Genomic DNA, 85,561 nt, shown 5'->3' with positions numbered 1-85,561 from the left:
GGTTTTTATTCATCGGCTCGCAGATTCGCTAGACGCTTCCTCCCCACACTCGGTCGCCCTCATGCAGTTGCGCTTCACTTCACTTGCAGTGATCAACTTGTGGTGGGACTTGCACCCACTAGAGTAGGCCCATGCTGGGCACACCTCGCAGCGGCGGACCAGTGGTCCGCCAAGCTCGCTGCTCAAACATGCGCGGGCTTGCATCCCCAAAAACAAGCCGCCGCTCAGCTTGCTCAACGGCGTCCAAAATACGGCCCCGCATCACGCCTCACGGTGTCTAGAGTTGATGCGCTTCAGAGCTTCTTGGATTGAAGGGTTGGATTTCTTCTAATGCGGCTCTTCGGATGGTTTGGGGCGTTTCGATCATCAGCCCATCTGAAAAAGATGGCCAACATTCAAACACGCCTCGCAAGCCGGCCGTGTCTCATGCCCCAATGCAGTTCCTGTGATGTGGGGTGTGGCTGGGCCGGGCGTTGGCGGTCGAGCCAGGCGCCGCAGAACGGAGGGCGAAGGCCCGGAGGATGCGGACAGGCGGGCCCGAAGGGCCGACTGCCTCCGTCCGGCACAGACATACCCCGCAGCGCAGGAACGGGTTTAAAACCAGCATCCTCACTGCCAAGCACAGCCAAGCACAGCCACGACTCAAGAACCAGCATCCTTGCAGCAAAGCGTGGGAACGGAACAAAAACCAACGACCTTGCAGTCAAGCGCAGGGGCGAGTTTTCAGCCCGCTTCCTCGCCCCGCAGATAAGCCTGTGCCCGCTGCGCCATCAAGGCCTCGCGTCGGATGAAGTCGGTCACGAAAGAGCTGGCCGGCGCATGATGCAAACCGTAGGGCGTGTCCCATTGCGCGATCACCCCCTTCTGCATCACACCGATGCGATCGGCAATCGCAAAAGCCTCCGCCTGATTGTGTGTCACCAGCAGCGCCGTGTGATTCGTCGCCTTGAGAATGTCGCGAACCTCGAATGCCAGACGCTCGCGCGTGTCGATGTCCAGGTTCGAGAACGGCTCGTCCAGCAATAGCAGGTCGGGCTCTGGCGCCAGTGCGCGCGCAAGCGCCACACGCTGCTGTTGTCCGCCCGACAGCTCGTGCGGATAGCGCCGGCCGGAGCCTTCGAGCCCCACCAGATGAAGCAGGTCGTTGACCCGTTTCGCGCGTTCCGCCCTGTCGAGCCGCCGCAGGCCGAAGCCGATGTTCTTTTCGACCGTAAGATGGGGAAACAGCGCATAGTCCTGGAACATCATGCCTACCCTCCGATGTTCCGGCTCGAGCTGAAAGCCTGCGGAAGACAGCAACGTACCGTCCAGCATGATGCGCCCTGCGCGCACGGGCTCGAAGCCGGCGATGGCCCGCAGCACCGTCGTCTTGCCGCAGCCCGACGCGCCCAGCAGGCAGCCGATGTGTCCATGCTCCAGGACGAGCGAAAAATCGTCGACCACCGGCTGGCGGCCTTGGGGAGTGTCGTAAGCCAGCGAAATGGCTTCCAGTTGCAGTAGTTCAGCCATGAAGCGGCGGCCTGTGGTGGATGTGCGTGTACATGGAATGGAGCGAGCCGGGCATGGGTGTCGTAAGGGCGGGGCTTCAGTGGCCCGATTTTAGCTGGTGGCGGGCCAGCAGCATTACAGGCAGCAGGCCGGCCACCACGATGGCCAGCGCCGCAACGGCGCCTTCTTCGTAGGTGCCCCGGGCGGCCTCGGCATAGAGCCAGGTGGCCAGGGTTTCAAAATTGACCGGACGCAGCAGCAGGGTGGCAGGCAGTTCTTTCATGGCGTCGACGAATATGAGCAGGGCGGCGGCGCCGATGGCCGGACGCAGCAAGGGCAGATGCACCCGCCGCAGCGTGCCCGAGGGGCTTTCGCCCAGCAGCCGCGAAGCCTGCTCGAGCGACGGCGGGATGCGGGCCAGGCCCGACTCCAGGCTGCCCACCGAAATGGCCAGGAAGCGGATGACGTAGGCGCACACCAATGCCGCGGTCGAACCCATCAGGAGCAGGCCCGGTGAAGCATCGGTAAAGGGCCGCGCCAGCCAGGCGATCAGGTCGTCGATGGCGATAAGGGGCAGCAGCAGGCCGATGGCCAGCACGGTGCCGGGCAGGGCATAGCCCACCGTGGAAACCCGCGAGCACAGTTTCATGAAGCGGGACCTGGCCGTATGGGCGCTGCGCGCGGCCCAGGTGATGATCAGGGCGCCCGCCACGGTGACGAAGGTGGCGGCGAGCGCGATACTGACGGTGTTGTAGCCGCTTTGCAGCAACTGCGCCGATACGCCGCCGGCAGCGTCGAAGTGCTTGATGGTTTCGTTGAGCAGATACAGGGCCGGGGCGACAAAGCCCACGAGTACGGGCAGCCAGCCCAGGGCCATGGCAAGGAGGGCGCGCGCGCCGTGCAGCTTCTCGGGCTGTATGGGCCGCATGCGCTGCGTGTTGGCATAGCGCTGGTGCCGGCGGCCATGGCGCTCGAGCAGGATGAGCAGCACCACGATGGCCAGCATGGAAAGCGCTATCTGCGCCGCGCCGGCAAGGTCGGACCGCGTGATCCAGGTGGTATAGACGGACACGGTCAGGGTCTGCACGCCGAGGAATTCCGAGGCGCCGATGTCGTTCAGGGTTTCGAGCAGGGCCAGGCTGACGCCCACCGCGATGGCCGGCCGGGCCAGGGGCAGGGCGACGCGGAAGAACACTCCCCGGCGCGACTGGCCCAGTATGCGGCCGGCCTCGAGAAGGCTGGCCGCCTGGGTAGAGAACATGACCCGCGTACTTAGATAGACATAGGGATACAGCACGAAGCCCAGCAGGAAGATGGCGCCGGGCAGGGCGCGCAAATCGGGCAGCCGGAACTGCCTGGGGCTGTCGTAGCCCAGCAGCTCGCGCACCAGGCCTTGCACGGGCCCCAGGGGGTGCAGGATATCGAGATAGGCAAAGGCGACGATGTAGGTGGGCACGGCCAGCGGCAGCAGCAGGGCCCACAGCAAGACGCGGCGAGTGGGAAAGTCGTAGGCCGTGACCAGCCAGGCGCTGCCCGTGCCCAGGCAGGCGACCAGTACACCCACGCCCAGCAGCAGCAAGGCCGTGTTGCGCAGCGCCGTGGGCAGCACATGGCGCGCCAGATGCTGCCAGTGGTCAAGCGACCCGTCCAGCGACATCCATACCAGGGCAATGACCGGAGCCGCCACGCACAGCGCGATAATCGCCGCGCCCAGCCGCCAGGGCCAGCCGGCCGCGGGGCGCAGCAGGCCCGAGCGGCGTTGGCGCATTCCTGCCGTTCCGTGGGGGGATGCCTCGGCGGCCAATGCCTTACTGGTCGAAGCCAACTTTATCCACCAGCTCGCTGGCCTGCTTGCGATGCTTGGCGATCTCGGCCAGCGGCAGGGGGTCGACCACCAGGGTGCCGAAGCTGGCTACGACCGGATCAAGGGCGACGCCCGCGCGCACCGGGTATTCGTAGTTGGCGTTGGCATAAAGATGCTGCGCCTGTTCCGACACCAGGTATTCGAGCAGCTTGATGGCGTCGTCGCGGTTGGGCGCGTGGCGGGCCACCGCGGCACCCGAAATATTGACGTGGGTGCCCTGGCTGCTGTCCTTGGCAAAAGTGGGACGCACGACATGGATGGCGTCACCCCATTTGCGCGCGTCGGTGCCCGGCTCGGAGTTTTTCATGCGGCCGACGTAATAGGCATTGGCGATGCCCACGTCGCAGATGCCGCCCAGGATGTCGCGCGCTACGTCGCGGTCGCCGCCGGTAGGCTTGCGGCCCAGATTGGCCTTGAGCCCGCGCAGCCATTCCTCGGCGGCTTCGATGCCGTTATGGGCGATGAAAGCGGCGATAAGGCCGGTGTTGTAGGGGTGCTGCCCCGAGCGGGTGCAGAACTTGCCTTTCCATTTGGGGTCGGCCAGTGATTCGTAGGTCAGTTCCTTTACGTCGACCTCGTTCGAGACATAGGCCACGCGGTCGCGCATGGAAAGGGTATACCAGTGGCCTTCGCTGCCGCGCAGATTGGCGGGTATGGTTTCGTTCAGCACCTTGGATTCGACGGGCTGTGTGACGCCGCCCTGAACCAGATCGATCAGGTTGCCGATGTCGACCGTCATCAGCACGTCGGCGGGCGATTTGTCGCCTTCGGCCTTCACGCGCTCGAGAAGGCCGTCTTTGACGAATACCGTATTGGCCTTGATGCCCGTGTCTTTTGTAAACTGTTCGAGTATGGGCTGGATCAGGCCCGGTTCGCGAGTGGTATACAGCGTGACATCCGCAAACGCGTTGCCCGCGCAGGCCGCCAGGCCTGCAAAAACAAGGGAACGAGCGAGCGGCAGGATGGTGGGGCGTGTCGTTCGCATGGCAAAAGCTCCTGTTAATGCAAATGATTATCAGCTACATGTAAAATGAGCAAAAGATAACAGTTTAAAGGAAAGGCTTCAACCTCGCCCTGGCAGGGTCTGGTTTGACTGAATATACGTGTATACACTCTTTATATGTAGTGGCCGGCTTTTACGCCAAGAAAGCCGCCGGCTTCCGAACTTTTCATTAAAACGCGGTAAATACAACATTTAAAAAGAAATTTAACTGAGTGAACACTAAATAGTGTAGAATCAAGACACAGTAGTTCACGTCGATAACCACGCCATGGGTTCATGAAGCAAGCGCATGCGCTCCTTCTTGCCCGCCGGCATTTTTTACGAACAAGACTATGGCAGCTTTCAATTCCGAGCAGGTTCTCAGCGTACGTCACTGGAACGACACCCTTTTTTCCTTTACCACCACGCGCGATTCGGCGCTGCGGTTTCATAACGGCCACTTCGTCATGCTCGGCCTCGAGGTCGAAGGCAAGCCCCTCATGCGCGCCTACAGCATTGCCAGCGCCAACTACGAAGAAAACCTCGAATTTCTCAGCATCAAGGTGCCCAACGGTCCGCTCACCTCGCGCCTGCAGCACCTGCAGGTCGGCGATTCGGTGCTCATCAGCAAAAAGCCGGTAGGTACCCTGGTGGTCGACGACCTCAAGCCCGGCAAAAACCTGTATCTGTTCGGCACCGGCACCGGCCTGGCCCCGTTCATGAGCATCATCAAAGATCCCGAAGTCTACGAGCGCTTCGAGAAAGTGGTGCTTCTGCATGGCGTGCGCTTCGTCAGCGAACTGGCCTATGCCGACTACATCCAGAACGAACTGCCCGACAACGAGTATTTCGGCGACATCGTGCGCGAGAAGCTCATTTACTACCCCACCGTCACGCGTGAACCCTTCCGCAACAGCGGCCGGCTTACCTCCGTGATCGAAAGCGGCAAGCTGTCCGAAGACATCGGGCTGCCTCCGCTCAACCCTGAAACCGATCGCGTCATGATGTGCGGCAGCCCGGCCATGCTGTCCGACCTGTGCCAAATACTCGATAACCGCGGCTTCGTCGTTTCGGCGGGCGTGGGCGAACCCGGCGATTACGTCATCGAGCGCGCTTTCGTCGAAAAATAAGGCTGCAAGGCAGCGGCGGCGGGGGTGTTAATTTTTGCTATAGCTGTTTAAACTCTGATAGTGGTTTTATTTTTACTAACAGAGATACCAAATGGCCAAGAAAATCATCCATACCGACGCCGCGCCCGCCGCGGTGGGGCCTTATTCGCAAGCCGTGGCCGCGCCCGCGGGCACAACCGTCTATCTTTCAGGCCAGATCGGGCTCGAACCCGGCACGGGCGAGCTCGTATCTGAAAACTTCGAAGGCCAAGTGCGCCAGTCTTTCGCCAATATGCAGGTGGTCATCGAGGCGGCGGGCGGTTCGCTGAACAGCATCGTCAAGCTCACCCTGTATCTGACCGACCTCAGCAAGTTTGCCAGCGCCAACGCCATCATGGCAGACATCATTCCCCAGCCTTTTCCCGCTCGCTCTACCATCGGTGTGGCCAGCCTGCCCAAAGGCGCCCAGTTCGAGGTCGAGGCGATCATCGTCGTCTAGGGCCTTGCCATCGGGCCTTACGGCCTGTTGAAAGACCTTGTCGGCCAAGACCGCACGAACCCCATAGCGAGTCCTTCCGTGTCCAGCACGCAGACCCGGCGCAAAATATCGAAACGCGCCCCGGCAGAAGCCAAGGAAGACGCCCAAAGCGCCGTCCAGCGGCGCTTCTTGCGCTTGGGCCTTGAGCGGCAGCAAGATTTCGTCGTTCACCTGCCCCTGCGCTACGAGGACGAAACCCGCATTCAGCCCATCGCTTCGTTGCGCCCCGGCCAAACGGGACAGGTCGAGGGCGAGATCTTGCACAGCGAAGTGCAGTTCCGGCCCCGGCGCCAGCTTGTGGCCGTACTGGAAGACGGCTCGGGCCGCCTTGCGCTGCGTTGGCTCAATTTCTATCCCAGCCAACAGCGGCAGGTCGAGCGGGGCAAGCGGGTGCGTGTGCGGGGCGAACTGCGCGGCGGGTTCTCGGGCGTCGAAATGGTGCATCCACGCGTCACCGTGGCCGGAGGCGAGCTTCCCGATTCGCTTACCCCGGTGTATCCCACCACCGACGGCCTTGCCCAGCCCACCTTGCGGCGCGCCATCGACCAGGCGCTGCGCGAGGCCGATCTAAGCGACACGCTAAGCGAAGACATCCGCCGGCGCTACCGCCTGATGCCTTTTGACGAGGCCATCCGCAGCCTGCATCATCCGCCGCCCAGCGTCTCGTACCAAGACCTGGTCGAGCGCGAGCATCCGGCTTGGCGGCGCGTCAAGTTCGACGAGCTGCTGGCCCAGCAATTGTCGCTGGCCATGGCGCGGGCGGCGCGGCTGGCCCAGCGCAGCCGGGCATACGGCGGGGCGGGGCAAGGCCTGGTGCAGCGGCTGCAAAAGGGCCTGCCCTTTGCGCTCACGGCCGCGCAGCAAAGAGTGGTTGCCGAGATCTCGGCCGACCTGGCCCGGGCCTATCCCATGCACCGCCTGCTGCAGGGCGACGTGGGCAGCGGCAAGACGGTGGTGGCGGCCCTGGCGGCCGCGCAGGTCATCGCCAATGGCGGCCAGGTGGCCATGATGGCGCCCACCGAAATATTGGCCGAGCAGCATCATGGCAAGCTGGCGGGCTGGCTCGAGCCGCTGGGCGTGCGCATCGCCTGGCTTACGGGCAGCCTGGGGGTGAAGGCGCGGCGTGAAGCCATCGAAGCCATCGAGTCGGGGCAGGCGCAACTGGTGGTGGGTACCCAGGCGCTTATCCAGGACAAGGTCGTCTTTGCCAATCTTGGGCTGGTCATACTGGACGAACAGCACCGCTTTGGCGTAGGCCAGCGCCTGGAGCTCAGCCGCAAGGGCGAAGAGGCGGGCGGGGCGCTGATCCCGCATCAGCTCAACATGAGCGCCACCCCCATTCCGCGCACGCTGGCCATGACCTTTTTCGCCGACCTCGACGTATCCGTCATCGACCAACTGCCTCCCGGCCGCACGCCCGTCGTCACCAAGCTGGTGTCCGACGGCCGGCGCGACGAGGTACTGGCCCTGGTGGCGCAAGAGGTCCGCTCCGGCAGGCAGGCATACTGGGTGTGCCCGCTGGTCGAGGAAAGCGAGGCGCTGCAGCTGCAGACCGCGGTCGAGACTCACGAACGCCTTTGCCAGGCGCTGCCCGACCTGCGCGTCAGCCTCATACACGGCAAGCTCAAGGCGGCCGAGAAAGCCAGGGTAATGGACGCCTTCCAGGCCGGCGAAGTCGATCTGCTGGTGGCCACCACTGTCATCGAAGTCGGCGTCGACGTGCCCAAGGCCTCGCTGATGATCATCGAGCACGCCGAACGCTTCGGACTGGCCCAGTTGCACCAGTTGCGCGGGCGGGTGGGGCGGGGGGCCGTGCAGTCCGTATGCCTGTTGCTGTACCAGGCGCCGCTTTCCCAGGTGGCGCGCCAACGCCTGCGCGCCATGTACGAAACCGGCGACGGGTTCGAGATTGCGCGGCGCGATCTCGAGCAGCGGGGGCCGGGCGAGTTTCTGGGCCTGCGCCAGTCGGGGGCCGCGCTGTTGCGCTTTGCCAGCCTGGAAACCGACGAAGAACTGGCCGCCCAGGCCCAGGAGCTTGCGCGGCATTGGCTCGAACACGAGCCCGGCAGGGCGCAAGTCCACATGCATCGCTGGATGCGCGGCCGGCAGGATTACCTGCGCAGCTGAGCCCGCCGGCACACCATTCAGCCATCCAAAAGAGAGTAGCCATGACATTGACGGAACTTAAGTACATCGTAGCGGTAGCCCGGGAAAGGCACTTCGGACGGGCCGCCGACGCCTGCTTTGTCAGCCAGCCCACCTTGTCGGTCGCCATCCGCAAACTCGAGGACGAACTGGGCGTCGTGCTGTTCGAGCGCGGCGGCACCGAGGTGGGCGTTACTCCCATAGGCCTGCGCGTGGTGGCCCAGGCACAGCGCGTGCTGGAAGAAGCGACCAATCTCAAGGAAATCGCGCGCCAGGGCCACGACCCGCTGGAAGGGCCGCTGAGGGTGGGGGTGATCTACACCATCGGGCCCTATCTGCTGCCCAAGCTGGTGCCGGCCCAGATCGAGGTAACGCCGCAGATGCCGCTGGTATTGCAAGAGAACTACACCACACGCCTGCTCGAACTGCTTCGCCAGGGCGAGATCGACTGCGCCATCGTGGCCCTGCCCATACCGGATGCGGGCTTGATGGTGCAGCCGCTTTACGACGAACCCTTCCTGGTGGCGGTGCCCAAGGGCCATCCCTGGGCGCAGCTCGAGCAGATCAGTTCCAGCGCCCTGAAGGAAGAAACCATGCTGCTGCTGGGCGCGGGCCATTGCTTTCGCGACCAGGTGCTGGAAGTCTGCCCCGAGCTTTCACGCTTTTCGGCATCGAGCGAGGGCATACAGCGCACCTTCGAGGGCTCGTCGCTTGAAACCATACGGCACATGGTGGCGGCCGGCGTGGGAATTACCGTGCTGCCGGCCAGCGCCATCGGCACACGCGACCCCAAGAGCGACCTGCTGGCCTACATCCCTTTCAAGAAGCCGGTGCCCGACCGCAGGGTGGTGCTGGCATGGCGCAAGAGCTTCCCTCGGCCCACCGCCATACAGGCCCTGGTCAGGGCGGTTCATCACACCGAACTGGGCGGTGTCCGCTATCTTGAAGAGCCGAGCAGCGTGGTATTCTAAAGTTTGTTGTTCAACATGTACGTTCGGAGATCTGAAATGGCAAAAGCATTGAACAAATCCATCAAAACCGAGAAAGGCATCGTGATCGACATCGGCATTACCGCCAAAGATCGGGAGGCCGTTGCGCACGAGCTTTCCAAGATGCTCGCCGACTCGTATACCCTGTACCTCACCACGCACAATTTCCACTGGAACGTCACGGGTCCGCTGTTCAACACATTGCACCAGATGTTCATGACCCAATACACCGAAGAGTGGCAGGCGCTCGATGAAATCGCCGAACGCATACGCGCCCTGGGGCACTACGCGCCGGGCACCTATGCACAGTACGGCAGCCTGGCCACCATCAAGGCGCCCGACGACGTGCCCGAGGCATCCGAAATGGTGCATTTCCTGGTCAAGGGCAACGAAGCCGTGGCCAAAACCGCCCGCGCAGCGCTCAAGCGCGCCGAAGCGGCCAACGACGCGCCCACGGTCGACCTGCTCACCCGCCGGCTCGACATCCACGAAAAGAACGCCTGGATGCTGCGCAGCATTCTGGCATAGCGCCGGGCTTTTCCCGCCGACGCACCAGCCGGCTTGAGGCCCACGCCTTGCGCAAGAATCGCCGCAAGGCCGTGCGACAGAAGTCCGCGCTTGTGGCGCGGGGCCTTATTCCAGACCCGGGCCTGCCTTGGCGGCAGGCCCGGGTTTTTTCGTACAATAGCGGGCTATGAATCAAGAACTTTCCCTTTCCTTCATCGGTGGCGGCAATATGGCCTCTGCCCTGGCTTCGGGCCTCATCGGCAAGCGCTGCGGCGCTTCCGACGTGCATGTCATCGACGTCAACGAGACCGCGCTTGCGCGCTGGCGCGAACAGGGCGTGGGTACCGCCGCGGCGCCCGACGAGCAGCTTTCCTCGCGGCGCGTGTGGATTTTCGCCGTCAAGCCGCAGGTCATGAAAGAAACCGTGGCCCAGTGCAAGCCTTTCCTGCGCCCCGACACGCTGGTCATCAGCATCGCGGCCGGCATTGAAAGCGGCACGCTGGCCGGCTGGCTGGGCGGCGACAAGCCCTGGACACGGCTGGTGCGCTGCATGCCCAACACTCCGGCCCTTATCGGCGCGGGCATTTCCGGCTTGCTGGCGCTCGACGGCGTCTCCGAAGACGACCGCGCGGTGGCCCAGCTTCTGCTCAAGGCGGTGGGCGAAATCGTGTGGGTCGACAACGACGACCAGCTCGACGCCGTAACGGCCTTGTCGGGCAGCGGCCCGGCCTATGTGTTCCTATTTCTCGAGGCGCTGATCCAGGGCGGCATCGACCTGGGTCTCGACGCCCAGCAGTCGCGCAAGCTGGCGTTGGCCACCTTGCACGGGGCCACCCAGTTGGCAGCGCTCTCGCCCGAAACGCCCGCCACCTTGCGTGAACGGGTTACTTCCAAGGGAGGCACCACCGCCGCCGCCCTATCCGTGTTTGAACAACAGGGCTTTTCGGCCCTGGTGCAGCAAGCCATGCGCTCGGCCTACCAGCGCGCGGGCCAGCTGGCCACCGAGTTTGCAAAATGACTTCGACGAATCAATCCGCTTTCCTTCCCATGACCCTGCGCCAGATGGCGATCGCCGTGCTGGTCATGTGCGCCATCGTGGTGGGCTCCAACATTCTGGTGCAGTATCCCATCAACCGCTGGCTCACCTGGGGTGCCATTACCTACCCCATTGCCTTTCTGGTGGCCGACGTTCTGAATCGGCGTTTCGGCCCGGGCGCGGCGCGCCGGGTCGCGGTGTTCGGCTTCGTGGCCGCCATCGTGGTGTCGTTCTGGGTGGCAACGCCGCGCATCGCCGTGGCCTCGGGCCTGGCCTTTTTGTGCGCCCAGCTTCTCGACATCCATGTATTCGACCGCCTGCGCGAACAGCGCTGGTGGCGGGCGCCGCTGATCGCCGGCGTGGCCGGCGCCACGCTCGACACCTTCATCTTCTTCAGCGTCGCCTTTGCCGGCACGCAGGTGCCCTGGGTTACGCTGCTGTTCGGCGACCTGGCCATCAAGCTGTTCATCAACGCCACCATGCTGGCCCCGTTCCGGGCCTTCATGTGGAACCTGGCCCGGCCGGCGCTGGCGCAAGACGGCGCGCAGCCTGCCATCGTGCGGCCGGGCGGCCGCGGCGCCTGATTCCCTGGCAATATAAAAAAGCCCCCACGCCACGCAGGCTAGTACCTGCTCGCTGCCCCCCGAGGGGGCTGTTTTTGCCGGGGGCGCCGATCCTTGGGGCGGCCCGGCGGCAACAAAACGGCTCGTAATGAGCCGTTTTGTTTAGCCTGGCAAGAGAGGTGCCCCTCGACGGGAAACGCCGCGGGCACCGTATCTGGCCGATCAGGCCAGACCTTGCTTCTGCAGGGCCGTTTGCACGCCGGCATCGGCGTCCATGCGATCAAGGAAGCGCTTGAGGTTGTTCATGCCCGACAGGTCAATTTCTTTGGCGCGCGCCCAGCGGCCCACGACGTACAGGTAAGGGTCGGCGATGGAGCGCTTGCCGGTAAGCCAGTCTTTGCCTTCCAGCTGCTTGTCGGCGATGCCGAACAGGAAGCGCACGCGTTCGGTGGTCTTGTCTAGCAAAAGCTTCTGTATCTGCGGGTCTGAGCTATAGCCTTGCACGCCGAAGATCATGGCGAAGGTGCGATGGACGTCGGCATTGACGAAACTGAGCCAGCGGCGGACTTCGGCCCGTTCGACCGTGTCGGCGCCATGCAGGCCCGCCTCGGGATGCAGCTCATTCAGGTACTCGAGTATAGCCACGCTTTGCGTCAGCACCAGGTCTCCGTCCACCAGCACGGGCACCGAGCCGACGGGATTGAGCTTGAGGAACTCGGGCTGCTTCAGGGCGTCGCGCTCGACTGACTCGAGCTCATAGGAAAGCCCCATCCATTCCATCACGATCTGCGACACCAGGGGGCATGCGCCCGTCAAATAATAAAGCTTCAATTTTCTCTCCTTGGAGTGGGTAATGCGCGCCTGCATGCCTTACTTGAGGTGGGCATCCAGGAAACGCGCCATGCGGTGATAGAACTCGAATTTGTTTTCGTCGTTGTGAAAGCCGTGGCCCTCGTTGTCTTTGACAATGTATTCCACATCGATGCCGCGCGCCTTCAGGGCGGCCACCATCTGGTCGCTTTCGTCTTTGTTCACCCGTGGGTCGTGCGCGCCCTGGGCAATGAGCAGCGGGGTCTGGATGCGGTCGGCGTTCAGGGCCGGCGAGGTGGCCTCGAGGCGCTCTCGGTCGGCCACCGGGTCGCCCACCATGCTGTACATTTTTTCGAGCATGGGCTTCCAGTAGGGCGGAATGGTGTTCAGGAAGGTAAGCAGGTTGGAAACACCCACGTAGTCGATGGCCGCGGCATAGAGCTGGGGTGTGTAGGTGATGCCGGCCAGGGTGGCATAGCCCCCGTAGCTGCCGCCATAGATGGCAATGCGGGCGGGGTCGGCAATGCCCTGGTCGATGGCCCATTGCACGCCGTCGGTGATGTCGTCCTGCATGGCCAGCCCCCATTGGCCGAAGCTGCTTTCCCAGAACTGGCGTCCGTAGCCGGTGGAGCCGCGAAAATTCATTTGCAGCACGGCGTAGCCGCGGTTGGCCAGGAACTGGGCTTCGGGGTTGAACCCCCAGCCATCGCGGGCCCAGGGACCGCCGTGCGGATTGACGACGCAGGGCAGGGCTCGCGGCTGGCGCCCCAGTGGCAGCGTGAGGTAGCCATGAATGGTGAGGCCGTCGCGGCTTTGGTACTGGATGGGCCGCACCACGGCCATGTGTTCTTCGGGCAGCTCGGGGTTGATCTCGGCGAGCTTGTCCAGGGTGTCGAGCCGGGCATCGTAGATGTGGCGGCTGCCCGGCGTGCGGTCGTTGTAGGCCGCCACGATGAACTTGTTCTCGTCGCGCGTGCTGCTTTGGTAGGCGATCTCGTAGCCGGGCAGATGACGCTGCAGGCGCTCGTGGCGTTCGCGGCTGAGATTGTCGAAGAAATGATAAGCGGGCTTGTCGGTCTGGTAGGCCGCGACGGTAAGCACCTTGCGCAGCTTCGAGTAGCCGGCGCCGTCCAGGTCGACCCCGGGCGCTTCGAAGACAAGCTCCTCGTCGTCGGGATTGGCCGGGTCGATGCGCACCAGTGCCAGCTTGTCGCGCCCGCGGTTGCTGAGGGCATAAAGGCGAACGTCGTCGAAATCAAAGAACTGCGGCCCCACCGAAGTGCGGAAGTCGGTCTGGATGAGCGGGCGGAAGCCTTGTCGCTCATCGTCGCGGTACAGCAGCACCGAGTTCAGGCCGTCGCTGGCGATGCCGGCCCGCACGCGCCCCGCGTGATCGGTTTGCCAGCCGATCACATTGCCGGGGTTCTCGGCCACCAGCGCGAGCTCACCGTTGCGGATGTCGACCCGGTATACATCGAAAACCTCGGGGTTGCGGCCATTGTGGCTGATGAGAAGGTGGTCGGGGTCGTCTTCGAGATCGTCTTCGATGCTGGCCCGCACCCCCGGAAAAGGGGTAAGGTCGGTAACCGTTCCAGTGCGGATGTCTACGGCCAGCACATGGAAGTTCTCGTCGCCATTGAAGTCTTTTTCGTAGATGACGGTGTGCTCGCCTTTCCAGAAATAGCCGCTGATGTCGCGTTCGGTTTCAGAGGTGATGCGTTGCGCCGTGCCGGTGGGGCGGCTGCCCTCGAGGGCCTGGACAAAGATGTTCATGCGCGCCGGCTGGCCGTCTATGCTGACGGGCTCCATGAAGCCGAGCATCGAGCCTTCGTCCGAGAGACGGAAGAAACCTCGGGCGGGATTGCGAAAGAAGGTCTCGATGGGATAAACGGGCGGCACGGGGCTGGCGGCCGCGTCTTCGGGAACAAGGCCGCGACGCAGCAGGCTGGCTGGAAAGGGAAGAAGCATGAGAGAACCCTGAAAGTACACAAGCATTACTATATCGGCTTGCCAACGCGCTGCATACTGCGGGCGCGAGTCGCACAACCCTTTCTGTATGCCCATGCAAGCACCTGATTTTTCTCTTTCCGGAAAAACGGCTCTTATCACCGGCTCGACCCAGGGCCTGGGATTCGAAATCGCCAGGGCCTATGCGGCCAGCGGCGCCTGCGTCATTATCAACGGCCGCTCGCAAGACCGTGTAATGCAGGCGGTGCGGCGCATCGAAGAAGAAGGCGGCCGCGCCGAGCCGCTGGTGCACGACGTGGGCAATCTGGCCGAACAAGAACGCATTTTCGGGCAGTTGTGCAGCCGGGCGGGCGCACCCGACATTCTCGTCAACAACGTGGGCATCCGCCTGCGCAAGAGCCTGGCCGACTCCACCCTGCAAGAGATGCAGGACCTCATCCACGTCGACCTGCTCGCGGCCATGCATCTGTCCCGATTGGCAGCGCAGCGCATGGCGCGGCAGGGCCTGGCGGGGCGCATCGTTACGCTTACATCGATCGCCGACCGCGTGGCAAGGCCCGGCGATGCCATCTATGCCGTGGCCAAGCACGGCCTGGCGGGCCTGGTAAAGGCGCTGGCTGTGGAGTACGGGCCGCGGGGCATTACCAGCAATGGCATTGCGCCGGGTACTTTCGCCACCGAAAGCAATGTGCAGCTGGCCGGCGACCCGGTGCAAGGGCCCCGAGTGCTGGGCCGCAATCCGCTCGAACGCTGGGCCCAGCCGCACGAGATCACGGGTGCCGCCGTTTTCCTGGCTTCGCCGGCGGCCTCGTATGTGAACGGCCACATCCTGGTGGTGGACGGCGGGTTTTCGATCGCATTCTGATTTTGGGCCCGGAACGCTCCGCAGGCTGACGGTGAGCGCGATTCCGGGACAACGGGCGCCAGGGTATACACTGACATCTCATCCGCTTACCGGCTTCGCCGCTCATCACTGACCACCGACTCTGCTTCATCGACATGAACACACCGTTACGCCTGGCCATCAACGGATATGGCCGCATCGGGCGCTGCTTCCTGCGCGCCCTGCATGAATCCCCCCTGAAAAACCGCTTTCGCATCGTAGCCATCAATGAGCCCGCCGATCTGGACACCATGGCTTATCTCACGCGCTTCGATTCGACGCACGGCGTGTTTCACGGCAAGGTGGAGCAGGGCGAAGACAGCCTCGTCATCGATGGGCAGGCCATTGCCGTGACGCATGCCTCTACGCCTGAAGAAGTGCCCTGGCAGGCGCTGGGCGTGGATCTTCTGGTGGAGTGCTCGGGCCGTTACGGCACGCGTGACCAGCTGCAGCGCTTTCTTGATGCGGGCGTGCCGCGCCTGCTGCTGTCGCATCCGGGCGCCAGCGCGGCCGATGTGGATGCCACGGTGGTGTACGGCATCAATCACGAAAGCCTTGCGGGCACCGAGCGCCTGGTCTCCAATGCTTCGTGCACCACCAATGCCATCGTGCCGGTGCTTGATCTGCTGCATCGCTCTTTCGGCGTGGAGCAGGCTTTTCTTACAACGCTGCATTCGGTGATGAACGACCAGCCTCTGATCGACGGCTATCACAACAGCGATCTGCGGCGCACGCGTTCGGCGATGCAATCGTTCGTGCCCGTGTCGACGGGCTTGGCCAAGGGGGTGGAGCGGCTGCTGCCCGAGTTGTCGGGCAGGGTGCAGGCCAAGGCCATTCGCGTGCCCACGCTAAATGTCTCGGCGATCGACCTGATGTTCCAGGCGGGCAGCGACCTGTCGGCGGAAGACATCAACGCATTGATGCAGGCCGCAGCGCAGCGGGCGCCCGATTTCATCGCCTATTCCGACCAGCCCCATGCGTCGGTGGATTTCAACCACGACCCGCATTCGGTCATTATTGACGGCGGCCAGACCCGGCTTTGCGGGCCGCGCATGGCGAATGTCATGGTGTGGTTCGACAATGAGTGGGGGTTCGCGAACCGGCTGCTCGACGTGGCGGATTATTGGGCGGGGCTGGTTCGTTAGTACCGCTAGTTCCATTAGTACCGCTAGTTCCATCGGTAGCGCTTGAAATTTGAGTCTTTAAGCGCCGCCGGAGGCGGGCAGTCTTCAGGCGGGCGGTCGGGCGGTCCGGCTTCGCCGGACTTCCCGCGTCTGCCTCGTACGCGTGGGCGGCGGGGAAAGCCCCCACGATTCCTTCGTCAGCACGCGGCGCCCTCCGACGCCCGCCTGAAGACTGCCCGCCTCCGGCGGCTTGCATAGTGGCATATTGTTGCCGCCGATGTGAAGACTCACCGCAACAGCGCTTAAGAACCCAAACCAAAGCGACCCAGACCCAAATGAGAAGCAATGGCGTATAGTTAAGAGCGATGGCAGTCGCCCGCACCGCCGCCGATTGCCGGTTCCCCACATACTCTCAAGCCAGGAGCCCACACATGAGCAGCACACGCGTCGAAACGGATTCCATGGGAGCCATCGAGGTTCCCTCAGATCGATACTGGGGTGCGCAAACCCAGCGGTCCATACAGAATTTTCCCATCGGCGTCGCGCGGTTCAAATGGCAGGCGCCGGTCATTCGCGCGCTGGGCATACTCAAGCGCGCCGCGGCCGAGGCCAATGCCGAGCTGGGCGAACTGCCGCAAGACCTGGCCGACCTGATCGTGAAGGCGGCCGACGAAGTCATCTCGGGCAAGCTCGATCAGGAATTCCCCCTGGTGGTCTTCCAGACCGGCTCCGGCACGCAATCGAACATGAACGCGAACGAGGTCATCTCCAATCGCGCCATCGAGCTGGCCGGCGGCGAGATGGGCAGCAAGAAGCCGGTGCACCCCAACGACCACGTCAATCGCGGCCAGTCGTCCAACGACACCTTTCCCACCGCCATGCACATCGCCGTGGCGCAAGAGCTCGAGCGCGACTTCTTTCCGGCGGTGCGGCAACTGCAATCCACGCTGGCCGACAAGGCAAGCCAGTACGCCCAGGTGGTCAAGACCGGCCGCACCCACCTGCAAGACGCCACGCCCATTACCCTGGGCCAGGAAATCGGCGGCTGGGTGGCGCAAATCGCTTTCGGCCTGAAGGCGGTCGAGGCCGCCTTGCCGGGCATCTACGACCTGGCCATAGGCGGCACCGCGGTGGGCACAGGCCTGAACGCCCACCCGCGCTTCGGCGAGACGGCGGCCGCGCGCATCGCGCAGATCACCAGCCTGCCGTTCAAGTCGGCCGACAACAAATTCTTCGCCTTGTCCGCGCACGACGCGCTGGCCAATATGTCTTCCGCGCTGCGCCTGCTTGCCGGGGCGCTGTTCAAGATGGCCAACGACGTGCGCTGGCTGGCAAGCGGGCCCCGCTGCGGCATCGGCGAACTCATCATTCCCGACAACGAGCCGGGCTCCTCCATCATGCCGGGCAAGGTCAACCCCACCCAATGCGAAGCCATGACCATGGTGTGCGCCCAGGTCTACGGCAACGACGCAGCGGTGGCCTTTGCCGCCAGCCAGGGCAATTTCCAGCTCAATGTGTACAAGCCGGTCATGGTGCACAACGTGCTTGAAAGCATCGCCTTGCTGGCCGATGCAAGCCGCGCCTTCAACGACCATTGCGCCGTGGGCATCGAGCCCAACACCGAGATCATCGAACGCAATTTGCAGAAGAACCTCATGCTGGTTACCGCGCTCAATCGCCACATCGGCTACGACAAGGCGGCCGCCATTGCCAAGAAAGCGCAAAAAGAGGGCACCACCTTGCGCGAAGCGGCGCTGGCGCTGGGCCACGTCACGGCACAGCAGTATGACGAGTGGATCGTACCCCTGGACATGACACACAACGATTAAGGCGCGCACCCGCCGCAGGTCCGAGGCCTTCAGACAAGGCCCCGGTGCGCATGGCCACGCTGGCATGCGTACCTTGCCTTCAGGCGGGTCGGGCGGCACCGGAGAACGTCAATGAAGATACAGGTCGACATCAAGCGTGCCTACGACAAGGCCCAACAGGGCGACGGCTACCGGGTTCTGGTTGATCGCCTGTGGCCACGCGGCGTTTCCAAGGAAGAGCTGCATTACGACGCCTGGTGCAAAGACCTTGCGCCCAGCCCGGCGCTGCGCAAATGGTTCGGCCACAAAGTAGAGCATTGGGACCAGTTCCGCGACGAATACGAAACCGAGTTGCGCAGCAAAGAACAAGAGCAGCGCATGCGCCAGCTGGTGCAGGATGCGGGCGCTTCGCACATCACCCTCGTGTATGGCGCCCGCGACACCGAACACAACCACGCCATTATTCTTGCCGCCGAAATCGAGCGTGTCGCGCGCCATATGGGTAAAACTCCTCGTAAACAAGGTTGAACCCGTCATCTTCCACGCCCGGGCCGATTAAGCCTCGCGTAAGGCTATACTGGCCATGAAGGCGTTCTCGGGGCGCCGTACACCGGAAGGCCCGCAATGATCCGTTCCGTACAAGCCCAATCTTCGCTGCTGCGCCGGCTCGCTTCTTTCCGCCGGACGGCCTTCTCAAGACAAGCAAGGTCTGCCTGGGAAGAAGGCCTCGGCGCGCAGGCGGGGGCTGTTGCAATAGGCAGGCATCGGCTTCCTGGCCGGGGCCGCATTCTGTTTTTCTGCTTGGCCATGGCCGCTGCGCTGCTTTGCGCCGCCTTGCCCATTCTTGCGCAAAGCAATGCGAAAGTCGTCGAGCTGCAGCTCGACGGCGTCATCAGCCCGGCATCTTCCGACTTCATCGTGCGCGGCATCGACAGCGCGGCATCGCAGCAGGCCCAGTTGGTCGTCATCACCCTGGACACGCCAGGCGGGCTCGACGCCTCGATGCGCAGCATCGTCAAGGCCATACTGGCCTCGCCCGTGCCCGTGCCCGTGGCCACCTTCGTGGCGCCCGCGGGTGCGCGGGCGGCCAGCGCGGGAACCTTCATACTGTATGCCAGCCATATCGCCGCCATGGCGCCCGCCAGCAATATCGGCGCCGCCACGCCCGTGCAGATAGGCGGCACGTCGCCGCCGAAGGCCGGGTCCAAGGACGACGCCAAGGATGGCGACCCCGCGGATGCGTCCGGGCGCAAGGCGCGCAACGATGCGGCGGCCTATATACGCAGCCTCGCCCAGCTGCGCGGCCGCGATAAGCAGTTCGCCGAACAGGCCGTGCTCGATGCCGCCAGCATGTCGGCCCAAGAGGCGCTGGAAGGCGGGGTCATCGACCTTGTCGCCGCCGATCTTCCCGACCTGCTTCAGAAGCTGGACGGCCGGCAGGTCAAGCTCGAGAACGGCCGCTCGGTCAGCCTGGCCACGGCCAGCGCAACGGCCGAGCAGATACAGCCCGACTGGCGCACCAGGCTGCTGCTTCTTATCGCCAACCCGCAGGTGGCGGTCATCTTGATGATGATCGGGGTCTATGGGCTGTTCTACGAGGTCACCAGCCCGGGGCTTGCGGGGCCCGGCATCGCCGGCCTCATCAGCCTGATGCTGGCGTTCTATGCCTTCCAGCTGCTGCCGGTGAACTGGGCCGGAGTCGGCCTGATCTTCCTGGGCCTGAGCCTGATGGTGGCCGAGGTGTTCCTGCCCAGTTTCGGCATAGCCGGCGCGGGCGGGGTCGTGGCCTTCGTGCTGGGCGGCATCTTTCTTACCGATGGCGAAGTGCCCGGCTTTGAGCTCGGCCTGCCTTTCCTCATCGGCTCGGCACTGTTCAGCGTGGCCGTGCTGCTGGTCATCGGCCGGCTTGCCCTGCGCTCTTATCGCAGCCGCGTCGTCAGCGGCGCCGAATACATGATAGGGCAGCCGGGGATCGTCACCCACGTCGAAGACGGTATGGCATATGCTGACGTGCTGGGCGAGCGCTGGAAGGTGTGCAGCAGCCAGCCGCTGCGGCCGGGGCAGCATGTGCGCGTCAGGTCGATGGAAGGCCTGACCCTGGGGGTAGACCCGGCGGGCCCCGAGCCCGCCAACCCCGCTTCAAACAATTCCTAACCGCTCATCAAGGAAGGCACTCATGTACTTCATCGATTTTGACCTCAACTTCGGCCTGCTGATCCTGCTGGTCGTCATCGTGGTGATCCTGGTCAATACCCTGAAGATCCTGCGCGAATACCAGCGCGGCGTCATCTTCACATTGGGTCGCTTCACCGCCGTCAAGGGCCCGGGCCTGGTCATCGTCATACCTGGCCTGCAGCAGATGGTGCGCGTCGACCTGCGGGTGGTCACCATGGACGTCCCAAGCCAGGACGTCATCTCGCGCGACAACGTGTCCGTCAGCGTGAATGCGGTGATCTATTTCCGCGTGGTGGCGCCCGACAAGGCCATCATCCAGGTCGAGCGCTATCTCGACGCCACCAGCCAGCTGGCGCAGACCACCTTGCGGGCCGTGTTGGGCAAGCACGACCTCGACGACATGCTGTCCGAGCGCGAGAAGCTCAATCAGGACATCCAGGCCATACTCGACCAGCAGACCGATGGCTGGGGCATCAAGGTTACCAACGTAGAGATCAAGCACATCGACCTGAACGAAAGCATGGTGCGCGCCATTGCCCGCCAGGCCGAGGCCGAGCGCGAGCGGCGCGCCAAGGTCATCCACGCCGAAGGCGAGAAGCAGGCGGCCCAGGCGCTGATGGAAGCGGCGCGAACCCTGGCCGAGCAGCCTTCGGCGATGCAGCTGCGCTATCTCCAGACACTTACCCAGGTGGCGGGCGACAAAACCTCCACCCTCGTCTTCCCGGTGCCGGTGGACATGCTGGCAGGCTTCTTCGAAAAGTCGGGCAAGGGCTTCGCGCCCGTTGTTCCGTCCGCGCCGCCCGCCGCGCCACCGGCGGACCCCGACCTTCCGCGCCGCATCGATCCGGTGGCTTGAGCCACGTCTTGACCAAGGGGCATGCATGATATTGGGCCACAAAGCACGAGCCGCGCTGATCGGCGCACTGCTGGCCGCCGGGCTGCTGGCGGCCGCGGCGCAGGAACCCGCCCAGGCGCAAGCCGCCACCTATGCCAGCGAAGAAGGCACGCTTGAAGTCGCCACGCTATACCAGGGCCTTGAAAACCCCTGGGCATTGGCCTTTCTTCCCGAAGGCCAGGGCATGCTCATTACCGAAAGGCCGGGGCGCTTGCGCCTGTGGACGCAAGAAAACGGCCTGTCGCCCGCCATCGAGGGCGTGCCGCGGGTCTTTGCACAAGGGCAGGGCGGTTTGCTCGATGTTGCGCTGCCGCCTGACTTCGCCCGCTCGCGGCGCGTCTACCTGTCGTACGCCGAGGGTTCGCCGCGTAATCCCGGCGAAGGCCCGGCCGGCACGGCGGTGGGCTACGGCACGCTTTCCAAAGACATGCGCCGCCTCGAAGACTTCAAGGTGATTTTCAGGCAAGAGCCCAAATTGTCCAGCGGCGTGCACTTCGGTTCAAGGCTGGTGTTCGACGGCGGGGGGCATTTGTTCGTCGCCCTGGGCGAGAACAACCAAAGGCCCACCGCCCAAGATCTAAGCAAATTGCAGGGCAAGATCGTGCGCCTGCTGCCCGATGGCGGCGTGCCGAAAGACAACCCCTTCGTGGACCGCGAGGGCGCTGTACCCGCCATCTGGTCATACGGCCATCGCAACCAGCAAGGCGCCGCCCTGAACCCCTGGAGCGGCAAGCTGTGGACACACGAGCACGGGCCTCGCGGCGGCGACGAAATCAATATTCCCCAGGCCGGCAAGAACTACGGCTGGCCGCTGGCCACCCATGGCATCAATTACTCGGGCCTGCCCATACCCGAGGCCAAGGGCGAAGCGGTGGAAGGCACAGAGCCGCCGCACTATGTATGGGAAAAGTCGCCCGGCGTCAGCGGCATGGCCTTCTATGACGCCCAGCGCTTCGCGCCGTGGCGGCATTCGCTTTTCATAGGTTCTCTGGTCGATCGCAACCTGATACGGCTGGAACTCGACGGCGATCGCGTTACGCACGAAGAGCGCATGCTGAAGGAAATAGGCGCGCGCATACGCGATGTCAGGGTAGGGCCCGACGGCTACGTGTATGTGCTTACCGACGAACGTGACGGCCGCCTGTTGAAGGTGGGATTGCAGCCCTGAGGAGTGGGCTGCGTGCCGACGCCTACTTGACCAGCGTAACCGGCACTTCGGTAAGGCTGAGCACCTTGGTGGCCACCGAGCCGAGCAACAGGCCCGAGATGCGCCCCAGGCCGCGGGTGCCCATGACGATGTGGCCGCAATCGTGCTGCCTGGCGTAGTCGACGATGGTTTCGGCCACGGGCCCCACCAGCACTTCGAAGCTGGCTTCGGCGGGCGAGCCGTCCAGCAGTTCGCGAGCGCCGGCCAGCGCCTTGTTGCCTTCGTCCTGATAGTACTCGTCGAGGATCTCGGCCGAAATGAAGCGCTTGACGTTGCCCGAGGCGATGGGCGCCTGAATGGTGACGACCCGCAGCCCGATATCGCTGCGCTCGCCCGCCATGGAAAGGGCGGCCTTGAGGGCGTTCAGCGAGGTTTCCGAGCCGTCTATGGGAACCAGAATGTTCATGCGTGAGCCTATTGGAATGATTGAATCCGCGCCCCGCGACAGGGACGGTGACCGATCTGCCTATCTTAAACCAATCGGGTCAGGCCACGCCGTCTTGCGCCGCGTAAAGTTTGCGCAGCAGATGCAAAAGCGTCTTGCGCTCGTCGCCGGAAAGCGCGCCGGCGGCTTCGCCTTCGATGCGCAGCGCCGTCTCTTCGGCGCGTGCGCAGAGCTGCTGGCCTTCGGCGGTGAGCGAAAACGACTGTATGCGTCCGTCGCTCTGACTGCGCTGGCGGGCAAGCAGCTTGCGCGCCTCGAGCCGTTCAAGCACGGGCGCCAGGTTGGGCGGCGCCACGCCTATGCCCTGCGCCACCTGTTTCTGGCTGATGCCCGGGTTGGCGCTTAGCAGGCTCAATACGGCAAAGTCGGCCGGCCGCAAGGCAAAGGACGCCATGCGGGGATCGGAAAAAGGCTCCACCTGCAGGAATGCCCGCCGGCAATGGTAGCCGATGAGTTGATGCATGAGGGGCGGCTGCAGCGCTGTGTCCCGCGAGCGACCGCGGCCGGGCTTTGCCTTGCTGGGGGCTGGGGATGCGGCTGGGGAAGCCATCTCAGGACTCTGCCGGCGCCGTATTCAGACGCCGGGCGAAGTCGACGAACCAGGCCATGCTTTGCGGATTGGCCATGGCGTCGGGGCTGGCCACTTTGTCGACGCTTGCGCCCAGCAGCAATTTGCGCACGGGCAACTCCATTTTCTTTCCGCTAAGGGTGCGCGGAATCTGTGGCGCCGCCAGCACCTCGTTGGGCACGTGGCGCGCCGAGGCCTTGGTCCGGATCTGTTCTTTGATGCGGGCGATCAGCGTTTCGTCCAATTCGACGCCCTGAGCCAGCACGACGAACAAAGGCATGTAAGAAGGGCGGCCCAAATATTCCAGATCGACTACCATGCTGTCGCGTATTTCGGGCAGTTCCTCGACCACGCGATATATCTCGGCGGTGCCCATGCGTATGCCGTAGCGGTTGATGGTGGTGTCGGAGCGGCCGTAGATCACCGCCGTGCCCGCGGGGCTGAAACGTATCCAGTCGCCATGGCGCCAGCACCCGGAGAAGGTCTCGAAATAGCTTTCGATATAGCGCTTGTCGCCCGGGTCGTTCCAGAAATACAGCGGCATCGAGGGCATGGGCTTGGTAATGACCAGTTCGCCCACTTCATCGACGACGGGCCGGCCATCGTCGTTGAAGGCATACGCGGCCACGCCCAGCTCGCGGCACTGGATCTCGCCGGCCGTGACGGGCAGCGTGGGTGCGCAGGCAACGAAGCCCGAGGCGATGTCGGTGCCGCCGCTGATGGAAGCCAGCCACAGGTCGCGCTTGACCTCGTCGTAGACCCATTCATAGGCGTCCAGGGGCAAGGGAGAGCCGGTAGAGTTGATGGCCCGCAAGGCCTTGAAGCTCGCCTGCCGGCCCGGCTGCAGGCCGTCTTTCTTGCACTGCACCAGGAATGCGGCGCCGCAGCCGAAATGCGTGACGGCATGCTCATCGATGAAGCGCCACAGCGATTGCGTGTCGGGATAAGAGGGGTTGCCATCGTAGAGCACCACCGTGGCGCCCGACAGCAGGCCGCCCACCATCAGGTTCCATACTATCCAGCCGGTGCTTCCCAAAAACATGAAGCGGTCGCCGGCGCGGACGTCGTGCTGCAGTTGCATGGTCTTGAGATGAGTCAGCACGATGCCGCCGTGGCCATGCACCATGGCCTTTGGGATACCCGTGGTGCCTGAAGAATAGACGATCCAGAGCGGATGATCGAAGGGCAGGCGGGCATAGGCCAGGGGCGCATCGTACGCGATGGCCTGCTGCCACGACACGCAGCTGGGCCAGTTCGGCAGGCTGGCGGCCGCGGGCCCGGCCACATGGACCACCCGCTCGATGGAGGGAAGCTTTTCAAGCAGCTCGGATACGATGCCGCCGCGTTCGTGCACCTTGCCATTGTAGCGGTAGCTGTCGACCGCAAACATGATCTTGGGTTCGATCTGCTGGAAGCGGTCGACCACCACCGACACGCCCATCTCGGGCGAGCAACTGGACCAGATTGCACCCAAGCTGGCGCAGGCCAGGAAGGCGATGACTGTCTCGGGCCGGTTGGGCATGTAGGAAACCACGCGGTCGCCCGGACCCACGCCCGCTTCGCGCAACCAGTGAGCCAATGCGCCGGTGGCTTCGTGCAGTTCGCGCCACGATACGAGGCGGGGTTCGCTGTCTTCGCTGCGCGCTATCAGGGCCGGCCGCGAAGGATCGGCGTTGCGGAACACATGTTCGGCGTAATTGAGCCGCAGGCCCGGAAACCATTTTGCGCCGGGCATGCGCGAGTCGGCCAGTACTATGGCTGGATCGCCGTCGGCCTCGACCTGGAAAAACTGCAGGACCGTGCCCCAGAAGGTCTCGAGTTCGTCGACCGACCATTGCCACAGCGACTCATAGTCTTCGAAGCGCTTGCCGTGGCGTTGCGCCACGTGTTCCATGAATTGCGCCAGCCGCGTTTCCTCGACTTGCCCAGCCGTGGGGCTCCATAATGTTTCGCCTTGTTCGATGGCCATGGCCTGTACTTTTCCTCTATTTTGCCAACTCATTATGATACATAAGCAATTGTCAAAATAGCAGTGCAAGGGGCTAGGGTTAACCAGAGCCGGCAGCGGAATTCTTTATAACCCGGTGGGGGGGAGTCGGGCGGCGCGTTACAAACTGCGCTTGTTTTGTCCATTGAACCTCAAAGCGCCTCTTTTATTGCAGTTCGGTGTCTGGTCCGTGACTTATTCGCAAGGTTATGCACAGACTTTGTGGATAAAACAGGCGTGCAAGAAATTCCCTTGAACCATCAAGCGGAAGGCGGACATGCTGCCCCTGGCCGACCAGGCGTGCCGCTTGCTGGAACATGTTTTTCATCCGCACGAGGAAAGGCATGAACCCATACCGCATCGCCGTCATGGTCGGCAGTTTGCGCAAAGCATCCTGGAACAAAAAGCTCGCCGACGTCATTGTCTCCATGGCGCCTGCTCAGTTGGACTTTCGCTTTGTGCGCATCGACGATCTGCCGCTTTACAACCAGGATGAAGATGAGAACCAGCGCGAACCGGTGCGCCGCATGAAGCAGGAAGTACGTTCGGCCGACGGTGTTCTGTTTGTCACGCCCGAATACAACCGTTCGATTCCGGGAGTGCTGAAGAACGCCATCGATCACGGCTCCAGGCCGTTCGGCGACAGCGCATGGGAAGGGAAGCCCGCGGGCATTGTGGGCGCCAGCCCCGGCGCCATGGGTTCTGCGTTGTCGCAGCAGCATTTGCGCAATGTGCTGGCTTCACTGGACATGCCCACTCTGGCCCAGCCCGAGGCCTTTGTGCAGGTTCATGATGGGGTGTTTGATAGCAAGGGCGGCGTCAGCGACGAGCCCTTGCGTATGTTCCTGCAAGGGTGGCTCGATCGCTACGCCGCCTGGGTGGCGAAATTCGCCTGAGGCAGAAAGCCCCGCTGCTTAGCCGGCCAGCTTGAGCGTGCCCTTCATGATGGCCCAGTGGCCGGGGAAGGAGCAGAAGTAGGCGTATTCTTCGCCGGCGCTGAGCTTGCTGACGTCGAAGGTGACCGAGGATTCTTCACCGCCGCCGACAAGGTCGGTGTGGGCGATGACACGCTCGTCGTTGGGCCTGATGTAGTCGTGATCGGCGCCGGCGGCCATGCCGTCGGTGGCGGTGGCCTGCATGTCGGCCTGTTTGGTCAGCACCCAGTTGTGGCCCATGGCGGCCACGGGCAGCTTGCCCACGTGCTTGAGGTGCACCGTGTATTTTTCGCAGGACTTGTCGACCGTGATTTCTTTCACGTTGAACTGCATTGCGTCGTTGCCTTCGATGGTGGTTTCGCAGTCGGCGGCCATGGCGGGCAGCGCGGCGGCGGAAAGCAGGGCGGCAAGGGCAAGTTTGGCAAACATATCAGGCTCCGTTGAACAGTAAGAAACTGGCTGGCGCATGCGCTGCGCATTGCTGGCCGCGCCATCGACAGACCCATTCTACTCTCAGGCGCGCGGCGTCTTATTGACCCTGATCAAACAGAATGTAAAAAGCCCGCCTCGAAGAGGCGGGCCCAGGCAAGGACCCGTTGGAAAAGCCCTTGGAAGCGCGCCGTCCCGACGCGCTGTTGCCGTTGATGGCGGCTTATTGCTTTTTATTCTTGAGGGCGTCCATGTCGATGAGCGCCCAGTCTCCGTCCTTGACGGTGATGAGCACGCGGGCGCGCTCGTCCATGCCGAAGTGGTCGGTGGGGGTCATGTTGTACACGCCATGGGTGGCGACGACCTCTTTGGAGTTCTCGATGGCGTCGCGCAGGGCGGCGCGGAACTCGGGCGTACCGGGCTTGCCGGCCTTGAGTGCCTCGGGCACGGCGTTCTGGAACAGCAGGAAGGCATCATAGAACTGGGCGCCGAATGCGGACAACGAGCCTTCGCCGTACTTGGCTTCGTAGCGTTCGGTGTAGTCGAGGCCCAGCTTCTTGGACGGGTTGCTGTCGGGCAGTTGCTGGGCCACCACCACCGGACCCACGGGCAGGATGGTGCCTTCAACCGCCTTGCCACCCACGCGCATGAACTCTTTGGTGGCCGTGCCGTGGGTTTGATAGATCTGGCCCTTGAAGCCGCGGTCTTGCAAGGTAACCTGCGGCAGCACCGATGGGGTACCCGAGGCGACCACCAGCACGGCGTCGGGCTTGGCGGCCACGATCTTGACGGCCTGGCCGGTGACGCTGGTGTCGGTGCGGTTGAAGCGCTCGACGGCCGTAAGCTTGATGCCGGCGGCTTCGGTGGCTTTCTTCATGGCGGTAAGCCAGCTTTCGCCATAGGCGTCGGTGTAGCCGATGAAGCCCAGGGTCTTGACGCCGGTGGCCTTCATGTGCGAGATCAGGCCGTCGGCCATCACGTCGTAATGCTGGGGCGCGCGGAACACCCATTTGTTCTTGTCTTCGGGCAGTTCGACCGGCGCGACGGTGATCTGCGGTGTTTGCGATTCGTTGGCGATCTCGGCCATGGCGGCGCTGGGTGGCGTGGAGGAAGAGCCCAGCAAGATGTCCACCTTGTCTTCGGCCACCAGCTTGCGCGCATTGCGGCCAGCCTGGGTGGCGTCGGTCGCGTCGTCGAGAACGATGTAGTTGACTTTTTCACCGGCAATGGTGTCGGGCAGCAGGGGCACCGTGTTCTTTTCAGGGATGCCGAGTGCGGCGGCCGGGCCCGTGGTGGACAGGGAAATGCCCACGTTGATGTCGGCTTGCGCGGGGACGGCGAACATCGCCATCGAACCGGCGGCAATGGCCGCTGCGAGCGTCAACTTTTTATTCATGCTTCCTCCTGGATTGCAACTTGTGGCCCTTGGGCCCTGGTGATGGTGCTCGTCCGTATTCAAATCCGGACGCCAGCAGCGACTCTACGCCGTTAAAAATAGGCGGTCAAGAATTTTGGTTACAACTTCGGGTTAACCATCCCATACGCGATTGCGGCGGAGCTCACGCCTGACAGACGGGGAAGGCCAGAAGGGGCAGACCGGTGACCAGCACGGCAAGCAGGGCGAGCGCATCGGTCAGGAAGGTGGCGCGCCACATGAAGCGCGCCTGCACGGTACCGTTGCCTTCGCGCCGCATGCCGCAGCTACGCCGGCCGCTGCGCTGGGTCAGCACGGCACATGCCGCCAAGTGCAGGGCCCACAACGCCGTCAGGAGCATTGTGAGACTGGCGGGCGTCAATGTCGACGGCACGTACAGGCAGCCTAGCGCATGGCCCACGTACAGCACCACGAAGGCGAGCGCCCAGACGATGAAGCCCGCCATGACGCGCCAGACGCCGGGTGTACGCGGCATGCCCGATTTCCAGCCGTGCATCTGCGGGCTCCTCATGGCGACCCCGGCAAGAAAAGCATCAGGCCCAGCAGGGCCAGGCCGCTCAGGCCTGTATAGCCGGACCACAGCGCCTGGACCCGCAGCTCCTCGTCGCATATCGCAGCCGGGTGCACGGCACGGCGGCACAAGGCATACAGGCACATGAGCAGCGCAACGCCCAGATGAATGGCCATATAGACCAGAACCACCAGCATCAGCGCCAGATAGGCGTGCTGGCCGGGCGAGCCCAGCTGGCGGACCAGCAAAACAATAATGCCCAGCGCCGTCGCGGCGCATGCGGCAGCCGCCGTCTGCAAGGCCGCCGCCCGGTTGCGCGCGGGCCCGGCCAGCGCGGCGGCAACGAGCCCGGCCAGGGCGATGCCCAGCGTTGCCACCGCCCAGGGCGCGGGCTCGAGCCATTTCGGCGGCGGCCAGTTGGGCGCGTACAGGCTCAGGAACAGGCTGCCGAAGACCAGCGAGGCCAGCAAGGTCGCATTGGCCGCCAGCGTACAGGCCATGCCCCACCATCCGGGCGAACCGCCGGCGGCCCAGTGGCCCGGCAAGTCGACGCCGGGGCTGGCGTCCACGCGCGGCGGCCGGCCTTTCGGGGCCAGTTGCCACACCCAGCAGGCAAAGAGCAGCACGGCGATGGCTGCGGCCGCCAGCGCCGCCGCGTAGGCCTTGAGCAGCACGGCCAGAAAGAAGGCGCCGGTCGCAATGCCGGCGTACAAGGGCATCCAGGTGGGGCCGGGCAGGTGGATCACGCTGCGCGGCTCGCCGGTGACCACGTCCACACTCAGGGTCTGCCGGGTGGGCGGCGGACAGGCCGCCAGCCACAGGCGGCCTTCTTCGATCTTATCGCCCAACGCCGGATCTTCCCAAAGGGGGTAGCGGCTGCCGACGTCCGGAATGCTTGCGAAGTTGTACGAGGGCGGCGGCATGGGCATGGCCCACTCCAGCGTGCCCGCCTGCCAGGGGTTGCGCCGCGCCCCGCCGCCCTTGCGCGCATGCAGGACGATGTCGATGAGGAAGAGACCGAAACCGATGGCCTGGATGAAGCCGCCCAGGCTGCTGAGCAGGTTCAGGGTGTCCCAGCCCGTATCGGCCGCATAGGTGAAGATGCGTCGCGGCATGCCCAGCAGGCCGGTCAGGTGCATGGGCAGGAACGTAAGGTTGAATCCAATGAAGACGAACCAGAACGCGGCCGACCCCAGGCGGGCCGAAGGCATGCGTCCCGACAGGTGCGGCATCCAGTAGTAGGCGGCCGCCATCAGCGGGAACACCGCGCCGCCTATCAGCACGTAGTGCATGTGGGCGACGACGAAGTGGGTGTCATGCACCTGCACATTGAAGGGAACGAGCGCCACCATCACGCCGGTCAGGCCGCCCAGCACGAAGATCACCAGAAAGCCCCCCAGGTACAGCATGGGCAGGCGCAGGCGCACGCGGCCCGACCACAGCGTGGCTATCCACGCGAAGAACTGGATGGCCGTGGGCAGGGCCACCAGCATGCTGGCCGCCGAGAACAGCGCCAGGCTCAGCTGCGGGATGCCCACGGTGAACATATGGTGCACCCATAGGCCGAAACTGAGGAAACCCATGGCCACCACCGCGTTCACCACCCAGGCATGACCCACCAGGGGATGCCGTGCAAAGGTGGGTACGAGCGTGGACACCATGCCGGCGGCGGGCAGGAAGATGATGTAGACCTCGGGGTGGCCGAACATCCAGAACAGGTGCTGCCAAAGCAGATTGTCTCCGCCCAGCTCCACCGTGAAGAAGGGCAGGCCGAAGGCCCGCTCGAGCTCGAGCAATATGCTGCCCAGAATAAGGGGCGGGAACCCGACCAGTATCATGCCCGCGGTCACCAGCATGTACCAGGCAAACACCGGCATGCGCGCCAGGCTCATGCCGGGTGCCCGCATCTTGAGTATGGTGGCGATCAGTTCGACCGCTCCGCACAGCGCCGAGATTTCGGCAAAGGTAACCCCTATCAGCCATATGTCGCTGTTGATGCCGGGCGTGTACCGGCTGCCGGCCAGCGGCGTGTACATGAACCATCCGCTCGAGGGCGCCAGGCCCAGCGCCATGCCGGCCATCAGTATCAGGCCGCCGAACAGGTAGCACCACCAGGCGTAGGCGCCCAGCCGTGGAAACGCCAGGTCGCGCGCCCCGAGCATCTTGGGCAGCAGGTAGAAGGCGAATCCCTCCAGCATGGGAATGGCGAACAGAAACATCATCACCGTGCCGTGCATGGTGAATATCTGGCTGTACAGTTCGCTGTCCAGATAGCCGCTGTGCGAAGTGGCCAGCTGTGCGCGTATCAGCATGGCCAGCACTCCGCCCACCAGGAAGAAGCACAGGGCCGCCGCCATGAAGCGCCGCCCCATGGCGGTGTGGTTGACCGCCGACATGCCGCGCCATCCCGATGGCGAGCGCCAGTGCGCGTCCAGGGCTTCGTGCAGGGTTCGGGTATCGGGCGCTTCCGTCATGGAGACACCGGGCGTCGGGTGGGCAGCGAGGCAAGCACGCCGGAAAGATCGTCCTTGTCGTGCACCACCACCTGAAACGGCATGGCGGCATGGCCGGTGCCGCAGTACTCGGCGCATTGGCCCCGGAAGACGCCCGCTTCGCCGGGGGTGTAGACCAGCGTGTTGATCCGGCCCGGGATCGCGTCCATCTTGCCACCCAGCCGGGGCACCCAGAAGCTGTGTATCACGTCCGAGGCGGTAAGCTCGATCGACACCGGGACGCCTAGCGGCACGTGCAGCACATTGATCGAATAGCGCGCCGCGCCCGAAGCCTGGGGATAGCGTACTTCCCACCACCATCTGTGGCCCGTCACCTGTACGCGATAGGCCGGCGCGCCCTGCGCCGGTGCAGCCAGGTAGGCATAGGCGAGCAGCGCGGCCATCACGCTAAGGGGAAACAGAATCCCTCCGCCCAGCAGCAGCCACAGCGGGCGGCGTCCCGGCCGGCCGCTCGAGCGCGCGCGTATCGCCAGGAACACCAGGGCCAGCATCATCAGCAGGACGGAAAGGCTTCCCCAGGCCATGGCCTGCCACACGTCGGCGATATGGTCTGCCTGCTCGCTGGCGGGATTCAATGCCGAGAGGGGAGTGCGGTCGCATCCGGCCAGCATGGCGGCCGTCGCTGCAAGCCAGCAACGGCGCAGCGTTGAATGCCCGCGGGCAAGGCATGCCATTTGCTGGCGCGTCTTCCTGAAGCGCGAAAGGACGAAAACGATGAAGGCATTCTGGCGGCGCAAACCCAAGCAGACGCACACGGCCGTGGCCCTGGGCAGCCATCCCATGCATCCCATGGTCGTGCCTTTTCCCATTGCCTTCCTCATTACCGCACTGGCCACCGACCTGGCCTTTCTGTTCACGGCCGACGATTTCTGGGCCCGCCTATCGCTGTGGCTATTGGGCGCCGGCACCTTCATGGGGGTGGTCGCGGGCCTGATCGGCGCGGCCGAGCTGCTCATCATCCGTTCAATCCGCCGCCGCGCGGCCGCCTGGAGCCACTTCGTGGTGGCGGTGATGCTGCTCTCGGTCGCTTTCCTGAACTGGTTCATGCGACTGTCCGATCCGGTCGCCGCGCTGTACCCATTGGGCATGGCCCTGTCTTTTCTGGGCTTGCTGCTGGTGTCGGCGGCGGGTTGGCTGGGCGGCAAGCTGGTGTTTGAAGAACGGGTCGGTGTGAAAGAAGCCTGAGCGCGGGCGGTTCAGACAAGGGCGCCAGGCGCGGCTTGGCCAGCACCAGCCACAGCACGCAAGGAAACAGCACGATGGGCAGGACGATGCGCATTACGCGCACCAAGGCGTTGGCGCGTTCGGCCCGGTGGCTCTGTTTGGCCAGGATGATGCCGCAACGGGCATGGATGATGGCAAGCGCCGCCACGAAAAGCAGCTTCAGGGCGAACCAGGGGGCCGTCACTTCACGCAGGGGTATCAGGGCCGTTCCGCTGGCGATGGCCAGAAGGGCGAAGGGCGAGGCGATCCATATATACAGATTGCGCACCATGCCGTGCAAGCGCAAATACCTGGGGTCGGACAGGCGGGGGCTGTGGCCGGCCATCAGAATGGGCAGGTAGATCAACGAAGCGCTCCAGAACACAATCGCCACGATGTGCAAAGCCTTTATCCAGGCCATCCCGCCTCCATTCTTCGCGCCGGGCCGCCTGCCGTCCCGCAACTTACTGCTTCGGGGCGGCGCCGGCATTTCTTGTCAATGGGCTTGACGCCAGCAATCGGTGTTCCTGTCCCTACCAAGCTGTCTCCACCGAGTCGCCCGGGGCGCGGCAGGTGTTCATTTACGCTTGCGGATGCCCGACAAATTTGCTGCTGCGCAGCATCCGTGTCGCCGAAAATTAACTTTCGCCCTATGAACGATATCTGTTACCCTTCTTAGCAATTTGAGCGGCTGGTCGACAGCTGTATCGCCTTCCTACCGGAGACAAAATTGAAAAGAACAAAACCAGCCTTGGTTGCGGCGGGATTAGCCGCGCTTGCTCTTGCGGGTTGTGGCAGCGGAGGAGGGTCGAGCAACGACACGGCGGCGGGGCCCAATATTCTGTTCGTCATCATGGACGACGTCGGCATCGACCAGATGAAGGTCTTCGGCTATGGCGGAAAGATGTTCCCCATATTGCCCAACATCAACGCCGTGGCCCATGCCGGCGTGCGCTTTCGCAATACCTGGTCCATGCCCGAGTGCTCTCCAGGCCGCGCGGCCATGTTCGTGGGCCGGTATCCGCTGCGCACCGGCATCAACCAGGCTATAGGCCCCAACGACCTGGCAACTTCTCATTTGTCGCCGTACGACGTCACCGCACCCAAGCTGCTCAAGAAGGCGGGCTACGAAAGCGGCATGTTCGGTAAGTTCCACCTGGGCGGCCCCGAGAACAACCAGGCTGAAAACTCCACGCCCAGCGTGCTGGGGTGGGACTATTTCTACGGCTGGATAGGCGGGCTGCCCGGGTCCAATGACAGCACCGCCGGCGGCTATGCCAAAGAAGGCACGTATATGTGCGGTTTCGTTCCCGGCGATCACCAACCCCTCGGCGCCAATACCGGCGCCTGCTATCAGCCCGACGGAAGCTGCAAGGTCATCACCAGCAATCCGCTTCTTGAAGACGCGGCGGGCCTGCAGTGCATCGCGTCGGGCGGGGTCTTCGACCCCGACACCACCTGCGGCACGCCGACCTTCACGCCCAATTTCAATCGCGAGAACGCCTATTACGTGTCGCCCCTGGTCATCATCGAGAACGGCGAGACTGAAAAGGTCGAACTCGATGACCCGCGCGCCCGCGGCTATCGCACCACCATCGAGACCAACGCCGCCATCGAGTGGATCAATGCCCGTCCGTCCGACAAGCCCTGGATGGCCACCGTAAGCTACAGCGCCGCGCACACGCCTTGGCAGCAACCGCCCAAAGACCTGGTGCCGTTGCTTCCAAGCGGCGCCAGCCCGCTTGACGCGCTTAGCTGCACCAACGGCGACGAAGACAGCGCGCTGGGCGTGCGCGTTATCCAGGACCGCATGATCGAAGCCATGGACACCGAGTTCGGCCGCCTGCTGGTCGAAACCGGCATCGCCAAGTACAACGAAGACGGCAGCCTGAACTACGACCCCAAGGCCTCGAACACCGTCATTGTCATTGTGGGCGACAACGGCTCGCTGGCCACCGCCGTGAAGCTGCCTTTCGACCCCAGCCGTGCCAAGGGCACCGCCTACCAGACCGGCGTATGGGACCCTCTCATCATCGCCGGGCCGCAAGTGGCACAGCCCGACCGCGAGGTCGATCATATGGTCAACATGGTCGACCTGTTCCAGTTCTTCGGCGAACTGGCCGGCCTTGATGCCCACGAAGAAGTGCCGCACACCATCGATTCGGTCGGCATCCTGCCTTATCTTACCGACCCCGGGCAGGGCAGCCTGCGCACTATCAACTTCACCATGGGCGGCTTGAACGAGCAGGCCAACGGCGGCCGCAACGGTCCTTGCGTGATGACGACGGCCTGCACCGTCATTCCCACGTCCAAGAGCGTGTGCGAAGACAACCTGGGTATTTACTGGGGTAAGGGCTACGACGACGCTTCGGTCCTGCCTGCCTTCCCGTCCGAAGAAGGCTACCCGACGTGCGCCGACGTCAACGAGGCGCTGTACAAAGACGGCCAGTCCACGCTGACACTGGTGCCCGAGTCCACCGTGGCCATCCGCAACGAGCGCTACAAGCTGGTGGTCAACACCAGCGTCGACTACGATCCGGCCTCCGGCGAGCACAAACCGGTTATCACCGAAGAGCTGTTCGAGGTGAACCAGGCCGCACCGGTGCCGCTGCTCGACACCGCAGACCGCGACCTGCTGCCCACGTCCGACCCCGAACTCGAGGCCATTCGCAAAGACCTGCGCGCCAAGCTTGACGACATGCTGGCATCGAACCCGCCTTGCCCGGGCGACGGCAATATAGACGGCGTCGTCAATGCGCAAGACCTTGCCAACTGGGGCAAGATCGCGCTCAGCTGGGGCAAGTCCAGCGTGTACGACTTCCCGACCCCGGAATATCGCGACGGGCTTACCGACAACAAAGACGAGCAGGTCATACAAAGCAATCTGAACAAGACCTGCGACCGCACGTACAGCATCTATTGATGCTGCACCCCCTAGGCCCGCCCGCCCCGGCGGGCCTTCCTCGCGGCCTGCCGAGGTTTTTGCGGGGCCCATGCTGTGGCTTTGCCGACCGTGCCGGGGCATTCATCAGGAGGATGATGCAGTGACCAAGACCGCGTTCACCTTGCTTGCGACCAGCCTTTGCACCTTGGCCCTTACCGCCTGCGGCAGCAGCGGTGGCTCTGACGATACCGCCAAGGCGCCCAACATTCTGTTCGTCATCATGGACGACGTCGGCATCGACCAGATGAAGTCCTTCGGCTATGGCGGCGACCTGCCGCCCCACATGCCCAACATCGATGCCGTGGCCGAGGCCGGCATACGCTTTCGCAACACCTGGTCCATGCCCGAGTGCTCTCCGGGGCGCGCAGCCATGTTCGTGGGCCGCTATCCGTTTCGAACGCACATCTACCAGGCGATCGGGCCCAACGACTTGGCCAACGCCCAGCTTTCGCCGTACGAAACCGCCATACCCCAGGTGCTCAAGAAGGCGGGCTATGAAAACGGCCTGTTCGGCAAGTTCCACCTGGCCGGCCCCGACAACGTCGAGCAAGAGAACTCCATGCCGGCGGTTCTGGGCTGGGACTACTTCTATGGCTGGATCGCCGGTCTGCCCGAATCCATCGACACCACGGCAGGCGGGGTCGCCCCGGAAAAAACCTATATGTGCGGCTTTGTACCGGGCAAGAACGTAAAGGGTGGGGCCGACACGGGCGCCTGCTACCAGCCCGATGAAAGTTGTACCGTCATCACGCAAAGCTCGGCCAAGGAAGATGCCCCCGGCCTGCAGTGCGTGGATTCGGGCGGCATCTTCGTACCCAACGCCAGCTGCGGCACGCCGTCCGTGCCGCTTAAGTTCAACCTGGCCAACGCGCACTATGTCTCGCCGCTTACCGTTATTGAAAACGGCGATGTGGAAGTGGTGCCGCTTTCCGACCCGCGGTCGCGCGGCTATCGCGCGCGCATCGAGGCCGACTCGGCCATTGAATGGATCAATTCGCGTTCGTCGGGCAAGCCCTGGATGGCCACGCTCAGCTTCAGTTCCGCCCACACGCCCTGGCAGCAGCCGCCCAGGCAAATGCTGGCCAACCAGCTGCCTGCTTCCGACGCGCTGGATTGCAGCAACACGGCCGAGGGCCGCCTTATACAGAACCGCATGACCGAAGCGCTGGACAGCGAGTTTGGCCGGGTGTTGGTTGAAACCGGCATCGCCACGCGCAACGAAGACGGCAGCCTGAACTACGACCCCAAGGCCTCGAACACCGTCATCGTCATTGTGGGCGACAACGGGACGCTGGCCGTCGCCGTGAAACAGCCCTTCATCCCCAACCAGGCCAAGGGCACGGCCTACCAGACCGGCGTATGGGACCCGCTCATCATCGCCGGGCCGCAGGTAGAGCAGGCCGGCCGCGAGGTGGATCACATGGTCAACGTCGTCGATCTGTTCCAGTTCTTCGGCGAACTGGCTGGTATCGACGTGCACAAAGAAGTGCCCCGCACCCTCGATTCGGTGGGCATCCTGCCTTACCTGACCGACCCGGGGCAGGCCAGCCTGCGCAGCATCAACTTCGCCATGGCGGGCCTGAACGAGCAGGCCAATGGCGTCAAGAACAGCCCCTGCGTCGTCAGCAGCACCTGCACCCAGATCCCCATGAGCAAGGATATCTGCGAAGACACGCAAGGCGTGTGGTGGGGGCCAGGCTACGAGCCCGATTCGGGCGTCATCGACAACGGGGGCAAGGGCTACGCAAGCTGCGCCGAGGTGAACCAGGCGCTGTTCAAGCACAACAAGCCCGTGATCGACATCCTGGCCGAAACATCTGTGGCGATACGCAACGATGACTACAAGCTGGTGCGCAGCAGCCGCCAGGTATACCTGTCCGACACTGACGACTTCAAGCAAGAGCAGTTTGAAGAACTGTTCCAGGTCAACCAGGCAGCGCCCGTGCCGCTGCTCGATACGCCCGATCGCAATCTGCTTCCGCCCAAGAACGCGGGCACGCTGGCGGTTTATGACGAACTTGCGGCAAAACTCGACGAAATCATGGCTTCCGAGCCGCATTGCCCCGGCGACGGCAACATCGACGGCGTGGTCGATGGCGAAGATCTCAAGAACTGGGCTCGCATTGCACAGCAGTGGGGGCTCTCCAGCGTCTACGATGCCATTGTGGGCGGCACGCGAGACGGCTTTACCAATTCTATTGACGGCGACGTCATTCAAAACAACCTGGGCAAGACCTGCGAACGTACTTATGCAATCTACTAAAGCATCACGCCGGAAGTGGCTGTTGGCGGGTGGCGCCGCCTTGATTGTGGTTGCGGCCGGCGCCGCGGCGGCACTGGCCTGGCACAAGTCTTCGCCGCCTGTGCCGGCCGAACCCGTCGTCGTATTGGGCGATGGCGTCACCACACCCGGCGGCATGGCCTGGATACCCCCCGGCTCCTTCCAGATGGGCAGCGACAGCAAGCTGGCCCAGGCCAACGAAAAGCCCGCTCATGCGGTAAGCGTGAAAGGATTCTGGATGGACGTAACCCACGTCACCAACGACGAATTCGCCGAGTTCGTGCGCCAGACAGGCTATGTCACCACCGCCGAGCAAAAGCCCGACTGGGAGACCATACGCGTGCAGTTGCCGCCCGGCATTCCCAAGCCGCCCGACGATGTACTGGTGCCGGGCGCCATGGTGTTCGTGGGCACCAGCGGCCCCGTCGACCTGCGCGATTATTCGCAATGGTGGCGCTACGTTCCGGGCGCCGACTGGCGCCACCCGCAGGGGCCGGGCAGCACCATCGAGGGCAAGGGCGACCATCCCGTGGTGCAGGTCAGCTATGAAGACGTGCAGGCCTACGCAAAATGGGCAGGCAAGCGCCTGCCCACCGAGGCCGAATGGGAATACGCGGCGCGCGGCGGGCTGGAACAGGCCACCTATGTCTGGGGCGACGAGCTTTCGCCGGACGGCAAGCCCATGGCCAACTATTGGGACAGCAAGCAGCAGGGCACCTTTCCCGTGGTCAGCCCCAAGGCCGGCGGAGCCGAAGGCACGGTGCCGGCAAAAACCTTTCCGCCCAACGGCTATGGTCTGTATGACATGACAGGCAACGCCTGGCAATGGGTGGCCGACTGGTACGGCGCCGATTACTTCAGCAAGCAGGCCAAGGCCACGACGCCCATCGTCGATCCGCAAGGGCCGGCGCAAGCGTTCGACCCCTCCGACCCCGGCGTTCCACTGGATGCGCCCAAGCGGGTCATACGGGGCGGCTCCTTCCTGTGCAACGAAAGCTATTGCCTTTCATACCGGCCCAGCGCGCGGCGCGGCTCCGACCCCTACAGCCCCATGTCGCACGTGGGCTTCCGCCTGGTCAAGGACGCAGCGGCGCCCACGGCACAGGTGGCGGCGCACACCGCCAAGTAGGCCAGCCGCCAGGCTGGACAATGTTGCTGCGATCAGGGCCGAAGTGCGTGCATACACGGTATGCTGCCGTTTCCGACCGGGCTGCGACCTTCTTGCTGCCGCGGGTCCCGGCGGGCCAAGTGGCGTCGGCGGCGGTTTCAGTTGCGGCGCTCGCCCACAACAAGCATGGGGCATACCGCCCTCAGCCATGAAAAACTTCGAATCAGTTCGGGAAAGCCGCCCATCATGTGGACGCCGTTGAATCTTGAGCCCTGGGCCGCACTGCTGGCCGGGGCGGCCTTTGCCTTGGCACTTTGCCTGCCGTTGGGCCGCCTGGCCTACAGCCTGCCCCGCAGCCTCGACCCGCAGTTGCCTGCCCAGGCATCGCTTTCCCATCGTTTCTACCGCGTGCTGTTCTGGACGGCGGGGCCGTTGCTGGGCCTGCTGTGCGCCTGGCGCTTCGGCGCCACGCCGGCCGCCGTAGCCGCCATCGTGTATGCCGTAGGGTTGCTGGCGCTGGCATGGATAGACGCTGAAACCGGCTTCCTGCCCGACCTGCTGACCTTGCCGCTGTTGTGGCTCGGCCTGCTTGTAAACCTGGGCGGCACGTTTTCGCCCCTGGCCGACTCGGTGCTGGGCGCAGCCGGGGGCTATATGGCGCTATGGCTCCTCTGCGGCGCCTTTCTGTTGCTGACGGGGCGGCAGGGCATGGGCAACGGCGACTTCAAGCTGCTGGCGGCCCTGGGCGCCTGGCTGGGCTGGGCGTCGCTGCCGTGGGTCGTGCTGATCGCCTCGCTGATGGCGTTGGCTGTGGCCCTGCTGCGCCGCCTGGCGGGGCGCATGCAGGCCGGCGAAGCATTCAGCTTCGGCCCCTACCTGGCCTTGGTCGGCATTGTGGCGCTGCTGCGCTTATAGGCCGGGTACGTCTGCAGACGCGTAGGGCTGCATCAGACGATTTGCGGGCAATTCTGGACGGCAGGCCTGGCAGGCCGGTGCCCGCAGCCGCGCGGGGCCGCCCCGGACGCTAAGACCACAGATGCGCAAACTGCGTTGCCACCGCATCTTCGTAGGCAATAGGCATGGCCACCAGGCCCATTGCGGTCTGGAAGTCATTCAAGCTCTGAATGGTCTGGCGCGAGATATCGGGCGAGTAGAAGGGCAGGTCTCGCACGATCAATGCTTGTATCAGCGCCGTTTGCTCATCGGGGAAAATGCCCTGGGTGGCCTTGGGCGCCAGGCCGGGGTCGGCCTTCAGCCTTTGCTGAGTTTTTACCAGGGCGCGCACTGCGGCCGCTGCCGCTTCGGGCTGCGCCTGGATAAAAGCGTCTGAAGCCACCAGGGCCGCAAAGGTATAGCCTTTGGCCTGGGGCGGGCCGTCGCCGCGCCGAGCATCGATCACCACGTCGCCCGCGCCGCTGCGCACCGCCACTTCGGCCCCCATGCCGTTGGCCCAGAAACCGTCGATCAGGCCCGCCTCAAGTGCCTTGGCGGCGGCCACGCCGAAATTCATGTTGTCGCCCAGAAAAGCGCCGGGAACGGGGCCTATCTTCACCCCGTCGCGCTCTTCGTCGATGCCGGCATCGGCCAACAGCTTCTTCAGGCCCGCGTCGACCCAGGGCGCGGCGCCGATGTGCAGGCCCTTTACCGCCGAGATGTCGCCTTTCTTTGCCTGCAGGTTCTTGCGCAGCACCAGGAACCAATACATGTTCTGCGACAGCGCCGCCAGCAGCCGCGCGCCTTTCCACTCGGGAAACGCCGCCGGCAGGGCGTGGGCCGACGCCGCGGCGAACTGGATGCTGCCGTCGCGCAAAGCCTCCATGCAGCGGTCCACCGGCGAGATGCGCTCGAGCCTTACATCCAGGCCTTCTTCCTGGAAGACGCCCAGCTGCACCGCCGCGACGGTTGGAAAGTACGAGGTGGAAATCAGGTCTGGAACGGCAAGGACCATGCTTGCCTGGGGTGTGCTCATGTCGTTTCTCGCTTAGTGTTGACCGGGTCCTAGTCTTGCACAGGGGCGCCGGCGTCGATCTCGCGCCAGATGCGGTCGACGTAGTCGATATAGGCCGGTTCTTTGCGTAGAAGCCTGGGATCGCGGGGCCGCGGCAGGTCTATGGAAAGGTCCAGCCTTATGGTGCCGGGGCGGGGCGAAAGCACGATCACCCGGTCGGACAGCGTGACGGCCTCTTCGATGTCGTGGGTGACGAACAGCACGGTGCGCTGGTGCCTTTCCCAGATGCGCAGCAGTTCGCGTCCCATCACCGCCTTGGTCTGGCTGTCGAGCGCCCCGAAAGGCTCGTCCATCAGGAAGATGTCGGGGTCGTAAGCCAGCAGGCGGCCCAGCGAAACCCGCTGGCGCATGCCGCCCGAAAGCTGATGCGGCATGTTGCGCTCGAAGCCCGTCAGTTTCAGGAAGTCGATCAACTCGCGGATGCGCTCTTTGGCCGTGGCGGCCGGCGCATGCGCCAGCTCCAGGCCGATGGCGATGTTGTCCTGCACCGAGGCCCAGGGCAGCAGGGTGTCGCGCTGAAACATGAAGCCGATGCGCTCGGCGGTTTCTTCGGCGGTCAGGCCGTCTATCAGCGCAGTGCCCGCGTCGGCGTCCACCAGGCCCGACAGCACGCGCAGCAGCGTGGATTTGCCGCAGCCGCTGGGGCCCACGATGGCCACGAACTGGCCGGCCGGAATCTCGAGGTTGAAGTCGTCCATCACCAGCACGTCGTGGCCGGCCGAGGACGGAAAGCGCACCCGTATGCCCTTGAAGGCGATGTGGCCCGACGTGGGTGCCGTGGCTGCCGCGGTCATGCGTTCCTCCATCCGAGCCTGCGCCGCTCGAGCCAGCCCACGCCCGCGTTGGCCAGCGCCGCGATGGCGACCAGCACGACCAGGCCGGCGAACACGCCGATGGTGTCGAGGCGGCCGGCGCTGTTTTCAATGTACCAGCCCAGGCCACGGCTGGAGCCGATCAATTCGCCCACGATGGCGCCGATGAGGGCCGAGCCGATGGCCAGCCGCATCGAGGCGATGATCCAGGGTTCTATCCAGGGAACCAGCACCTTGCGTATCAGGTAGGGCGTGGGCGCGCGCATGGTGCGGAACAGGTCGACAATGTCTTTGTCCACTGTCTTCAGGCCTTCGTGGATGTTCAGGATGAAGATGAACACCACGATGGAAAACGCCATCATCACCTTGGAGAAAAGGTCGATGCCGAACCAGATGATGAACAGGGGCGCCAGGGCCACGCGCGGCATGCTGTACAGCGCCATCACGTAGGGCTCGGCCACTGCCGCGCCATACTTTGAGCGCGCCATGAGTATGCCTATGGGCACCCCCACGGCAAAGGCCAGCAGCAGGCCCAGGCCCGCCTCGAGCAGAGTCGTCCAGGCATGGCGCCACATTTCGCCGGAAATCGCCAACTGCCACAGGCGGGCCGCCACCAGGCTGGGCTGGCCTATCCACAGCGGGTCGATCAGCCACACCGCTGCGGCTTCCCATACGGCAAGCACCACGGCCAGCAGAACCAGCCTGTCAATGGCCAAGCGGACTGCGGTTTTAGTGGTGCCCGGGAAGGCGGGCCTGGCCGCCTTCCTGCGTGCGCCGCCCGTCATTTACCGAGAAAGTCCGGATTGAAGGCGTCGTAGGAAATGGGCTTGAGGTCGGGCTCGAGCGCCAGTGTGTCGGACTGCAGCGTGTCGAACTCTTCTTCGGTAAAGCGCGCGCGGGTCAGCACCGAGGCCACCAGCCTGTCGGAATTGCCGCGGATGAGTTCGGCGTCGATGTTGGGATAGAACTCGAGCAGGGCGTTGTCGCGCTTGGTCTTGTCGTTCGCGGCGATTTCAGCGGCCTTCAGCGTGGTTTGAATGAACTTGCGCACCAGCTCGGGGTTGGCGCTGGACCAGTTGTCCAGGCCGATAAGGGCCAGGCTGGCGGTCTTGGACGTGCGCCAGTCGTGCACGGTGGTGAACTGCTGTTCCGCCAGCAGAACTTCCAGGCCCGAGACCATGCCGGCGTCGACATGTCCGGCCTTGATGGCGGCCAGGTTGTTGGCCGAGCCGCCTATGCCCACGATGCTGGCGTCCTTGTCCGGATCGAGCCCGGCACGCTGCAAAGCCAGCCGAACCAGGCCGTCGGTCTTGCTGCCGGGCGAGGTGATGCCGATCTTCTTGCCCTTGAGGCCGGCAATGTCCTTGGCCGCGTTGTCCTTGGGGCCGAACAGCACATAGCTGGTGATGTTGGACAGGGGCACGATCACATGCGCGTCCAGGCCGCGGTTGGTCAGCCTGATGACGTGTTCGGGCGAACAGATGCATACGTCCACCGCCTTGCCGGCCAGCGCCTGCACGGCCGGGGCGCCGCCCTTGAAGGTGATGAGCTCGGCATCGATGCCGGCTTCCTTGTACAGGCCCTGGTCCAGGGCGATGGCCACGGCGATCGACTCATTGTTCAGGGGGCCGAATGCCGCAATACGCAATGCCTGGGCGTGCGCCGAAGACGCGGCCAGCGCCATGACGGCAGCGGCCACAAGCAGGAAGGAAGAGGCCAGCAATTTTTTGACGGGGCCGGAAAATAGTCTTTCTGTACGCATGGTCGCCCTATGTGCTCTATGTAGAAAAGTTTGTCTCGGAAGCTTCTTGTTGCGATGCAGGCCAGGACGCTGGCGCCTTGCCCAAGGCATCATTGCCACAATATTAATAGTTTGTCGATATAACAACTACAAATTATTTGGAATAAGGATATAAAGCGCGCCTCGCCAAGGGAAGGCATTGCGCCCCGCGTTTGTTACTTCAACGGCCGTAAAGCATCGACGTGATCTGCAACGGCCTGGCACGCAGCCCCCAAATCCGTGACGATACGATCATCGACGTTCAAGTCGCCTTCGCATTCACCCAGGTTGCGGATGTTGTGGCTCTGTTCGTTTTGTCGGTGAGGCCTTAACCTTGAATAGGCGCGGGACCGCTTGTGGGCGCGACCGGAACAAAACCCTGCGGCGGCATGGGCAGGCTGGGCATGGAGACGTCTTCGACAATGCCGTCCTGGTCGATGGAAACGCCATGCGGCAGCACCGCCGACAACGTTACGCCCTGGGCCAGGGGCTGGCCCACGCGGTAGGCCTGCGCGGGCCCGCCGTTGATGGAGAGCAGGGCGGCGCCCTGTTTGCCCGAGGCGATCAGGCCCACCACGGCTACGCGCAAGCGGGCCGAGCCGCCGCCGAACCAGTTGCTGACCGGGGCGGTGTCCTGGCCGGGCGCCGGGCCCGAGGCCAGCGCCGGCGGCGCCGCGGCGGGGCGGGGCGCCAGAAGCAGGGCGCCCCACAGGCCGATGCCGGCCGCAAGGGCCAGCATGGCAGCAGCCTGGGCCAGGCGCGGGCCACGCAAGATGATCCAGTCAGGTGGGGAGATTCTATTTGCGAGCATGGGCAATACGTACGATGTTGGCTTGTGGCTGAAGCAGGCGGTCAGCGTCGGTCATCATGCCAAAAAAAATGCCGGAGCGCATCAATAATTAGTATTGCCTGCCTGGGCTCCCGCTTTTCAGCCTGAAATCAGGCCTGATTCTATATTGCTCGATTCTCTTGAATTTTTCATGAATCTCGCTCCGTTTCATCATTTTGACAGAATGAAAATGATAAATATCATTGACTCGGACATTTGACGACGAGTAGCATGCTTTCGACCCTCGAATGTATCTAATCTATTCATATTCCGGCTGTACAGTCACCTGGCGCCGGATCGTTTCGTTTTCATCGCAATGACAGGCAATTTCTTTTCTTCCAGGCTGCGCCCACTCATGTTCCCGGCGTCGCGCCAGCGGCGCGCGGCGGTCCAGCGGGGCTTCTCCCTTATTGAAATCATGGTCGTGGTGGTCATCATGGGCGTGCTGGCCGCGCTGGTGGTGCCCAATGTCATGGATCGCCCCGACCAGGCGCGCGTGGTCGCGGCCAAGCAGGACATCGGCGCCATCATGCAGGCGCTCAAGCTGTACCGCCTCGACCATGGGCGCTATCCCTCTACCGACCAGGGCCTGGGCGCGCTGGTGGGCGGGAAAGACAAGGGAACTGCCTATATGGACCGCATGCCCAACGATCCCTGGAACACCCCTTATCAATATCTGAATCCCGGGGTGCATGGCGAAATTGACGTATTTTCGCTGGGCGCCGACGGGCAAGCCGGAGGCGAAGGCGTCGATGCCGACATCGGTTCCTGGGCCCGCTAGCCGCTGGCGGCGCCTTGCCCCCTCGGACCGGCGCGTAGCCAGCGCCACGGCGCGCTCAGGCGGGCAGCAGGGCTTCACCCTGCTCGAGATGATGATCGTGCTGGTCATCATCGGCATCGCCACTGCCATGGCCAGCGTTTCGGCCTTTGGCAACACCGGTGCGCGCGCACTGCGCCAGGACGCCATGCGGCTGGCGCAGCTGTTCACCGCCGCCCAGGTCGAGGCCCGGGCCAGCGGGCAGGCCATCGTCTGGCAGCACAACGGCCAGGGCTATCAATTTACACGGCTTCCACGCAGGCTAATTTTGCCGGCGCGGATGGCCGCCAGAAGCCACCAGGTACAGGACACCGGGCTGGGCGCCAGCACGGTATTGCGGCCCCGCGAGTGGTCCTCCGAAGAACCCGTCACAGTCCGCATCCAGCCCGAAGACCGCCTGGTCTTCGGGCCCGACTGGATATCCGGCCCCATGCGGATGGAACTGGCGTCGGGCGACCAGACAGTCGTGCTCTCGCGGCTGGGCAACGGGCGCTTCGTGGTGGAGCATGACTAAGCCCGGCCGGCAACGCGGCTTCACGCTCATCGAGGTGCTGGTTGCGCTGGCCATTGCGGGCGTGGCGCTTGCAGCCTGCGTGCGGGCCCTGGGCGTGGGCGCCAGCGGCGTGCGCGGCATGCAGGAACGCAGCCTTGCCCAGCAGGCCGCGCAGAATTTTCTTTCCGAAGTGCGACTGCAGGCCGTCTTCCCCGCTGTGGGGCGCCGCACCCAGCCATGCCCGCAGGGCCCGCTTGGCTTTCGCTGCGAGCAGGTGGTGCAGGGCACGCCCAATCCCGACTTTCGCCGCATCACCGTGCGCGTCAGCCTCGCCGACGGTCCGGTGCTGTCCGAGCTGGATGGCCTTGTGACCCGAGTCCGATGAAACACGCTTGCCGGGTCCAGCAGGGTTTCACCCTTATCGAAGTATTGGTCGCGCTAACCTTGATGGCGCTGGTCAGCCTGATTTCGTGGCGGGGCCTGGACGCGGTACAGCGCACCGGCGAGCGCCTGGACGAGCGCGCCGAGGAAACCCTTTCGATGGTGCGCGCACTGGGCCAGATCGAGCGCGACCTGTTGCTGCATGCCGGCGCCGATGTGCTGCCGAACTCGCTTTCCGCCGCGGCCAATGCCGCAACGGGCTCCGCCGGCGCATCGGGACGCATGCCGCCCGGCATCACCTGGGACCGCGACGGCGGTCTGAGCCTGGTGCGCGCAGCGGGCGACGGACTGTGGCAGCAGCTTCGCTGGTACCTGAAGGACGGGGCCCTCGTCCGGGCCGTCGGGGCACCTTCCTATTTGCTGCCCCTGCCGGCGGCCGAGACCGAGGTCGTGGTCCTGGAGCACGTCAAGGGGCTGTCGGTAAAAATGTGGCAGGCTGGGCGCGGCTGGGTGGAGCCCCCCAGTGCAACGAGGGAAAGCGTGATCGGTACTGTCCAGGCCGAATCCAGCGCGCAGCCCGAAACGAACACGGGCGCCAATACGCAGGCCTCGGGTTCGGTGGCAAGCGGCCTGGAGATCTCGCTGTACCGCGAAGACCCGACCAGCGACAAGCCCTATCGCAAAGTGGTGGTGCTGCCATGAGGCCGCAAGCAAGCCTTCGCCAGCGCGGCATGGCCGTCATCGCCGCCTTGCTCGTGGTCGTGGCCGCATCGGCCCTGGCCACCTCGGTCATCGAGCGTCAGGGACTGATGGCGAACATTCTCATCACCGAGCGCGATCGCGCCCAGGCGGCATGGCTGCTTAGGGGAGGGCTGGACTGGTCGCGCGTGGTGCTGCTGATGGACGCCCGCAACAGTCCCACCACCCGCCTGGACGGAATCTGGGCCCGGCCCATCATCGGCCTGCCCGTGGGCACGGCCGAGGATCCAGACCGCGCGCTGTTCTCGGGACAGATCGAAGACGAGCAAAGCAAATACAATCTACGCAATTTGGCCGAAGGGGCGCGCATCAAGCCGGACGAGGTCCAGGCGCTGGAAAGCCTGCTGCAGTGGCTGGACATCGATTCCGACCTGGCCACGATCATGGCCCGGCGCGTGGCCAATTCGCAGCCCGGCGAAGACGGCGTGCCGCACGCGGTGGGGCTGCTTGGCATCGACGACCTGCGTTCGCTGGAAGGCTTCACGCCCAGGGTCATGGATGCCTTGCAGCCTTTCATCACGGTTTTGCCCGTGGCCACCACCGTCAACGCCAATACGGCCTCGGCCGAGGTGCTGGGCGCGGTGGTGCCCGAACTGGGCCTGGCCGGCGCGCGCGAACTGGTCGTGCAGCGCGACAAGGGCCTGTGGTTCACCAACCGAGGAGATTTCGTCAATCGCGTGCGCAGCCGGGATAAAAACGCCGGGCAGCGCATAAGCGTAAACAGCAATTGGTTTCGCGTTACCGGCGAGGTTACCGTAGGGGCTACCTTGGTCGGGCTGCGCGCCTTGCTTCACCGCAGCAACCAGGGGCTCGCCTCGGTCCGCTGGGTGACCTATTGATAATCAACAACATGAAACAGCATTTGCGCCTGGCCCTGCCACCTTTACAACACCTCTCGCCGGAAACGCCCATGGCCTTCGTCCAGGTCGACCGCGAGGGGCGCGCCGCGCGCTCGGGCGAGCAGACAGCCGCCCAGCTGGGCGCGCACGCCGGCTCGCAGCCCGTATACGCCATTCTTCATCCCGACGACGCCATCGTGGCCGAGGTCACGGTTCCGCCCGTGTCGGCGCAGCGCCTGCAGGCCGCGGTGGTGGGCAGCATCGAACCCATGGTCCTGTCCGATGTCGAGCAGTTGTGCGTGGCGCACGGGCCGCGCCTGCCCGACGGCCGGGTTGCCGTCGCCTGGACAGCGCGCCGGCCGCTAGCCGATGCCTGGGCGCTGCTGGCCGGGGCGCGGCTGGATGTCGCCGCATTCATTCCTCATGCCCTGGCCCTGCCGGCCGGCGACTTCCATCCCGACATGCCGCTGCAGCTGCCGGCCGGGCCGCGATGGCTGGCGCCTTTGCCGGCCTGGTCGCTCGCCCACGACAGTCTGCGTCCGGCCTCGGCGGGAGGGCGCTGGCGCAAGGCGGCAGGGTGGGGCGCGGCGGCCGCGGCGGTATGGATAGTTGGCCTCAATGGATACGCCAGCCGCCTTCAGGGCGAGGTGGACACCCTGCAGCGCGACATGAGAAACGCCGTAACCCAGGCTTTTCCGCAAATACCAGTCGTCATCGATCCGCTGCGCCAGGCGCAGAACCAGCGCGACGCGCTGCGGCTGGCGCAGGGCGTCAGCGCCGACGACGACTTCATGCCGCTGGCCCTGGCCGCCGCCCAGGTGCTGGATTTCGCCCAGGGTCACGTGCGAGGCCTGCAGTACCAGGCAGGCGTGCTTACCCTGACACTGGCCGACGGCTATGCGCCGCCCACCAATGAAGCCGCGCTAGCCCAGTCGGCCGCCGTGCAAAGGGTGGTGCTGGAAAAAGACGAGGCCCAGCCCAACGTGTGGCGGGCCAAAAGGCCGGCCGCCGCGCAGAACGGCAAGGAGGCTTCATGAGCCTTGCCAACAACTGGTCCAGGTTCGAACAAGCCTCGCGCGCCCGGTTCGAGCCTCTTGCCGCACAGGCCCGCGAGGCCTGGCAGCGCCGCACGCCACGCGAGCAAAAGCTGCTGAAGGGCGGGGCGCTGCTGCTGGGGGTCGCATTGCTTTGGACGGCCGGCCTCAAGCCGGCGCTCGAAAGCATCGACAACGCCCACAGCCAGTTGCCCGCGCTACAGGCGCAGGCAAGCCGTCTCAACGCCGTCATCCTCGAGGCCAAGGCGCTGGACCGGGGCCGTTCCGGCGCCATGTCGGCCGAAGAAACCGAGCAGGCGCTGCGGGCCAGCCTGGGCAGCGCGGGGCTCGATGCCCTGGCCCAGTTCGGTCCGCACACCGACGCCGAGGCCGGCCAGGCCCAATGGCAGGTTCGCTTCAACAATGCCCCGGCGGGACGCATTGTCGAGTGGCTGTCCAGCCTTCCCTTCGTGGCCCAGGTGCAAACCCGGCAGGCCACGCTCGAGCGCAGCGTCGTCGACGGGCGTGACCGGCCGGGGCAGCTTACGGGCACCATCGTGCTGGCCATGCCCTCGAAGGAGCCCCGATGATGCGCGGCCTTCGCTTCGCCTGGATCGCGCTGCTCGTTGCAGTGCTCGTTGCCGCGGCGCTGTGGTCGCTGCCAGCCCGCTGGGCCATGGCCTTCATCCCCGAGTCGTCTCCGGTGGTGGTCACCGACGCTTCGGGCACCATGTGGTCGGCCAGCGCCACGGTTGCCGTGGGCGTGGGCGGCCTGCGGCGCACCTTGCCCGACCCGGTGCAATGGCGCCTGGCCTTCGACGGCGGCCCGCGCCTGGTCATCAGCCATCCATGGCTGCGCGGCCCCCTTGCGCTGTCACCCGCCTGGAACGGCCTGCGCCTTTCGGCCCAGTCGCTGCAGCTGCCCGCCTCGGTGCTTACCACCGTGCATGCCTTGTTCAACACGCTCGACCCGGGCGGCGAAGTGCACCTCTCTTGGCCGCAGCTTGTGCTGGGGCCGGGCATGCCTTCGTCAAAGGACGACGCGCCGCTGCTCACGGCCCAATGGCGCAACGCATCGTCGTCGCTGACGCGCGTGCGGCCCATGGGCGACTACACTCTTGTGCTGAAACCAGGTTCGAGCGATGCCATCGCGCTGGCGCTGGCGACCAGCCGCGGCCCCCTGATGATGGAAGGGGCCGGCACATTGTCGCGTTCGCGCGCTCAGTTCGACGGCAAGGCCTGGGTCGAAGAGTCCGCCAGCGGCGACACACATGCGGCCCTGCAGGGACTGCTTGCCGCCATGGGGCCCAGCACCGGCCCAGACAGCCAAACCCTTTTGAAAATACGCTAGCCAATACTGTTGCCATGACCATTTTTTCTCGAAGCCCCGAAAGCCCGTCCACGCACCTTGCGGGGCATCGTCTGCGCCTGCCGGTATTGATGCTTGCCCTGGCATTGGGCGGATGCGCCACCGATGCCGGCATGCAGTCCGGCGGCTCGCCGATGGTGGCCTATACCGCGGTGGGCTCCGACACGCCGCAAAGGGCCCAGCCGTATTCAGAACACGCCGATGCCTCGCAACAGCGCCGGCCGCGCGCCTTGCCGCCCATAAAGCAACGGCCCACTTATGAAGACGACGTTCCCGCACCCAGAACAGGAACGCAAAACCAGGGCCAGCGCACCACGCTCAACTTCAACGAGGCCGACCTGCAAGGGGTAGTGCGGGCGCTGGCGCAGTTCACGGGGCGCAACTTCGTCGTCGACCCGCGCGTAAGAGGGCAGCTCACCCTGGTTTCCGACACACCGGTCGATGCCGACACCGCCTATTCCATGCTGCTGGGCGCGCTGCGCATGCAGGGCTTTGCCGTCATAGACGTGGACGGCGTCAGCCGCGTGGTGCCCGAGGCCGACGCCAAGCTGCAGGGCGGCCCGGTGGTTTCCAGCGACCAGGCGGCGCGGGGCGGCGAACTGGTCACCCGGGTCTTCCCGCTGCGCTACGAAAGCGCAACGGCCCTGGTGCCCATACTGCGCCCCATGGTGGCGCCCAACAATACCATTGCCGCGCACGCCGGCAACAACACCCTGGTCATCACCGATTACGCCGACAATCTCGACCGCGTGGCCGAAGTCATTTCGCGCATCGACACGCCCACGGCCATCAACACCGACGTCATCCCCATCGAGTACGGGGTGGCGCTTGATGTCGCAGCCCTGGCGCAGCAGCTGCTGCAGGCCTCGACAGGCAGCGACCAGGCCGCGCAGTCGACCACCATAGTGGCCGATCCGCGCAGCAATGCGGTTCTGGTGCGGGCCAGCACGCCCGAGCGCCTGAAGCTGGCCCGCGATCTCATCCGCCAGATCGACAGCCCCGAATCGCGTGCCGGCAACCTGCACGTGGTCTATCTGCGCAACGCCCAGGCCACCCACCTGGCCGAAGTGCTGCGCGGCGCGCTGTCGGGGCAGGGCGGCTCGGGCTCTTCCGACAGCAGCTCGGTGCTCGACAGCGCCATGGACGGAACCGGCAATTCCTCGGCGCTGCAGGGGGCTTTCGCCTCTAACCTGGCCTCCGGCACCACAGGCTCCGGCTCCGGCTCCAGCACGGGCGCGGGCATGGGCGCCTCCATGCCTGATTTCCGCGAGGGCAACCAGCAGTCGGTCGCCTTCTCGGCGGGCGGCGCCACCGTACAGGCCGACCCCACCACCAACACGCTGATTATCTCGGCCCCCGACCCGCTGTACCGCAGCCTGCGCGAAGTGATCGACCTGCTCGACCAGCGGCGCGCCCAGGTGCTGATCGAAAGCCTGATCGTGGAAGTGAACGCCGAAGACGCCGCCGAAATAGGCGTGCAGTGGATGGCAGGCGGCGACAGCATTGCCGACGGCGGCACCTCGTTCTTTGGCGGCGCCAACCTGGGCGGCACCGGCATCGGCACCAACCTGGCCAATTCACGCACCACCATCGATGCGCTGGGCTCGGGCCTGAACCTGGGCGTGGTCAAGGGCACGGTCGACGTGCTGGGCACCCAACTGCTTAACCTGGGTGTGCTGGCGCGCGCCATGCAAAGGCAGGGCGGGGTCAATATTCTTTCCACACCCAACCTCATGACGCTGGACAACGAGCAGGCCAGCATCATCGTGGGCCGCACCGTTCCTTTCGTGACGGGTTCATACACCACCACGGGCGACGGCGCCAGCAACCCCTTCCAGACCGTGCAGCGCGAAGACGTGGGCCTTACCCTGCGCATACGCCCGCAGATCTCCGAAGGCGGCACGGTAAAGCTCTCGCTGTACCAGGAAGTGAGCAGCATCGATCCCTCGTCCACGCTGCCCACCCAGGGGTCCAGCGGCAACATCATCACCCGTAAACGTGCGCTGGAAACCAATGTGCTGGTCGACGACGGGCAGATCATCGTGCTGGGCGGCCTGCTGGAAGACACGGTCGACGACTCCACCACCTCGGTGCCGCTGCTGGGCGATATTCCCATACTGGGCAATCTGTTCAAGTACCAGAAGCGCGGGCGCAGCAAGACCAACCTGATGGTGTTCCTGCGGCCGCACATCGTGCGCACCGCGCAAGACGGCGCCAGCCTGACGCTTGACCGCTACAACTACATGCGCGCGGCGCAAGCCGGCCTGCCGGTGCGGGCCTCGTGGCTGGTGCCCGGCGCCACGGCCGCCAAGCTGCCCGAGATACAGCGCGACCCGGGCACAGGCTTGCTTGACCTGCGCGGCTTCAACCGCGACGCGCCCCAGCCCGAGGCCCCGCAGACGCAGGCCATACCCGTGCCGATGCGGCCCGAGCCCAACGACCCGCTCGGCCCGCTATGATCTCGCGCCTGCCCTATGCCTGGGCCCGCGCTCATCGGGCCCTGATACAGACCGGTGCATCGGGCGCCTCGCTGACCGTTTCCGAGCGCACGCCCGCCTGGGCGCTGGCCGAGATACGCCGCCGCCACGGCACGCTGCCGGTGCGCGAGGTAAGCGATGCCGAGCTCGACACCCTGCTGGCCGCCGCCTATGCGCAAACGGGCGACGCGGCCGAGATCGTGGACGCCGCGGCCAGCGAGATCGACCTCGACCGCCTGATGCAGGACATGCCCGAGATCGAAGACCTGCTCGAGACCAGCGACGACGCGCCGATCATCCGCATGATCAACGCCTTGTTCACGCAGGCGGCTCGCGACGGCGCCAGCGACATCCATATCGAGCCCTTCGAGACGCACTCGGTCGTGCGCTACCGGGTGGACGGCACTTTGCGCGACATCGTCAGCCCGCGCCGCGCGCTGCACAACGCCCTGGTATCGCGCATCAAGATCATGGCCAGCCTCGATATCGCCGAGAAACGCCTGCCCCAAGACGGCCGCATCGCCTTGCGCGTGGGCGGCAGGCCCATCGACGTCCGGGTCTCGACCCTGCCCACCGGCCACGGTGAACGCGCCGTGCTGCGCCTGCTCGACAAAGAGGCCGGGCGCCTGCAGCTGGAACGCCTGGGCATGGCGGGCGACGTGCTGCAGGGCCTGGATTCCCTTATTCGCCAGCCGCACGGCATCTTCCTGGTCACCGGCCCCACCGGCAGCGGCAAGACCACCACGCTGTATGCCGCCCTGGGCCGGCTCGACGCCACCACCACCAACATTCTCACGGTCGAAGACCCCATCGAGTACGACCTGCCCGGCATAGGCCAGACCCAGGTCAACGCCCGCATCGACCTGACCTTTGCCAATGCGCTGCGCGCCATACTGCGCCAGGATCCCGACGTCATCATGATCGGCGAGATCCGCGACCTGGAAACCGCCCAGATCGCGGTGCAGGCTTCGCTGACCGGCCACCTGGTGCTGGCCACACTGCACACCAACGACGCCGTCTCGGCCGTGACCCGCCTGGCCGACATGGGGGTGGAACCCTTCCTGCTAGCCTCCACGCTGCGCGGGGTGCTGGCCCAGCGCCTGGTGCGCAAGCTGTGCCCGCACTGCAAGACAACGCAAGAAGACGGCACCTCGGCCTGGAACCCGGGCGGCTGCGCCTCTTGCGGCCATACGGGCTATAGCGGGCGCACGGGGGTGCACGAGCTTTTCGTACTTGACGACACATTGCGCACCATGATCCACAACGACGAGGGCGAGCACGCCTTGCGCCGCACGGCGCAGCAGGGCGGCATGCGCAGCCTTAACCAGGACGCCCAGCGCTGGGTGGAGCAGGGCGTCACCTCGCTGGAAGAGGTCGCGCGCGTCACGCGCGACGCCTGAAGCACAGGGCCTTACGGAGCACGCCATGCCTTCCTTCCAGTACGAAGCCGTCGACGCCACCGGCCGCAGCGATCGCGGCATGATCGACGCCGACAGCGAACGCAGCGCGCGCCAGGCCCTGCGCGCGCGCGGCCTGCTGCCGCTTTCGGTGCGCGAGACGCGCAAGCGAACGGGGCAGGGCTGGTCGGCCGGCGCCAAGATAAGTGATTCAGACCTGGGCTGGCTGACCCGCCAGCTGGCCAGCCTGCTGGCCGCCCGCCTGCCGCTCGAGGCCGCCTTGAAGGCCACCCTTGAACAGGCCGAACGGCGCCACGTGGCCCAGACCCTGGCGGCGGTGCGCGACGACGTGCGCGCCGGCCACCGCCTGGGCGAGGCCCTGGCGGCCCATCCTCGCGACTTTCCTGAAATCTACCGTGCCCTGGTCGACGCGGGCGAGCAGTCGGGCGACCTGGCCCAGGTGCTGGAAAAACTGGCCGACTACATCGAATCGCGCGGCGCCTTGCGCAACAAGGTGCTCACCGCCTTCATCTACCCGATCATCGTCACGATCGTGTCCATCGGCATCGTCATCTTCCTGCTCAGCTATGTAGTGCCGCAGGTGGTGGGCGCCTTCACCCAGGCCCACCAGACCCTGCCTTTGCTTACCCGCATGATGCTCGCCTCGAGCGATTTCGTGCGCGACTGGGGGCTGTTGACGGCAATCTGCCTGGCCGCGCTGTTTGCGCTGTGGCGCCTGAGCCTGCGCAACCCCGCGGCGCGCCTGGCCTGGCATGCCCGCGTGCTGCGCATGCCCGTGTTCGGGCGCTACGCCATGGGCGTGGACGTGGCGCGCTTTGCCGCCACGCTGGCCATTCTTACCGGCAGCAACGTGCCTTTGCTTACGGCCCTGGACGCCTCGCGGCGAACGCTGAAGAATCGCAAGCTGCAGGCCGCCGTCGACGAAGCCACTCATCGCGTGCGCGAGGGCAGCCCGCTGGCCCAGGCCCTGCAGGCGCAAAAAGTGTTTCCGCCCTTGCTGATCCATCTGGTGGGCAGCGGCGAGCGGACGGGCGAACTGCCGGCCATGCTGGACCGCGCCGCCGGCGTGCTGTCGCTAGAACTGGAGCGACGCGCCATGACCATGACCGCCGTTCTCGAGCCGCTGATGATATTGATCATGGGCGGCATCGTGCTGGTGATCGTGCTGGCCGTGATGATGCCTATCATCGAGATCAACCAGCTGGTGCAATAGCCGGCTCGCGCGTCGGCAGCATCCGGCGCGCCTCCCCCTTGAAAGACATTGGCGCGCCGCCCGGCGTGCACATGCACTATGAACACAGTGCATAGAAACAATGACTTCAATTATATAGACGCATAAGTCTCCAAGACCCACACTAGCCGTACATAAAAAACGGAGACAACCATGACTGTGAAGCTCAAGAAGCGCCTTTCAGGCGTGCTTTGCGTAGCCGCGGCAAGTTCGCTGCTGGCGGCCTGCGGCAGCAGCGGCGACAGCGCAACCGAGGTGGAGCACGGGTTCGTGATCAGCAACGCAACCATCGTTGATACACGCGACGGCTCGCTGCAGCAAGGCAGAACCATCGTCGTGGACGGTGGAAAAATCCAGACCATCACCAGCGAGCGGGTGCGTGCGACGGGTGCAGCGCAAGAGGTGGATGCTTCCGGCAAATACGTCGTGCCGGGCTACATCGACATGCACACGCACGTGATGGAAGCCATCGACCTGCAACCCAACTTCTTCCCGCTGATGATCGCCAACGGCGTCACCGCGTTTCGCGACCAGGATCTCGCTAGCGAAGAGCGGGGCGCGCAGTTGAACGCGGATAGTGCGGCGGGCCTCGTCGACGCGCCCGAAGCCATCTTCGCCGGAGGCGAGGCGCATCTCAACCCGGCCGAGAGCACTTTTGACGCGAGCAACCGTGGCATGCCCTACATAGACCACCTGGGCGCGGGAATGGGATTGCTGGTGGACTGCTCGACACAGGCCCAAGACATACGCACGGAATTCCTGGCGCAAGGCTACCGGCCGTCGGGCATCAATATGGCCCATTTCATCTTGAACCCCAGAGCGTACGACGGCAACCAGAATGCAAGGTTCTACCAGCGTGTCCTGGACACCTACGACGAGAATACGTGCGAGGCGCTCAGCCAGGCCTTCGTGCACAACGGCACATGGCAGATACCCTCGCTCATCCGGCTGCGTACCCAGGATTGGGGCAACGACCCGCTCTATAGGCAGGATCCAAATCTTATTTATGTAGAAGGGTCCAGGCGCGCGAACTGGAACGAAGTGGGGGATATGTTCTCGGCCCTGCCGGCCGACGCCGTCACGACTTTGCAGAACTATTATGAGCTGCAAAAGCGCGCCACCCTGCTCATGCAACGCAGCGGCGTGAAGGTGCTCTCCGGCTCGGATATCGGCGGCATCTGGCTCATAGCCGGCTTCAGCCTGCAACAGGAATTCCAGGAACTGGCTGCCGCGGGCCTGTCGCCGCTCGAAGTGCTGCAAACGACGACACTGAATCCGGCTGAATTCCTGAACCGCCAGGCCAGCATGGGCACGGTGGAAGAGGGCAAGAATGCCGATCTGGTGCTGCTGGATGCCAATCCGCTCGACAGCGTCGACAACCTGGCCAAGATCGACGGCGTGTTCCTGAAAGGACGCTACTTTTCCAAGGCTGACCTTGAAGAGTTGAAGCGCGGCGTGGCCGACGCCTACGCGAATCAGTAGCGGCCCGGCGGCCTTGGCCGCGGCCGAAAAATGGGGGAGACGGCGCGCCGTCTCCCCCCTGGTGCAGAAGATGTGCATGGGTCGAGCCATTCTGGCTCTCCTCCCGTACAGAGGTCATTTACTGCTGGTTTTCGAGTGGTTACAAAAGTTTCCTTCATCGCCCCAACCCGTCCCATTCGCTGCGATATCATGCCTGCATGGCGCGAAAGCCAGGCACCTGTTGGTGTGATTGAAAGGAAAACCATGAAGAAGACCCTGCACACTGTCTTGCTGGCATCGGCATTGGCTGTTTCCCTGGCGACGCCCGCGTGGTCGTCGGGCCTGATGGACAGCATCAAGAGCCAGGCGGCGGGGGCCCTGGGCGGCGGTAGCGCCTCCACTTCTTCACAGTCCACTTCGGCCTTGAGCTCCCTGGGCGACATCGGCGGCCTGGGCTCGGCCCTGGGCCTGCCCAGCATCGGCGGCGACACGGCCGGCAATGCGGCGGGGGTGCTCCAGTACTGCATCCAGAACCAATACCTGGGCGGCGCCGATGCCTCGAACGTCAAGGACAAGCTGCTCGACAAGGTCGGGCTGGGCACGCCGCAAGAGCAGCAGCAAGACACAAGCTACCAGCAAGGCCTGGCCGGCCTGCTGTCGGGCAGCGACGGCAGTTCGTTTGACTTGGGCAAGCTCAAGAGCGACCTGAAAGACAAGGCCTGCAGCTACGTGCTGGATAACGCGTCTTCGCTGCTGTAATAAGCCGCTGTCGAAGAGGAAACCAAGATGACCCACGTCACCAGTGTTGAGCGTGTAAGGCTGAAGCGCAAACCTGAAGCGCAAGCCCGTCAGTGCTTCGCCGCAATGCCCAGGGCAATGCCGATTCCGATACCCATGCCGATGCCCGTGCCCATGCTGTCGATGGCACTGCCAATCGCGGCGCCTATGCCTACGCCGACGGCGATCCAGATTCCCCAATTCATGATGGCTCCATCCTGCTTGCCAAATCGGCTCAAGCTGTGGCTTGCGCCCCTTTAGGTCAACGCCTGATCCCTACATGATAGGGACGCAGGCCACACGCAGCATTGAGGAATTGTTTCCGGAAAAAAAGGCGGTATATAGTGTGGACTTTCGCAATGGATCCACGGGAGCGATTCCGAATGCATGCCAGAAGCCTCGTCCTAGCCTTTACATTCGCCTTGCTGTCCACGGCGGCAGGCGCTGAAGTAAACCCTTCGCTTGCCGGCCAAGCCGTGGTCAAGCCGATTTCGGGCGGCGAACATCGCAAGGAATACGCTCCCAACGGCCAGCTCATCTACGAAGTCATCGAGCAGGCCAGCGGCAACGAACGCAAGGCCACAGAACGCGAATGGACGCAGGACGGAAGCCCGCTGCGCGACCAGGAATTCCTCAACGGCACGCAGATGCGCGCAACATTCTGGTACATGAACGGCCAGGTTCGCGAAAAGCACGTCAACCAGGCGCTGCGCGACCCCAAGGGGCCGCCGGGAGACTACGTCGAGTACTTTTCCGACCTGGGCCTGCCGCAGGCCAGCGGCGTCATGCAAGGTCAGTTCAAGCGGGTGGGCCTGCATCGCTTCTACGACGAGCACGGAAAGCTTCAGGCCGAGCAAACCTACGACGCTTCGGGCCAGCTGGTTTCCGAGAAGAAAATCGGTGCGAACGGCGTGGCCGGCCAAGAGCAGGGCTTCTACCCTGACGGGTCGCGCCGCCTGCCCTGATGTCCGCGCACGGCCTTGTCATTTTGCCTGGACCTCGATGCAGGCTTATCGGAAGAGGGTGCCGAAACCAAGTACAATCGCTGCATCAATGAAAAAGCTCGTGTTCATCCTTCTGCTTGTGCTCATGCCCCTCCAGGCTTCCTGGGGGGTGGTCAGCGCCTACATGCCGCAAGAACACGATGCCTGCCTGCATACGACATGTCCCGCGGCGGGCCACAGCAAAGCCCCGCAGGCACAGGCCAGCGACACCGACCCCGCCGACACGGCAGGCGTCCACCACGAAGACAGGTTTTGCAGCCTGCATGCGCTGACCATCATCGACGCCTTTCCCCAGCTGCACATCCCCCTGCCATTGAGCGTCTCTCTTGAAGCCCGCGAGGCAAGCCACGCTCCCCAGTCGGTGTTCGACAGGCCCGAGCGGCCCAAATGGCCGGCCGCCTGAAGCGGATCGGCGCGTCTTTCTTCTTTACCGCATCGCTCCGCCATTCCCGCAGCAGCCGGGAAGGGCCGCATAAGCTGTCGAAAGAATCCCTTCGACTCTCCATGCCGTAAATCCTGACGGCCTGGCCCCTGCGCTTTCCCGGTACTGCTCACACAACAAGTACGTCAACAGACTATCTTGGAGCGATTCCATGCGCAGTACATTGCTACATCTCGCAGCCGCCATGGCTATTGGGGCCTCAGCATCGGCCCAGTCCCTGCCTCCACTTCATCGACCCGGTGAACCGGCACAAATGCAAAACGCAGCGCCCCTGACCCTGGAGCAGGCGGTCCAGCGCGCGCTGGACGGCAACCACGCTCTTTCGGCGGCGCGCCACACAGCACAATCCGCGGACGGCGTCGTGCAGCAGGCCCGAAGCCGGCCCAATCCGGTGCTGGGCATCGAAGTCGAGGACACCTCGCAAAAGGCCTCGCGCACTACGACCACCACGTTGAGCTTGCCCATAGAACTGGGCGGGAAACGCGATGCGCGCATCGACGCGGCCAGCCTGACCCGCGACATTGCAAGGCAAGAGGCCGAGCAGGCACGCGCCGACGTGCGCTCTCAAGCGGTAGCCGCATTTTTCGAGGTGCTGATCGCCCAGGAAAGGGTGGCCTTGTCCGCCAAGGCCGTCGGCATTGCACGGGACGCGCAGCGCATCGCCGCCAAGCGTGTGGAAGCGGGCAAGGTCGCCCCGCTCGATGCGGACCGGGCACACGTCGAACTGGCCAATGCCGAGCTGGAAGCCGAACAGGCGCACAGCACCTTGCAGGCCGCCCGGCGCGAACTCTCGACGCTATGGGGCGAATCGATGCCCACGTTCACAAGCGCCGAAGGAGCAATCGAAGCACCATCGAACCGCCCCGGCCTGGACGACTTGGCCGCGGCGCTGGAGAGGTCTCCTTTACTGCAGGCGGCGCGCCTCGCCTCCGACCGAAGCCAAGCGCAGCTTGCAGTAGAAAAAAGCAAGCGTTACCCAGACCTGGAAGTCAGTGCAGGAGTCGTTCGCAACAACGAGCTCGGACGTAACCAGATGCTTGTCGGGGTTTCCGTACCCTTGCCGCTCTTCGATCGGAACCAGGGCAATGTCTATGAAGCCTCCATGCTCGTCTACAAGAGCCGGGACGACTATCTGGGCTTGAGAACCCAGCTGCAGGCGCAACTGCAAAGAGCAGCCAGCGAATTCGATCTGGCCAAGAGCGCCGTGCGCAGGCTGGAAGCGGAAATTCTTCCCAGTGCCAATACGGCGTTTGCTCGCGCCAAACGCGGCTTCGAAGCGGGAAAGTTCGACTTCACCGTGGTGCTGGACGCACAACGAACCTTGTTTCAGGCAACGGCCCGGCACTTGTCCGCATTGTCTGACGCCTATCAGGCCCTTGCACAAATTGATCGCATTCTTGGACGCAACTCATGAACACACCAAACCAAACGGGCTCGCGCCGTCGCCCGACCCAGGCGGCGCTGGTCGCCGTTATCGTTCTTGTGGGTGCGCTGCTGGGCACGCTGATAATGACGGGAAGCAGGGCAGGGCATGAGGAGTCGGGCCACGATGGGCACGAGCATGCCCCGGCCTCGCAGCAGGAAGCCTCTTCCCCGGAAACAGACGCCGGCAATGACGAGCATGGTGGCCATGGCGCGAGCCATGAACGCGAAATCGCCTTTTCCCAGGCGCAAATCGACGCGGCCGGGATAACGCTGGCCACGGCGGGGCCCGCCCGCATCGGGGTGTTCGTTCAGCTGCCCGGTGAAATCGCTTTCAACGCCAACCGTACCGCCCAGCTGGTGCCGCGCCTGGCAGGCATCGTTCGGGAAGTGCCGGCCGAGCTCGGACAGGAAGTCAAGCAAGGCGATGTCCTGGCGGTGCTGGCCAGCCCCGAACTGTCGGAGCGGCGTAGCGCGCTAAGGGCTGCGCAAAGGCGGCTGGCATTGGCCAACACGACGTACAGCCGCGAGCGCCAGCTATGGCAGGAAAAAATATCGGCCGAGCAAGACTACCTTTTGGCCCGCCAGCAGTTGCAAGAAGCACAGATTGCGGCGGCGGACGCGCTGGAACAGCTTCAGGCGCTGGGCGCCGACGCGGGAGAAACAGGCCGCTTCAGCCGGCTTGAAGTCAAGGCGCCGTTTGACGGCACCATCGTGGAAAAGAACATCGCCCTAGGTGAAACCGTCGCCGCGGACACGCCGATTTTCAAGATTTCCGATCTCTCGACGGTATGGGCGGACGTGATGGTGCCCGCTCACGCCTTGGGCGCCGTCCGTGTCGGCGGCAAGGCAATCGTGGGCGCCACGGCCTTTGCCTCGCGAGGGGAGGGGACGATTTTCCATGTCGGGTCATTGCTGGGGCGGCAGAATCGGGCCGCCTCGGCCCGGGTCAGCCTGAGCAATCCCCAAGGGTCGTGGCGGCCAGGACTGTTTGTCACGGTGCAGTTGCCGTCTTCGGAAGAAGAGGTGCCCGTCGCAGTCAAACCCCAGGCCGTTCACACCCTGGACGAGGAGACGGTGGTTTTCGTTCGGCATGGCGACGAGTTCGTCGCGCAGCCCATTACCGTGGGCCGAAAGGACGCGGCTGCGGTCGAGGTGCTGAGCGGCTTGAAAGCGGGCGCGCAATACGCCGTGGACAACAGCTTCGTCATCAAATCCGAGCTGGGCAAGGGCAGCGCCTCACATAGCCACTGAAAAAAGGAAGAACCGTGTTTGAACGCATTATCCGTTTTTCAATCGAGCAGCGCTGGCTGACCATACTGGCCGTGCTGGGCATGGCCGCACTGGGCATCTTCAATTACCAGCGCCTGCCCATCGACGCTGTTCCCGACATCACCAACGTACAGGTTCAGATCAATACGCCGGCCCCGGGCTATTCGCCGCTGGAGGTCGAACAGCGCATCACGTATCCGCTTGAAACCGTCATGGCCGGGCTTCCGAAGCTTGAGCAAACGCGCTCATTGTCCCGCTACGGGCTCTCGCAGATCACCGTGATCTTCGAAGAGGGCACGGACGTCTATTTCGCCCGCCAGCTGGTAAACGAGCGGTTGCAAGGCGCAAAGGACCAGCTCCCGCCCGGAATGACCCCCGCGCTGGGGCCGATATCGACCGGCCTGGGTGAAATCTACTTCTGGACGGTCGAGGCGGACGAGGGCGCATTGAAGCCCGACGGAACCGCCTACACGCCCACCGATCTGCGAGAGATCCAGGACTGGGTCATCAAGCCCCAACTACGCAATGTTCCCGGGGTGACAGAGATCAACACCATAGGCGGCTACGCGAAGGAATACTTGATTGCGCCCGACCCAGCCAAGCTGCGCGCCTATGGTTTCACCCTGCAAGATCTCCTGGACGCCGTCGATCGGAACAACAGCAACTTCGGCGCGGGCTATATCGAGCACCATGGAGAACAGGCGCTTGTCCGGGTGCCAGGACAGCTGCAGTCGGTCGAACAAATCGGGCAAATCCTGATCGCCAACCAGACGGGCAGCCCGATTCGCATCGAGGATGTCGCGACGGTGGGCGAGGGCAAGGAGCTGCGCACCGGCGCGGCGACCGAGAATGGCCGCGAAGTCGTGCTGGGCACGGCGTTCATGCTGATGGGCGAAAACAGCAGGGCGGTGTCCCATGCGGTAGACCGCAAAATGCAAGAGGTGAATCGCTCTTTGCCAGACGGGGTCAGCGCAGTAACGGTGTACGACCGCACCGTACTGGTGGACAAAGCCATTGCCACCGTACAGAAAAACCTGCTGGAAGGCGCCATTCTGGTCATCGTGGTGCTGTTCCTGTTCCTGGGCAACATCCGCGCGGCGGTGCTGACGGCGCTTGTCATTCCCCTGGCCATGCTGTTCACCTTCACGGGCATGGTCACTGGCAAAGTCAGCGCCAACCTCATGAGCCTGGGCGCGCTTGATTTCGGCATTATCATCGATGGCGCGGTGGTGATCGTCGAGAACTGCATCAGGCGCCTGACCCATGCCCAAGGCCGGCTTGGGCGCTCCCTGACGCTTTCGGAGCGGTTCCACGAGGTGTTCGCCGCGTCGAAAGAGGTGCGCCGCCCCTTGGTTTTCGGCCAGGCCATCATCATGATCGTCTATCTGCCGGTCTTTGCCCTGACTGGCGTGGAAGGCAAGATGTTCACGCCCATGGCCTTCACCGTCGTCACGGCCTTGCTGGGCGCCATGATCCTGTCCGTAACGTTCGTGCCGGCCGCCGTGGCGCTTTTCATCGGCAAGCGTGTTACCGAAAAAGAAAGCGCCTTCATGCGCGCCGCCAAGCGCGCTTATCGGCCCGCCTTGAACCTGGCCATGGCCAACAAGCCCGTCGTACTGGCCATGGCGCTGGTGGCCGTGGTCTTGTCGGGCCTGATCGGGGCGCGCATGGGCAGCGAGTTCATACCCAGCCTGAACGAGGGCGATTTCGCCATCCAGGCCTTGCGCGTACCCGCCACCAGCCTGACGCAGTCCGTGGAAATGCAGCAGCAGCTGGAGCGCAAGCTGCTTGCGGAGTTTCCGCAGATAGAGCGCATATTCGCCCGCACCGGAACGGCCGAAGTGGCCTCGGACGCCATGCCGCCCAATATATCGGACGCCTACGTCATGCTGCGCCCCAAAAGCCAGTGGCCCGACCCGAAACTGCCTCGCGAAGAGCTCATACGGCAAGTGCAGGCTTCTGCCGCGCAATTGCCCGGCAGCAACTACGAGTTTTCCCAGCCCATCGAGCTGCGCTTCAACGAGCTCATCTCGGGCGTGCGTTCAGACGTGGCCGTCAAGGTCTTTGGCGACGACATGGAGGTGCTTGATTCCACCGCCGCGCAGATTGCCCAGGTGCTCGAGCAAATACCGGGGGCATCCGGCGTCAATGTCGAACAGACCACTGGCTTGCCTGTCCTGACGATTTCCATCGACCGGGCACAGGCGGCGCGTTACGGACTCTCGCTGCAAGAGGTGCAAGATGCGGTGGCGGTGGCCATAGGCGGCCGAGAAGCGGGCACGCTGTTCCAGGGAGACCGCCGGTTCGCGATGGTGGTGCGGCTGCCCGACACGCTTCGCGCCGACGAGGACGCGATCAGGCAACTGCCCATTGCCTTGCCAGGCAGCGGCGGCACCGTCAACCAGATTCCCCTGGGCTCCATCGCCACCCTGGAAACGACCGTCGGACCCAACCAGTTCAGCCGGGAAAACGGCAAGCGCCGCGTGGTCGTTTCCTCCAATGTGCTCGGACGCGATATCGGCTCATTCGTCGCCCAGGCGCAAGAGCGCATGCAGGGCCAGGTTCAGGTGCCGGCGGGGTACTGGGTGGAGTGGGGGGGTACGTTCGAACAGTTGCAGTCGGCGACGTCCCGCCTGCAGCTCGTCGTGCCGGTGGCCCTGCTGCTCGTGTTTGTCCTGCTGTTCATGATGTTCAACAACATCAAGGACGGCCTGCTGGTGTTTACCGGCATTCCTTTCGCGCTCACCGGCGGCATCGTGGCGCTTTGGATGCGCGGCATTCCATTGTCCATCTCGGCGGCGGTGGGCTTCATCGCCCTGTCGGGGGTGGCGGTGCTGAACGGCCTGGTCATGCTGTCCTTCATCCGCGGCCTGCGGGAAGAGGGGATGGCGCTCTCGGCGGCTATTCGCGAAGGGGCGCTGACCCGCCTTCGACCCGTGCTGATGACGGCCTTGGTGGCCTCGCTGGGTTTCGTACCGATGGCGCTGAACACCGGAACCGGCGCCGAGGTACAGCGGCCGCTGGCCACCGTAGTGATAGGGGGGATTGTTTCATCAACCTTGTTGACGCTGTTGGTGCTTCCCATACTGTATGAACTCAGCCACCGGCGCGCAGCCGCACAGGAGACCCGCTCGTGAAACGCCGTAATGCCATTACCCTACCCGTACCGCTTATATCCCGCCGCCGTTTCGTGCAAGGCCTTGCCGTAGGCGGCCTGCTTGCGGGCCTGACGCCCTACGCACAAGCGGGCGGCATGCCTTTGCATCGCGCGGATGCGGGGGCTGCGCCCATTCTAAAAGGCACTGAATTCAATCTGGTCATCAGCGAATCGCCTGTCAATTTCACGGGAAGCCGGCGCACCGCCATTACGGTCAACGGCTCGCTGCCTGCGCCCACCCTGCATTGGCGCGAAGGCGACACCGTGACGATACGCGTGCATAACCGCCTGCGGGAAACCACCTCCATTCACTGGCACGGCATCATCCTGCCCTTCGAGATGGATGGCGTTCCCGGCATCAGCTTTGCCGGCATAGCGCCGGGTGAAACCTTTACCTATCGCTTCAAGCTGCGGCAAAGCGGCACCTACTGGTACCATTCGCACTCGGGCATGCAGGAAGCCATGGGGCTGTATGGAGCCATCATCATCGACCCTGCAGGCCCAGACCTCATACGCGCGGATCGTGAACACGTCGTGCTGCTTTCAGACTGGACGGACGAAGACCCCATGCGGGTGCTGGCCAAATTGAAGATGCAGGGCGACTATTACAACTACAACCGGCCCACGGCCGTGGATTTCTTCCGCGACGTCTCGCAGACAAGCCTTGGGGCGGCGCTGGACAAGCGCAAGATGTGGAATGAAATGCGCATGAACCCCACAGACCTGGCCGACCTATCGGCCGACGTGCTCACCTACCTGCTCAACGGAACCACGCCCGCCGGCAATTGGACGGGGTTGTTCCGGCCCGGCGAGCGGGTTCGGCTGCGGCTCATCAACGGGTCGGCCCATACCTTCTACGATGTGCGCATTCCCGGCCTGGGCCTGACGGTCGTGCAGGCCGACGGCGTCAATGTCGAGCCGGTAACCGTCGACGAACTGCGATTCGGCCCGGGCGAAACCTATGACGTGCTGGTGCATCCGAAAGACGAGGCCTACACCATTTATGCCCAGTCCATGGATCGCACCGGCTACGCACGCGGCACACTGGCCGCACGTGCCGGGCTCGACGCCCCGGTCCCTGCGCTCGATGCGCCCGAGTGGCTCTCCATGGCCGACATGATGGGCGCGATGGGCGGAGCAGGCGGCGGCCATGGCGGTGGAATGGCTCACGACGCTGGCATGCATGGAATGAACCACGCTGCAATGGGTCATGGTGGCGCCACGCCTGGAGGAAGCCACAACAGCATGCACAGTGCGAACCATGCCAGTGCCGCTCACGGCATGAATCACGACGAGATGGCGGGCGAGGGCGCCGGCCTTGAAGTGCGCCATGCAAGCACCGAATATGGTCCCAGCACCGACATGCGGGTGGACATGCCGCGCAATAACCTTGACGATCCGGGGGTGGGTTTACGGAACAACGGCAGGCGGGTGCTTACGCTGTCGGACCTGCATACCATCGGCGGCGCCATGGACCCGCGCGGCGCCGAGCGCGAAATCGAACTGCACCTGACCGGCAATATGGAACGCTACACCTGGTCATTCGACGGGGTCGAATACGGCAAATCGACCCCGGTACATTTCCGTTATGGCGAAAGGCTGCGGGTCATCCTGCACAACGACACCATGATGACGCATCCCATGCACCTGCATGGGCTGTGGAGCGAACTTGAAACGGCTGACGGCCGCTTCCAGGCCAGGCGGCACACCATCCCGGTGCAGCCGGCGCAACGCATCAGCTTTCAGGTTACGGCCGACGCCCTGGGGCGCTGGGCCTGGCACTGCCACCTGATGCTGCATATGGACTCCGGAATGTTCCGCGAAGTGGTGGTGGCATGAAGAAAGCTATTTATCAAATGTCAGGCCTTCAAGGTATACAACATCGCCTGAGACAGGCATTGCTGGCCGCGCCGCTGGCCGTGGCCGCTGGCTTGCCGGCCACGACTTTTGCCCAAGGCCATGCGAGCCACGCCAGTCACGCCGGCCACACAGAACACGCGGAGCATTCCACGCACGGCATCTACGCTGAACCGGCCGGGCCCCAGGCTCACGCGAGCAACGACGTGGAACACACCGGCCATGCCAATCTAATGGATCACAGCGCGAGCAGCATGGGCCACGATATGGATCAGGCCAGCCAGGAGGCAAGCTCCATGGACCACGGCGACATGCCGATGCAGGGCGGCTCCACGCCGGCGAACGCTCGAGACCCTGATGCTTATTCGGGCGGACACGTACGCAATGCGGGCAAGTTTTCCCTGCCGCCGTCCGAAGCCTCGCACATGTCCGACACGCATTATTTCGGCTCGGTCCAGTTCGACCGCTTCGAGCATGTCAGGGCGCAAGGCGAAGAGTGGGGTGCCTACGAAGGCGAAGCATGGTACGGCGGCACCTACAACCGGGCCGTGGTCAAGGCCGAAGGCGAAGTCGCCGGCGGCAAGCTGCGGCACTCGGAAACGCAATTGCTGTGGCGCCATGCCGCCTTTGCCTATTGGGACACAGAGCTGGGCCTTCGGCTCGACCACGACCACGGAGCGCCCAACAGGCAATGGCTTGCATTCGGCATAAAAGGGCTTGCACCGTATTGGTTCGAAGTGGATGCCACCGCCTATGTCGGCCCCGGCGGCAGGACAGCGCTGGGCTTGCACGCGGAATACGACATTCTGCTCAGCCAGAAGCTTTATCTTCAACCCGCGGTTGAAATGAACCTATACAGCAAAGACGACGAAGCGAGGCAAATTGGAAGCGGCCTGGCCGACGTCACGGCCGGCTTGCGGCTCAAGCACGAAATAACGCGCCAGCTGGTTCCATACATTGGCGTGGAATGGGCCGGCAAATTCGGCAGGACGGCGGACTACGCGCGAGCCGCCGGCGAATCGCGGCAGCAGACTCGTTTCGTCGCCGGGTTGAGCTTTCGTTTTTGACGGCCGGGCCGCCATTGTCGATCGATCTCGGCGGAATTGAAGGCTTTCGCTGTCCGGCGACAGCATCCGGGACCTGGACTAAGCAGGGTACGACGCCGCACAAACAATGAACAGGCGGCGTCGACCAACTCGGCCCAGGAGATCCCTTACCAAACATCAAAATCCATTACTTTACATAATATACATTATACGTCATTTGTCAGCGCAAGTTCAGACCCTGAAGCTCTTGGAACTGAACTAGACAAGTCGCGATTACTACAACATCAAGCCACTTTTTTCATGGACCCCTTCTGCCAAAGTTCCATGAGCTCAGCGCTTTTGGCAGCCTTTCCATAGTAAGTCTGGATGTTGAAGACAGCAGCCTCGTGCTCAGCCGGTGTGGGCGTACCCGAGCAGTCAGACGCTAGAACGATGTAGTAGCCTTTCTCGTAACCGTGCCGGGCAGTGGATTCAACGCAGACGTTGGTGGTGAAGCCCGTCATCAGTAGCGTCTTAATCCCGTTAGCCTGAAGCAGGCGTTCAAGGTCAGTGCCCTGGAAGGCGTCATATTGCCACTTAGTAACTACGGGCTCACTATCAAGCGGCTTAATCATTCCTTCATACCAGTCTGTACCCTTTCCACCCTCGGGAATCAGCCAGATATCATCGCCGCCACCCCAAATTGATTTCTGATTGCTGTGCATACGTTTATCAGAAAATATTTCCCGCACCCATACTACGAAAATGCCTGCCTCGCGGCAGACTTCGATTAGTTTGTTCAAACGGGGAACGGCTTCGCGGATTTCTTTCATATCGAAGCCAAAGCGCTGTGCCATTGCTCCCTTTTCAGAGCAAAAGTCATGCTGCGCATCGATAATAATCAGCGCTGAATGTTTCGGATCCGCGATTTCTTTCAGCGTGCTGAGTATTTCTGTGTTGCTCATGTGCGCTACTCCTGAATTAAGGTCACCCTGTGTAACTCGGGTGCTGGCGTGAGCAAGAAATAAAATTGTGGGGTGTAGCTATGCGCGAGTTCCCCCGCTAATGCTCACATTATGGTCACGTTAAGACATTAGAAGCTTTTTTCCATCTCTGACAACTGGGGTTTACGCGCACCGTGTATCAAGCAACAGCTGTCCTAACCGTCTAGCGAATCATCCCGGTTGACGGCTCCACAGGACGTCCGGCTGGCCGGCGGCACGGTTCAGTGCCCGGGCTAATACGAAGCAAAGATCGGACAGTCGATTGAGGTATTGTTTCAGCGGCTCGTTCACGATGCCCGCCAAATGCTTGCCCTCTTCCGCACACGGTTCAGCGCCATGCTCAAGGCCCGATGCAGCATCGCCTGTTTGCGCGGGCTCGGCCGCTTCCATCGCCACCACCGAGCGCTCGGCACGCCGGCATACGGTGCGCGCCACGTGCGCCAGGGCCGCGGCCCGGCAGCCGCCCGGCAAGATGAACTCTTTCAGCGTGCCCAATTCCGCGTTGTAGCGCTCCAATGCTTCTTCCAGAAACAGTACCTGCCGCGCCGATACCGCTACATGGCCCGGAATGCACAATTCGGCACCCAGATCGAACAAGTCGTTCTGTATGCGTCCCAGCAAGGCATCGATGCCGGCCGGCAGGCTTTCAGCGCGCCACAGGCCCAACATGCTGTTGAGTTCGTCGACGTCGCCCATTGCCGCGATGCGGGGCGCGTCCTTGGAGATGCGGCTGCCGTCCCCCAGGCCTGTCGTACCCTGGTCGCCGGTGCGTGTGGTGATTCTTGAAAGTCGTGTAGTCATGATTTTGTCGTCCTATGCCGGCCGGCATGCGCCGGCACGCTTTACGCAAGCTCAGGCTCGCGCCGCACCTGCCACGGGAAAGAATTCGCCGGGCGTACGCCCGAACTGAGCCTTGAACGCTGCAATATAAGCCGAAACGCTTTCATAGCCGCAGTCGAAGGCCACGTTGGTAACGGACTGCCCTTGCTCGAGCAGCGGCAAGGAATGCATCAGACGCAGCCGCTGCCTCCATTGACGGTATCCAAGGCCTGTTTCCCGCAGGAACAAACGACTGAGCGTCTTGCGCGACACCGACAGCCGCTGGGCCCAGTCGTCCAGCGAGTCGCCCGCGGCTGGCCGCGCCTGCAAGGCCTGGCATATTGCCAGTATGCGCGGTTCGGAAGGCCATGGCAGCGCCAATGTAGTGGCCGGCGCCGCGGCCAATCGATCGAGCAGCACGGCGGCAAGCCTACCATCGGACCCTTCGAATGCATAGTCTTCGGGCATTTCGCTGAACGCCTGGATCAGTTCGCGCAACAGTTCACTGACTTCCAGTACAAAGCATGCATTGCTGCTTCTGTTCACCGCTTCGGGGTCGACGTAGAGACTGCGTATCTGCGTGTCCCGCGACGCATAAACCTGATGGGAAACGCCAGCGGGCACCCAGATGGCGCGATGAGGCAAGGCGACGAATCGAGCACTGCCCGTGGCTACCTCGAGCACGCCGCGCGCGGCGTACGAAACCTGTATCCAGGGATGGCTGTGGCGATGGCCGATGACCCGGTTCGACAGCGATTCCACATGCCCATAAAGCGGGCGCGGAAGCCGCTTCAAGCCCGCGAGCTCGGTGTTGTCAATGGAACGCGCCATCTTGCTCTTTGCGGATGCCCTTTCATTCCTCATGTCGCACATGTCTCTTTAGCTACATTATGACGTTTATTAGCGTTAGCGGGAAATCCCAGGCTACGGTATGGTGCGCCCATGAACCGACTACGCCTGCTTTTCGACAACTTCACCCTTTTGCTGATCGCCGTCGTGGCCGCCGCGACGCTCGTGCCGGCGCATGGCATGGGCGCGACCCTGTTCGGCTGGGTCACCGACCTGGCCATTGCCCTGCTCTTCTTCCTGCATGGCGCCAAGCTGTCGCGCCAGGCCATCATCGCGGGCGCCATGCACTGGCGCCTGCATCTTCTGGTGTTCATCTTTACCTTCGTCATGTTCCCCCTTCTGGCGCTGGTCCTGAAGCCGGCGCTGCAGCCCGCGCTGGGCACGGCGCTGTATGTCGGAGTGATATATCTTTGCTGCCTGCCGGGAACGGTTCAATCCGCCATCGCCTTTACATCGCTTGCGCGCGGCAACGTCCCGGCGGCGGTGTGCAGCGCCTCGGCTTCCAGCCTTATCGGCATCGTGCTTACCCCGCTTTTGCTGCAGTGGATGCTGGGTTCGGGCTCGCGCACCTCGTCCACGCTGGACGCCATCCTACACATCAGCGTACAGCTGCTCTTGCCATTTCTGGCCGGGCATTTATCACGCCCCTGGATAGGGCAATGGATAGACCGCAATCAGCACTGGCTGCGCAATGTGGACCAGAGCTCGATTTTGCTGGTGGTCTATACCGCCTTCAGCGCCTCCGTGATCGGCGGCTTGTGGCGCGCCGTGCCGCCCTCATCGTTGATCGTACTCACCGTCGTGTGTTGTGCCCTGCTCGCTCTGGTGCTCTTCATCACCACCTGGTCGGCTCGCCAGCTGGGTTTCAATACACAAGATGAAATCACCATTGTCTTCTGTGGCTCCAAGAAGAGCATGGCCACCGGCGTGCCCATGGCGCAGGTGCTGTTCTCGGCCGGCGCGGTCGGCCCCGCCCTGCTCCCGCTCATGGTGTTTCATCAGATCCAGCTCATGGTGTGCGCCGTGCTGGCGCAAAGATACCGCCAGCGCGGCCAGGCGGACGAGGCGCTCGAAGCCGGATGACTTCGGCCCTGAGAAGGACGGCCTCGCGGTACGTCACACCTCACATTATCCGGCAGGCCTCTTCGAAATCCAGGCGTGGCAAGCGTGGGAACAGGACGCTGGGATCGCCATGGCCAAGATTACACAGGAAATTGGTCTTCACTGATGTCCCCGCCCAGAACTCGTGATCGACTCCCGCCGCATCGAACCCCGACATGGGCCCGCAATCAAGCCCTATGCACCGGGCCGCCAGGATGAAGTAGGCGCCTTGCAAGCTCGAATTCTGAAACGCCGCCCGCTCGGTCCTCGCGCTATTCTGTGGTTCGGAGAACAGGACATGCATGGCGGGGCTGTGAGCGAACAGTCTGGGAAGATGCCGATAGAACTCGGTATCGTAGCCAATGACGGCGGTTACCGGGGCAGCCATGCTCTTTTCGACGTTGCCGCTGGACAGATACGGCTTTAGCCGAGTTTTGGCCGCAGGGGAGCACAAGAATATAATGCGCGCCGGCGACGAATTGGCAGAGGTCGGCCCCCATTTCATCAGCTCGTACAGGCGGTGCAGTTCATCTTCCGAAACAGGCTCGGCCGTCCATGCATTATGGGTGCGCGCCTTGCGAAACAAGGTATCCAGTATTGAGTCGGGAATCATGTTGTTCATGAATGAGGCGAAGACAAGAGAGCCAGGGCTGCGTTGAAGATCGATCCATCGCGTTGGGCCAGCTCATCGAGTATGGTGAAGTGATTGCGCCGCGGACAATCGACCTGTCCGGCGTGAACATGGGCCCACCGTTCCGCGATGATCGCGGCCTGCTGTTTAAAGCCCTGGTTTTCATCGTTTCCAAGTGCCGTCAACAGACGGGAACCGGAATGCGGGCTGAGCCTGGCCGGGCTGGCTTGCATCGCCGCACCCTGCTCCATGCCATGCACCGCGGCCACCGAAGGCACATCCAGCAAGGGAACGAGATCATACAGACCACTGACACTGATGGCGGCCGCCACGGGGCGCGAAGTGGCGAGCGAAGAATCGAACTTCGTCCAATCCGTGGCCAGAAGCAGCGTCGCCAAATGTCCGCCCGCCGAATGGCCGCAGGCATACAGGCGGCCGCCCGAGACTTGCCAGCCGGGACATTGCCGATATAGCCACGCCGCCGCAGCCCTCACTTGATCAGCGATCGCGCCAACCGACACCTCGGGATAAAGCGCGTAGTTGATCACCGCAACGGCGTAGCCCGCGTCGACGAAGGCAGGGGCGATCCACGACGCATCAGACTTGTCCAAGGAACTCCAGTAGCCGCCATGGACGTACATGAGCGTAGCCTTGGCGGCTTCGGAAGGGAGAAACAGATCGAGTGTTTCCGCGGCGCGCGGCCCATACGGCACATCGAACCGGCCATTGCCGCGACGCTTGCACTGCGCGCGATACGCAGCCGAATCGCGCGCCCACCGATCGAATATCCGAAGGTAATCGGGCGTTGCGGCGCGGGCATTGTAAAGCGCCTCGCCGTGGGGCTCTTCAACCTGCCTGCGCTGGTTCACCCGCACCCTCCTTCGAGGCCAGCATGGCGATCCGCCGGACCACCGCGTCAACCTCGGCGCGTGCCTGTTCTGTCAAAGGCATGATGGGTGGACGAGTGGGGCCGGCATTGCGGCCCGCAAGCGCCATGGCCTCTTTGATGACCACGGGAAAGGACCCCAGCGCCCATGCCGCCCGCAATGGAGCAAAAATGTTTGAAATGCGCAAGGCCGTTTCATGGTCGCCCGACCGGCAGGCTTCGTACATCGCAACCATGAGCTCGGGGAACACATTTGCCGCCGGCGAGATTGTTCCCTGCGCTCCATGGCGCATCATGGCCAGCGCAATGGTATCGCGGCCGGAAAACAGCAGCGACGCCCTGGGGGCCAGAAGCTGGAATTCGATGGACTGGGTCAGATCACCCGCCGAATCCTTGATGCCGACAATGTTTTCAGCGCCCTGCATGCAACGCACCAGCGTCTTGGGCAGGACGTTCACCTTCGTGCGCGGGGGGTTGTTGTACAGCATGACCGGAAGCCTGGTGGCCTTGGCCACGGAGGTATAGTGCTCAAGCAATTCCTCCTGGCTTGGCTGCGCGAAATAGGGCGTAATGACCAGCGCCAAATCGGCCCCCATCGATTCGGCCGCCTTGGTCAGCTCGATCGCCTGGCGCGTGGTCACCGCCCCGGTGCCCGCATAAACAGGTACCCGCCCATTCGTGGCGTCAATGGCTTTTTCCAGCAATTGCAGGTGCTCCTTGGCGCTCAAGGCGAAGAACTCGCCTTGGCTTCCCGCCACCGAAATGCCGTGCACCCCTGCCGCGATATAGCCCTCTATCAGCTGGGCCACTCGGTCCAGGTCAAGCTCATAATTGCTTTTGAACGGCGTGGCCATGGCTGGCACGACGCCGTGAAATCTCGTAATGTCCATCTTTTCTCCATTGAATTGAACCGGGTCCTGGGCTCTTCAGTCGACGCCCATGATCTGCCCCAAACGGGCAACATAGCGTCCGAACTCCACCGCTTCCTTGCTGGTGCGCGGGTCTCTGGGCCGCGGAAGATCTATCCTGATGTCCTCGATGATGCGTCCGGGATGTTCAGACATGACCAATATCCGGTCTGAAAGAAACACGGCTTCCGCGATGCTGTGCGTGATCAGCAGAACGGTCTGGCGCATTTCCTGCCATAGCCTCAGCAGCTCGACGTTCAATTGATCGCGAGTCAGAGCATCCAACGCGCCGAAAGGCTCGTCGAGCAGCAGGACCTTGGGCCGTGTGACCAGAATCTGCCCCAGCGCGGCACGCTGTCGCATGCCCCCGGAAAGCTGATGCGGATAGCTGCCGCGAAACTTTTCCAGCTTGAGCACGGGCAGTAAAGCATCGATGCGCTTGTCCAATTCTTGCTTGGGCAGTTTTCGCACCTCGGCAGCGAGGCGTATATTCGATTCGACCGTGTCCCAGGGCAGCATATTGTGGGTTTGAAACACCACGCCCACGTCGTCGGACATATCGCGATGCGATTGGCGGTGCCCGAATATGCGCACCTCTCCGCCCTCATCGGGATCGATCAGCCCGGAAACGACCCTTAGCAACGTGCTTTTTCCGCATCCGCTCGGACCAAGAATGGATACAAACTCGCCTTGAGGTATTGTGAAATTGACCTCTTGCAAAGCCTGGATCTTCACGTGGCTGTCAAAGGTCTTACCCACTTTGTGGACATGGATCGCAGCCTCGGCGCCGGATTCCGCATTGTCGACTTTCACAGATGCATTCCTTATTTCTTGGCGCCCACCCAGCCGCCTTCCGAGATGTCGAAGATGATTCCATCAGGGTCGCGGAACTTCATCTCGTAGTACAGGCTGCTTTTATCGTGTGGAAGGTCGAGAAAGAACGTGCCGCCATTGGCTTCGATGACTTCTCTTTGGCTATCGACATCGTCGACCCAGAACCCGAAGTGATGCGTCCCTATCCAATTTTTACCCCTTTCCTTGCCCGCCGCCTCGTCGGTCTTGTACTTGAGCAGCGCCAGGCAGACGATTCCGTCGGAAAGGTACACGCCATCGGCAATGGGGGAATAAGTGGGCTCGACAATTTCCATGTCGAATACCTTGCTATAGAACTGCGCTGCTTTCTCGGGATCGGGAACAGCCAGTGCGATGTGGCGTAGCTTAGCCATGATGTTGCCTCCTTAAGCGAATGAACCGAATGTGAAATTGAATTTTGAAAGACGGTAATCAGATCAAAGCCCGCGCCACCACACCCGCTTGGCGACCAGCTCGATAACCAGATAAAGCAAAGCGGCCAAGGCTGAAACCGTGATCAGCGCGGCAAAAAGATAGTCGGTGCGCGCATTGGCCGTTGTATTCAAGATAAGGTGACCCAAGCCGTGCTCAGAACCGACGAACTCGCCGACGATGGCGCCGATCACGGCCAGCGGCATGGCCTGCTTGCAGCCGTCCATGATGGAAGGCAAAGCGGAAGGCACATACAGACGCCTGAACATCACCCAGCCCGGCGCCCTTATGGCCCGAAAGTGTTCGATCAGGTTGGAAGGCGTTGCAGCCAGGCCGCCCATGGTCGCAATGACCACTGGAAAAAATGCGAACAGGAAGGCCATGAGTATCTTCGAGATATCTCCGTATCCGAACCAGATGATCATGAGCGGCGCAAGCGCGATCTTGGGAATGCCCTGGAACACCACGACAAAGGGGTAGATCGTGCGCCTGACGAATGACCACGAATGAATGACCGCCCCGAGAAGCACCCCGGTGACTACTGCGCCTACAAAGCCGAACAAGACTTCCTGTGTGGTGATCCATGATTGCAGCAGCAGATTGGCCCGGTTGTCCCACATGCTTTGCAGCACGCTTGACAAAGTTGGCAGCAGATATGGCTTGATGTCGAATACATCGACGGCAAGCTCCCACAGGATGGCGAACACGACGAACACCATTAGAGGGTCGACATAGGCGCGCCATTGAATCCGCCGCTTCGGGGATCGTTGCATGAAAGTCTCCTGAGATTATTGTTATGGTGGCAAGAGGCCTCTTGCGGAGCCGCAGCGCATGGGCGGCTCCGCGAGGCCGTCAATCCGTCTTCGCCGGGCCCCAGTCCGGAGGCGGCACGACGAATCGCTCGAACTCCCACTGATCGAAAGCATGCAAATCATTGGGCCATACACGGGGGGTATGGGGCTGTTCGGGCGTGACCTGCACCATCTCGGCGTAGAACTCGCAGTAGTTGCCGTCGGGGTCCTCGAACACGAGAAACAGGTTTTCCCCCGGCCCGTGCTTGCCCACGCCCCTGACGATGGGCACCCCCTGTTCTTGCAAGTACTTCGCCGCGGCCTCGATTTCTTCGAGCGACCCAAGCTGATACGAGAAATGCTCGAGCCCGGGCCGGCCTGGCCGATAAGTCTGTTCGTGCAGGGGATGGCCAGGCGGTATTTGGGCCAAGGCCAGGTCGTGATGATCGACGCTGCAGCGCAGGAAGGCCATTTGGTCCTCGATGTAGTCCGACACCTCAAGGCCCACCATCTTGGTATAGAACTCGACCGATTTGCGCAGATCGCGCACGTTCAACACCACGTGCCCGATGCGCTGCGGCTTGGGACGGTTCGACATAAGGCCTCCGTTACTTCAGCAGTGCGTTGGTATAGACTTCGTCGGCGCTGATCTTGCCCTTGAGGTCGAACGCCTTGTCCACGAACTGAACTGTGGACTGCATGCGCTCGGGCCTTATATAGCCCAAGCCTTGCTCTTTTGCGCCCGGGTCGACGATAAGGGTGTTCATTTCCTTGATCTGCTGCAGGGCGACTTCGGGGTCGACCACAGGGAACATCTTGACCATAATCTGCGCCGCCTGCTCCGGGTTCTTCAAGGCGAACTCGAATCCGGCATATGAACCGCGCAAGAATTTCTGGATCAGCTCGGGATTCTTCTCGATGAGCTCTTCCCTTGTGGCAAAGCCGCTGCCGTAGGCATCGAGGCCGAAGTCGGAATATTCGATCCAGCCCAGTTCGACGCCAGCCTGCGCCGCCCTTCTTTGAATCACGGCCCGGTTGCTGGCCAGCCAGCATTCGGCCAGATCGATGCGCCCTTCGACCAGCGAAGCGTCGATGACGGCGGGATCCATGCGCAACAGACGGATGAAGTCTCGAGGCTTGCCGTTTTGCTCGAGCCACGCGGGTACGACGTTCTGCACCGGCGAGGCCGACCCGCCACCCATGGACAGGCCTTTCAGGTCGTCCAGCGTCTTGATGGTGTGTTTCTTTTTATCGAAACAGATGCCGGCCGGCCAGCGGGTATTCATGGCGCCCACCATGCGGATGTGGCCGCCATTGGCCCGGTTCAATATAAGGCTGACCGGATCCACATAGCCGAATTCATATTGCCCCTGATCCAATTCATTGGCTGTACGATTGCCGCCATAGCCACGCACTATATTGACGTCGAGGCCTTCTTTCTCGAACAGCCCTTGCTCTTGCGCCACGATGACGCCGATGGAACTGCCCTGCGGCAGCCATGCCATGTTGTAGGTTACCTTCTCGAGTGCTGCGGCCGGAGCACAGGAAAATGCCAGGGCAGCACAAAGGGTGAAGCCTCTCACGATGGAGTTCAGTCTGGATTTGTTGGTGCGCATTGCTTGTCTCCGTTATGGTTGTCACTACATGCGTTGAGCCGGATTCGGCTCCGGCCACTTCAACAACGGTGGTGCCTGATCGTCCGGCTACAGCACCTCGGCCTTGACGTCATTGGACAATCTGCCGATGCCCTCTATGCTTGTGATCAGCCGATCGCCTGATTTCAGATAAATGCCTCGTCCCATGCCGACGCCCGTCGGGGTGCCGGTGGCCACGATGTCGCCCGGCTCCAGCGTGACGATGGTAGACAGATAAGCGATCTGCTCTCTGACGGTCCAGATCATATTGGCGGTGGTGTCCTGTTGCATGGGTTCGCCGTTGACGTCAAGCCGCAGGCTTACCGCCTGGGGATCGGGTATCTGCCAGGCCGGAACGATCCAGGGCCCGATCGGCGCAAAGGTGTCGTGGCATTTGCCTTGAAACCAGTCGTGCTTGAAAGGGTAGTCGGAACGCACGTTCAAGTCGCGGGCGGATATATCGTTGATGACGGTATAGCCTGCGACATGGTCGAGCGCGTCGTCTACCGAAATGCGGCGGCCCCGCTTGCCGATCACGGCCGCCAGTTCGACCTCCCAGTCGAGCATCTGGGTTTCCGGCGGCATCTGGATGGTGTCTCCGTCGCCGATCACGGTATTGGAAAGCTTCAGGAACATATAAGGCTTGCTCTGGGCCTTGGCCGCCAGCTCGGTGCCCATTTCATTCGCATGCTCGGCATAGTTCGAAGCCGCACAAAAGATGCGCTGGGGAACATACGGAGGGGCGACCCGCGCAGAGCCGGAAACCGGCGACAAGGCGCCTTCTGCCACCTTGCGCTGAATGACAGGCTCTGCCTCCTTGAGCCACGCCTGTGCTTCTTGCCAGTTGCAGATCATTGCCCTGACTCCCTCTGGCGCCAGCCACTCTTGCTTGACCGCGGGCACCCCAGCCTCGACGGCCTGCTCCAGGTCATACAGCTTTTCGTTCAATACAACGGCCGGCTTCAAGCCGGTTGCTGCTTCATAAGTGCCAAATCCGATCCCGCCCATTCTTGTTTCCTCCGTCTTTTGTGCATTCAAATTTAGTAAGTTGTATACAATAATAGAATATTGGATTCTTTTAGTCAACAACTGTGGACGAAAATAAGGGAAAACCATGCCTATATAAAGGGCCTCCGCAAATAAAACGCCCCGTAAGCCCGGGCGCTCGTGGCACCGCGACTTACTGGGGCGTTCGGACTTCGACAGGCCACTTAAAGAAAATCGTGGCGGGAAAGGAGAAAAGGCGCTGTATGAATCAGCCGTGCTCGAAATGCTGCAAAACATTCATGGCGGAATTGGCTGCGTGGCTATACATGGTGCGTGCGGCCGCTTCCGCATCTTGTGACAACAAGGCCTCAACCAGTTCTTCGTGCTCCATGTTCGACTTCTCGATACGGTTGTCGGAGACGAAGAAGCCCTGAGAGCGAAATGGAGCCAGGCGCTGACGCATTCCCAGGGCAAGTTCTTGCAGGACATTGTTATGGGCGCCCGCATAAATGAGTTTGTGCAGCTCATCATTTAGCTGAGAATAGGCTTTGGTGTCGTTGTCGGCTGCTGCCTGCCGAGCCTCATGATGCGTCCGTTCGATTCTTTTGCGCTCGGCGGGAACAGCGCGCAGGGCGCACAGTTTGGCGCACAATGCTTCGATCTCGCCGGCTGCCTCGAACAGCGCGTCAAGTTCCGACGGCTTGATGGTTGCCGCAGAGAAACCTCGCCGGGGCATGTAATGAACCAGGCGTGTCACGGCCAACTGACGCAAGGCATCGCGCACGGGACTGCGTGAAACACCAAAACGAGTCGCTATGGATTGTTCATCAAGGCGGGTACCCGGCAAAATTCGACGCAGGACGATTTCTTCGGCGAGTTGATCAGCAATAGTCTGTGAGAGCGTTTTCCCGTTTTCCATATTTCAAGACCTGGACATTGATGTACAAAAATGGTGCGTTAAGTCGGAGGGGGAGATAGAGCCGTAATTTGTCTACATTTTTTCATTATCCCATACAATTCTGGCTTCAAACCATAAAAGATTCCTTTCGGGAATAACAGACACGCTTTATTCTGCATCTTCAGTACGCCAGTCGATCCCTATCCCACCCCATGCTCATCGCTTCCGCCGTCTTCATACTTACCCTCGTTCTCGTCATCTGGCAGCCCCGGGGCCTGGGCATAGGCTGGAGCGCCCTCATCGGCGCAGGGCTGGCGCTGGCCACCGGAGTGGTCCGTCTTGCCGACATCCCCGCGGTATGGGCCATTGTGTGGAATGCCACGATCACCTTCATCGCCATCATCGTCATCAGCCTGCTGCTGGACGAGGCCGGCTTCTTCAAATGGGCCGCCCTGCACGTGGCGCGCTGGGGCCGCGGCCGGGCACGGCGCCTGTTCGTGGCCATCGTGCTGCTGGGCGCCCTGGTGTCCGCCTTTTTCGCCAACGACGGCGCGGCGCTTATCCTGACCCCCATCGTCATGGCGATGCTGGTGACCCTGGGCCTTAGCCCGGCGGCCACCCTGGCCTTCATCATGGCGGCGGGTTTCATTGCCGATACCGCCAGCCTGCCCTTCATCGTGTCCAATCTGGTCAACATCGTGTCGGCCGATTTCTTCGGCATCAGCTTCGGCCGCTATGCCTCGGTGATGGTGCCGGTGAACCTGGTGTCGGTGGCGGCCAGCCTGCTTGTCCTGCTGCTTTATTTTCGCGGCAGCCTACCCGCCACCTACGACAAGACGCTGCTGCGGCCTCCCGCCAGCGCCATCCGCGATCCGCGCACGTTTCGCGCCGGCTGGCTGGTGCTTGCCCTGCTGCTGGCGGGCCTGTTCGGCCTGGAGCCGCTGGGCGTGCCTGTCAGCGCCGTGGCCTCGGCGGCCGCCCTGGCGCTGTGGGCGGTGGCCAGGCACGGCCACGTCATCGACACGCGCAAAGTGCTGAGAGAAGCGCCCTGGCAGATCGTGGTGTTCTCGCTGGGCATGTATCTGGTGGTCTACGGGCTGCGCAACCAGGGCCTGGCGGACCAGCTGGCTGCGCTGCTGGACGCCTGCGCGCGGCAAGGCTTGTGGGCCGCGACTTTCGGGGCGGGCCTGCTGGCCGCCCTGCTCTCTTCCGTCATGAACAACCTGCCCGCCGTGCTGGTGGGAGCGCTGTCGATCGACGCCAGCCAGGCCGGCGGTGTAGTCCGAGAGGCGATGATCTACGCCAACGTCATCGGCAGCGACCTGGGACCCAAGATCACGCCCATCGGCAGCCTGGCCACCCTGCTCTGGCTGCACGTGCTGGCGGGCAAGGGCATGGTCATTACCTGGGGCTATTACTTTCGCGTGGGCATCGTGCTGACGCTGCCCGTGCTGCTGCTGACACTGGCGGCCCTGGCCATACGGTTGGGCCTGGGCTATTGGCACATCGGGGGGGCGGGTCTATAGTGGACGGTGATCCGGCGCTTGTTCGGCATCCACTGCGCCGGAAGTCAACCCCAAAAAGGAGAATCCGAATGAGCGACTCCAGCAAAGACCTGGCCAATCACACCACGACCGGCTCTGGCGCGCCGGCGCAAAGCGACCGCAATACCTTGTCGGTCGGCCCCGACGGTCCACTGCTGCTGCACGATGTGCATTTCCTGGAGCAGATGGCTCACTTCAACCGCGAGAAAGTGCCCGAGCGGCAGCCTCATGCCAAGGGAGCCGGTGCTTTCGGCGAGTTTGAAACCACCGAAGACATGTCGGCCTATACCAAGGCCGCTCTGTTCCAGAAGGGCTGTAAAACCGAAATGCTGGCGCGCTTCTCGACCGTGGCCGGCGAGGCGGGCAGCCCCGACACCTGGCGCGACGTGCGCGGCTTTTCGCTCAAGTTCTACACCACCGAAGGCAATTACGACCTGGTGGGCAACAACACCCCCATTTTCTTCCTGCGCGACCCCATGAAGTTCCCGCACTTCATCCGCAGCCAGAAGCGCCTGCCCGACTCGGGCCTGCGCGACAACCACATGCAGTGGGACTTCTGGTCGAACAACCCTGAAAGCGCCCACCAGGTCACCTATGTGATGGGCCAGCGCGGCCTGCCCCGCACCTGGCGCAACATGAACGGCTATGGTTCGCACACTTATATGTGGATCAACGCCAAGGGCGAAAAATTTTGGGTCAAATACCATTTCCATACCCAGCAGGGCATGGAGTTCTTCAGCAATGAAGAAGCCGCCGCCATGGCCGGCGAAGACGCCGACTTCCACCGCCGCGACCTGTTCGATGCGATCGCGCGCAAAGAGTTTCCCAAATGGGTCTTGTCGGTGCAGGTCATGCCCTATGCCGACGCCAAGACCTATCGCTTCAATCCCTTCGACCTTACCAAGACCTGGTCGCATAAAGACTATCCGCTCATTCGGGTGGGCACCATGACGCTCAACCGCAATCCCGAAAACTTCTTCGCCCAGATCGAACAGGCGGCGTTCTCGCCCGGCAACACCGTTCCCGGCATCGGCCTGTCGCCCGACAAAATGCTGCTGGGCCGCGCCTTTGCCTATGCCGATGCACAGCGCAACCGCATCGGCGCCAATTTCCACCAACTGCCGGTGAACCAGCCCAAGGTGCCGGTCAATACCTATATGTTCGACGGGCAGATGGCCTATCACCATAGCGGCAGCGCGCCGGTGTACGCCACCAACAGCGGCGGCCGCGCCTGGGCCGACAACACCGGCCCCATGCCCGACAGTTGGGAATCCGACGGCGAGATGGTGCGCGCCGCCTACACCCTGCACGCCGAAGACGACGACTTCGGCCAGCCGGGCACGCTGGTGCGCGAAGTGTTCAACGACGAGCAGCGCAGCCTGCTGGTCGATCAGGTGGCCGGCAGCCTATTGGGCGGGGTGCGCAGCCCCGTGCTGGAACGAGCCCTGGAATACTGGAAGAGCATCGACGCCGACGTGGGCAAGCGCATCGAAGAGCAGGTGTTTGCGGGCCGCGGCGACGACCCCGCCGCCGGCATGGGCGACGCGTAGTTTGGTCCTGCCTGTGACGGCAGGCCAAAGGCTTTTTTGTCTGCGGCGGGTGTGACTGCCATGCGCTGGTGCGCATGGCCCGGGCGAGGCTCAGGCTGCGCCTGCAGACGAAGCCCGGCCGTCGCCCAGCGCCTTGAGCACATTGGCCCCGGTGCGCTCGACGTGCGAGCGAAGCAGTTCGCAGGCTTCGTCGGGCCGGCGCTCGAGCGTGGCCGTGCAGATGTCCACGTGTTCTTGGCGCACGTCGCGGTCTATGGGGTTGTCTGAAAGGAAAATACGGCGGTAGCGGTCGTTGAGGTCGTGCAGGGTTTCACAGAAATGCAGCAGCAGCGGCATGCCGCAGGCCGATATCAGCCGCCGGTGGAAAACGCTGTGGAACTGTTCCCACTGGCTGACGCCCTGGGCATCGACACGCCCGCGCTCGATCTTGTTGAGCCGATGCAGGGCCGCCAGCACCTCGCCCTCCCATACGTCGTCGCCTTTGATGATGGCCTCGCGCAAGGCATAGCTTTCGAACTGCACGCGCAGGCGGATGACTTCGTCCAGATTGTTCTGCGACACCGGCACGACCCGGTAGCCGCGCTGGTCTTCGGTGGCCACGAAACCCTCGGCGCACAAGCGGGACAAGGCCTCGCGCAGCGGACTGAGACTGACGCCGAACATGGTGCGCAGCTCATCCAGCCGCAGCTTGGCGCCGGGCGCGAATTCGCCATGCGCAATGCGTTCGCGCAGCATGGCGGCAATGCTGCTGGCAAGAGTGGGTGTGGAATCGGCCTTGGTCATAAGAATATCTGTCGCTTGGTGTAGCTCCTGATTGACAGCGATTATAAACCCAACTACATTAAATCGATATTATTATCCTAAATCGAAATTTAAAAGGAATATCGATGGGTATCCAGGATACGGACCGCACCCTGCCCTCTAATCGCATGGTGTTCGAACTGCGCCGCGACCAAGAGCGCTACCAGCAGTTCCAGCAAGACATCGAGGCCTCGATGCAGCACTTCGGCCTTACCGAGCCCGAGCGCCAGGCATGGCGCAACATGGACATCGCCGGCCTCGCCCGAATGGGCGTTCATCCCTATTTTCTGCCCCAGATCAGCCGCTTGTTCAAGGGCGGCGGCTACAACCACAACACCAGCGATGCCGCGCGCCTGTACGCCGAAAAAATGGGCATCCAGCAAGAGGACAACTAATCATGGCAAAGCTCGTTGCAACATTGGGCATTGCCCACGCTCCCGGCGTCACAGGCTGGATAGACCGCGCCCCGCAAGACCAGCAAGAAGCCGTGCTGGCCGGCTATAAAGAATTCCAACGCCGCATGCAGGAACTCAAGCCCGACGTCGTCATCGGCGTGGCCAACGACCACCTGCTCAATTTCTCCATGGACAACGTGCCCGACTTCTGCGTGGGCATCGGCGACCATTGGCAGGGTCCGGCCCCCTGGTTCAAAGACTGGCTCAACGTGCCCGACTATCAAATAAAGGGGCATCGCGAACTTGGCCGCGCGCTGGTGCGCGATTCGGCCAAGGCGGGCATCAACCACGCGTTTGCGGAACAGCTGCTGTTCGACGACAACTGGTCCGTGCCCCTTATGTTTTTGTTTCCGCAATACGATGTGCGCTTCGTGCCCATGCACATGAACTGCATCGTGCCCCCGATGCCCAGCGCGTCGCACTGCCTCGAGGTGGGCGCGCAAATCGCCCGCATCGTCGAAAGCTTTCCCTCTGATGAGCGCGTGGTGCTCATGACCACCGGCGGCCTCTCGCACGATCCGGGCGGGCTCGACTATTTCACCGTCCACGAAGAATTCGACCGCTGGTTCATGCAGCTGCTCGAAACGGGCGATCTCGACAAGGTCCGCAAGGAAGCCACCTTCGAGAAACTGCTTACCGGCGGCGACGGCGGCGCGGGCGAATTGCTGGCATGGCTGGTGGCCATGGGTGCCGCGGCCGAACTGGGCAAGCCCAAGGCCGAGAGCGTCTTCTATGTGCCCTCGGTCCCCATGCGCTGCGGCATGGGCGGTTCGTACTGGGCGCTGTAAGGAGGCAAGGCATGAACACACCTCAAACGGTACAAGACGGCCCCCTGCACGAGGCGCTGCGCCCCGAAGCCGCCGCTCTGCTCGTCATCGACATGCAGAACGATTTCTGCGCGCCCGGCGGCTATATCGACAAGGTCATGGGCAAAGATGTGGCCACCGCCACGGGCATCTGCGACAATCTCTCGCGCCTGCTGCAGTCGGCCCGTGCGCACAAGGTGCCGGTGCTATGGATAGGCGCCGATTACTCGCACGACCGCATTCCGGCCTCTATGCTGCGCAAGCTTCGCCAGCGCGGCATTACCGCGGTTTGCTGCGAACCCGGCACCTGGGGCGCCGACTGGTTCTGCGTTCAGCCCGAGCCGGGCGAGCCGGTTGTCATCAAGCACAACTACAGCGGTTTTTCAGGCACCGGGCTCGAACGCGAACTGCGGTCGCGCAATATCGAAACGCTGGTGCTCACAGGCGTGCAAACGCAGATCTGCGTAGAATCCACGGCGCGTGAGGGGCATTCGCTGGGCTTTACCTGCGTGGTGCCGAAAGACGCGGTGGCTTCGCATACGGCCAATCTGCACGAGGCCAGCCTGATGAACATGCAGTTTCTGTTCGGGGAGGTGTGCACTACGCAAGACGTGGTGTCGGCATGGTCGCACGCGCCCTCTCCTGTTTCTTCCAACTGATAAAGAGTCTTTCACATGCTACCCAAACGAATCAATGTCGACGTTGTCCGCGAATCCATCGGCGAGTACAAGGACACGAAAAAAACTGTCGAAGAGCGCGGAAAAATCTATGAAGAGCTGCTGGGTTTCGTGCCGCCGCGCATCGAAGCACGCATGAACGTAACGGGCGCGCTCGACCCGAAGATCGTCGATCTTCAAGAGCAGATGCGCGAGCACGCGATGTACCCTGAAAGCTTCGACGTGAAGACGACGCAGCTGATGCTGTTCGGCATGCTGCTCATCACGCTCAGCGACGCGGCCATTCTGCATGGCATGGCGGCCCGGCGCGCTGGCGCTACCTGGAAGGAAATGCAAGACGTGGTCAATCTTACGTTCTTGTTCCGCGGTCTGTCCGCGGCCAACCGTGGCGCGGAAATACTGGCCAACATCGCCGAGCGCGAGGCGGCTGCGAAGACGAAATAAGCATTCGTTTATTTTTCTTGCAACAACGGCGCGCCGAAAATTGTGGCGCGCTGTTTTTTTGACGCTTTTCTTTGGGTCTTTAAATTGGTGCTCTTGGAATCGAGTGTTTGTATCTTTGAATCGGCTGTCTGTATTTGAGTCTTTCAGCCGGCGCGCTGCAGATTGGAAGGTCGCTTCTGAGTCCTAAACCGGCGCGCTGCGGGGTAAGTATTTTGGGCGCCGGAGAGCTTCGGCCGGCTTTGCCGGCTACCCTCGCGTCCTATCATTTTTGGGGCGCCCGCAAAAATCGGGATAGGGGGCAGCCTTGAGGCTGCGCCCCTCCCACACCACCCGGCATGCGGGTCCGCACCGGGCGGTTCGAGAAGTTGAGGTTTATGC

Annotated in this window: 80 protein-coding genes and 1 pseudogene; 47 read left to right on the top strand and 34 right to left on the bottom strand. The window is 63.2% G+C overall.

Annotation, left to right across the window (positions count from 1 at the left end):
- Positions 1-723: 723 nt before the first annotated feature.
- The 3 genes from C7440_RS19345 to C7440_RS19335 form a co-directional block, all read right to left on the bottom strand.
- The gene (locus C7440_RS19345; protein ID WP_116519628.1) at positions 724-1,509 is read right to left on the bottom strand and encodes an ABC transporter ATP-binding protein; all 786 of its coding nucleotides are present in this window, start codon (positions 1,507-1,509) and stop codon (positions 724-726) included.
- A gap of 76 nt (positions 1,510-1,585) precedes the next feature.
- Positions 1,586-3,256 carry an ABC transporter permease gene (locus C7440_RS19340; RefSeq protein ID WP_017523591.1) on the bottom strand — a complete coding sequence of 557 codons (1,671 nt, stop codon included), beginning with the start codon at positions 3,254-3,256 and terminating at the stop codon, positions 1,586-1,588.
- 40 nt (positions 3,257-3,296) lie between these two features.
- Positions 3,297-4,337 carry a Fe(3+) ABC transporter substrate-binding protein gene (locus C7440_RS19335; RefSeq protein WP_116519627.1) on the bottom strand — a complete coding sequence of 347 codons (1,041 nt, stop codon included), beginning with the start codon at positions 4,335-4,337 and terminating at the stop codon, positions 3,297-3,299.
- A gap of 350 nt (positions 4,338-4,687) precedes the next feature.
- On the opposite strand from C7440_RS19335, the gene C7440_RS19330 reads away from it, so the two are divergent.
- The 7 genes from C7440_RS19330 to C7440_RS19300 all read left to right on the top strand — a co-directional run bounded on the left by C7440_RS19330 (position 4,688) and on the right by C7440_RS19300 (position 11,242).
- On the top strand, positions 4,688-5,464 hold the full coding sequence (locus C7440_RS19330; RefSeq protein ID WP_116519626.1) for a ferredoxin--NADP reductase: 777 nt from the start codon (positions 4,688-4,690) through the stop codon (positions 5,462-5,464).
- A 91-nt stretch (positions 5,465-5,555) separates the two neighbouring features.
- The gene (locus tag C7440_RS19325) at positions 5,556-5,942 is read left to right on the top strand and encodes a Rid family detoxifying hydrolase (protein WP_116519625.1); all 387 of its coding nucleotides are present in this window, start codon (positions 5,556-5,558) and stop codon (positions 5,940-5,942) included.
- Positions 5,943-6,020: 78 nt separating this feature from the next.
- The gene (gene recG / locus C7440_RS19320) at positions 6,021-8,108 is read left to right on the top strand and encodes an ATP-dependent DNA helicase RecG (protein WP_116519624.1); all 2,088 of its coding nucleotides are present in this window, start codon (positions 6,021-6,023) and stop codon (positions 8,106-8,108) included.
- Positions 8,109-8,149: 41 nt separating this feature from the next.
- Positions 8,150-9,097 carry a LysR substrate-binding domain-containing protein gene (locus tag C7440_RS19315; protein ID WP_017523586.1) on the top strand — a complete coding sequence of 316 codons (948 nt, stop codon included), beginning with the start codon at positions 8,150-8,152 and terminating at the stop codon, positions 9,095-9,097.
- A gap of 36 nt (positions 9,098-9,133) precedes the next feature.
- Complete coding sequence (locus tag C7440_RS19310; protein WP_116519623.1) at positions 9,134-9,643, top strand: Dps family protein; 510 nt, start codon at positions 9,134-9,136, stop codon at positions 9,641-9,643.
- A gap of 166 nt (positions 9,644-9,809) precedes the next feature.
- Positions 9,810-10,640, top strand: a complete 831-nt coding sequence (proC, locus tag C7440_RS19305) for a pyrroline-5-carboxylate reductase (protein WP_116519622.1) — start codon at positions 9,810-9,812, stop codon at positions 10,638-10,640.
- Between the two features lie 29 nt (positions 10,641-10,669).
- Positions 10,670-11,242 (top strand): VUT family protein, encoded by a 573-nt coding sequence (locus C7440_RS19300; protein ID WP_017523583.1) that lies wholly within the window; start codon positions 10,670-10,672, stop codon positions 11,240-11,242.
- Between the two features lie 201 nt (positions 11,243-11,443).
- Here the strand turns inward: C7440_RS19300 and C7440_RS19295 are convergent, their stop codons facing one another.
- A complete protein-coding gene (locus C7440_RS19295; protein WP_116519620.1) occupies positions 11,444-12,052 on the bottom strand; it encodes a glutathione S-transferase family protein in 609 nt (202 codons plus the stop codon).
- A gap of 39 nt (positions 12,053-12,091) precedes the next feature.
- Positions 12,092-13,999 carry an alpha/beta hydrolase family protein gene (locus C7440_RS19290; RefSeq protein ID WP_116519631.1) on the bottom strand — a complete coding sequence of 636 codons (1,908 nt, stop codon included), beginning with the start codon at positions 13,997-13,999 and terminating at the stop codon, positions 12,092-12,094.
- Positions 14,000-14,087: 88 nt separating this feature from the next.
- Here C7440_RS19290 and C7440_RS19285 point away from each other — a divergent pair, with 88 nt between their 5' ends.
- The 7 genes from C7440_RS19285 (at position 14,088) to C7440_RS19255 (ending at position 22,052) form a co-directional block, all read left to right on the top strand.
- Positions 14,088-14,864, top strand: a complete 777-nt coding sequence (locus C7440_RS19285; RefSeq protein WP_017523580.1) for an SDR family oxidoreductase — start codon at positions 14,088-14,090, stop codon at positions 14,862-14,864.
- Positions 14,865-14,998: 134 nt separating this feature from the next.
- Entirely contained in the window at positions 14,999-16,027 is a 1,029-nt protein-coding gene (locus tag C7440_RS19280; RefSeq protein WP_116519619.1) for a type I glyceraldehyde-3-phosphate dehydrogenase, read from the top strand.
- A 410-nt stretch (positions 16,028-16,437) separates the two neighbouring features.
- Positions 16,438-17,835 (top strand): class II fumarate hydratase, encoded by a 1,398-nt coding sequence (fumC, locus tag C7440_RS19275; RefSeq protein ID WP_017523578.1) that lies wholly within the window; start codon positions 16,438-16,440, stop codon positions 17,833-17,835.
- 111 nt (positions 17,836-17,946) lie between these two features.
- Positions 17,947-18,342: a DUF488 domain-containing protein gene (locus C7440_RS19270; protein WP_116519618.1), complete on the top strand. Its 396-nt coding sequence runs from the start codon at positions 17,947-17,949 to the stop codon at positions 18,340-18,342.
- A gap of 279 nt (positions 18,343-18,621) precedes the next feature.
- On the top strand, positions 18,622-19,968 hold the full coding sequence (locus C7440_RS19265) for an NfeD family protein (RefSeq protein ID WP_116519630.1): 1,347 nt from the start codon (positions 18,622-18,624) through the stop codon (positions 19,966-19,968).
- A 22-nt stretch (positions 19,969-19,990) separates the two neighbouring features.
- Positions 19,991-20,845: a slipin family protein gene (locus C7440_RS19260; protein ID WP_017523575.1), complete on the top strand. Its 855-nt coding sequence runs from the start codon at positions 19,991-19,993 to the stop codon at positions 20,843-20,845.
- A gap of 25 nt (positions 20,846-20,870) precedes the next feature.
- Positions 20,871-22,052: a PQQ-dependent sugar dehydrogenase gene (locus C7440_RS19255; protein ID WP_116519617.1), complete on the top strand. Its 1,182-nt coding sequence runs from the start codon at positions 20,871-20,873 to the stop codon at positions 22,050-22,052.
- 22 nt (positions 22,053-22,074) lie between these two features.
- On the opposite strand, the gene C7440_RS19250 is transcribed toward C7440_RS19255, so the two are convergent.
- The 3 genes from C7440_RS19250 to C7440_RS19240 form a co-directional block, all read right to left on the bottom strand.
- Positions 22,075-22,497 carry a universal stress protein gene (locus tag C7440_RS19250; RefSeq protein ID WP_017523573.1) on the bottom strand — a complete coding sequence of 141 codons (423 nt, stop codon included), beginning with the start codon at positions 22,495-22,497 and terminating at the stop codon, positions 22,075-22,077.
- 79 nt (positions 22,498-22,576) lie between these two features.
- Positions 22,577-22,999 (bottom strand): MarR family winged helix-turn-helix transcriptional regulator, encoded by a 423-nt coding sequence (locus tag C7440_RS19245; RefSeq protein ID WP_017523572.1) that lies wholly within the window; start codon positions 22,997-22,999, stop codon positions 22,577-22,579.
- A gap of 88 nt (positions 23,000-23,087) precedes the next feature.
- Entirely contained in the window at positions 23,088-25,073 is a 1,986-nt protein-coding gene (locus C7440_RS19240; protein ID WP_116519616.1) for an acetoacetate--CoA ligase, read from the bottom strand.
- A 362-nt stretch (positions 25,074-25,435) separates the two neighbouring features.
- Here C7440_RS19240 and C7440_RS19235 point away from each other — a divergent pair, with 362 nt between their 5' ends.
- Complete coding sequence (locus tag C7440_RS19235) at positions 25,436-25,987, top strand: NADPH-dependent FMN reductase (RefSeq protein WP_026067765.1); 552 nt, start codon at positions 25,436-25,438, stop codon at positions 25,985-25,987.
- A gap of 18 nt (positions 25,988-26,005) precedes the next feature.
- On the opposite strand, the gene azu is transcribed toward C7440_RS19235, so the two are convergent.
- The 5 genes from azu to coxB form a co-directional block, all read right to left on the bottom strand.
- A complete protein-coding gene (azu, locus tag C7440_RS19230; RefSeq protein WP_017523569.1) occupies positions 26,006-26,455 on the bottom strand; it encodes an azurin in 450 nt (149 codons plus the stop codon).
- Positions 26,456-26,678: 223 nt separating this feature from the next.
- Entirely contained in the window at positions 26,679-27,851 is a 1,173-nt protein-coding gene (locus tag C7440_RS19225) for an ABC transporter substrate-binding protein (protein WP_017523568.1), read from the bottom strand.
- A 163-nt stretch (positions 27,852-28,014) separates the two neighbouring features.
- Complete coding sequence (locus tag C7440_RS19220) at positions 28,015-28,386, bottom strand: hypothetical protein (RefSeq protein WP_017523567.1); 372 nt, start codon at positions 28,384-28,386, stop codon at positions 28,015-28,017.
- Positions 28,387-28,397: 11 nt separating this feature from the next.
- Entirely contained in the window at positions 28,398-30,875 is a 2,478-nt protein-coding gene (gene ctaD / locus C7440_RS19215; protein WP_116519615.1) for a cytochrome c oxidase subunit I, read from the bottom strand.
- Complete coding sequence (coxB, locus tag C7440_RS19210) at positions 30,872-31,588, bottom strand: cytochrome c oxidase subunit II (protein ID WP_157787545.1); 717 nt, start codon at positions 31,586-31,588, stop codon at positions 30,872-30,874. Before coxB ends, ctaD begins: the two co-directional genes overlap by 4 nt.
- A 40-nt stretch (positions 31,589-31,628) precedes the next feature.
- Here coxB and C7440_RS20145 point away from each other — a divergent pair, with 40 nt between their 5' ends.
- Positions 31,629-32,099, top strand: coding sequence for a DUF2231 domain-containing protein (locus C7440_RS20145; protein WP_017523564.1), 471 nt, complete (start codon positions 31,629-31,631; stop codon positions 32,097-32,099).
- A 43-nt stretch (positions 32,100-32,142) separates the two neighbouring features.
- On the opposite strand, the pseudogene C7440_RS20335 reads toward C7440_RS20145, so the two are convergent.
- Positions 32,143-32,538, bottom strand: a pseudogene (locus C7440_RS20335) (CopD family protein); the annotation flags it as partial.
- 309 nt (positions 32,539-32,847) lie between these two features.
- On the opposite strand from C7440_RS20335, the gene C7440_RS19195 reads away from it, so the two are divergent.
- From C7440_RS19195 to C7440_RS19180, 4 genes are all read left to right on the top strand, one after another.
- Positions 32,848-35,040, top strand: coding sequence for a sulfatase-like hydrolase/transferase (locus C7440_RS19195; protein WP_116519614.1), 2,193 nt, complete (start codon positions 32,848-32,850; stop codon positions 35,038-35,040).
- A 121-nt stretch (positions 35,041-35,161) separates the two neighbouring features.
- Positions 35,162-37,324 (top strand): sulfatase-like hydrolase/transferase, encoded by a 2,163-nt coding sequence (locus tag C7440_RS19190; RefSeq protein WP_116519613.1) that lies wholly within the window; start codon positions 35,162-35,164, stop codon positions 37,322-37,324.
- On the top strand, positions 37,311-38,471 hold the full coding sequence (locus C7440_RS19185; protein WP_051019223.1) for a formylglycine-generating enzyme family protein: 1,161 nt from the start codon (positions 37,311-37,313) through the stop codon (positions 38,469-38,471). The genes C7440_RS19190 and C7440_RS19185 overlap by 14 nt, the downstream gene beginning before the upstream one ends.
- Before the next feature lie 225 nt (positions 38,472-38,696).
- Complete coding sequence (locus C7440_RS19180) at positions 38,697-39,365, top strand: prepilin peptidase (RefSeq protein WP_243410984.1); 669 nt, start codon at positions 38,697-38,699, stop codon at positions 39,363-39,365.
- A gap of 109 nt (positions 39,366-39,474) precedes the next feature.
- Here C7440_RS19180 and C7440_RS19175 read toward each other — a convergent pair whose 3' ends face one another.
- The 5 genes from C7440_RS19175 to C7440_RS19155 all read right to left on the bottom strand — a co-directional run bounded on the left by C7440_RS19175 (position 39,475) and on the right by C7440_RS19155 (position 43,861).
- Positions 39,475-40,419 (bottom strand): ABC transporter substrate-binding protein, encoded by a 945-nt coding sequence (locus C7440_RS19175; protein WP_243410983.1) that lies wholly within the window; start codon positions 40,417-40,419, stop codon positions 39,475-39,477.
- 29 nt (positions 40,420-40,448) lie between these two features.
- On the bottom strand, positions 40,449-41,252 hold the full coding sequence (locus C7440_RS19170; RefSeq protein WP_116519610.1) for an ABC transporter ATP-binding protein: 804 nt from the start codon (positions 41,250-41,252) through the stop codon (positions 40,449-40,451).
- Positions 41,249-41,986, bottom strand: a complete 738-nt coding sequence (locus C7440_RS19165) for an ABC transporter permease (RefSeq protein ID WP_243410982.1) — start codon at positions 41,984-41,986, stop codon at positions 41,249-41,251. Before C7440_RS19165 ends, C7440_RS19170 begins: the two co-directional genes overlap by 4 nt.
- A gap of 65 nt (positions 41,987-42,051) precedes the next feature.
- The gene (locus tag C7440_RS19160; RefSeq protein ID WP_165832653.1) at positions 42,052-43,032 is read right to left on the bottom strand and encodes an ABC transporter substrate-binding protein; all 981 of its coding nucleotides are present in this window, start codon (positions 43,030-43,032) and stop codon (positions 42,052-42,054) included.
- 346 nt (positions 43,033-43,378) lie between these two features.
- Positions 43,379-43,861 (bottom strand): type II secretion system protein N, encoded by a 483-nt coding sequence (locus tag C7440_RS19155; protein ID WP_116519607.1) that lies wholly within the window; start codon positions 43,859-43,861, stop codon positions 43,379-43,381.
- 373 nt (positions 43,862-44,234) lie between these two features.
- Between C7440_RS19155 and gspG the strand changes: the two genes are divergently transcribed.
- The 13 genes from gspG (at position 44,235) to C7440_RS19090 (ending at position 56,917) form a co-directional block, all read left to right on the top strand.
- Positions 44,235-44,660: a type II secretion system major pseudopilin GspG gene (gspG, locus tag C7440_RS19150; RefSeq protein ID WP_017523553.1), complete on the top strand. Its 426-nt coding sequence runs from the start codon at positions 44,235-44,237 to the stop codon at positions 44,658-44,660.
- Positions 44,632-45,210, top strand: a complete 579-nt coding sequence (gene gspH / locus C7440_RS19145) for a type II secretion system minor pseudopilin GspH (protein WP_165832652.1) — start codon at positions 44,632-44,634, stop codon at positions 45,208-45,210. The genes gspG and gspH overlap by 29 nt, the downstream gene beginning before the upstream one ends.
- A complete protein-coding gene (gspI, locus tag C7440_RS19140; protein WP_116519605.1) occupies positions 45,203-45,574 on the top strand; it encodes a type II secretion system minor pseudopilin GspI in 372 nt (123 codons plus the stop codon). The genes gspH and gspI overlap by 8 nt, the downstream gene beginning before the upstream one ends.
- Complete coding sequence (locus C7440_RS19135; protein ID WP_116519604.1) at positions 45,571-46,272, top strand: PulJ/GspJ family protein; 702 nt, start codon at positions 45,571-45,573, stop codon at positions 46,270-46,272. The genes gspI and C7440_RS19135 overlap by 4 nt, the downstream gene beginning before the upstream one ends.
- Positions 46,269-47,168, top strand: coding sequence for a type II secretion system minor pseudopilin GspK (gspK, locus tag C7440_RS19130; protein WP_243410981.1), 900 nt, complete (start codon positions 46,269-46,271; stop codon positions 47,166-47,168). The genes C7440_RS19135 and gspK overlap by 4 nt, the downstream gene beginning before the upstream one ends.
- A 71-nt stretch (positions 47,169-47,239) precedes the next feature.
- Positions 47,240-48,205, top strand: coding sequence for a type II secretion system protein GspL (gene gspL / locus C7440_RS19125; protein ID WP_165832651.1), 966 nt, complete (start codon positions 47,240-47,242; stop codon positions 48,203-48,205).
- Positions 48,202-48,792 carry a type II secretion system protein GspM gene (gene gspM / locus C7440_RS19120; RefSeq protein ID WP_116519601.1) on the top strand — a complete coding sequence of 197 codons (591 nt, stop codon included), beginning with the start codon at positions 48,202-48,204 and terminating at the stop codon, positions 48,790-48,792. The genes gspL and gspM overlap by 4 nt, the downstream gene beginning before the upstream one ends.
- A complete protein-coding gene (gene gspN, locus C7440_RS19115; protein WP_116519600.1) occupies positions 48,789-49,553 on the top strand; it encodes a type II secretion system protein N in 765 nt (254 codons plus the stop codon). Before gspM ends, gspN begins: the two co-directional genes overlap by 4 nt.
- 14 nt (positions 49,554-49,567) lie before the next feature.
- Positions 49,568-52,030: a type II secretion system secretin GspD gene (gene gspD / locus C7440_RS19110; protein ID WP_116519599.1), complete on the top strand. Its 2,463-nt coding sequence runs from the start codon at positions 49,568-49,570 to the stop codon at positions 52,028-52,030.
- The gene (gene gspE, locus C7440_RS19105; RefSeq protein WP_116519598.1) at positions 52,027-53,448 is read left to right on the top strand and encodes a type II secretion system ATPase GspE; all 1,422 of its coding nucleotides are present in this window, start codon (positions 52,027-52,029) and stop codon (positions 53,446-53,448) included. The genes gspD and gspE overlap by 4 nt, the downstream gene beginning before the upstream one ends.
- A gap of 25 nt (positions 53,449-53,473) precedes the next feature.
- Positions 53,474-54,679 carry a type II secretion system inner membrane protein GspF gene (gene gspF, locus C7440_RS19100; RefSeq protein ID WP_116519597.1) on the top strand — a complete coding sequence of 402 codons (1,206 nt, stop codon included), beginning with the start codon at positions 53,474-53,476 and terminating at the stop codon, positions 54,677-54,679.
- 171 nt (positions 54,680-54,850) lie between these two features.
- The gene (locus tag C7440_RS19095; RefSeq protein WP_116519596.1) at positions 54,851-56,179 is read left to right on the top strand and encodes an amidohydrolase family protein; all 1,329 of its coding nucleotides are present in this window, start codon (positions 54,851-54,853) and stop codon (positions 56,177-56,179) included.
- A 243-nt stretch (positions 56,180-56,422) separates the two neighbouring features.
- Positions 56,423-56,917, top strand: coding sequence for a DUF2501 domain-containing protein (locus C7440_RS19090; protein ID WP_116519595.1), 495 nt, complete (start codon positions 56,423-56,425; stop codon positions 56,915-56,917).
- A gap of 89 nt (positions 56,918-57,006) precedes the next feature.
- Here C7440_RS19090 and C7440_RS20220 read toward each other — a convergent pair whose 3' ends face one another.
- Positions 57,007-57,141, bottom strand: coding sequence for a glycine zipper domain-containing protein (locus C7440_RS20220; protein WP_257215401.1), 135 nt, complete (start codon positions 57,139-57,141; stop codon positions 57,007-57,009).
- A 177-nt stretch (positions 57,142-57,318) separates the two neighbouring features.
- Between C7440_RS20220 and C7440_RS19085 the strand changes: the two genes are divergently transcribed.
- From C7440_RS19085 to C7440_RS19055, 7 genes are all read left to right on the top strand, one after another.
- Positions 57,319-57,900 carry a toxin-antitoxin system YwqK family antitoxin gene (locus tag C7440_RS19085; protein WP_165832650.1) on the top strand — a complete coding sequence of 194 codons (582 nt, stop codon included), beginning with the start codon at positions 57,319-57,321 and terminating at the stop codon, positions 57,898-57,900.
- Between the two features lie 88 nt (positions 57,901-57,988).
- Positions 57,989-58,342: a hypothetical protein gene (locus C7440_RS19080; RefSeq protein WP_116519593.1), complete on the top strand. Its 354-nt coding sequence runs from the start codon at positions 57,989-57,991 to the stop codon at positions 58,340-58,342.
- A 292-nt stretch (positions 58,343-58,634) separates the two neighbouring features.
- Positions 58,635-59,795, top strand: a complete 1,161-nt coding sequence (locus tag C7440_RS19075) for a TolC family protein (protein ID WP_243410980.1) — start codon at positions 58,635-58,637, stop codon at positions 59,793-59,795.
- Positions 59,792-61,057: an efflux RND transporter periplasmic adaptor subunit gene (locus tag C7440_RS19070; RefSeq protein ID WP_116519591.1), complete on the top strand. Its 1,266-nt coding sequence runs from the start codon at positions 59,792-59,794 to the stop codon at positions 61,055-61,057. The genes C7440_RS19075 and C7440_RS19070 overlap by 4 nt, the downstream gene beginning before the upstream one ends.
- 14 nt (positions 61,058-61,071) lie before the next feature.
- The gene (locus tag C7440_RS19065; RefSeq protein WP_116519590.1) at positions 61,072-64,212 is read left to right on the top strand and encodes an efflux RND transporter permease subunit; all 3,141 of its coding nucleotides are present in this window, start codon (positions 61,072-61,074) and stop codon (positions 64,210-64,212) included.
- Entirely contained in the window at positions 64,209-66,071 is a 1,863-nt protein-coding gene (locus C7440_RS19060) for a copper resistance system multicopper oxidase (RefSeq protein WP_116519589.1), read from the top strand. Before C7440_RS19065 ends, C7440_RS19060 begins: the two co-directional genes overlap by 4 nt.
- Before the next feature lie 17 nt (positions 66,072-66,088).
- A complete protein-coding gene (locus C7440_RS19055; protein WP_116519629.1) occupies positions 66,089-67,156 on the top strand; it encodes a copper resistance protein B in 1,068 nt (355 codons plus the stop codon).
- Between the two features lie 263 nt (positions 67,157-67,419).
- On the opposite strand, the gene C7440_RS19050 is transcribed toward C7440_RS19055, so the two are convergent.
- The 3 genes from C7440_RS19050 to C7440_RS19040 form a co-directional block, all read right to left on the bottom strand.
- On the bottom strand, positions 67,420-68,079 hold the full coding sequence (locus tag C7440_RS19050) for a cysteine hydrolase family protein (RefSeq protein WP_116519588.1): 660 nt from the start codon (positions 68,077-68,079) through the stop codon (positions 67,420-67,422).
- Between the two features lie 210 nt (positions 68,080-68,289).
- Positions 68,290-68,919: a cob(I)yrinic acid a,c-diamide adenosyltransferase gene (locus tag C7440_RS19045; RefSeq protein ID WP_116519587.1), complete on the bottom strand. Its 630-nt coding sequence runs from the start codon at positions 68,917-68,919 to the stop codon at positions 68,290-68,292.
- Between the two features lie 51 nt (positions 68,920-68,970).
- A complete protein-coding gene (locus C7440_RS19040) occupies positions 68,971-69,768 on the bottom strand; it encodes an AraC family transcriptional regulator (protein WP_116519586.1) in 798 nt (265 codons plus the stop codon).
- A gap of 111 nt (positions 69,769-69,879) precedes the next feature.
- Between C7440_RS19040 and C7440_RS19035 the strand changes: the two genes are divergently transcribed.
- On the top strand, positions 69,880-70,869 hold the full coding sequence (locus C7440_RS19035; RefSeq protein ID WP_116519585.1) for a bile acid:sodium symporter family protein: 990 nt from the start codon (positions 69,880-69,882) through the stop codon (positions 70,867-70,869).
- Positions 70,870-70,909: 40 nt separating this feature from the next.
- On the opposite strand, the gene C7440_RS19030 is transcribed toward C7440_RS19035, so the two are convergent.
- From C7440_RS19030 to C7440_RS18985, 10 genes are all read right to left on the bottom strand, one after another.
- Positions 70,910-71,509: a malonic semialdehyde reductase gene (locus C7440_RS19030; RefSeq protein WP_116519584.1), complete on the bottom strand. Its 600-nt coding sequence runs from the start codon at positions 71,507-71,509 to the stop codon at positions 70,910-70,912.
- Positions 71,506-72,387: an alpha/beta hydrolase gene (locus C7440_RS19025; protein WP_116519583.1), complete on the bottom strand. Its 882-nt coding sequence runs from the start codon at positions 72,385-72,387 to the stop codon at positions 71,506-71,508. Before C7440_RS19025 ends, C7440_RS19030 begins: the two co-directional genes overlap by 4 nt.
- Positions 72,365-73,294 (bottom strand): 4-hydroxy-tetrahydrodipicolinate synthase, encoded by a 930-nt coding sequence (gene dapA / locus C7440_RS19020; RefSeq protein ID WP_116519582.1) that lies wholly within the window; start codon positions 73,292-73,294, stop codon positions 72,365-72,367. Before dapA ends, C7440_RS19025 begins: the two co-directional genes overlap by 23 nt.
- A 36-nt stretch (positions 73,295-73,330) precedes the next feature.
- The gene (locus C7440_RS19015; RefSeq protein WP_243410979.1) at positions 73,331-74,125 is read right to left on the bottom strand and encodes an ABC transporter ATP-binding protein; all 795 of its coding nucleotides are present in this window, start codon (positions 74,123-74,125) and stop codon (positions 73,331-73,333) included.
- 11 nt (positions 74,126-74,136) lie between these two features.
- Positions 74,137-74,538, bottom strand: coding sequence for a VOC family protein (locus C7440_RS19010; RefSeq protein WP_116519580.1), 402 nt, complete (start codon positions 74,536-74,538; stop codon positions 74,137-74,139).
- Positions 74,539-74,601: 63 nt separating this feature from the next.
- The gene (locus tag C7440_RS19005; protein ID WP_116519579.1) at positions 74,602-75,369 is read right to left on the bottom strand and encodes an ABC transporter permease; all 768 of its coding nucleotides are present in this window, start codon (positions 75,367-75,369) and stop codon (positions 74,602-74,604) included.
- A gap of 79 nt (positions 75,370-75,448) precedes the next feature.
- A complete protein-coding gene (locus C7440_RS19000; protein WP_116519578.1) occupies positions 75,449-75,985 on the bottom strand; it encodes a VOC family protein in 537 nt (178 codons plus the stop codon).
- A 10-nt stretch (positions 75,986-75,995) separates the two neighbouring features.
- On the bottom strand, positions 75,996-77,003 hold the full coding sequence (locus C7440_RS18995; protein ID WP_116519577.1) for an ABC transporter substrate-binding protein: 1,008 nt from the start codon (positions 77,001-77,003) through the stop codon (positions 75,996-75,998).
- Between the two features lie 87 nt (positions 77,004-77,090).
- Positions 77,091-78,029: a fumarylacetoacetate hydrolase family protein gene (locus C7440_RS18990; RefSeq protein WP_116519576.1), complete on the bottom strand. Its 939-nt coding sequence runs from the start codon at positions 78,027-78,029 to the stop codon at positions 77,091-77,093.
- Between the two features lie 247 nt (positions 78,030-78,276).
- A complete protein-coding gene (locus C7440_RS18985) occupies positions 78,277-78,927 on the bottom strand; it encodes a GntR family transcriptional regulator (protein ID WP_116519575.1) in 651 nt (216 codons plus the stop codon).
- A gap of 191 nt (positions 78,928-79,118) precedes the next feature.
- Here C7440_RS18985 and C7440_RS18980 point away from each other — a divergent pair, with 191 nt between their 5' ends.
- Together C7440_RS18980 and C7440_RS18975 are read left to right on the top strand one after the other, a co-directional pair.
- Positions 79,119-80,432 carry an arsenic transporter gene (locus tag C7440_RS18980; RefSeq protein ID WP_116519574.1) on the top strand — a complete coding sequence of 438 codons (1,314 nt, stop codon included), beginning with the start codon at positions 79,119-79,121 and terminating at the stop codon, positions 80,430-80,432.
- A gap of 68 nt (positions 80,433-80,500) precedes the next feature.
- The gene (locus tag C7440_RS18975; protein ID WP_116519573.1) at positions 80,501-82,000 is read left to right on the top strand and encodes a catalase; all 1,500 of its coding nucleotides are present in this window, start codon (positions 80,501-80,503) and stop codon (positions 81,998-82,000) included.
- 90 nt (positions 82,001-82,090) lie between these two features.
- Here the strand turns inward: C7440_RS18975 and C7440_RS18970 are convergent, their stop codons facing one another.
- The gene (locus C7440_RS18970; RefSeq protein WP_116519572.1) at positions 82,091-82,783 is read right to left on the bottom strand and encodes a GntR family transcriptional regulator; all 693 of its coding nucleotides are present in this window, start codon (positions 82,781-82,783) and stop codon (positions 82,091-82,093) included.
- 104 nt (positions 82,784-82,887) lie between these two features.
- Here C7440_RS18970 and C7440_RS18965 point away from each other — a divergent pair, with 104 nt between their 5' ends.
- From C7440_RS18965 to C7440_RS18950, 4 genes are read left to right on the top strand one after another with little or no spacing between them, the layout of a single operon-like run.
- A complete protein-coding gene (locus tag C7440_RS18965) occupies positions 82,888-83,196 on the top strand; it encodes a hypothetical protein (RefSeq protein ID WP_116519571.1) in 309 nt (102 codons plus the stop codon).
- 2 nt (positions 83,197-83,198) lie between these two features.
- Positions 83,199-84,044, top strand: coding sequence for a DODA-type extradiol aromatic ring-opening family dioxygenase (locus tag C7440_RS18960; protein ID WP_116519570.1), 846 nt, complete (start codon positions 83,199-83,201; stop codon positions 84,042-84,044).
- Between the two features lie 11 nt (positions 84,045-84,055).
- On the top strand, positions 84,056-84,721 hold the full coding sequence (locus tag C7440_RS18955; RefSeq protein ID WP_165832649.1) for a cysteine hydrolase family protein: 666 nt from the start codon (positions 84,056-84,058) through the stop codon (positions 84,719-84,721).
- A 15-nt stretch (positions 84,722-84,736) separates the two neighbouring features.
- Positions 84,737-85,183 (top strand): carboxymuconolactone decarboxylase family protein, encoded by a 447-nt coding sequence (locus C7440_RS18950; RefSeq protein ID WP_116519568.1) that lies wholly within the window; start codon positions 84,737-84,739, stop codon positions 85,181-85,183.
- Positions 85,184-85,561 lie beyond the last annotated feature (378 nt).

Source organism: Pusillimonas noertemannii, assembly GCF_003096595.1.
GTDB classification, from domain to species: Bacteria; Pseudomonadota; Gammaproteobacteria; order Burkholderiales; family Burkholderiaceae_B; genus Pusillimonas; species Pusillimonas noertemannii.
The sequence above is the reverse complement of the archived record's forward strand: the minus strand, read 5'-3'. Positions and strand labels throughout refer to the sequence as shown.

Bases quoted from the DNA above. Each gene is read 5' to 3' on its own strand.
- C7440_RS19345 (WP_116519628.1), bottom strand. From the start codon at position 1,509: ATGGCTGAACTACTGCAACTGGAAGCCATTTCGCTGGCTTACGACACT.
- C7440_RS19340 (WP_017523591.1), bottom strand. From the start codon at position 3,256: ATGCGCCAACGCCGCTCGGGCCTGCTGCGCCCCGCGGCCGGCTGGCCC.
- C7440_RS19335 (WP_116519627.1), bottom strand. From the start codon at position 4,337: ATGCGAACGACACGCCCCACCATCCTGCCGCTCGCTCGTTCCCTTGTT.
- C7440_RS19330 (WP_116519626.1), top strand. From the start codon at position 4,688: ATGGCAGCTTTCAATTCCGAGCAGGTTCTCAGCGTACGTCACTGGAAC.
- C7440_RS19325 (WP_116519625.1), top strand. From the start codon at position 5,556: ATGGCCAAGAAAATCATCCATACCGACGCCGCGCCCGCCGCGGTGGGG.
- C7440_RS19315 (WP_017523586.1), top strand. From the start codon at position 8,150: ATGACATTGACGGAACTTAAGTACATCGTAGCGGTAGCCCGGGAAAGG.
- C7440_RS19310 (WP_116519623.1), top strand. From the start codon at position 9,134: ATGGCAAAAGCATTGAACAAATCCATCAAAACCGAGAAAGGCATCGTG.
- proC (WP_116519622.1), top strand. From the start codon at position 9,810: ATGAATCAAGAACTTTCCCTTTCCTTCATCGGTGGCGGCAATATGGCC.
- C7440_RS19300 (WP_017523583.1), top strand. From the start codon at position 10,670: ATGACCCTGCGCCAGATGGCGATCGCCGTGCTGGTCATGTGCGCCATC.
- C7440_RS19290 (WP_116519631.1), bottom strand. From the start codon at position 13,999: ATGCTTCTTCCCTTTCCAGCCAGCCTGCTGCGTCGCGGCCTTGTTCCC.
- C7440_RS19285 (WP_017523580.1), top strand. From the start codon at position 14,088: ATGCCCATGCAAGCACCTGATTTTTCTCTTTCCGGAAAAACGGCTCTT.
- C7440_RS19280 (WP_116519619.1), top strand. From the start codon at position 14,999: ATGAACACACCGTTACGCCTGGCCATCAACGGATATGGCCGCATCGGG.
- fumC (WP_017523578.1), top strand. From the start codon at position 16,438: ATGAGCAGCACACGCGTCGAAACGGATTCCATGGGAGCCATCGAGGTT.
- C7440_RS19270 (WP_116519618.1), top strand. From the start codon at position 17,947: ATGAAGATACAGGTCGACATCAAGCGTGCCTACGACAAGGCCCAACAG.
- C7440_RS19265 (WP_116519630.1), top strand. From the start codon at position 18,622: ATGGCCGCTGCGCTGCTTTGCGCCGCCTTGCCCATTCTTGCGCAAAGC.
- C7440_RS19260 (WP_017523575.1), top strand. From the start codon at position 19,991: ATGTACTTCATCGATTTTGACCTCAACTTCGGCCTGCTGATCCTGCTG.
- C7440_RS19255 (WP_116519617.1), top strand. From the start codon at position 20,871: ATGATATTGGGCCACAAAGCACGAGCCGCGCTGATCGGCGCACTGCTG.
- C7440_RS19250 (WP_017523573.1), bottom strand. From the start codon at position 22,497: ATGAACATTCTGGTTCCCATAGACGGCTCGGAAACCTCGCTGAACGCC.
- C7440_RS19245 (WP_017523572.1), bottom strand. From the start codon at position 22,999: ATGCATCAACTCATCGGCTACCATTGCCGGCGGGCATTCCTGCAGGTG.
- C7440_RS19240 (WP_116519616.1), bottom strand. From the start codon at position 25,073: ATGGCCATCGAACAAGGCGAAACATTATGGAGCCCCACGGCTGGGCAA.
- C7440_RS19235 (WP_026067765.1), top strand. From the start codon at position 25,436: ATGAACCCATACCGCATCGCCGTCATGGTCGGCAGTTTGCGCAAAGCA.
- azu (WP_017523569.1), bottom strand. From the start codon at position 26,455: ATGTTTGCCAAACTTGCCCTTGCCGCCCTGCTTTCCGCCGCCGCGCTG.
- C7440_RS19225 (WP_017523568.1), bottom strand. From the start codon at position 27,851: ATGAATAAAAAGTTGACGCTCGCAGCGGCCATTGCCGCCGGTTCGATG.
- C7440_RS19220 (WP_017523567.1), bottom strand. From the start codon at position 28,386: ATGCACGGCTGGAAATCGGGCATGCCGCGTACACCCGGCGTCTGGCGC.
- ctaD (WP_116519615.1), bottom strand. From the start codon at position 30,875: ATGACGGAAGCGCCCGATACCCGAACCCTGCACGAAGCCCTGGACGCG.
- coxB (WP_157787545.1), bottom strand. From the start codon at position 31,588: ATGGCATGCCTTGCCCGCGGGCATTCAACGCTGCGCCGTTGCTGGCTT.
- C7440_RS20145 (WP_017523564.1), top strand. From the start codon at position 31,629: ATGAAGGCATTCTGGCGGCGCAAACCCAAGCAGACGCACACGGCCGTG.
- C7440_RS19185 (WP_051019223.1), top strand. From the start codon at position 37,311: ATGCAATCTACTAAAGCATCACGCCGGAAGTGGCTGTTGGCGGGTGGC.
- C7440_RS19180 (WP_243410984.1), top strand. From the start codon at position 38,697: ATGTGGACGCCGTTGAATCTTGAGCCCTGGGCCGCACTGCTGGCCGGG.
- C7440_RS19175 (WP_243410983.1), bottom strand. From the start codon at position 40,419: ATGAGCACACCCCAGGCAAGCATGGTCCTTGCCGTTCCAGACCTGATT.
- C7440_RS19170 (WP_116519610.1), bottom strand. From the start codon at position 41,252: ATGACCGCGGCAGCCACGGCACCCACGTCGGGCCACATCGCCTTCAAG.
- C7440_RS19160 (WP_165832653.1), bottom strand. From the start codon at position 43,032: ATGCGTACAGAAAGACTATTTTCCGGCCCCGTCAAAAAATTGCTGGCC.
- C7440_RS19155 (WP_116519607.1), bottom strand. From the start codon at position 43,861: ATGCTCGCAAATAGAATCTCCCCACCTGACTGGATCATCTTGCGTGGC.
- gspG (WP_017523553.1), top strand. From the start codon at position 44,235: ATGTTCCCGGCGTCGCGCCAGCGGCGCGCGGCGGTCCAGCGGGGCTTC.
- gspH (WP_165832652.1), top strand. From the start codon at position 44,632: ATGCCGACATCGGTTCCTGGGCCCGCTAGCCGCTGGCGGCGCCTTGCC.
- gspI (WP_116519605.1), top strand. From the start codon at position 45,203: ATGACTAAGCCCGGCCGGCAACGCGGCTTCACGCTCATCGAGGTGCTG.
- C7440_RS19135 (WP_116519604.1), top strand. From the start codon at position 45,571: ATGAAACACGCTTGCCGGGTCCAGCAGGGTTTCACCCTTATCGAAGTA.
- gspK (WP_243410981.1), top strand. From the start codon at position 46,269: ATGAGGCCGCAAGCAAGCCTTCGCCAGCGCGGCATGGCCGTCATCGCC.
- gspL (WP_165832651.1), top strand. From the start codon at position 47,240: ATGGCCTTCGTCCAGGTCGACCGCGAGGGGCGCGCCGCGCGCTCGGGC.
- gspM (WP_116519601.1), top strand. From the start codon at position 48,202: ATGAGCCTTGCCAACAACTGGTCCAGGTTCGAACAAGCCTCGCGCGCC.
- gspN (WP_116519600.1), top strand. From the start codon at position 48,789: ATGATGCGCGGCCTTCGCTTCGCCTGGATCGCGCTGCTCGTTGCAGTG.
- gspD (WP_116519599.1), top strand. From the start codon at position 49,568: ATGACCATTTTTTCTCGAAGCCCCGAAAGCCCGTCCACGCACCTTGCG.
- gspE (WP_116519598.1), top strand. From the start codon at position 52,027: ATGATCTCGCGCCTGCCCTATGCCTGGGCCCGCGCTCATCGGGCCCTG.
- gspF (WP_116519597.1), top strand. From the start codon at position 53,474: ATGCCTTCCTTCCAGTACGAAGCCGTCGACGCCACCGGCCGCAGCGAT.
- C7440_RS19095 (WP_116519596.1), top strand. From the start codon at position 54,851: ATGACTGTGAAGCTCAAGAAGCGCCTTTCAGGCGTGCTTTGCGTAGCC.
- C7440_RS19090 (WP_116519595.1), top strand. From the start codon at position 56,423: ATGAAGAAGACCCTGCACACTGTCTTGCTGGCATCGGCATTGGCTGTT.
- C7440_RS20220 (WP_257215401.1), bottom strand. From the start codon at position 57,141: ATGAATTGGGGAATCTGGATCGCCGTCGGCGTAGGCATAGGCGCCGCG.
- C7440_RS19085 (WP_165832650.1), top strand. From the start codon at position 57,319: ATGCATGCCAGAAGCCTCGTCCTAGCCTTTACATTCGCCTTGCTGTCC.
- C7440_RS19080 (WP_116519593.1), top strand. From the start codon at position 57,989: ATGAAAAAGCTCGTGTTCATCCTTCTGCTTGTGCTCATGCCCCTCCAG.
- C7440_RS19075 (WP_243410980.1), top strand. From the start codon at position 58,635: ATGCAAAACGCAGCGCCCCTGACCCTGGAGCAGGCGGTCCAGCGCGCG.
- C7440_RS19070 (WP_116519591.1), top strand. From the start codon at position 59,792: ATGAACACACCAAACCAAACGGGCTCGCGCCGTCGCCCGACCCAGGCG.
- C7440_RS19055 (WP_116519629.1), top strand. From the start codon at position 66,089: ATGTCAGGCCTTCAAGGTATACAACATCGCCTGAGACAGGCATTGCTG.
- C7440_RS19050 (WP_116519588.1), bottom strand. From the start codon at position 68,079: ATGAGCAACACAGAAATACTCAGCACGCTGAAAGAAATCGCGGATCCG.
- C7440_RS19045 (WP_116519587.1), bottom strand. From the start codon at position 68,919: ATGACTACACGACTTTCAAGAATCACCACACGCACCGGCGACCAGGGT.
- C7440_RS19040 (WP_116519586.1), bottom strand. From the start codon at position 69,768: ATGGCGCGTTCCATTGACAACACCGAGCTCGCGGGCTTGAAGCGGCTT.
- C7440_RS19035 (WP_116519585.1), top strand. From the start codon at position 69,880: ATGAACCGACTACGCCTGCTTTTCGACAACTTCACCCTTTTGCTGATC.
- C7440_RS19030 (WP_116519584.1), bottom strand. From the start codon at position 71,509: ATGAACAACATGATTCCCGACTCAATACTGGATACCTTGTTTCGCAAG.
- dapA (WP_116519582.1), bottom strand. From the start codon at position 73,294: ATGGACATTACGAGATTTCACGGCGTCGTGCCAGCCATGGCCACGCCG.
- C7440_RS19010 (WP_116519580.1), bottom strand. From the start codon at position 74,538: ATGGCTAAGCTACGCCACATCGCACTGGCTGTTCCCGATCCCGAGAAA.
- C7440_RS19005 (WP_116519579.1), bottom strand. From the start codon at position 75,369: ATGCAACGATCCCCGAAGCGGCGGATTCAATGGCGCGCCTATGTCGAC.
- C7440_RS19000 (WP_116519578.1), bottom strand. From the start codon at position 75,985: ATGTCGAACCGTCCCAAGCCGCAGCGCATCGGGCACGTGGTGTTGAAC.
- C7440_RS18995 (WP_116519577.1), bottom strand. From the start codon at position 77,003: ATGCGCACCAACAAATCCAGACTGAACTCCATCGTGAGAGGCTTCACC.
- C7440_RS18990 (WP_116519576.1), bottom strand. From the start codon at position 78,029: ATGGGCGGGATCGGATTTGGCACTTATGAAGCAGCAACCGGCTTGAAG.
- C7440_RS18985 (WP_116519575.1), bottom strand. From the start codon at position 78,927: ATGGAAAACGGGAAAACGCTCTCACAGACTATTGCTGATCAACTCGCC.
- C7440_RS18980 (WP_116519574.1), top strand. From the start codon at position 79,119: ATGCTCATCGCTTCCGCCGTCTTCATACTTACCCTCGTTCTCGTCATC.
- C7440_RS18975 (WP_116519573.1), top strand. From the start codon at position 80,501: ATGAGCGACTCCAGCAAAGACCTGGCCAATCACACCACGACCGGCTCT.
- C7440_RS18970 (WP_116519572.1), bottom strand. From the start codon at position 82,783: ATGACCAAGGCCGATTCCACACCCACTCTTGCCAGCAGCATTGCCGCC.
- C7440_RS18965 (WP_116519571.1), top strand. From the start codon at position 82,888: ATGGGTATCCAGGATACGGACCGCACCCTGCCCTCTAATCGCATGGTG.
- C7440_RS18960 (WP_116519570.1), top strand. From the start codon at position 83,199: ATGGCAAAGCTCGTTGCAACATTGGGCATTGCCCACGCTCCCGGCGTC.
- C7440_RS18955 (WP_165832649.1), top strand. From the start codon at position 84,056: ATGAACACACCTCAAACGGTACAAGACGGCCCCCTGCACGAGGCGCTG.
- C7440_RS18950 (WP_116519568.1), top strand. From the start codon at position 84,737: ATGCTACCCAAACGAATCAATGTCGACGTTGTCCGCGAATCCATCGGC.